The following is a 115343-nucleotide window of genomic DNA, read 5'->3' as shown; positions in this document are numbered from 1 at the left end:
GCGGGACACGTCCCGTCCTATATCGTCTTCCTTCGTGACCGAATCAGAGGATTTCGCGCCCACCGTCGAGCTCACCCGCTTCCGCGTGGAGCCCAGCCGGGTGGGGGACCTGCTGCGGGCCCGGCCCGCCATGCTCGCCGACTTCCGCGCCGACCGCACGGGCTTCCTCGACGCACGCCTGGTCCGGCTCGATGACGACCAGTGGCTCGACATCGTGACCTGGCGGACCTCCGAGGACTTCGCCGCCTCCCGGGCCAAGGGCGCCAACCGGCCGGGGATCAGCGCCTTCTTCGCCGCGATCGCCGAACTGCTCAGCGCCGAGGAGGGAGTCGAGCCCGGGATCGGGGAGGCCTGAGGGACCCGTGCGGCACGGCCGCCAGGGACCGGCCGCCTAGCGCGACGACGTCCGCAAGCCGATGGTCCGCAGGTCCGTCCACTCCCCCGTGAGGAGCCCCCCGTGTCGCACCCGCGCCTCCCCGCACCGCGGTTCACCCGGTCGGACACCTCCCGCGCGGAAGCCTTCAGCGACGGGGTCTTCGCGATCGCCGTCACCATCCTGGTGCTCGGTCTGGCCACCCCGCCGCACCGGCCCGACACGCTCGGGCACGCGCTCGCGCGCCAGTGGCCCGCGTACGTCGGCTACGTGGCGTCCTTCGGCTACGTCGGGGTGATCTGGCTCAACCACCACCAGACCTTCGCGCGGGTCCGCAGCATGGACCGCGGACTCCAGGCGGCGAACCTGCTCCTGCTGTTCACCACCGCGGCGATCCCCTTCCCCACCGGCGTGGTCGCCGACGCGCTCAGGACCGACGTCTCGGGCACGGACGCCCGCGTCGCCGTCGCGCTCTACGCGGGCATCGCCATGGCGATGTGCCTGAGCTGGGCGGCGCTCTTCCAGTATCTGGGCCGCCACCCCGAACTGGTGGACGACGCGATCGAGCCGGACTACACACGGCTGGGAGTCATCCGCTCCTACTACGGCGTCCTGATCTACGCCGTCGCCGGCGTCCTGGGCTACCTCGTCACACCGCTGGTCGCGCTGGCCGGATTCATCGTGCTGCCGCCCTTCTACTTCCTGTCCATCGAGGGGGTGCCGCGCCGCCGGCAGGCCCCCGGCGGCCGATGATGCGCCGCGGTCGCACCTGTTGTTTCATGGACTGGGGGGACGCACCGCCTGTACCGGGCCGCGGCCCGGGGTCCAGAGGTGATCCAGTTGGCTTTTCCCGCTTCCGGTGAGGATCCGGATCCGCACGTCCCCGCCGACGCCGTCGCCGAGCTCGCGGCGGGTGTCGCGGGAGAGGTCTTCCGGCCCGGGGACGCCGGTTACGCAGCCGAGAGCGCCACCTTCAACCTCGCGGTCACGCACCACCCGGCCGTCGTGGTGGGCGCGGCCGAGGCGGGCGACGTCCAGGCGGCGGTCCGTTTCGCGACCGCTCACGGCCTCGCTGTGGGCGTGCTCTCCACGGGGCACCAGGCCATCGTGCCGGCCGACGGGGCGGTGCTGATCACCACCCGGCGGATGTCGGCCGTCACCGTGGATCCGCGGAGCCGTACGGCGGTCGTCCAGGCCGGGGCCCGCGCCGGGCAGGTCATGGACGGAGCGGTGCCGCTCGGCCTCGCCCCCATCGTCGGGTCCTCGCCCTCGGTCGGCGTGGTCGGATTCACCCTGGGCGGCGGTCTCAGTCCCACCTTCGGCAGGCCCTTCGGATGGGCCGCCGACTACGTGCGCGCCATCGAGGTGGTCACCGCGGACGGGCGGCTGCGGCGCACCACCGCGGAACAGGAGCCCGACCTTTTCTGGGCCCTGCGCGGCAGCCGGAGCAACATGGGCGTGGTGACCGCGCTGGAGGTGGAACTCCACGACGTGGTGCGGCTGTACGGGGGCGGGCTGTTCTTCTCCGGCGAGGACACGGCCGCCGTGATGCACGCGTACCACCGTTTCACGGCGGATGTGCCGGACGCGCTCACCTCCTCGGTCGCGCTCATGCGGCTGCCGGATGTCCCTTCCGTCCCGGAGGTGCTGCGCGGCAGGTTCATGGTCCATCTGCGGATCGCCCACCTGGGATCCGCCGCGGAGGGCGACCGCCTGGTCGCGCCGCTGCGGCAGGCCGCTCCCGTGGTGCTCGACACGCTCGGCGACATGTCGATCGCCGACTTCGCGTCCATCCACCTGGACCCCACGGACCCGATCTACTTCAGGGAGTGGACGGAGATGCTGGCCGGGCTCACGTCGGAGGGCATCGACTCGATCGTCGACGTCGCCGGGCCGGGGGCGGAAGACGCGGTGGAATTCATCGAGCTGCGCCACCTCGGTGGCGCTCTCGGCCGGCAGATGGGCATGCCGAACGCCGTGGGCAGCCGGGACGCGGACTTCGCCGTCTGGATCATGTCGATGGGGCCGGCCTCCGAGGGCGACCCGCAACACGCCTACGCGGAGCGTGTACTGGCACGCCTCCAGCCGTGGGCCACCGGGCGCGCCTACCTCAACTTCTCCTCCGACACCACAGCGGAGGAGGTGGAGGAGGGCTACACCCCCGAGGCGTACGCCCGGCTGCGCACGGTGAAGTCGACGTACGACCCGGCGAACGTCTTCCGCCTCAACCACAACATCCCGCCGAACGGCGGCACGTGACGGTCCGTCCGGGGGCGTCGTCCGCGGGACCACGGAGGGGGCACGGCGCACCGGCCGCCGGCCGGCATGCCGCCCGTGGACGCCACCGGACTGCGGGGTCCTCCCCCGCGAGCAGGCCCCCGCCGCGGACCGGACGGCGGGCAGCGCTGAGGGCGAGCACCTGGATGCTCGCCCTCAGCCTTGCCGCGCCGGCGTCAGAAAAGCCCGCGAGCCGGGACGCGGCGCCTGCACGCCTGTGTCGATCACAGCCCACCGGGTGCGGACGGCAGGCTGGCGGTAGGGGTGGCGGCGGAGCTGATGCCCCCGTCGGCGGCACGTGGTGCCCGCGGACGGCGGTCCTGGCCGTCGCCGCCGCCCGGCCGTGGCGCGAGTGGCGAAGCGCTGGTGCGGTACGCGACCGAAGGGGATCGGCCGCCGGGCCGGCCGCGGGCCGTCGTCAGCCGACGACGGCGACAGGGCCGTCCCAGGCGTCGCGGTCCACGGTGATCGACGCGCCGCCGTAGGTCTCCTTGGAGTTCACCTGGTACTGGTGGCCGCGGCGGTGCCCGGTCCACAGGCCCGAGGAGAAGGGGAAACCGGTGACGGTGCTGTTGTTGCCGTCGTAGCGGGCGTACCACAGGGCGTCCGGCATGTCGGGGACCGTCGGGTCGGCCTTGGCCACCACCGCGGCGCTCGACGAGCTGAAGCCGTAGAAGCCGGCCCAGTAGCCGCGGGCGTGCAGCGCCTTGTCCCACGCCTGGACGTAGGTGAGCACGGAGTCGACACACGCGGTGTCGCTCGCGTCGAACGCCTCCATGTCGAGGTAGACCGCGCTGCCGCCGCCCATGCCGAGGGCCTTCGCGCGTCCGACGGCGTCGGCGCCGTCGGACGCGCCGAGCGACGCCGCGTCGGAGGCGCCGATGCGCTCGCTGCTGCTGCCGGACTGGCACGGCGGCTGGGCGCCGACGTATATCGGTATGAGCTTCCAGCCGGCGGCGGTGGTGGTGCCCACCCAGGAGGAGGTGAGGCTCGGCTGCGAGCAGCCCCGGTTCCGGCCCCCGATGTAGACGGCGGCGCCGCTGTACGGGCTGCTCGCCTTCCAGGCGCTCATCTTGCTCGCGCTCGGCGCGGTACAGGTGTCGAAGGCGAGACCGGTGAAGACCTTCACCGACGCCGAGTGCGGCGGCCCCGCCACGGTCGCGGGCTTCGCCGAACCGTCGGAGGAGGTCGTGGCCTTGGCGCTTCCTCCCCCCTTGCCGGACTCGGAGGGCGACGCGCCCGCGGAGGCCGTGGCGGTACCGGAAGCCGACGCGGACACGCGGGCGGAGGAACTCGCGGAGGCACCGGGCTTCGCGCTGCCCGACGCCTGCGCGGAGGGCGATGCCCCGCTCTGGAGCGCCCCGGCGACGCCCGCGGCGTCCGTCCGTGCCGTCGTGCCGTCGTTCTTCCCCCCACCGCCGGCGGCCGCCGCCGCGAAGGCGGCGCCGCCCCCGATCACCACGACGGCTGCGGCGATCCCCGCGTAACGCTGCCATCTGGGCTTGGGCAGGCGTCGCTTCGACATGTGAGTCCCTCGGATGCTGGAAGGTGCGGCGGACGCCGGAAGAGGGCACGGACACGCCGTGCTCGCCCCCTCCGGGAACGGCCCCCTCCGACCGTCCGGGTCCCCGATGATCACATGATGGCAGCACACTTCCGCGCGGCTGACCGCGCCCCCGCGATCGGCCTCGGCGCGGCGCGGACAGCGCGCACGACCGTCCCACGGCACGGACCGTGCCACGGCGCGGACAGTGGAACAGCCCGGGCGGCTCGCCGCTCGGGCTGTGATGTGTCCGGCTCCGCCCAGCCGTCCGCCCGGGCCGTGTGGCCGGTCTTCACCGGGGCAGCGGCGGGTGCGAGCGGCAGGTGCGGAGGTGGGCCCGCGGGGCCGTGAACGGCCTGGGGTCAGGAAGCGCCGTCGCCGGGCCGACGGGAGCGGGCGTCGCCGCCGCGGCTCGGGCGGGGGGCGGGGCGGTCGGTGGGGGCGGGTTTGAGCGGGAGGTCGGGAACCTCGACCGCGGGCGGAAGGTCCGGAGTGACGTGGGCGTAGGGGACGCTGCGTTTCTTGCGAGCAGTCATACCATTTCGCGTGCCCGTTCGATCCGTTCCCAGTCGCCTGGTTGCGGAGTATCGGGCCTGGATCGGATGTCGCAGGTCAACGGCGTGCACGGCGCAGCAGAATGGCGGCATCGACCACCGCGATGACGAAGAGCAGCGCGCAGACTCCGGCGAGTATGGAAAGCGCCGCCCTGCCGTCCGGGCCGGAGTCCGCTGCCCACCAGGCCAGCAGGCCGGCCGCGATCAGGCAGACGGGCGCGGCGATCGTGACCAGGAGAAGGCGCAGGTCACGGGGCGATTTGGCCTGTACGGGCTCGGTGCCAGAGCGGTGTTTGCTGAGCATGGTCACGGCAGTCTCCTTCGCTCCGGGGCGCCGCAGGATTCCGGCTGACGCCACATTCCTCGGATAACCGGTACGAATACATGCAAACCGGACTCGACGACCGAGCCGTACCACTGCGGCGCCCATGGAAGGAGCAGGCCGGTCGCGTGCGCTGCCGCAGCGTACTTCGGGCGCTCATGCCGGTGCGGGGAAGGGATGGCCGCAGGTCCCGCCGGAGTCCGGATGCGCTGGTCAGGACGGTGGCACAGGCGGTTCCACAGCCTGGTCGCACGGCGGGTCCTGCGGGGGGCGAGGGGGTCGTGTGCTGTCGGTTTCGGACCTGGCCGGGTGCCTGAAACCGTGCTGTGGCCGCGGTGAAAGCAGCCGCGCGCAGTCTTCGGTCATCAGGCAGCGCGCCGCGAGCCCCCACCCCGGGGGAGCGCGGCAGACCCGAAGGAGCACCCGCCATGTCCACCCTCCCCCTCGCCCTGACCGACCAGGAAAAGCTCACCCTGCGCACCGCCGCCTACGGCGCCGTCTCCCTCATGGCCGCGGCCGACGCGACCGGCTCACCCCACAAGTCCGCCACCCAGGGCTCCATCGCCCTGGCCTCCGCGACCGGCCCCATCGGACACGTCCTCGCCGAGAAGTCCAAGATCGGCGACCTCGGCGGCAAGTCCACCGCCGAACTCGCCGACCGCGTACTGCCCGCCCTCACCGCCACCATGACCCTGCTCACCAAGCACGACCCCACCGAAGCCGGCAACTTCCGCACCACCGTCCTCATCGCCATCGACACCGCCGCCCGCACCCACAAAGGCGAACCCACCCCCACCATGACCGAGATGGCCCGCAAGATCACCCAAGCCCTCGACGCCGCATGACATCGACAGGCACGGCCCACCCCGACCCACCAGCCGCAGGCGATGGGCAGCGACCGTGCCGGCCGGCGGGACACCGCCGCCGGTACGGTCGCCCCCGGCGCCCCCGGCCGGGGGGCGCACCGGCCCGACGGTCCGTCAGGCCACCAGCTCCGGCTGCTCCGCGCCCTGGACGTCGTCACGTTCGGCCGCACGGCGCCGGTCCGCCCGGCGTGCGGCCGGGCCGATCGCGTACGCCGCCAGCGGCATCAGCGCGCCCAGCAGCAGCCAGCCCGGCGTGCCCCAGCCCAGCAGCAGGGTGGTCAGCACCAGCGGGCCCAGTGTGCGGGCCGCGGTCACGCCGGTCCCGAAGAAGCCCTGGTACTCCCCCATCCGGTCGGCGGGTGCCAGGTCGAAGGACAACTGCCAGGAACCCGCCGACTGCTGCATCTCCGCGACCACCTGCAGCACCGCGCCCGCCACCAGGATCGCCGCCGCCGAAGCGGGGGAACGCCCCGCGGACACGGCGAACACCGCACAGGAGGCGAACATCACCAGCCCCGACCCGCGCAGCACCCGCAGGGCGGTGTCGAGTCCTGTGACGGCCCGCGCCACCCGCACCTGGAACAGCATCACCGCGAGGGTGTTGAGCACGAACAGCCCTGAGGCCAGCCAGGCCGGCGCACCGGTGCGCTCGGTGATCCACAGCGGCAGCGCGAGGCTGAGCAGCGGCAGCCGCAGCAGCAGGACGGCGTTGAGCACGGCGACCAGGGCGTAAGGCCGGTCCCGCAGGACGCCCAGGTGCGGGCCCTTCGCCGCGCCCGCCGCCGGTTCGACCGCGGTGGCCGCCACCTGGGGCAGCCGCACCAGGAGCAGCGCGCAGGCCAGGAAGCACACCGCGTCAAGGGCGAGCACGCCCCGGTACGCGGCCGCCGTCCCGGCGCTCAGCGCGAGCCCGCCGAGTGCGGCGCCCACCGCGAGGCCGCCGTTCAGCGTCGACTGCAACCGTGCCAGCAGCCCCGTCCGCTCCCCCGCCGGCACCAGCCCGGCCAGCAGGGCCTGCCGGGCGGCCGCGAGACCCGACTGGGCGGAGGCGTAAAGGCAGGCCGTGAGGACGAACACCACGAAGCCCTGCACCAGGAGGAACGAGCCCACGGCCGCCGAAGTCGCCAGCGCGAGCAGCACCGAGGTACCGCGCGGCCCGCGCCGGTCGGCGAGCCGCCCGAGCGGCACCCCGACCAGCGACCCGACCGCCCAGGCCAGGGTCAGCCCGAGCCCCACCCGCACGGGCGCGAGTCCGGCCACCCGCGTGAAGTACAGTGCCGACGTCGTGTAATAGGCTCCGTCGCCGACCGAGTTGGCAAGCTGGGCGAGGGCGAGGAGTCGCCGCGGGCGGGTCGTCATGGCCTGACGGTACAGGCGCCGTGAGTTCGTGATCAGGCCCAATCGAGGGCCGTTTCCATGGCCCACTACCGGCCCCTGCGACCTCCTGCCCCACCTTGCGCCCGTGGCGCCGCGGCGGCTCCCATGACGGCCCGAGCCCACCCCCGTGGGGGAGGTGGGCTGCCGCGTGGGGGCGGCGCGGGTGGGAAGCGGGTTCAGCTCAGGCGGTCGTAGGCGTTTCCGGTCTGGGCGTCCGAGACCACGCGGGTGTCGAAGGGGCGGGTGCGGTCGCCGGTCCCGGAGTAGAGGTAGACGGTGTTCGTGCCGGGGTGGTAGGCGAAGAGGTCGGCGATGCCGTCGTGGTCGACGTCGCCGCCGGCGACGAGGTGGGAGTAGCCCTGCCAGCCGCCGCCGATCTTCGTGCGCTGCGTGAAGGTGCCGTCGCCCTTGCTGAGGTAGAGCCACAGCACGCCGTCCTTGTCGCGTGCGACGAGGTCGCCCGCGGGGGCACCGGCGAGGTTCCCGACTTCGGTGACCTCGTTGTAGATGTCCCAGCCGGTGCCGATGCTCCTGCGGTTCTCGAAGGGGCGGGACGGGTCGCCGGTGGCGGCGTAGAGCCAGAGGTTGCCGGCCGCGTCCACGGCGGTGAGGTCGGGGCGGCCGTCGCCGGTGAAGTCGCTGCCGCCGGTGAGGTGCGTGTAGCCCTGCCAGCCGCCGCCGATCCGTACGCGAGGGGTCAGGGTGCCGTCCTCCTGGCCCGAGTACAGCCACAGGACCCCGTCCTTGTCGCGGGCGACCAGTTCGGGGAGGAAGTCGGGGCTGTGGTCGCCCACGACATCGCCGACGGGCTCGATCTTGTCGTAGATCTGCCAGCCGCCGCCGATCCGCGCCCGCGGGAGCCCGTCCCCCGCGCTGTCCCGCCACAGCACGCCCGCCGCGTCACGGCCCAGCAGGTCGGCGAGGCCGTCGTTGTCGAAGTCGTGCAGGGCGGAGGTGGGGGTTCCGGCGTGCGCGAGGAGCTGTACGGCGGGCCGGCCGTCGGTGCCGATGGTGACGCGGAAGATGCCGTCGCCCTGGGTGGAGCTGCTGCCCTGGATGATCCGCGCCGAGCCGTCGGGGGTGGTCGAGGCCGTGTCCGCACCGGCGAGGAGCGTGACCCGCTCGCCGGTCGTGATGTGCACGGCCGTCGTCCCGTAGGTGACCCAGTCGCCGAGCAGGCCGATCGCCAGGTCCGCGCCGGCCGTGGAACCCGGCACCTGGACGGTCGTGTCGGCGCCGGTGGTGCGGTCGCGTACGACCACGCGGAGCGTGTGCGCGGCGGTGTCGTCCTCCACCCAGGCCACATGATTGCCGGAGACCACGGTGTCGCGCGCCTGCGCGGGGTAGGGGTAGCTGACGGTGGCGTCGGACAGGTCGACGAGGCCGATGAGGTGGCCGCCGTCCGCGGTGCCGACGCTGAGCAGGCCGTGGCCGGCGTCGCCCGGCACCACCTGCCCGTAGGGCGCCTTCTCCGGTATGCCCTGCAGCGCACGGGGTGCGGCGTCCGCGGTCTCCAGCCACAGCTTCGTCGCGCCGCGGAGGAAGAGGGCGTGACCGGCGACGCCTCCGTAGAGGCCGTCCCTGCCGTCGTCGACCTCCTGCGTGAAGAACCCGTCACCGGTGGACACGTCCGTCGCGTGGGCCCCGAAACCGTCGGGCGAGGTGACGATCAGGTCCCCGGCCAGCTGCGGGGCCCCTTCGTACCTGTAGTAGAGCATGTCGTGCGGCGCCCCTCCCCCGTAGGGGACATAGCGGAGCTTGCGCATGTCGGGGTCGTGGTGCTCGACGTCCGTCATGAAGCCCTGCGAGCCGACGGACGCCAGCGTGGCGCCGGGCACCATCGGGAGAAGACCGCTCGGCGCCACCGTCGCGGCGGCCCCCGCGGCCCCCGCCGGGGTGGCGATCAGCGCGGCTGATCCGAGCGTGACAGCGAGGACGGTCGCGATGGCAGCGCCGAGGCGGCGCCGGCCGGTGTGTAGGGAGAGCAAGGAAGGTCCTCCTGGGCTGACGGGACGGGACGCCGCCATGCGCCCCGCCCAGTCCGACCGCCGGACGGGTGAATTGGTTGCACGAGAAACCGTCCGGGCGGCTCAAGCGGCCCTGGACGCAACCCGGTTGAGCGACGGCGGGCGCGCGGAAGCGCCCCCTCCGATGCCCGCGGCCTGGCCGCTGCTCCCGCCGTCCCGCGGCCGGCTCAGCCGTGCAGGGCGGGCCGGTAGACGAGCTCCTGGATACGGCCGTCGAGCGTCCGGCTCTCGATCAGCTCCAGGTCGAAGTCGGCCGCGCCCCCGAAGATCGGCTCGAGCCCGCTCTGCCCCGTGATCACGGGGAAGAGCGTCACCTGGACGCGGTCGACCAGGCCGGCGGCCATCAGCGCCCGATTCATCGACAGGCTGCCGTGCGAGCGCAACGGCACCGCGGACTCCGCCTTGAGCCGGCCGACGACGTCGACGGCGTCCCCGGCCGCGATCTGCGCGTCCGGCCAGTCGAGCGGACCCTCGAGCGTGGTCGACACCACCGTTGCCGGCAGGCTCCTCATCCGGGTGACCCAGGGGTCACGTACATCGGACTCCGCGGTGCTCGCCGCCAGCATCTGCGCGAAGGCCCGATAGGTGTTGGCCCCGAGGACCATCCGCTGCTCCTCGTCGTACTGCGCGAGGCGGTGGTCGAGGAGTTCGGGTCCCTGCTTGCCCCAGTAACCGCTCCACCCGCCACTGGCGGCGCCGAAGCCGTCGAGGCTGGAGAAGACGTCGAAGGTGTAGGTGGCGGTCATGATGTGCTCCTCACGTCCGGATGATCGCTTCCTGTGGTGAGGACCGGCGCGCGCGCCGAAACTCATCGCTCGGCGCGGGCGTGGCGGCAGCGGCCGCACGGCATCGGGCGGGGACCGTCAGCGCGGCCGGTCCTCCGGCGGGGTCGCGGCGTACGGCCGGTGCGGCAGGTCGCGCTGGTACCAGGTGCCCGGCTCACCGCCGATGTGAGCGGGGTCGGCCGGGCCGACGGGGACGAATCCGGCCTTGGCCAGCACCTTCCGCGATGCTTCGTTCCTCTCGGCCGCGGCCGCCCGCAGGGTCCGCAGCCCGTATCTGACCGGAGCCAGCCGGCAGAGCTCCCTGACGGCGGCGGTCGCCACGCCGCGGCCGGCGGCGTGCTCGGCGACCCGGTAGCCGAGTACCGCGGTGCGGTCCAGCATGTCGACCAGGTTGAACCTGCCGATGACCGACCCGTCGTCGGCGAGGAGCACGTGGAAGGCGCACAGGCCGGTCTCCTGCTCGGCCAGCCGGTCGTGGAAGCGGTCGGCGAAACGGGCGAAGAAGTCGTCGCCGCGGTCTCCGACCGCGGCGGCGAAGTAGGCGCGGTTCGCCCGTTCGAAGGCCAGGACCGCAGGGGCGTGGTCGGCGTGCAACCGCTTCAGCTCGGGCATCGCCCGACTCTAGCCAGCCGGTTCGCCCGGGTCACCCCGATTGACGGTCTCCGGCCGGGGTCACCGCGGCCCGGTGCAGGCGCTTCGCCTCATCGCGCGTCCGCGGAACGGCGCGATTATCCTGGTTCGGGGGCCTTGTCGCCGATCAGCCACGCCTGCGTGTCGATGCCGCAGGGCGATTGGAGCCGCTGTCATGTCCCATCATCTCGATTCTCCCGCCGCTCGGGCCGACGCCCGGCTGAACATCTCCGATGTCTACGTCTTCCGCGGCGACCGCGGCACGGTTCTCGTGATGAACGTGTGCTCCGATTCCGCGGGCCCGGACGCGCCCAAGGGATTCCATCCGGAAGCCCGTTATGAATTCAAGATCGACAGTACGGGCGACGCCGTCGAGAACCTGGCCTACCGCTTCACCTTCGGAGCGGCTGACCAGGACGGGACGCAGGCGCTGGAGTTGCGCAGGCTGGTGGGCGAGCAGGCGGTCGACGAGACGGTGGACGGCACCGTGCTGCTCGCCGGCGAGACGGGGCGGACGCTGAGCACCGACGGGGGCCTGCGGGTGTGGGCCGGGCGGGCGGGCGATCCGTTCTGGATGAATCCGGCCGTGGTGGAGGCCGTCGGCCAGGCGTTCCAGCACGGCACCGACGTCGAGGTGCCCGAGCCGGACTCGTCCCCGGTGACGAGCCTGTTCGCGGGCCAGAAGGTGCGCTCGATCGTCCTGGAGGTGCCGGACTCCGGTCTGCTGCCCTTCACCGGCGGCAAGGAGATCAATGTCTGGGGGGTGACCTCGCTGGCCACCGACGCCGGCGGATGGCACCGCATCAACAGGTGCGGGCTGCCGATGGTCTCGCCGATCTTCGCGCAGTTCGACGACGCACTCGCGGAGAAGCTGAACCAGACCGAGCCCGCCGACGACGTCGACACTTTCGGCCAGGAGATCGCCGACCGGGTCGCGGCCGTCGTCGGTGCCCGCGGCACCACGTCCGACCCGCACGACTACGGCCGGCAGATCGCCGACCGCATCCTCCCGGACGTCCTGCCCTACTCCGTGGGGACTCCCGCGGTCTTCGGCTTTGCGAAGTTCAACGGCAGGGCACTGACCGACAACGCAGGCGAGGTGATGTTCTCCCTCGCCACGGACAGCGCGCTGAGCGTGGGTCTGGGCAAGGAGTCCGTGGACGCCCCCTCGACCCCGTTCTTCCCTTACCTGGCCCCGGCCGGCTGACGGCGGGCGCCGCCGGGAGGCGGGGTGCCTCTATGTCCTTCGTCAAGTCGGGGGTGGTCATGTGGTGGCTGCCTCGGGGTGGCGCGATTGGTAGAAGGTGCCGTCGCGGAGCATGGCGAAGATGACGCTGATGCGGTGGCGTGCGAGGCGGAGGAGGGCCTGGGTGTGGGTTTTGCCGCGGGCCCGGCATTTGTCGTAGTAGGTGCGCGAGGCGGGGTCGTGCAGGGCCGCGAACGCGGACAGGAACATGGCGCGTTTGAGTTGCCGGTTCCCGCTTCTGGGGGCGTGCTCGCCGTGGATCGAGGTCCCCGACGACCTGGTTGCCGGCGCCAGGCCGGCGTAGGAGGCCAGGTGGGCGGCACTCGGGAAGGAGGTGCCGTCGCCGATGGTCACCAGGAGGACTGCGGCGGTCCTGACGCCGACACCGGGCAGCGACGTCAGGACCTGGGAAAGAGGGTGGGCCTCCAGCAGTTCGCTGATCTGGGCTTCCAGGGCCCGGCGTTGCTCATGGATGGCCGCGAGGGAGCGGGCCAGGGACGGGACGACGATGTCGAGGGTGCCGGTGCCCGGGACGACGACGCTCTGTTCGTCGAGCGCGTCGAAGACTTCGTCGATGAGCCGCGTGGCCATGCGGGGGGCCTTGGGGCGGATGAGCTCGATGAGTTTGCGGCGGCCGGCTTTGCGCAGGGCGGCCGGGGATCCGTGGCGTTCCAGCAGCCAGGTGACGGCCTGGTGGTCCAGACGGGGGCCCAGGACGCGTTCCAGGCTGGGGTGGAACTGGGTGAGCAGGCCGCGTATCCGGTTGGAGGTGCGGGTGGACTCCGCCGCGAGGTCCTGGTCGAAGCCGACGAGGACGGTGAGCTCGGCGGTGATCTCGTCGGTCAGCTCGAGCGAGCGCAGGGTGTGGGGCATGGTGCGGGCGGCGTCCGCGATCACCGCGGCGTCCTTGGCATCGGTTTTCGCCTCGCCCGGGTAGAGGTCAGCGATCCGCCGCATGGCAAGGCCCGGCAGGTAGGCGACCTGGCATCCCGCGTCACGGGCCACCGCGAGGGGGAGGGCGCCGATCGAGGCGGGCTGGTCCACGACCACCAGGACGGTGCCGAACTTCGCGGCCAGTTTCTCGAAGACGGCCCGCAGTTTGGGCTCGCTGTTCGGCAGCTGCTTGTCGAGGACCTTCTTCCCGGCCGGGGTGAGCCCGTGGCCGTGGTGGGTGCTCTTGCCGACGTCCAGTCCGAGGAAGACACCCACGCCGCCTGTGTCGATCATCGTGCCCCCACATGCTCGTCGCGTGCTGGCCTGGGCATCGGGGCCGTTCTGGCGCATCCACGTTATGCAGACCTGCCGCCCGCAGATGGCCGGGCATTGCGCCCGGTCGGGCGGTGGCCGGACCTCTCATCAGCGTCTCCGACGGCACCCCTCGGGCCCGGTGACACCACCCCCCAGGTCATCCGTTCGACAGGGGGCAAAAGTCATGCCGGGCCCGGAGGCCAGCGGCCCTCTTGCAGGACCGCGAGAAACATAACGGGGCGGATCGGGCAGACTGGTCCGGTGATCGACACCGTTCCCGCGATTCGTTTCCGCTTCGGGCTGACCCCGCTGGATCAGGTCGAGCCGTGGGGCCGTGAGCAGCGCAGTCTGCACTGGTTCGGGCTGACCGACGGGTGGTACTGCGTCGACCTCGGCGGCCACGAGGTGCTGCGCTACTCCGAGCGGACCGTCAGGGAGCTCGGCAGTGACCGTGACGGCGGCCGGCCGCACCCGTATGTGGCCTACTACGTCGCCCGCCTGTGGGAGGACGTGGTCGCGCTCACCTCCGAGGCGCTGGAGCCGGTGCCGCAGGACCTGGTGGACATAGCGGCCGAGACGTCTCCCGACTGGACCTGGCTGGAGGTGCCGGAGGCCGAGCCCGCGCTGTCCTGGCACAGCGCGGGCTTCCTCTACACCGACTACCTGCGGGTCGCCCCGCACATCCGGTGCTGGCGCACCGTGGCCGGCGGGGACGACACGGTGACCCTCAGCTGGCAGCACCAGCCCGACCCGGAAGGGGTGATCTCCTTCGCAGGCCCGCAGGCCGGGCGGGTGGCGATGCCCACCGGTGAGTTCGTCGCGGCGGTGACCGAGCTCGACCGGGCGCTGCTGGCGGCGATGGACCGGCGTATCGGCGAGCTGGAGGCGGCCGGCCCGATGCCCGGCGTGGAAGTGGACATGGAGCGGCTGCGCCGCGAGCACCGGGACAGGGCGACCTGGCTGCAGCGCGCACGGGACCACGAGCGCAACACCGACTGGGGCGTCGTACGAGCCGGTGCGCGCATGATGCTGGCCCCCGCGCAGGATGCGGCGGCGGACGGCGGTCCCACACCCGGGTAGTGGCCGCGACCGGCCACAAAGTGGCAGGTCTCATCCGCGGAAGCCGGGGCAGACGGGCACATGCCGTCGGCCGGAAGGCATCCGGCCGTCGCCGATTTCCGGGAGGTCCGAATGACGGCTGTGGAGTTGCGTGTTCCGCGCGACAGCGGAGGGCGGGATGCCGGTGCGGAGGGCGGGGGCGCGGACCCGGGCACGCAGACCCAGCGGCTGAGGCGGCGTCTGGAGCGCCTCATCGGTGTCGCGGCGACCGAGGGCAACGCGCTGAGGCCGCTGCGCAACGGCGACGAGATCTTCCCTGCACTGCTGGCGGCGGTGCGCGGCGCCCGCCACACCGTCGACATGATGACCTTCGTGTACTGGCGGGGCCAGATCGCCAGGGACTTCGCCGGTGCGCTGGCCGAGCGGGCGGCGGACGGTGTCCGGGTGCGGCTTCTGCTCGACGGGTTCGGGGCCAAGCAGATCGAACCCGACCTGCTGGAGATGATGGACTCCGCCGGGGTGCACGTGGCGTGGTTCCGCAAACCGCTGTGGCTGTCACCCCTCAAGCAGAACCACCGCTGCCACCGCAAGGCGCTGGTCGTCGACGAGACCCTGGCCTTCACCGGCGGGGTCGGCATAGCCGAGGAGTGGTGCGGGGACGCGCGTGATCCCTCGGAGTGGCGCGACACCCACGTCGAGGTGCGCGGGCCCGCGGTGGACGGTATCGCCGCGGCTTTCGCGCAGAACTGGGCGGAGTGCCACAGCGACATGTACGACGACCACGACCGCTTCGTCGAGCACGAGCAGCCGGGCGGCGCGGTCGTGCAGGTGGTGCGCGGTTCTGCGAGCATCGGCTGGCAGGACCTGCAGACCCTGCTCCGGGTCGTCATCACCTCGGCGGAGCGCCGGTTCCGCCTCTCCACCGCCTACTTCGCGCCCGACCGCTACTTCGCGGACCTGTTGTGCGCCACCGCCCGGCGCGGTGTGCAGGTCCAGATCGTGCTGCCCGGCAAGCACACCGACCAGCGGGTCTGCCGGCTCGCGGGACAGCGCCTGTACTCCGAACTGCTCGACGCGGGTGTGGAGATCATGGAGTACCAGCCGACGATGCTGCACACCAAGATCGCCACGGTGGACGGGGTGGCCGCCCTGATCGGCTCGTCCAACTTCAACCGCCGCTCGATGGACCACGACGAAGAGGTCATGCTCGCGGTGCTCGACGAGGAGTTCACCGGGCTGCTCGACGCCGACTTCGAACGGGACATGCTGCGCTCCGAGGCCATCGACCCGGTCCGGTGGGATCGCCGCATGCTGCTCCAGCGGGCCCGCGAGGCCGCGGTGGTGCCGATCCGCCGCTTCCTGTGAGCCGTCGCGGGCCGCGGCCGGCAGCCGGAGGTGCCCGGGCGGCTCTGCGATGTCCCGTCGGCCTGTAAGGGCCTGCAGGGGGTAGCGGATCGGAGAGGCACCGAACGGCCGCGCCCATGCCGCCGTATGAAGCCGTCCGACAGGGGGAATCGATGCCAACCGCACTCTCGGGCCGAACCGTCCCGGGCTCCGGGGGGAGCCCGCGCAGACAGACCGGCAGCCCCTTGCGGGCCGGCCGCCTCCCGTCACCGACCACCGGCATGGGGACGGCCGCGGCCCGCATCACGGCGCTGACGATCTGCCAGGCGGCACTGCTGATCGGCTTCGGGCTGCTCATCACCGGCCCCGCCCGGCACCTGTGGCCCATCTCGGTGGAGGACCGCGTCAACAGGGGATTCGTGCGGGTGCGCACGGGAGCCCTCGACACCGCGACGTCGTGGGGGTCGGAGGCCGGCAACACCCTGACGATCATCGCGATCACTCTGGTCGCCTGCGCCCTCCTGGTCTTCGTGCCCGTGCTGCCGAGGTGGCGCGAGGCGGTCTTCCTCGCGGTGGGCGTGTCGTTGCAGGCGCTGGTGTTCCTGGCGATCACCTCCGCGGTGGACCGGCACCGGCCCGAGGTGCACCGCCTGGACGCGTCACCCCCGACGTCGAGCTACACCTCGGGCCACACCGGGGCGGCAACTGCCCTCTACGGCGGGCTCGCCGTGCTGGTGCTCACCAGGGCCCGGCGGATGAGCCGACCCTGGCGGATCGCGCTCGCGGTTTTCCTGCTGCTGATTCCGGTCGCGGTGGGCACCTGCCGGATGTACCGGGGCATGCACCACCCCACGGACGTGGCAGGCGGCATGCTCAACGGCGCGCTGTCGCTGCTCGTCGTGGGCGGTTCCGTCCTGTTCACCGACCCCGCACCGGCCCCGCTGCCGCACGACACGGCGGCCGCCGCGGCGGCCGGCGGCGGCCCGGGCGTCGAGCCGGTGTCCGGCCCCACCGTCGTGATCGTCAACCCTCTTTCCACCGGCAGCGGCGACCGCGAACGGCTCCGTCTCGTGCTGGAACGGCACGGCCGCACCGCACCCCGGTTCGTCGAGACGACAGCGGCCGACCCCGGCGGCGGCCAAGCCGCGCAGGCCGCGGCGGACGGCGCGGCGCTGGTCGTCGTCTGCGGCGGCGACGGCACGGTCCGCGCGGCCGCCGCGGCCCTGGCCGGCACCGGCGTGCCCCTGGCCATCGCCCCGCACGGCACGGGCAATCTGCTGGCCCGCAATCTCGGCCTGCCGCTCGATCCGGTCCGGGCGTTGGAGGCGGTGCTCGGCGGGACGGCCCGTCCGGTGGACCTCGGCAGGATCGAGGGCGACGACCTGCCGCCGACCCTCTTCTGCGCCATGTCGGGCGCCGGCCTTGACGCCGTGCTGATGGAGCGGACCTCGGATCGCGCGAAGTCGACCCTGGGCTGGCCGGCCTACGCCCTGGCCTCGGTACGCGCCCTGCGCACCCCCCGCACCGCGATGACGCTGCGGCTGGACGGCGCGGAGCCGTTGCGGCGCACCGCCCGCATGGTGGTGATCGCCAACGTGGGGCGGCTGCAGGGGGGTGCGTCACTCGCCCCTGCCGCCCGGCCCGACGACGGCCTGCTCCACGTGGTGCTGCTGGACCCGCGGGGGCTCGGGGGCTGGCTGGGCGCCGTGGGTTACGTCCTGCGCGGCTCCTCGGGGAACTCCGGCGCCCGCGGCGTGGAGACCCGCCCGTGCCGTCGCGTGGACATCGTCCTGCGCTCACGGCAGCAGCGGGAGATCGACGGTGATCCGGTGGCCGCGGGACGGCGGCTGTCCGCCCGGGTGGTGCCGGGCGCGGTGAGCGTCCTCCTGCCCGAACCCCACGAGAAGGAGGCATGAGTTGGGCACCGCGACGCGGGTCCCGCAGACCCGCGACATGTCCGAGGACGAGCTGTCGGCCGACGAGGCGCTTGCGGCGCTGCGCCGCTACGGCGGCTGGCCCCTGCTGCGGGACGCCTTCATACGGTTCCGGTACGCCGACGGCTTCAGCCACGCGCGGGCGCTTGCCCTGCAGATCGTGCTGGCGGTGATCCCGCTGGCCATCGCCTTCGTGGGGCTGTCGACCGCGGTGCACAGCGAGAGCGTGGGGCAGGTCGCCGAGCTGACGATCCGCCGGATGGCCGCCGGGCCCAGCGAGCACGTCGTCGACGACGCCCTCCAGCGCAGCCGGCGGCACGCGGGCGAGGGCGCGCAGTTCGCGCTCTGGTTCGGCCTGGTGTTCTCCTGGGTGAACCTCACCACGGGGATGTGCCAGATCGAGCGGGGAGCCAACCGGATCTACGGGATCGAACGCGACCGGCCCTTCCGGCAGAAGTACACCGGCGGCCTGGTGATGTCGCTGACGGCGGGCACCCCGCTGGGTCTGGCCACGGTGATGATGGTGGCCGGGGACAAGCTGGCGTCCTCCGTGGTGACCGTCTACCACCTGGGCGGCGGCACCGCCCTCGATGTGTGGAACGCAGCGCGCTGGCCGGTGGGGCTGCTGCTGGCGCTGGCGTCCGGCAGCGTCATCTTCCGGCGCGCCCCGCGCCGTCCGCAGCCCGGCTACACCTGGCTGGGCTTCGGGGCGGCGGTCTCCCTCGTCCTGTGGGGCGCGCTGACCGCGCTGCTGGCCCTCTACCTGCGGCTGAGCGGTTCCTTCGACACCGTCTACGGGCCGCTGAGCGCTTTCATGTCGCTGCTGCTCTGGTCCTATCTGACGTCGATGGCGCTGTTCTTCGGGATGTCGTTCGCGGCCCAGCTGGAAGCGGCCCGCGCACGGCGGCCAGGCCCAATCCGTTCCGACCCGGGAGCATGACATGGTGACGCACACCGCCTCCGGTCCCGGCGGCGACCGCACCCGCCGGGCCGACCGCTCGTTCAGCGCCCACCTGCTGGGTTCCGCAGTGGGCGCGGCGGCCGCGGCTCTGGTCTTCGGGCTCCTGCTCGTCCTGGTCGAGGCGCACTGGACGCCGCTCAGGGAGATCGACACCGGTGCGGCAGGACGGCTGCACCATGTCGCCGTCCACCACCACGGGTGGACGCGGGCGCTGGAATTCGTGTCGAACTGGGTCCTCAGCCCCACCACCCTGCGCACCGCGGTGGCGCTGCTCACCGCCTGGCTGCTCCACCGCCGGGCGTGGCGGCTGGCCGCCTGGGCCGCGGTGACCGCCGGGGCAGGGGCACTGACCGGCATGCTGGTCAAGGCGGTCGTCGAGCGGGCCCGCCCCACCCTGCCCGACCCGGTGGCTCACGCGCCGGGCTACTCCTTCCCCTCCGGGCACGCCATGACCGCGACCACATCCTTCGCGATCTTCCTGCTGGTCCTGCTTCCGCTGGTACCGCGTGCGGCACACCGGTGGTGCTGGCTCGTGGCCGCGCTCGCCGTGCTGGGCGTCGGCTTCACCCGGGTCGCGCTGGGCGTCCACTGGTGCAGCGACGTGATCGGCGGCTGGCTGCTGGGAGTGACCGTGGTGGGGGCGACGACCTGGGCGTTCCAGGTGTGGCGGATCGACGCCGGGCGCCGCCCCGCGCAGGTCGCGGACGGCCTGGAGCCGGAACTCGACCACCCCCACCCGGAACCGACGCACCCGCACGGGTCCTGAGGTCACGCCCGCCGCCCACCGGAATGGGAACTTTCCTTCAAGAGCCTTGTCCGTAGTGGGATTTTCCTTCACGCTGAGGCGTGCACGCCCCGCATTCCCCACCGGCATCAGGCGTCTCCGCACCGGCGGGCCGCGCTCCGGCCCCGCGACCGGCCGCGATCCACCTCATCCGGCGGCGGTCGCGGCCGGCTGCCCGCACGCGCACCCGTATCGGCCGACGGCCGCTCCCCCGGCCGCGGGCCGAACCGCCGCACAGCGCCGACACCTGCCCGCAGGCCCCCGAGCAACCCCCAGGAGACACACCATGGCCGGTCCAGGACCGTACCCCTCCCGCCGCAGCGTGCTCGCGGCCGGCACCGGAGTCGCCGCCGCGGGGCTGCCCGCCCGGCTCGGCGAGAACCACGGGTCACGCGCCGCCCGGAACACCCCGGCGGCGGCACCGGCGGCGCTGACGCCACAGCAGCAGGCCGGGCAGCGGGTCGTCTTCTCCTACTCGGGTACCACGGTGCCGCAGAGCCTGCTCACCCAGATCAGCTCCGGGCAGGCGGCGGGCGTCATCTTCTTCGGCGACAACATCAGCAGCCTCGCCCAGATCACCTCGGCCGTCCAGCAGATTCGTCAGGCGAACCGCAGCAGCCCCTCCCCCGCGCCGCTGCTCCTGATGACCGACCAGGAGGGCGGACAGATCAGGCGGTTGCCCGGCGCACCGGCACTGTCGGCGAAGCAGATCGGCGCCTCGGCCGACCCGGCCGGCGCCGCCGCGGACGCGGGCACCGGCGCGGGCAACCTGCTGCGCAGTGTGGGCATGAACATCAACCTGGCCCCGGTCCTCGACGTCTACCGCAGCGCCGGCGACTTCGAGGACCAGTACCAGCGCTCCTACAGCACCGACGCCGAGGTGGTCTCGGTCTGCGGCCGGGCTTTCATCGCCGCACAGCGGGCCACCGGGGTCGCCTCCGCCGCCAAGCACTTCCCCGGCCTGGGTTCCGCGTCGGCCGCGCAGAACACCGACCTGCGGTCCGTCACCCTGACGGCGACACTGGCCGAGCTGCGGAACATCGACGAGATCCCCTACGTCTCCGCACTCACCGCGGGAGCCGAACTGGTCATGGTCTCCTGGGCGGTCTACTCCCACCTGGACGCCGCGCATCCCGCGGGGTTGTCCCCGACCGTGGTGCAGAGCGAGCTGCGCGACCGCTTCACCTTCACCGGTGTGACGATCACCGACGCGATCGGGGCCGGCGCGCTGAGCTCGCTCGGCACCAGCAGCCAGAACGCGGTCGCCGCCGCCGCGGCCGGCATGGACCTCGTCCTCGACTCCTCGGGCGACGTCTCCCACGGCCAGTCGATCGTCACCGCCCTCGCCGGGGCGCTGCAGAACGGCACCCTCGACCAGACGGCCTCCCTCGCCGCCGTCGGCAGGATCAGCGCCCTGCGCGGCCGCCTCTTCTGACGGCCCGTCCCACCCCCTCCGGCCGGCCCGGACGGCGGAGCTCACGCTCTGCGGGCGAAGGTGATGATCTCCGGGCTTGTCGCCGTCAGCGGTGATCCGTCCCAGTCGCCGAACTGCTGGTCGACCAGCAGGCCGGCCCCGGTCAGGAACCCCGCCAGCGCGTCGGCGTCGAGGAAGCGCAGGGTGCTCTGGCTGAGCCGGGGCTCCTCCCACCGGGGACCGCTGTAGACGGAGGTGAACGACACCGTCCTGCCGTCGAAGGGACTGTCGACGCGGTGCGCCAGCTGCACCGTGGCGCCGTCGGTGTCCACGATGCTGAGTACGTTGTCCGGCCGCCATGTCTCCCAGGCGCGGTGGGCGGGGTTGCGGGTCTCGAAGGCGAAGAGGCCCCGGCCGGTGAGAAGACCGCGGATCGCGGACAGTGCCTCGATGATCTCGTCGTCGTCCACGAAGACCTGGAAGGCATGGCCCGTCATCACCACGAGGTCGAACTCCCCGTGCAGGTCCGCCGATCGGAGCTTCCCGAGGACCCAGGTGATGTCGTCGCGGGTGCGGGCCCGTGCAAGCATGCCCTCTGCGGGGTCGAGCCCGCACAGGCGCCCGGTGTGCCCCGACTCCCGTGCCATGCGCAGCAGTTTGCCCGTGCCGCATCCGACGTCCAGGACCGCGTCGGACTCCATGACCAGCGGGAGGTAGAAGCGGAAGTCGTCCCTGTCCTCCTCCAGCGTGAAGGCGTCGTAGAGCCGGGCGAGATCCGCGTCCGAGAACTGGCGGTCGACCATGGATACCCCTCTCACTGCTCCCGAACGGGCGTGGCGGCGCCGTCCGGCTGCGCTTTGCGGGCGAGCAGGTGGATCGACCGGAACTGCCGCCGGTCGGTGGGCTTGGGTTCGCTCACCAGCCGGGCCACCTCGGCCAGCCCCGCTTCTCGCAGCATCGCGGCGAGGTGGTCGGGCGACCAGCGATAGGCAGGCGCGACGGCGTGGTCGAAGACCGGCGTCGGCATAGTGGGGTCGTCACCGGCCCAGAGGGCGAGCAGCAGATGCCCGCCGGGCGCCAGGACCCGGTGGAATTCCGAGAGGATGGCGGGGACTTCCTGCGGTGGGGTGTGGATGATGGACCACCGCGACAGCGCACCGCCCAGCACCCCGTCGCCGAAGGCAAGCGCGGCCATCGATCCCACCTCGAACCGCAGGTCCGGATACGCCTGGCGAGCCAGCCCGATCATCGCGGGCGAGGCGTCGACGCCCGCGACATCGAGCCCCAGCCGAGCCAGGTACGCGGTGACGTGGCCGGGCCCGCAGCCCAGGTCCGCGACCCGGCCGCCCCCGCTCGTACGTGAGACCTCGGCGAAGGCGCCCAGGAAGGCGCGTTCGAGGGGCTCGTCGCGCAACGAGTCGGCGAAGCGGTCCGCGTACACGGTGGCGACGGCGTCGTACGCCTCGCGGGTGGACTTGAGGGAGTCGTCTTCGATCACGCCCACGACCGTAACTCCTGGCACCGACAGCGGTAGCGGCCTGTCCGCGCATCGCGCAGGGGTGAGAGGATACGCCGTCCCCACAGGGGGACACGATCCTGTGGGGGGATGTGCGAGATGGTGCAGGCGGAGCGGCAGAAGGCGCGAACCGGCGCGTATGAGGTGCGGGTGCGGCGGAGTTGGGTGTGGAACCTGTCGAGGATGGCGGTGTCGCTGGGCATCGCACTGTGGATCCTCGATCCCTTCGACGGGAATGTGACCACGTCCTCAGGGGTGATCGGCGGCAGTGTCCTGCTGCTGAACCTGACGTTCTGGACCTCGCAGTTCCGGCTGCGCGCCCTCGGCTGCCTGATGCGGATCGACGCGGCGGGCGTCACCGTCGCGGGGCAGCCGACAGTGCCGTGGAAGGACCTGGCGAAGGCCGAGGTACTCAAGCAGCGGTCGCTGGTGCTGGTCCCCAGGTCGCCCGAGGTCGAACTGCCGCTCGCACCCACCGGGTTCAGGCCGCTCGACGCGCAGCGCAAGCGCCGCAGGCTCACCGCGCGCTTCGGCTCCCCGCTGATCGTGTACGCGAGCGTGTACGGCGAGGACATGGACGACCTCGTCGCCGCCGTACGTCGCTACAGCGGGGGCCTGCCGGTCTTCGACTGACGGGAGGGCCCGTCAGGGGAGGAGCCGCCAGCCGCCGGTCGGTGTCAGGCCGGCGGCGCCCGTCACGGGGTGCCGGGCCGAGGTCACCGACAGGTGGGCGAGGTCGACCCCGCGACCCTCGTAGACCGGGTCGGTGGTGTAGCGCCAGCGCAGCAGGAACGCGGCCGCCGGCTGCGGGAGTTCGGCGTGCACGTGCCACCAGGAGCGCGCGGACTGCCCGGAGAGCGAGACGGGGGTGCCGGACGGTGCCCCCTGGCCGGTGGCGGTCAGCGGCAGCGCGTGCCAGGTGGCGCCGCCGTCCGTGGAGTCCTCCAGGCAGAGCAGGTCGGTGGACTCGGTGTTGACGAAGGTGGAGAAGTCGACGTCCACCGGTCCTGCCGCGGTGAGCGGGCCGGTGGCGAGGGTGCTGGTGGTTCCGCCGCCCTGGCCTGAATACCAGAGCTTGCCGCCGCCGGGCGCCGCCACCCGCAATGCCTGCGACATCGCCACGCCGATGGCCCGGCGCGGCGGGTTGGTCGAGGGGGTGGCACGGGTGGGGTGCACCCGGTTGCTCAGCAGGATGACGAAGGACCGCGACTGCGGGTCGATGACCAGCGAGGTGCCGGTGTAGCCGGTGTGCCCGAGCGTCTGCGGTCCTGACAGGCCGCCCATGTACCAGATCTGGTCGAGCTCGAAGCCCAGGCCGTGCGAGTCCCCGGGGAAGGCCTGGTTGAAGTTCTGCTCCATCGACCGGACGCTGTCCCCGTCCAGGATGCGATGGCCCCGGTAGACACCGCCGTTCAGGATCGTCTGGGCCAGTACGGCGAGGTCGTCGACGGTGGAGAAGACGCCCGCGTGGCCGGCCACGCCCCCCAGCGCCCAGGAGTTCTCGTCGTGCACCTGGCCGCGCACCATACCGCGCGCGGGGCTGGTCTGGTATTCGGTCGCCGCGATCCGGGGAAGTTTGTCGGGCGGCGGGTTGTAGCCGGTGTCGGTCAGGTGCAGCGGCGTCGTGATGCCGTCGCGCACCAGGGTGTCCAGCGGCTTGCCCGTCACCTTCTCCAGGACCAGCTGCATGCTGAGCATGTTGAGGTCGGAGTACAGGTACGTGCTTCCCGGCGGGTTGATCGGCTTGGCGTCGAGGATCGCCTGCCGGCGCGAGGGGATGTCGGAGTAGCCCTGCCACAGCGACGGGACCGGGTCGGCGTCGAACCCCGAGGTGTGGGTGAGGAGTTGCTCGACGGTGATGTCGCCCTTGCCGTTGGCGGCGAACTCGGGGATGTAGTGGGCCACGGGGGTTTCGAGGTCGATCCGCCCGGCTTCGAGCTGCTGCATGGCCACGATCGAGGTGAACAGCTTCGACAGCGACGCCAGGTCGTAGATCGTGTCGGTGCGGGCCGGGACCCACTGGTCTCGGGGCAGCTCCGTGGTGGTGTCCGCGTACTTCACCGCATAGCCGCCGGCGCCGCGTTCGACCACCACCCCGTCGTGCGCCATCAGCGTGGTGGCGCCGGGGAAGAGGTAGCCCGCGCCGGCGGACGGGTCCTCCCAGCCGGCCATCTGCTGCTCGAAGGCGTCGATGGGCGCCGCGTCGAGCCCCGCGTCCCGCGGGCTTCCCCGGTGCAGCACGGTGCCGGTGGGCGCGAACCCGCTGTGGGGCCGGTCGAACCGGCCGCCGTCCGCGTGGTGCGCCGCCGGGGCCGCGACAGCGCTGCCGGCCAGCGGCACGGTGAGCGCCGAGAGCAGCACAACAGCTGTCGCCAGGGCACGAATTCGCATGGGAACCTCGTCCGTCGGGGCCGCCGCGAGGGGTGGAGGGCGGCCGTGGGGGGTGGATTCCGAAAGCTGTTGACCGTGGGTTGATCGGAATCGGTAAGTTACTGACCCCCGCGTGTCCGGTCAACCACTCCCGCCCCCTGCGTATCGGCAGACCACAGTGGGAGGGAGCGGCTCACCGTGAGCCGCCCCTTCCCCCTTGCGGTGCCTGCGCCGGTGCCGCAGCCGCAGGCAGGCGCACCCCGCCCAGCAGGGTGCGCTGATCGCTGGCGCAACCTCAGGAGCACTCCCCCGGGCAGGGCTTCAGGAGACGTGCGCTCCGCGGCTGCGGGGATGACGTGCAGCAGGGCCGAGCCGTGGGCCGGCAGGGAGCCGGAGAAGGACCCGTCGGAGGTTCGGGCCGCCGGCCCGGGTTCGGCGGGGCTGCCGAGCACGGCACCTCGGGCATTCCGGGGACGGTGTCACGGGCCGCGGCTGCCGCTCGGCCGCTTGGTCGCGGGGTCGTTGCGGGCGTATGCGGGGCCGGCCGGGATCACTCGGCGGATGCTCGCGGGCCCTCACCGCTGCCGAGGCACTGCACGAGCACCAATGCGGTGTCGTCCGCCGTGTCCCGGGCCTGTTCGACGACCCCGTCGGCGAGGACGTCCAGCGGCTTCTCCCCGGCCTCGGCGAGCCGGTCGGCGAGGAGGTCGATGGAGAGCCCGAGGTCGACGCCCGGCCGCTCGACGAGGCCGTCGGTGTAGAGCGCGAGCAGGGCGCCGCGCGGCAGGGGCATCTCGACGCTCTCGAAGCGGGCCTCCTCCGACACGCCCAGGAGCAGCCCGGGGGGCAGGTCGAGCACCTCGGCGTGGCCGTCGCGGTGCCGCAGGATCGGCGGCAGGTGGCCGGCGGACGCCAGCAGCACGCTGTGCCTCGACACGTCGACATGGGCGTAGAGGCAGCTGCAGAACAGGTCGGTGTCCAGCTCCAGGAGCAGCTGGTTGGTGCGGGCCAGGACCTCCTCCGGCGGTGCGCCCGTCCTCGCGTGGCTGTGCATGGCGGTGCGGATCTGGCCCATCAGGGCGGCGGCCTGGACGCTGTGGCCCTGGACGTCCCCGATCACCGCGGCCGCGCCCCGATCGCCGAAGTCGATGAGGTCGTAGAAGTCGCCGCCCACCTCCAGGGCATGGGTCGCGGGACGGTAGCGCGCCACGACCGCGAGGCCCGGCACCCGGGGCAGGTGGTGCGGCAGCAGGCCGTCCTGGAGGCCGCGCGCCACCCGCACATTGGCGTCGTAGAGCCGGGCGCGCTCCAGCGCCTGCGCGATCATCCCGGCCAGCGAGGTGAGTTCCGCGCGCTCGTCCGGCGGGAAGGGCCGCTCTTCGTCGTATCCGAGCACCAGGCAGCCGAAGGTGCCGCCGGAGACGGTCAGCGGCAGGAAGGCGAAGGCGGCCATCCCGCGGTAGACCCGGTGCTGGGGGAAGACGCGCACGAGTTCGGCGTTGGTGGGGTGGAAGCCCGGGACACCGGTCTCCATCGTGCGGGTGCCCTCGCTCGCGGTCGCCATGGGCACACCGTCGAAGTACTCCGGGATCTCCGGCGGGAATCCGCGTGAGCCCACCACCTTCAGCCGGCCTTCCTCCGCGACCAGGACGGCAAGGCCCTGGGCGTCCAGCACGGGCCGCATCTGGTCCATGATCGACTCGGCCACGTCGCCGACCCCCGCCGCCTCGGTGAGCGCGGCTGCCAGGTGCAGGAGGTGGAAGAAGGTGCCGGCGCGCACGGGCGCGGTGTGCGGGACCTCTTCGGCCGTTTCCTGCCCGCCGGCGGGAGCCTCCGCGGGTCGGACCCGCACCGTGACTCCGGTGGCCTCCGGGTAGAGCACGAACGACAGCCGTACGCCGTCGGGCCTGCTGGCGGCGAAACCGGTCGGCCGGCGGCTGAAGAGGGCGGCGACGAAGGCGTTCTCGTAGGCGGGGTCGTTCAGCCAGGGCAGCGCCTCCCAGGGCTCGGCGTTCAGCAGTTCGTCACGGTCGCGGCCGAGCAGCACCGCGGCGCGCTCGGTGAGGAAGACCGTCCGGCCGTCCAGGTCGAGGGCCGCGAAGCCCTCGGTGAACCGCTCCGCGCGCACGGCGGCAGGATCGGCGTGCCGGGATGGCGCCGGTGACAGCACGCGGGGCTCGTCCTTCGGGCGCACCGGTCCGCCCTGGGCCGCGGCGTCCCGCAGCACCTCGGCCATCTGCCCGACGATCCCGTCGAGCAGCGCCCGATCGGTGGCGGACAGCCCCGGGTGGCTGCCCGGCCACAGCAGGTTCAGCGCGCCCCAGCAGGCCCGGTCCGCCATCAGCGGGGCGGCGTAGTGGGCGAGGGAGTAGGGAAAGGCGAGGGACGCGCGCGGGAAGCGGCGGGCCAGCTCCTGCTGGTCGGCCAACCACACCGGCCGCTGTGTGCGGACCGACTCCTGCACCGGCGCCGGCGCTGCCATCGCCAGCCGGGTCCACGGCCGCGCCAGCCGCATGGGCGCACCGACCACCGCGGCCATCTGCAGCACCTGCCGCTCGGGGACCGGCAGGTAGATCAGCCCGATGTGTGCGCCGACGTCACGCGCGGCGCGCTCCAGCAGCAGGTCGAGGCGTGCCGCGGCCTCGCGTGCCACGGCGCCGTCCTCGCTCCTCCGCACTCCCCTGCCCGCCTCGCATCAGACATATAGGAGCAATTCTCCGGGACGGCGGCCCCGGAGGCATCTCGGATACCCGCGCCCGGCGGCGGGCGGTCGCCTCCGCGGAGTGACGCCGGCCCCTGAGACGCGCGGGCCGTCGGCGGCGGAGCGCCCGAGGAGGTCCCGGGCCGCTCCTGCCCGCCGGTTCACCGGCGGAGCCGGGGCGCGAGCACCGTGCGTACCGCCTTGGCCACCGGGCTTTCGGCGGTGTCCTCTTCCTCCGGCTCGGGCCCGAGCATGCCCTGGATCCGCAGCAGCAGCTGGTGGGTCGAGCGCCAGAGCGGGACGAACATGCCGGCGACCGGCCCGACGCCCTGGATCGGGCCGCCGGACAGCTCGGTGACCTTCCTGGCGACCGTGACCGTCGCCGGGTCCCGCAGGATCAGGTGCACCTCGTCGCCGACCAGCCGGATCTCCATCTTGCGTGCGGCGGACTCCTCCGGGTTGGCGTCCGTGGTCGTCTCCGGATCCAGCTCGTCGATCTTGGCGGCGACCGCGTCCGGATCCACCCCGAGCTCGCGCAGCACCCTGGCCGCCATGCTGTTCTCCGCCCGCAGCATCGCCTCCAGCAGGTGGTGGCTGCCGACCGGTGCGCCACCGGCCAGCGCGCCGGCGGTGGACACGGTGTCCTCGGTGGCGGGCGTGCCGGCCGGCCACGGGGCGGCCGGCGCGTCCCGCGGCCCCTCGATCGATGCCAGCACCGCGGCACGCACCCTGCTGATCGGGGCGACGCGCCCGGCGAGCACCTGCGCGCCGACGCCCTCACCTTCCGTGACCAGGGCGAGCAGGATGTGTTCCGTGCCGATGTTGTCGTGGTGCAGCCGCTGCGCCTCGCGCAGGGCGATCTCCAGCGTCTTCTTCGCGCGCGGCGCGAACGGGATGTGGCCGCTCGACTCCTTCGTGCCGGGCGTGGCCAACGCGGTGATGTCGGCCAGCGCCGTCTCCTTGTCGCACCCGAGCTGGTGCAGGACCCTCGCCGCCGTGCCGTCCGGCACCGCAAGCAGCCCCAGCAGGATGTGCTCCGTGCCGATGTGGTCGTGCTTGAGCAGCCTTGCCTGCTCCTGGGCCGCGACGACCGCCTGACGGGCTTTCACCGTGAATCTCTCGAAAGTCATGGCTCCAGGGTCTCAGCCCTGTCAATACACTGTCATTGACAGGGTCACCGTACTGAAGGGAGGGTGTGATGGAGTCACCGTCGGACTGGGAGGACCGGCTCGCGCGCTGGCAGAACGAGCTGGAGCTTTTCGAGCAGCTGGACCGGACGCCCTGGGTCACACTGGCCAGGGCGGAGGCCGAGACCGGTGTCTCCCGCTCGGCCCTGCGGTCCTGGTACCGCAACGGCGAGATCCGCTCCCGGCTCGTGGACGGCCCGAACGGGCCGCAGCGCCTGGTCCAGCTGGACGCGGTGGTCGAGCGCGCCGCCGCGTCACCGCGCATCCAGCGCAGGGCGGAGCGGGAAGTCAGCCTGGAGGCACAGGTCACCCTGCTGCGGCACCGGGTCGACCAGCTGGAGATGCGGCTGGCGGCGCTGGAGCGGAGGTGACCGCCCCGTGGCGGCGGTCGCGGTCGGCGGCCGGGCGGGCTCAGTCGAGGAACTTGTCCAGGGTGAGCGGCAGGTCGCGGACGCGGACCCCGGTGGCGTTGTACGCGGCGTTGGCGACCGCCGCGGCGGTGCCGACGATCCCGATCTCGCCGATCCCCTTGGAGCCCATCGGGTTGACGTGGGGATCGTCCTCGTCGAGCCAGGAGGCGTCGATGTGCTCCACGTCGGCGTTGGTCGCGATGTGGTATTCGGCGAAGTCGTGGTTGGCGACCTGGCCCAGGACGCCGTCGAAGTGGCTCTGCTCGTGCAGCGCCATCGACAGACCCATGGTCATGCCGCCGATCAACTGCGACCTGGCCGTCTTCGGGTTGATGATGCGGCCGGCCGCGAACACCCCGACCAGCCGGGGCACCCGCACCTCGCCGGTCTCCGCGTGCACCCGGATCTCGGCGAACTGGGCGCCGAAGGCGTACATGGCGTACCGCTCGGTGGCCGGGTTGTCGCCGGTGCCGCCGGTGGCCTCGGCGCCCTCGGGCGGCGCGTCGCCGTGGCGTTCGCGCAGCCGCCGGGCGGCGTGGACGACGGCCGAGCCCCAGGCGGTGATGCCCGCCGACCCTCCCGCGACCGTCGCCGGCGGGTAGGCGGTGTCCCCGATCCGCAACTCCACCCGGTCGACGGGCACATCGAGCGCGTCCGCGGCGATCTGCGTCAGCGCGGTCCAGGTACCGGTGCCGAGGTCGGCGGCACCGATGGAGACCGTGTACCGGCCGTTCGCACCCGCCCTGACCGTGGCGGACGATCCGGGCAGCCAGAAGACCGGGTAGACCGAGGCCGACACGCCGAGACCCACCAGGTGGTCCGCTTCGCGGCGGGCCCTCGGGGTCGGATCGCGCCGCTCCCAGCCGATCCGCCGCGCGCCCTCGCGCAGGCAGGCCACCAGGTTGCGGCTGGAGAAGGGCCTGCCGGTCTCGGGGTCCGTCTCCGGCTCGTTGCGGATGCGCAGCTCGACGGGGTCGACCCCGCAGGCGGCGGCCAGTTCGTCCATCGCGACCTCGGCGGCGAACATCCCAGGGCACTCCCCCGGCGCCCGCATCCAGGACGGGACCGGCACATCGAGCCGCACCACGCGGTGGGTGGTCAGGCGGTGGGGGGCGGCGTACATCATCCGGGCGGCGACGGCCGTCTGCTCGGCGAACTCCTTGATCCGCGAGGTCTGCGACACCGCTTCCACGCTGATCGCCGAGAGCCGCCCCTCGTGGTCGGCGCCGAGCCGGACGCGCTGGATGGTGGGCGTGCGGTAGCCGGCGAGGAAGAACATCTGGGCGCGGGTGAGCGCGAGTTTGACCGGCCGCCCCGGAACGCGCCGGGCGGCCATCGCGGCGAGCACCAGGTGGGCGTGCGGGGTGCCTTTCGATCCGAAGCCGCCGCCGACGAACGGGGACACCACGTGCACCTGCTCCGGTTCGAGGCCGAACAGCGGGGCCACCTGGGCGCGAACCATGTGCACGCCCTGGTTGGAGTCGTGGAGGGTGAGCTCGCCGCCGCTCCAGGTCGCGACCGTGGTGTGCGGTTCCATCGGGTTGTTGTGGTACATCGCGGTCGTGTATGTGCGGTCCACCGTCACGGCCGCCGACGCCAGGGCCACCTCGACGTCCCCCTGGGCGGTGTCGGTCTCGTACCCGCCGTTGACGCTCTCCGGGGCGTACAGGTCGTCGCGGTCGGCCCGCAGGTCGGTGTCGTGCGGCTCTTCGTCGTACACGGTCCGCACCAGGCTCGCGGCATACCGGGCGGTCTCCGAGCTGGTGGCGACGACGCCTGCGATGATCTGGCCGCGGAAGGCGACCTCTCCCGACTGCAGGATCGCGAGCTCGGCGTCGGAGGTGTCGACCAGCCGCGGGGTGTTGCGGTGGGTGAGCACGGCGAGCACACCGGGCACCGCCTCGGCGGCGCCGATGTCGATCGAGGTGATCCGGCCGCGGGCCACGGTGGCCTGCACCGGGTGGAGGTACGCGGGCTCGCCGACCGGCTGCTCGTAGGCGTAGCGCGCGGTCCCGGTGACCTTCGCGGGACCGTCGAGGCGGTCGAGCGGTGTGCCGATGGCGCGCGGCCTGACGCGCTCTTCGCCCGTGGTCATCGCGATTCCTCCGCTGCCAAGCCGCGCAGCGTCGCCACCAGCGTGTTGCGCGCGAGGGGAACTTTGAACGCGTTGCCCGCGACCGGCCGCGCCGCCGACATCTCCGCTTCCGCGGCGCGGCGGAAGCTGTCGCCGGTCGCCGGGGCGCCGCGCAGCTCGCTCTCGGCGCGGGTGGCCCGCCAGGGCTTGTGCGCCACCCCGCCGAAGGCGATCCGGACGTCGGCGACCACCCCGTCCCGCACGTCGAGGGCCGCGGCGACCGACACCAGCGCGAACGCGTAGGAAGCGCGGTCGCGCACCTTGCGGTAGCGCGAGCGCATCCCGTCCGGGAGGGCCGGCAGGTCCACGGCGGTGACCAGTTCGCCGTGGCCGAGCACGGTGTCGTGCTGCGGCTCGTCGCCTGGCAGCCGGTGGAAGTCGCCGAAGGGCACGGTGCGTTCACCGTCCGGGCCGTGCACCCGGACGACAGCGTCGAGTGCGGCCATGGCGACGGCCATGTCCGAGGGATGGGTCGCGATGCACTCGGGCGAGGCGCCGAGGATCGCGTGATGGCGCTGGTATCCCCCCAGCGCGGAGCAACCGCTGCCCGGGGCGCGCTTGTTGCAGGCGACGGTGATGTCCTGGAAGTACACGCAGCGGGTGCGCTGCATCAGGTTGCCGCCGGTCGTGGCGAGGTTGCGCAGCTGGCCGGACGCACCGGACAGCAGCGCTTGGGAAAGGACCGGGTAGCGTTCCCTTACCAGCCGGTCGGCGGCCAGGTCGCTGTTGCGGACGGTGCCGCCGATGCGTACCCCGCCGTCCGGCAGCCGCTCGATCCGGTCGAGGGGGAGCCGGCTCACGTCCACCAGCCGGTCGGGCGTCGCGACGCCGAGCCGCAGGTGGTCGACGAGGTTGGTGCCCCCGCCGAGGAACACCGCTCCGGGATTCTCGGACAGCAGGGCGACCGCTGCCGCCACGTCGTCCGGGCGCCGGTAGTCGAACGGCTTCAACGCGCCGCCTCCTCGATGGCGGGGACGATCGCGGCGTAGGCCCCGCAGCGGCACAGGTTGCCGCTCATCCGCTCCCTGATCTCCGCCGCCGACAGCTCGGCCGGGCCGGACAGGCCTGCGGTCAGGTCGGCGGTCACGGCGCTGGGCCAGCCCGCCCGCACCTCGGCCAGCATGCCGACCGCCGAGCAGATCTGCCCCGGGGTGCAGTAACCGCACTGGAAGGCGTCATGGCTGACCAAAGACTGCTGCAAGGGGTGCAGCGTCCCGCCCTCGGCCAGGCCCTCGACGGTCGTGATCTCGCGGTCGTCATGCGCGACGGCGAGCGCGAGGCAGCTGTTCACCCGCCGCCCGTCGAGCAGGACCGTGCAGGCCCCGCACTGCCCGTGGTCGCAGCCCTTCTTCGGTCCAGTCACCCCGAGCCGCTCCCGCAGCGCGTCCAGCAAACTGGTCCTGGTGTCCACAGTCAGGCGCCGAAGCTCTCCGTTGACCCGGAGGCCGATCTCGACATCCACAGCACGTCGCTCCCTCGTCGCCCGGCGGAGGACGCGTGCCGGGGGAAGGACCTGTGCGTACCCGCCCTGGCGGCCCCCGTACCGCCGCGGCCAGAACCGCCCCGGGGTGGCCTACACCGCGGAACTGCTCACGCGGACCGGCAGGAGGTCGCGGCAGCGGGGCGGCGCACCGGCGACGGGCTGCCGCGCCGGGCGGTTCGGCCTTTCGGGCGCCGGCCGAAGCGCGGCACTGCACGGCGGGATGAAATCCCTCTATACGGTGGCAAAGCATCCAGGGCCGGCGAAGGAAGAGGACGATGGTGAACCAGTTCGAGATCGACGTGAAGAAGATCCGAGAGGATGCCAGGGCGCATATGACGTCCGGGCCCGTCACAGCGACGTACGAGGCGGACAAGTCGCGCGTGATCGATGTGCTGAACACGGTGATCGCCACCGAGGTGGTGTGCTTCCTGCGCTATTCGCAGCACGCCATCGCGGCGACCGGCATCGACCGCGCCCAGGTGGCCGCGGAGTTCACCGAACACGCCCAGGAGGAGATGCAGCACGGCCTGCGGGCCGCCGAACGGGTGAGCCAGCTCGGCGGCGAGCCGGACTTCGCTCCGGCCACGCTGGCGGCCAGGTCCCACACCGAGTACGTCACGACCGACGAGAACGACCTCCAGCGGATGCTCAGCGAGAACCTCGTGGCCGAACGCATCGTCATCACCACCTACCAGGAGATCATCCGGTGGATCGGCTCCGCGGACCCGACGACCCGCAGGCTGATGGAGTCCATCCTCGAGGAAGAGGAGGAGCACGCCGACGACCTCCTCGACCTGCTGGGGGGCTGACGGCGGGCCGGCTGCGGCCGTACCGTCGTCCGCGGCCGGCGCCGTGACGCATCGGGGCGGGGCTGCGGCGCGACGCCCGGGTGGTGGAGGATGCCGGGGTGGACGGCCGTCCACACCACGCCGCAGCCGCCTGGCAGCGGTCCCCGCCAGGCGACCTGGCCGACCGCGCCGCCCCGGTGGGCTCTCGACCACCCGCCACCGAGGAGTTCCGACCATGGCCGCCCGTTCCTACGACGCCGTGCTCTGCGACATCGACGGCGTGCTCCGGCACTGGCCCTCCACCGACGATCTCGAACGCGCCCACGGGATCCCGGCGGGCTCGCTCGCGGCTACGGCATTCGCGCCGTCGCGCCTGTGTCCGGCGATCACCGGGAAGGTCACCGACGAGCAGTGGCGCTCCGGGGTGGCCGGTGACCTCGCCGAGCTGTGCGGGTCGGTGGACCGCGCCCAGGCCGCGGTGGCCGCCTGGTCCCGGCTGCTGCCCCGCGTCGATCACGAGGTCGTGTCCCTGCTCGCCCGGGCCCGCGAGGTCGCCACCGTCGCCCTGGTCTCCAACGCGACCACGCGGCTGGAGTGGGACCTCGCCCGGCAGGGACTGGACGAGGTCGCCGACACCGTGGTGAACACCGCGCGCATCGGTGTCGCGAAACCCGATCCGCGCGTCTACCTCATAGCCGCCGAGCGCGCCGGTGTCCCGGTCCACCGCTGCCTGTTCGTCGACGACACGGCCGGCAATGTGACGGCGGCCCGCGAGGCGGGGATGGCGGCCGTCCACTACCGGCAAGCGGAGGACCTCCGCGGCGCCCTCGCACCGCTGCACGGTACGGCCGGCGACTCAAGGCGTGGCGTGAGCGGTTGATCGGGCCCTGATGCCGAGCGGCGCGCTCCGCGCAATCCCCTCGTGGGCTTCCGCCGGCCCCCCGCGCCTACCGGGCTCGGTGCAACCGCCGGAGTGCCGAAGTCCAGGAGCGGCCGGGATGGCACCGGATGGAGGTTGCAGGAGCGCTGCGATTCCGGGGCCACCCCGGCAGAGGGGAATCTACCCGGCTCCGCCGGCATCAGACTTTCCGTATGCGGGATTCCTGTGAATTTCCGGTGCGGAGATCTGTCGGAAAGTGAGGGTGCCCCGCCGGAGTCCTCCGGCGGGGCACCATGTCGGGTCTGACGTGCGGCTACCAGCGGTACCAGCGGTGGCGGCGCCCACTGGAATGGGTTCCCCGCATGACGAAGCCGAGCAGCCAGAGCACGAGGACAATGACGGCAACCCACCACAGAATCTTGAGCGCGAATCCGGCGCCGAAGAGAATCAGTGCGAGCAGGAGAACAAGAAGCAACGGTCCCATGATTATCAACCTCCGAGACGCCGCCTGCCCCTCTTTCCTTCAGCCATGCTCAGGACATCTGTCCACACCGGCACGGAGGCCGGGAGAGCGGAATTCCGGGCGCCGACGGCCCACTCCGCGGCCGGGGCGCGGGCGAGGCCGGATCGAACGGCAGGGGCGGATCGCCCGGCGCCGTTGCCGAACCGGCAACAGGACTCGCCATGCCGGCCGCACGGCTCGGATGATCGGTCGGCGCTCCTGGTGCCCGGCAGATCGAGATTCGTGGAGGGTCCATGCCTCAGCAGGTCACGGAAGTCACGCACCGGCTGGTGCCCTCGCCCGCGGGCAGGACCCACGTGGTGGAGCAGGGCACCGGCCCCCTGGTGCTGCTCGTGCACGGTTTCCCTGAGTCCTGGTACTCCTGGCGCCACCAGCTGCCGGTCCTGGCCGCGGCCGGCTACCGTGCGGCGGCGATCGACGTCCGCGGCTACGGCCGTTCCTCCAAGCCCGGCACGGCCGAGGCCTACCGGATGCTGGAGCTGGTGGAGGACAACGCCGCCGTGGTGCGCGCCCTCGGAGAAGAGTCCGCGGTGATCGTCGGCCACGACTGGGGATCGGCCATCGCCGCGAACTCCGCGCTGGTCAGGCCGGACGTCTTCCGCGCGGTGGGGATGCTCAGCACTCCCTACGCACCGCGTGGCGGGCCTCGGCCCAGCGAGGTCTTCGCGGGGATGGGCGGGGAGGAGGAGTTCTACGTGTCCTACTTCCAGGAGCCGGGCAGGGCCGAGGCCGAGATCGAGCCCGACGTGCGCGGCTGGCTCGCGGGTTTCTACGCCGCCCTGTCCGCCGACACCATGCCCGCGCCCGATGCGCCCGACCCGCACTTCGTCAGCCGGGGTGCACGGCTGCGCGACCGCTTCGACGGCGGACGGCTGCCCGCCTGGCTCGGCGAGCGCGACCTGGACGTGTACGCCGGGGAGTTCGAGCGGACCGGCATGAGCGGCGCCCTCAACCGCTACCGGAACATGGATCGGGACTGGGAGGACCTCGCCGGCTTCGACGGTTCCCCCCTCGCCCAGCCGTCCCTTTTCGCCGGTGGCGCCCTCGACGCCTCCACCACATGGATGGCCGAGGCGATCGAGGCGTACCCCCACACCCTGCCGGGGCTGGTCTCCTCCCACATCCTCGACGGCTGCGGCCACTGGATCCAGCAGGAGCGCCCCGCCGAGGTCAACCGGCTCCTCACCGGCTGGCTCTCCTCGCTGCCCGCCTGAAGTCCCCCCGGCGGCCCTCCGAGTGGGTCCACCACCCGGTCATGCCGCGGCCTGTGTCAACTGGCCGTCCGCTATGACCAGTTGGGCGTTGGGAGTGCAGACGATCGGGTTGGGTGTCTGCGGGGGCCGCTGGTAGCTCCACTTGATCTCCAGCCGGATCACCCCGGTCACATCGACATCGAGGGGCGACGAGGCGCCGAACTTCGGTAAGACGGTGAGGAGTTGCCGGCCGTCGCCGACGATCGTCAGCGTCGGGGCGACCTTGGCGTCCTGCGAGTTGTCGTCCAGGCCGACCTGTGCGGTGAGCCGTGTGTAGTCGCGGCCGAGGTTGTACTGGGCATCGCCGGCCGGCACGCAGCCGAGGTCCTGGACGATCGCCTGGGCCTGGGGCTGCCCGTCCAGGCTCGGGGTGGTGTCCGCCGACGCGAACGGCCCCGACACCGGGGCCAGGGTGTTCAGGGCGACGGTCGACGTGGTCTTCCGGCCGTCCGAGGTGGCGCTGGGGGACGGCGGTGGAGTGCTGTCCTGGACCGTGGTCGTGGGGGTGGCCGTCGAGGTCACCGTCACGGTGGTGGCGGGTCCCGGAAAGGGGCCGCCCGCCGTCGCCTGGACTCCGGCGCCGCCGAAGAAGCCCACGACGAGGGCCGCGACGCCGATCCCCGCGTTGACGAGGCTGGCGATGCCGCTGAGGTCCCGCTTGGGCCGCGCGGGCGGACCGGCGGACGGATTCGCGGGCGGCCCCGCGGGCGGCGACGGGCGAGGCGGTGCGGCCGACGGGCTCGGCTGCGGAGCGGTCGGAGCGCCGGTGGGGGGTGGCGGCGGCGTGCTCGGCCGCGGCGGTGACGAGTCCCGCGAAGGGGGTGTCTCGCCTGATTCTGGCTGTATGGTCATTTTTCCTCCTGACGCCGTATTGGGTGAGCATCGCAGTCCATTTCCTGATCACATACGGACTTTGCCTGATCGAGACGAGCTGTCCGCCCGGCGTCTGCCCGTGGCGCGCCGACACGCCGGCGGAGGTCCGCCGGTCGCGGCAAGAGACTCGCGGAACCACGGTCGTTCGCCGCTCAGCGGCGTGTCGGCGGGTGTGCGCGGCCGCCGCTCTTAGCCTCGTCATCATGTGCGTACTTGTCACAGTCGGTGCGGCTTTCACCGGATTCCCCGTCGCCGGGACAGCGGCCTTGTCCGGTGCCCCGGCGCGGACTCCCGAGCCCGCCCCTCGGCACCGACCCGCCGGATGAACCGCAGCGTCCCCGCGGATCCGGAGCCGCCCCAGGTGGGGGACCTCTCCCCCGCGCCCGCCCTCCCGGCGCCGGACACCGGCCGGTCCCCCCACCGGAGCGGACGCGTCCCGGGCAAGGGCACGGACACGGACGTCAGCACCGGCCCCGGCACCGGTGTCGCGGCGGAGGGCGGGCGCAGGTCCGACGTGGCCGCCGCCGCGACCGGCGTCGTGCTCATCGGCGCCGCCTGCCTGATCGGCGCCGCGATCGAGCGTTCCGACGCGACGCTGCATGTGCCCTGGCCGCCCCTGCAGGCATTCTGGCTGCCGCATTGGGGACCCGGCACGCCCGCCGCCGCGGTCGTCGGTGCGGCCTGCGTCGGCTACGGGCCCCGGCTCGCCGCACGGCTGCCGTGGCGCCCGCTGCTCCTGGCCACCTGGGCCGCGGCGATGGCATGGACCTGGTCGCTGGCGCTCGTCGACGGGTGGCAGCGGGGAGTCGCCGGAAGGCTGACGACCACATTCGAGTACCTGTCGCAGTTGGACAGGTTCGCGCATGTCCACGCCACCCTGCGGGACTTCACCCACCACATCCTGGAAACGCAGCCCCACCCCTGGACCACTCACGTCGCGGGCCATCCGCCCGGCGCCACCCTGACCTTCGTCGCCCTGGACCGGCTCGGCCTGGGAGGCGGCGCCTGGGCCTCGGCCTGGTGCATCACCGCCGGCGCCTCGGCGGCGGTCGCCGTCCTTGTGGCGGTCCGCGCGCTGGGGGACGAGGCGACGGCGCGGCGGGCGGCCCCGTTCATGGTGCCGGCCCCCGCGGCCGTGTGGATCGGCGCATCCGCCGACGGGTACTTCGCCGCGGTCGCCGCCTGGGCACTGGCACTCCTCGCCCTGGCCGCCACCAGGGCAGTTCGCGCGCCCGGCGCCGCGGCACTGGGCGCGGGCCTGCTGCTGGGCCTTGCCGCGTACCTCTCCTACGGCCTGGTGATCACCGCGGTGGGAGCCGCCGCCGTCCTGGCGCTGGCCCGCACGGCACGGCCGCTGCCCGCGGCCCTGATCGGCGCCGGCGCCGTGGCGGCCGCCTTCACCGTGTCGGGGTTCTCCTGGTGGCAGGCCTACCCCCTGCTGGTCGAGCGCTACTACGAGGGTGTCGGCGGGGTCCGGCCGTACGGCTACTGGGTCTGGGCGGATCTCGCCTGCGCCGCCTTCAGCGCGGGACTGGCCGCGGTGGCCGGGGCGCGTCGTGCGCTGGCCGCGGCGCCGTCAGCGGCGGCCCGCCTGCGGACCGGCACGCCCAGCGGCCCGCAGGCGGTCGCCGTCCTGGCCGCGGTCGCACTGCTCATGATGCTCATCGCCGATCTCTCCGGGTTGAGCAAGGCCGAGACCGAGCGGATCTGGCTGCCCTTCATCGTGTGGCTGCTTCCGGCGTCCGCCCTCCTCCCCGCGGTCGACCACCGCCGATGGCTGCTCCTCCAGGCGGTGCTGGCACTCCTGGTCAACCACCTGCTGCTCACCAACTGGTGACGAGCCGCGGGTACGGCGGGCGCGCCGTGCCGTGCGTGCGACCCGTGAACGAAAGGACTCACCGATGGCCGGCGAAGAACCGGGCGGACCTCCAGACCACCGCACCGGGAGCAGGCGCGCCGAGCCGCGAGGAACCACGCGGGGACAGCTCGCGCAGCTCGCCCGCACCGCCCCGCCCGGCCCCTTCAGAACCGGTTTCTGGCGCAGCCCGATCCGCGGGCCCTGGCTGACCTCGGTTCTCGGGCTGGTGCTGCTGGCCGGGATCAGCGTCGTCTTCCTCACCGGCCTGTTCTCGTACGCCGCCTACAACCCCCGGCTCGGCGCGCTCAACGACCAGACGCCGGACAAGGGGATCCTCGGCTTCTACCTCTTCACCTGGCCGACCCACCCCTACTGGCTCTACCGGCTGAACCAGGGGGTGCATGTGACGCTCGGCGTCGTACTCGTCCCGGTCCTGCTGGCCAAGCTGTGGTCGGTGGTCCCGAAACTCTTCACGTGGCCGCCGGCCCGCACCCCGGCCCAGGCGGTCGAGCGGCTGTCGCTGCTGCTGCTCGTCGGCGGCGTGCTCTTCGAGTTCGCGACCGGCATCCTCAACATCCAGCTGCACTACATCTTCCCCGGCTCCTTCTACCCCCTGCACTTCTACGGGGCCTGGGTGTTCATCGCCGCCTTCGTGGTCCATGTGTCCCTGCGGCTCGGCATCATGTGGCGGTCGCTGCGGGCCACTCGCCTGAGAACCGTGCTGCGCACCGACACCGCGGGCACCGAGCCGGAACCGCCGGACGTCAGCGGCCTGGTCGCCTCCGCACCGTCCCCGCCGACCATGAGCCGGCGCGGCGCCCTCGCGCTGACCGGGGCCGGGTCGCTCGCCCTGCTGGCCGTCACCGCGGGGCAGAGCATCGGCGGCGCCTGGCGGAAAACAGCGCTGCTGGCCCCGCACGGGCGCAACCCCGGCAGCGGTCCCAACGGCTTCCCCGTCAACAAGACCGCCGCGTACGTCGGGATCAGAGCGGCCGACATCGGGCCGGCCTGGCGGCTGCGCGTGCACGGCCCGGCCGGCACCCGTACCTTCACCCGGACCCAGCTGCTGGCGATGCCCCAGCACCGGGCGGTACTCCCGATCGCGTGCGTGGAGGGCTGGTCCACCGACGACCAGCACTGGTCGGGACTGCGCCTCGCGGACCTCGCCGCCCTCGCCGGCCTGCCACACGCCGGCAGCGTCGAGGTGCGGTCGGTCCAACGCGGCGGTGCGTTCAGCAGGGTCCTGCTGGCCGCCAACCAGATCGGCAACCCGCGCTCGCTGCTGGCCCTGCGTGTGAACGGCGCCGACCTCTCAGCCGACCACGGCTTCCCCGCCCGGGTCATCGTCCCTGCCAACCCCGGTGTCAACAACACCAAATGGGTCGGCGACCTCACCTTCAGGGCCTAGCCCGATGACTCGCCTCGCCCGGTTGAACCGGCGCTTCCGCGACTCCTACGGAGCCAGCCCCGTCCATCTGCCGGCCATGGCGGGCTGCTTCGCGCTCGCCGCCTACGCCGCCATCCGGCTCCTGGCCGGCCGTCCGGTGGCCGTCGCCGCCTGGTTCGTCGGCGCAGCCCTCGTGCACGACCTGCTGTTCGTCCCCCTGTACTCCGGCGCCGACCTCACCGCCCGGCGGGCACTGCGCCGCACCGGCGGGCGCGCGCGGTCGTACACCAACCACCTGCGCGTACCGGTGTACCTGTCCTGCCTGCTGCTGCTCGTCTGGTATCCGCTGATCCTCGACCGCTCCCAGCCGTACCGGGGAGACACCGCGCTCAGTGCGGACGTCTTCCTCGGCCGCTGGCTGCTCATCACCGCGGCCCTCTTCGCCGCGTCCGCCACCCACCTGGGCCTGCGCACCCTGCTGAAGCGGCGCCGCCCCTCCGGTCGCCGCGACCGCACGGGCCGCTGAAGGGTACGGCGCTCGGGCCGCGGCGAGGCGGTGCTCTCGGAAACGGACCCGGCCGATGTCATGGCCTGCTGCTAGATTGCAACGCTGCTCCTCGCCGACGCTCGTCGGCGTGCCGCGGCGCCCGCAACTCACGATGTCCGGGGGGACCTTGTCATGAGCTCCGACCAACCGCCGCCGCAGGCCGGCCGGAATCCGTTCGGCCCGCAGCCGGCCGGCGCATCCGGCTCACCGCACCTCGCCCCGAGCCGCGTGGGTTTCGGCGGCCCCGCCGCACCGGCCCCCTTCGCGCCGCAGCCTGCCGCCCCGGAGCGTGACCACCTGGGCCGCGGCCTCGCGGTGGGGGTTCTCATGGCGATCGCGGGTGCGATCGCCTACGGCGTGCTGCTGCGGGCACTGGCCCATGACAACGGCAGCACCACCGAGTTGGGCTACGGCCCGCTCGCGGTGGGCGCGCTGGTGGGCATCTGCGTCGGCAAGGTCGGCGGGCGCAACCTCGTACTCCCCGTCGCGGCCTGCGTGCTCACGGTCCTCGCGGTGGTCCTCGGCGGCCTGTTCGGCACCGCGCTGATCGAGACCCACCTGGTCTCCCGGCTCGGCGGAGACCTCTCGCTCACCGACATCGTCTTCCACCACTTCGGCGCCCTGTGGAAGGCATGGAAGCACGACTTCGACGTACCGCGATTCCTCGCCCTGTGCTTCGCCGCGCTCGCCGCGTACGGGCTGGCCACGCGGTTCGGCGACAGATGATCCCGGCCGTCCGGCCCGATACGGTCATGACTGGCGATCCCCTGCTGGACCAGGCCCGGAACCTGTGGCGGGAACTGGCGGCGGAGCCGGTGGATTTCCCCGCCTCGGGCGGGGCGAACACCGTCGTCTCCCCGGGCTCGCGGTTGTGCCCGCCGTCGTGGACAGGGATCGTGGCCCTCGGCGGCTCCGCCATCGTCACCGCCCCGAGCCGGCGGGACGCCCGGCTGATGGCCGCGGCTTCAAGCGGCTTGTCCGACGAGGAACTGGCCGACGGGCAGCGCCTGCGCGAGGTGCTGCCCGTACTCGACGTGCTCGGTCCGGCCTCCCTCTGCTACCTCGACCGCGACTGCTTCCAGCCCGCCTGTGGAGGCTCGGCTGTCGAGGAGGTGCGCGGCGGCGGCACTGCGGCACTTCTGGTCCGCGCCGGTGAACAGGACGCCGCCGAGAGCGGCTTGGAAGACATCACCTCTCCCGCGTTCGTCCTCCGTGAGAGCGGCGTCGTGGTCGCCGCGGCAGGTTACTCGACCTGGACGCAGTCGGTCGCCCATCTGAGCGTGCTCGTCGCACCGGGGTGTCGAGGCCGGGGGCTGGCGCGCCTCGTGGCCTCGGCGGCGGTGGCTCACGCACTCGGCGCCGGGCTGCTTCCGCAGTGGCGGGCGCGGCCGCTTCCGTCACTGCGGGTGGCGCGCGGCCTGGGCTTCCGGGAGCTGGGCTGCCAGCTCAGCGTCCGCTTGGACGACACCGCACCACCCGCACCCGGAAGCTAGCTGCGAGGCCAGGAACAGCCCTTCGGCGCCCGGCTGTTCGCGCCGGGCAGGCCGGGCGGATCCCGGCGGCACCGGACGCCGGACGTTGACGGAGGATACGTAGATGCATCTCATACCCGGCCCGTCGTGGCCGCAGGTCGTGCTCGCCGTTCTGCTGGCCTCGGACGTTTTGATGTCCGTCCGCCCGCCCGGGTTCATCCGGGTCTGTCTCGAAGGCGTCGGGCTTCCGCGGGAGTGGTGGTGGGTGCTCCTCGTCCCGAAGACCCTTGCCGTCGTGGGTCTGCTGGTGGGGATCAGCCACGCCGGCATCGGATTCAGCGCGAACGCCGGCGTGGTGGTCTACTTCCTGTGCGCTTCCTACGCGCACGTCAGGGCCCGCTTCCTGAAGCAGGAGTTCTGGGTCAACTGCCTCGGCTTCCTGGCCGTCGCCGTCGCCGCGTTCGTCGTCTCCTTCGTGGCCTGAGCGGCAGGGTCAGTCACCCAGGACCAGCTTCTCCAGGGCCGCGCGGGCGCGCGCGTCGGATTCGGCGCGTCGGGCCAGGGCCGCGGCCAGTGCGGCCGCCCATGCGTCCAGCGGCACCGCTGTCCGCGACAGCACCACGCCGCGGACGACGGTGGCCACTTCGCCCTGGGGCCGTCCGTGCGACATGGTCAGCACCAACCGCTTGTCGTCCAGGGCGACTTCGAGCCTCTCGACATGGCCCTCGCGTCCCGCGAGCCGGTCGCTCATCGTGCGCTTGCGCTCCAGCCGCACCGCGTCGGGGGGCAGGGCGTCCGCGAGCGACCCGGTCAGCACCCTGGCGTAGACCTCCAGGTCCGCGGCGTCCCGGCGCAGCGCCGCGGCCACCTGGTCGAGGGACGCGCCGGCAGGCGGGTCTCCGGCGTCCTCGGCCGCCCGCTCCGCCAGTGGATCAAGCTCACTCATCGTCTTCCCTCATGCTCGAGACGTCGCCCTGCCCTGCGAGGCCGAGCCTGTCAGCCGTCGAGGCTGAGCACCATGGTGGGCCGCTCGATCTGGTGGTCGGCCCGCAGCGGGCGGACCGCAGTACCGATCGAGAAGAACTCCGTGGTGTGGCCGCCCCACCGGTGGTTGTGCGCGTTGAGCTGCACCCCGACCACGCCTTCCGCCTGGAGTGCCTCCGCCTCCGCCTGCATCCGGGCCATGGCCAGCTCGCGGGCGTCGTAGAGCGCCTGCGTGTACTGCTCGATCTCGACGTTGCGGCCCACGTTCGACATCACCGCACTCATCTTCTGATGGGCGATGTGGTAGACGCAGGTGCCCATCACCATGCCGAGGGGTGCGTAGCCCGCCCGGATCAGCGTCCAAAAGTCCTGCCCCGACAAGTCCGAGGTGAAGGGCTCCCCCTTGTTGTTGCGCCAGGTGCCGCCGCCGGGGGGCGGGTTGTCGCCCTTGACGGCGGTGCCTATCGCGATGAACTCCGCGACGTCCTTGCCGAAGTCCCGCGCCTCGACCGTCAACCGGACCCCCACGATGCCGTCGGCGCCCAGCGCGGCCGCCTCCGCCTCCATCCGGGTCATGGCCAGCTCCCTGGCGTGGTACATCGCCTGGCTCAGCGTGGTCAGCTCCTGGTTCTTGCCCCAGCGGCCGAGCTGGATCCCCACGTGGTAGATCGAGCTGCCCAGCACCAGGCCGATCGGCTTGAAACCCGCCTCCCGTACGAGGAGGAACTCGTTCACCGACAGGTCGCTGGTGAAGATCGAACCGGGCCGGCCTGGCGTCAATTCCGACAACCGACGCATCGCGTCCGCGGGAACGCCCTCGGCGCTCGGCTGCTCTTTCGTCATGTCAGTACCCCTCGTCAACCGTGTGCTGCGGAACAGCCGTCAGGAGATCGGAACTTCAGGACTTCGTGGCTTCAGGACTTCGTGGCTTGGCGGCTTGGCGGCTTCGTGGGAGACGCGCCCCGGGCGGCTACCCGTCCACCTCGCCTGCCTCCTTGACCGGCCGCCGGTATCCGGCATGGCTGCCCTGGACGCTGTACTCCGCCGCCAGGCGCCTGCGCTGCCTGACTCCGGGCGCGCCCAGCGGCATCACCGACAACGTACGCGGCGGCGGCTGCCGGACCTGGAACCGCGCGATGGTCGTGCCGATCATCGTCGCCTCGGCGAGGCGGTCTTCCTGCTCGTTCTCACCCGACCGCGGGCAGCGCTCCGACCACACCCGCAGCCGGCTCGCGGCCATGACGATCCCGTCCCCGCCGCGCTGGGCGCCCTGCGAACGCAGCTGCTGCCGGGCGTCGGAACGCACCGCGTGGACCAGTTCGCTCCACCCGGTCACCTCGGCGTTCCGCCACGAGCCCGTCTGGGACGCGGTCCTGTAGTCGTCGTGCCGTACCCCGACGGACATCCCCACGAGCAAGGCGACCGGCACCCAACCGGCACCGAGCAGTTTGGCGAAGCCCTCCCCGTCCAGGTGGCAGGTGAACGGCTCGTCGACGTGCCGGCCGCCCCGCGCCCGCACCGCGGTGCCGATGACCTTGAACTCCAGGCAGTTGGCCTGGCCGACGAACGGGGCCATGGTCAGCACCGCGGACACCACCCCGTCGCCGCCGAGCGCCCGGCACTCCGCGGTCATGCGCGCGAGCGCGGTGCGCCGTGCCTCGTCGAACACGCCGACCAGGGCCTGCGACGGGGCGCCGTTCCCCGACAGGGCGATCTCCGCCACGCCGCCCATCGGGCCGTACGCGTAGCTGAGCCGGGCGCCGGGGAAGCGGCAGTCCTCGTACCCCCAGTTCCTGCCGCTGCGCCCGATGTGGAAGACGGCGGAGCCCATCACCTGTCCCACCGGCTCGAAGCCGACCGAGCGGATGGCGGCGAACTCCCCGGTGGAGAGCGCGGACGTCCACGTCCCGCCCTCGCCGGCGGAGGCCGGCCGCCCCGCGAGGCCGGAGGACGGTCCCTGCCCGCTCCTTGGCACCGACACGCTTCCCCCTCTTGCCCGCCCGACTGCATCGGTGAGGCTACGCCCTGAACCTCGCGGCCGGAGGGGTGGGGCACCCCGTGCACGCGCACCGCCGGCTCTGCGGCCAGGCGTTTCAGCTCTCGTCGGCGGTGACCGGCAGCGGTCGTACCGCCGGGGCGGCTTCCGGCGGGGGTGTGACGGACGTGGTGATGAGCGCCGCGACGCCGAGGAGGACGGCGACGGAGGTGAGGGCCCGCAGGACGGTGACGTGGTCGGCGAGGAGGCCGACCGACGGCGGACCGGCGAGGAAGGCGCAGTAGCCGACGGAGGCGATCACGCTGACCCGGCCGGCGGCGTATCGCGGCTCGTCGGCTCCGGCACTCATGCCGACGGGGAAGCCCAGGGAGACGCCGAGTCCCCACATGACGGCGCCGACGAAGGCGAGGGGCGTCGCGGGGGCGAAGACGAACAGCAGCGTGCCGGCGATTCCGAGCGCGGCCAGCACCCGCAGGACGGGCACGCGGCCGTGCCGGTCGAGCAGCGGGGGGCCGAACCAGCGCCCGAGCGTCATCGCGGAGAGGAAGACGGCGAAGCCGAGGGTGCCGATCACGGCGGGGGTGCCGTAGCCGTCGATGGTCGCGACGCCGACCCAGTCGTTGCCGGTGCCCTCGGCGAAGGCGAAGGCGAGGACGAAGACGCCGATCAGCAGGGTTCTGGGTTCACGCCACGCGGCGAGCGCACTGCGCGGGGCGGACTCCGCGGCGGCCTCCTCGGCGCCGGCGCCGTCCTGCACGAAGCTGCGGGCGCCGCGGGGAACGGCGAGCGCGATGACCGCCGCGACCAGGAGCAGGTGAACGGTGACGGGCACGTGCAGGGCGACCATCGCCGCGCCGACGAGGGCGCCGGCGACGGTGCCCAAGCTGTATCCGGCGTGGAAGCGGGACATGATCGAACGCCCGAGGTGGCCCTCCACCAGCGCCCCGTGGACGTTCATCGCCACGTCCCACGCGCCGGTGGCGAAGCCGAGCACGAACAGGCCGATCACGACGGGGACGAGGCCGCCGGGATAGCCGAGGGCGATGGTCGCCATGCCTGCCGACAGGAGCACCGCCATGCCCGCGACGGTCCGCCGGGTGCCGACCCGGTGGACGACGGGCCCGGCAAGCGGCAGCGCGACGAGCGAACCGGCGGCGATGGCGAGCAGCACGAGGCCGAGCCGCGAAGGCGACAGGTCGAGGTGGTCGCGGACCTGCGGGATCCGTGAGGCCCAACTGGCGAAGGCGAGACCGCAGCCGGCGAAGGCGACATAGGTGCCCCTGACCGCGGCACGTATCTCTTCCGGCGAAGGGGCGGCGACTGCGGAAGTGGGCGGCAAGGGGAAGCTCCAGGGAAGACGGTCGTCGGACTGCCGCTGTCCCCTCCCCCGCCGGCGGCTTCACCGTAGCAGCCGCCCCTCGGCCTGCGGCTGTCCCGCGGGCCCCGGCGGGCGGGGCCGTCCGCAGGTCGCGGGCCGGAACAGCCTTCTGGCCGGCGCCTCGGTCAGATGCCGGCCGGCCCCTCGTCAGGCGACCAGAACATCATCAGGAACTCGACGGGTACATCGTCCCCACCCCCAGCCGCGCCCGTCTCGCCATCGCCCGGGCGGCCGTACTCCGCCATCAGCGCGGCCAGCCGGGACCGGAACTCGACGGCCCGCGCCCGCGGCAGCCGCTCGTCGAGCGCCACGATCATCGGGCCGAGCGGGTCCTCCCCTGCCGCCGGGTCGCGCTCGGACCGGAGGCGGCCGCCGGTGATGTCCCGTACGAGCCGGTCGCGGACGTCGTTCAGGGTCGCGGTGAACGCGTCCGCGATGTCACCCGCGTTGGCGGGGGCGGCCAGCAGGTCGCGGCTCAGCCGCACGGTGGACTGCGCCACCTGATACCGGCTTTCCTGGATGCCGGAGACCAGCCGGGTCTGCGCCACCCTGATCAGTCCTGCCGCCTCCAGCACCTTGATGTGCCGGTAGAGCCGCGTGATGGGCTGATCGAGCAGCCCGGCAAGCTCCTTGACCCGGTACGTGGCCCGCGGGTCGCCCGACATCGCACGGAGGATGGCCAGCCGCAGCGGGTCGGACAGCGCCTTGAGCGTCTCCACGTCGTCGACCTCGCGGACGACCAGCGGATCGTCGGCCATCGGCACAACTCCCGTTCAGTAGTGGCGAAACATTCACGACTCGCGCTACCATTCACGCATGAGTGAATGTCTTGTTCAAGGTGAACAGAATGTTCGTACCACGTCGGCGCCCTTGCGGCGCAACCGGCAATTCCGGGCCCTGTGGACCGGGGCGGCCGCCGCCAACCTCGGGCTCGAGACGGTCGAGGTCGCCTACCCGCTGCTCACCCTGGCCCTGACCGGGTCACCGGCGCTCGCCGGGCTGTTCGGCTTCACCCAGGTCGGCACCGCACTGCTCGTCGGGCTCCCGGCAGGAGCGTTCGTCGACCGCTGGGACCGGCGGCGGGTCCTGCTGGTGTCAGAGGCGGTCCGCGCACTCACGCTCGGGCTGCTCGTGGCGGCCCTCGCGACCGGCACGGCGGGCTTCGCGCTGCTGGCAACCGCGGCGGTGGTCCTCGGCACCGCCACGGCTTTCGGCGCGCCGGCCAGGATGCTGCTCATCCGCGCGGTGGTTCCCGACCACCAGTTGACCGCCGCACTCAGCCGCGACGAGGCACGCGCCGGGGCCGCCGCGCTGGCCGGACCGCCGCTGGGCGGTGCGCTCTACGTGGTCTCCCGTGTCTTCCCCTTCGTCGCCGCGATCGCAGGCTTCACCGTCTCCTTCGTCTGCGCGCTCACGGTCCGCGTGCCCGTGCGGGACGAGCGGGCCGAGCCCTCGGAACCCGAATCGGCGCTCATGGCGGTCAGGACCGTCTTCTCGGGGCTGCGCGAACTCGTCGGCGACCGGCTGCTGCGGGCCGCGCTGACACTTGTCGGCGCCTTCTACTTCACCATGACCGCGGCGACCCTGGCCGTCGTGGTCGCCCTGCGCCACCGGCACGAGTCGGCGGGCGCGATCGGACTCGCGCTCACCGGCACGGCGGTAGGCATGCTGGCCGGCTCGGCCCTGGCGCCGCGGCTCCACAGAGCGCTCGCCCCCGGCGCCGTGCTGCTCGCCGCGTCCACGCTGACCACGGCGGCGGTGGCGCTGCTGGCGCTGCCGCTCGGCCCGGTCTGGGCCTTCGCCATGCTGGCCCTGGCGGGCCTCGGCCTGCCTGCGCTGCGGATCCTGGTCGACGTCATGATCTTCCGGCGCACCCCCGACCACCGGCGCGGCCGAGCCATCGCCGCGACGATCGCCCTCATCGGCGCCGGCTCCCCCATGGGCTCCATGGCGGCCGGCCTGTCGCTCCAATTCCTCGGCGCCACCACGACGGTCGTCCTCATCGCGGTCGTCCAGGCGCTGGTCACCGCGCGCGGCGCCGCCGACTCCTCCGTCACCAAGGCGACATGGCCTTCCTGACCCGGCTCGGAATGAGTCACACCCATATGGCGAGGCACCCTCCGAGGTGTCATCGGACAACCGGGCCTGCCAGGTGATGGCTTTGACAATTAGTTCGCATACCTCGTTGACTGGCTCATGGCCGGATTGACTTCTGCTGTGTGTCCGCGCCGGGACAATGACTTCATGTCACCTTCCCCGGTGGGCCCGGCAAGGCGCCCGCAGCGGCCTGAACTGCGGCGCGACGGCTGTCGAGGGGTGCCGCCCGTTGCCGATCCAAGCCGCCGGGTCCTGCGGACAACTGTCTTCGAGGACCGCTGTCATGAGGGCCGGAACGCGGTGAGCACAGCGGATTCGGAGAAGCATGGCCGAATTGCGAGGTACGATCCGCCCTCAACAGTTCACCACATCCACAGGGAGGATTCGGCCGTGTCCGAAGCCACGCAGGAAGCCACAGGCGTCAAGGCACAGTACGGCGCCCAGGTAGCGGCAGACCTGGAGCACAACACGAAGGAGCGGGAGCGTGTCCGCGCGGAACTGACCTCTCTCGAAGAGCAGTTGAATGCCCTGGAACACGACCGCACGCTGCTGCTGGGAGTGCAGCAGGCTCTCGGTAGCGAGAACTCGCAGGGCCCCGCCGCACAGGTTCCCGACAGCGTCGCGGCGTCCGAGGAGGTTCATGTGCCCCAGCCGAGGGCGTCCCGCACCCCGGCGTCCCGCACCCCGGCGAAGGAGACTCGCGCCAAGAAGGCCGGCAAGACCAAGTCCACGGGTGACAAGGCCCCGAAAGCAGCGCCCGCGACCACCGGGCCCACCCTGGTCGCCCTCGTCCGCGACCTCCTCGGCGGCCAGTCCGAGCCCCGCTCCGCCGCAGAGATCACCTCGGCACTGGCACAGGCGCACCCCGACCGCGACGTCAAGACCACCGTGGTGCGCACCACCCTGGAAGGGCTCGTCGCCAAGGCACAGGCCCACCGCGCCAAGCAGGGCGCATCGGTTCGCTACAGCGCGTCAGGCGAGCAGCCCGTACAGGCCGCCGAGGCGGCCGCCCTGTCCGCCAAGTGACCATCCGGGCCGGCACATCCGTGGCGACGGCGGGTACCGGACGTGAGGGATCCGCCGCCGGGTACGGCGGGGAAGGACCCGGTCGCCGAGGTACCCACCACCGCCTCGACCGCCGGTCAGGGCTTCCCGCGTGAGGCAGAGCGGCGTCGAGCCCTCCCACCGGCTCCCTCCCATCGGCTGCCGGTGACCCATCTCCCGTCCGACCCTTCGCGGTTCATGCCGACGTCCGGCCGTACGGCCGGAAGGTGTCGTCGTACAGGGCCGCTTCCTCGTGGATCCGGTACATCCCGCTCCTGCGCCTGATGCGGCCGTCATGGTCCCCAGACCGCGTGGCGGTCTCAGCGCACTCCCGGCGGTAAGCCCGCCAAGTCGAGCCACACGCCGGCTGATTCCCGCCGGCGTGTGGCAGCGGTTCAGGGGCACGCCTAGCGGTGCCGCAGCGAGGTCGCCGGAGCGGACGCCGGTGACCTGAGCGGGGACGTCACCGGTCGCGATACTTCGTCCCTGATGTCGGCCAGAGGCGGGGCGGCTGTCGGCGGTGTGCCGGACGGGTTCAGGTCCGGCGACTCATCCAGGCTCCGAACGCGTCGAGCAGCCCGGCGTAGAACCTCTCCTCCGACACCGCCCCGGGGTTCCTGCTCGCCTCGAAGAAGGCCACGTTGGGGTATCCGGCGGCCGACGAGGCATCCAGGTTGTGGAAGAACGCGAGCCTGCCGTGGCCGAAGCCGACGAAAAGCCAGAACACGTCGAGATGGGCGGTGTTCTGCAACAGGGCCCGGAATTCCGGCTTGTCCCAGGGCTCGTCTGCGACCTGGACGATGGCGAAGGCCGGCTCCGCTGCGCCGGATGCCCCGTAGTGGTCGACGGCGAAGCGCATCCCCGCGCTGACATTGCCCCAGCCCCAGGCGACCCGGGTGTGCAACTCCTGGATGCGGCCCGGGTAGTTGTCGAGCCGGATCTCCTCCACGAAGGGCTCGTTCCCGCTGGCGAAGACCACCGGCACGACGCCGTCGTCGTCGAGGGTCACCGCGAGCGCCAGCACCCGCTCGGCGAACGACTGCACCGCTGAGGACGCGTACAGCTCCTGCATGGACCAGTCGTGGTCGAGCAGGAGGTAGACCGCCGCCCGCCTGCCCGCGGCGCCGGTACGGGCGAGCGCCTGACCGGCCTGCCGGGCGGTACCGGCCAGAGCCGGGGCCTGCGCCTCGACTTTCGCCGGGACAGCCGGCCGCCGCTGGGCCGGCAGCCGTGCCGGCCGGGCGTCGTCGTCGACGTCCACCCCGAAGTCGGCGGCGAGCCCCGCCAATCCCGTCGCGTACCCCTGCCCCACGGCCCGCAGCTTCCATGCCTCCGCGCGTCGGTACACCTCGGCGAGCACGACGACGGTCTCCCCCGCCGCGAAGGGCGGCGGAGCGAAGGTCACCCTCAGCGAACCGCCCTGCGCGCCGGTCAGTACGGGTGCGGTGGTGAAGACCGCCCCGCGCCGGGAGGCCTCGACGCTGGCCACCACGACGACGGTGTCGACACCCTCGGGGATCCTCGGCAGGTCCAGCGTGACGGTGTCGCCCGACAGGCTGACACCGCTCTGCTCGGGATGCCCGTGGAAGACCAGGTCGTCGTCACCGCGCACCTTGCCGTTCGCCCCCAGCAGGACCGCCGACACATCGGCGGGCGTGCCGTGGGCGACGACCCGGAAGGTGACGATCCCCGCTTCCAGCGCGGTGTTCTGACCCTTGCCAAGCGACAGCGCCTGCATATGCGTCGAACATCCCCTCGTACGCCCGTAGCCGGCGCGCCGACACGGATCCCTCCCGGCACGAACACATCAACGAGCGTGGTCACACCCAGGGTAGGGGACCCTTCTGCTCACTCCCAGGGGGCAACCGTGAGCCGGACCGCCGCCCCGTCGCCGAGCAGGGGCGCAGAGGCCGGGCCGGCTGAGGCGACAGGGGGCAGCGGGACGCGCGCGGACCAGGCGCCGGGGCCGGGATTCTCGTCGGGCAGGGGCGGCCCTGCCGGTACGTGGTCGCTGACGGCCCCCGGGATACGGGAGTTCCATACGGCCCATGCGGAGGGGGCGCCGTCGGACAGGTCCACGTCGATGATGAGGGTGTCGTCGAAATCGCGGACCTGTTCGAGGTGGTCGCGGAAGGCGAAGATCCGGTGCTGCTCCTCGCGCAGCGAGAACACCCGCAACTGGAGCGAGAAGCGCACGGTGCTGGTGTCGGGCGGCGGAAGCCGGCTGGACAGGAAGGTGGTCGCCAGCCGCACTGCGCCGTCGGCGCCGGTGTCCCCTCCCGCCGACAGCTGCAGCGGGCACCAGTGGGCCGCGAGGCGTTCGTGCAGGACGACGGGCAGCCCCCTCACCGACAGGCGGACCTCGGCCTGCCAGGTCAGGTCGCGGTCCGCGTCCGGCAGGCGGTGGCCGACCAGGTCCGCGTCCACCCGCAGGTCGCCGAACAGGAACCGCCGCAGGCTCTGGTAGGCCTCCTCGGAGTTGACCAGGCCGTAGCGCCCGCTGTGGCTGCGGTGCACGTACGCGCGGTGGGCCCCCGGCACGTAGGCGTTCTCGATCCGGACCAGGCCGTCGCTCCTGATGCCCACGGCGTCGGCCGAGAGCCCGAGCGCCACGTCGTAGTCCGAGGGGTCGGTGCCGATCACGCACATGACCTTCTCCAGGGGGAAGGCCTGCGGCCCGGTCGGCATCTCGCGGGCCGGCCAGTGCTCAGGCGGCCCGTCGGGGTCCTGGACCGCCGCGGGCGTCAGGTACTCGTACATGCGGCGCGGCCCGAAGATGTCGGCGCCCTCGATCCCCAGCGCGTCCCGCACCTTCTCCAGCATGCCGAAGCCGACGTCGAAGGTGATGCCGCCGTGCGGGGTGCCGTAGGTGAAGAGCTTGTCGACGTAGTCCCGGGGGTCGCCGCCCTCGTCCGGGATGATCTTCTGGAGCAGGCAGCGGCAGATGAGGCCGCCCATGGAGTGCGCGACGAGCTGGACCCGGGGCGCGCCGGTCTTGCGCTGCAGTGTCCGGATCAGGGAGAGCAGGTCGCGTGCGGCGTTCTCGACACTGAAGTCCTGCGCCCTGCCGCCCCAGGTGTCGGACGAGACGTCGTAGAAGCGGTGCACCCAGATGCTGTTGGGCGGAACGCTCTCGTGGCGGTCCAGATACGCCATCTGGCCGCCCTCGACGAGGATGTGGTAGCCCTCGTCCGTGTGGAGCCTGAGCAGCGGCCCCTCGAACTGGTAGAAGAGCGGGTCGTCCCCGCTTCCCACCCGCACATGCGTCGAGCCCTCGTTGAAGCCGTAGAACGGGTCGGTGACCGCTTTGTCGATCCCGGGCGCACTGCCCGCGAACCCCCGGACGTAGACGATGGGAAAGCCGGACCCGGCGGACATCGGACCTCCAAGGCGCCCTGTCGCACGATGCGGCTGCCCATTCCACTACCGACGTGGTCCTGGCGCCTCGCGCCGTGTGCCCGTGGACGCGAAACCACCCGGTTGATCCCGCCGGACTGTGCCGAACAGGTGAAAGTCGCACGGGCGCCATCGAAAGCGCCGCGCGGATGGACACAGTGAAGAGGTGAAGGTTGGCAGCAGCGTTTCGTGGAGGAGGGAAGCCTACAGCCAGACCCGGAAGTGGCGGGTCCGCAAGAGCGGCTGGTATTTCCCGCTGCTGGTGCTGACCTTCGCGGGAGCGCTGGTCATGCTCACCCTCGCGGCAGAGGCCATTTTCACCCTGGCCGGCAAGAACGGCTCCAAGGACGCCACCTTCTGGTCGCCCATGGTCTGGATCGACGGGCAGTGCGGCGAGAGCGGCTTCTCCTGCAGCGTCCTGCAGAACGTCTTCATGCCCTTCCTCACGCTCGCACTGGTCACCGTCGCCTACCTCTTCTTCCGCTTCAGCCGGGTGCGCAGGGCGTATCTGCGCAAGGCCAGGGAGACCCCGCACGAACTGGTGGAGACCGCAGGCGACATCTTCGGCGAGGTCGTCGGCCGCGACCAGCTCTGCGAAGTCCTCATGGGCGACCTCCAGGACAGCAGGTTCCGCCGGACGCACATCGTCGTCGGGGGCATCGGAACGGGCAAGACGGCGCTGGTCGTCCTGCTGACGCGGCAGCTCGCGCGGTTCGACGCGGTGCCCGTCCCGCTGCGCCTGCGCGGGGTCACGGGGAGCCTGGACTTCCGGCGGATGGCGTTCGAGCGGTTCTGCCAGGAGGTGCAGGGCGACATCCGCTCCGGCGCGGAGGCAGAGAAGGTGTGGCGGCGGCTGTGCCAGCAGGGCCGCATCGTCGTCCTCGCGGACGGGCTCGAAGAGGCGCTGACCGGAGAGGCGCTGGCCGAGGAGCGCGACAACATCATCCGGCTGGCCATCCGCCGGGCGAACGAGGAGCGGCTCCCCCTGATCATCACCTCGCGCCCGCACGACTCGCTCCGCGGGATGGAGGCCTCGCTCACCGACCTGGAGCCGCTGAGCGAGGAGGCGGCACTGAGCTACATCTCCTCGGGCGACAGCTGGGAGGACCAGCAGCGGCTGGACTGGATCGTCGAGAAGGCCGCCATCGCCGAGGCGCCCACCTACCTGCAGATCGCCCGGGAACTCCACGAGGAGGGGCTCCTGGAGCACGCCCTGTCGGGGGACGCCGAGGAGGACGCCGTCGAGACGCGCGGCGGGGACCGGGCGGCGCTGCGCCTGCATCTTCTCGACACCTGGCTCAACGCGCTGATCGGCGGCCGCCTCCATCCGGAACTGCCGCTCGCCCCCGACGAGCGGCGCGCGACGGTCCACTACCTGTCTGCGCTTGCGTGCGCGGGGCTGGCGTCGGACTCCTCCGAGGTGCGGTTCGCCGAGGTGATCGACGAGCAGCACCCCGAGCGGCCCCTGCATCCCGAGATCGTCAGGGAGCTGGCGAAGAGGGTCGAGGACAGCCGGCTCGACATCCGCCTGGCCGCCCACTGGGGTTCGCGGATGGGCCTCGCGGAACTCGCGGGCGACCGGGTCCGCTTCCAGCACAGCGTCCTGCAGGCCCACCTCGGGGCCCGGTTCATGAACGCGGTGATCCACCCGGGCATGCCCTCCGAGCCCACCGAAGGGTCCTTCTTCCCCGCCGCGCTGGACCGGCCGGGGCGTGAGCTGCTGATCGCGATGGTCCTGCACTCCCGTACGGTCGAGGGCTCGTGCACACACGAGGAAGCGGTCGCGGGCCAGGAGCACTGGTGCCCGGTGGCGGCCGCGCGGGATCTGCTCATGAACGCGGCGTGCCGGGCGCAGACGCCTACCGGCTGGCGGCCTGACTCCCCCGAGGCCGCACCGGTGCCCGGCGCGGACGACGCCGCCGTCGACACGCGGCTGGTCTTCGGGCGCACCCTCCACACGAACGCGCTGGAGCTGTACGCGGCGGCCCTGGACATCGACAGCATCGACGCGGAGCCGCAGCAGCGCCTCATCGCCATGCGGCTCTGCACGGCCTGGCCCGACCTGCTGGCCCGTGACCCGCACACCCTGCGCGACGCCAAGGCCCTGCTGGTGTCCCGCTTCGGCGAGGCGATGCGCAGTGTCTCCCGCAGGCAGACACTGCAGCCCGCCTGCCTCGAACTGTTCGACATCGCCTGCCAGGAGCCGTCCTATCCCATCCGCGTCGCCATCGCGCAGGAGATGGGCGCGGGCGGTGACGCGGCCTTCGCCGCGCTCCGGCCGCGGCTGCGCGGACCGCAGGCCGTCACGGGCCATCGGGCGGAGCGGGTGAGCGAGCGCGATCTGGTGCTCGAACTCTACGAGGGCCAGCAGCCGGAGCGCGTCTCGGAGCAGGAGGCCAGGCAGCACCGCAGGACGGAGGGCCGCGCCGGCCGGGTCAGGCGGGAGCTGCAGGAGCGGGAGAGGCGGCGGCACGACGAGCGGCGGCGGGAGGCGGCCGAGCGGGAGACGGCGGAGCGGGAATGGCGGGACGACACCATGTGCGCGTGGCTGGTCCCGCTGCTCGTGGGCTCGGTGACCACCCACCGCCACCAGGACACTCCTTACGCCTACCTGGAACGCTGGGTGCGGCGGGTGGGAACCCCCGACGAGGACGGCTCGCCCGCCCTCGACCCCACCCTCGAGGTGGCGCTGGCCCAGGGCTTCAAGTTCGCCGCCAACCGCAGGCACCGCCACCCGCACGCCCGGCCCGAGGCCACGGAGTACCTGGCGGAGCAGGCCTGCGACATGCTCAAGCGCACCCGGTTCTGGTTCACCCGGCTGACGCTGCTGCACGCGCTTGCCCTCTGGTACCTCCCCGACGGCGCCGACGTGGCGCGGCCCAGGCACGGCCACGGCTCGCACCCCAGGGAGCAGGTACACCAGTGGCTCGCCCTCTCCGGCGGGGAGCGGCAGCACCCGTTCGTGGCGGCCGCCGCCGAGCTGTGCGTCCAGGCGCTGGAGTCCCGGCAGCCCGAGCGCTTCCTGTGGATCGACGAGTGCGGCGCCGCCGCCCACGTCGGCTCGCAGACCGCCCCGCACGGCGAGGCCCGCAAGCACCAGCTGTGGATCCCGCCCTCGACCGGCTGGAGCGCCCTCGACCCGCGTGCCCAGCAACTGCTCGCCGACGTGATCCTGCTGCTCAACCTGGCAGAACGCGGCGACTGGCCGGAGGAGCGGCGGCGCCGTCTCGGGCACACCGGCCGCGCCGATCTGCCGCCGTGCCTGACCCAGGACCGCAGTCCGCTGGACCCGGGCCGCGCCGCCGCCCGTACCGCGGCGTCGCAGGCGGGCTCCGACTGCCGCGACGACTGCGCCTTCGACCTGTGCCCGTATCCGCCCAAGGGCCTGGACGGCCACCGGGTGGAATTGAGCCAGGCCTTCTGCCGGGCCCAGTCCACGCTGCTGTCGCGGTCGAACTTCCTGCTGCACCCTCAGGCGGCCTGGCAGCGGGGTACGAAGCTCGCCGAACTCAGGGAGTTCTGGGATCAGATGGGACATCGGGCGCAGGACAACAGCCGCTCGTTGTGACACCTGTTCCCCCCGTCATCCGCGGCTGCCGCAGGGCCACCGCAGGACCCCGACCCCGGATCCGGCTCCCGGCACCGCTTCCGGGCCACCTGGGGGTGCCCCCGGATGCCCCGGCGCCTCCGCGGGCGGGCCCCCGCCCCTCCCGGCACGCGGTGTTTCCTGGCTGGAGATGTTCCGGTTGCGGCGAAATGTCGCAAATGCCAATCTGAAAGTCCCCGAGAGAAGGAGATGGTTCCATGGCTACGGAGCTCACAGCCCCCGTCCAGACGGCAGCCCTTGCCGCTGAGGTCGAAGGACTGCTGGATTCCGCAGAACCGGAAGGCATCTACCGTGACACTCGCGAGTGCCACGGCGGCCTGTTCCTCGCAGGCCTGCTGCTGATCTCACCCCCCACGCCGCGCGCCCCCAAGACGGACGCCCGCTGACGATCAGGGGGACCCATTGGCCGAGCAGGCGCAGGAGAACTCCTCACTGAGCACTGCGGTGGCCGATGTCGCAAACGGAGTCGCCCTCGCCCTTGACGGCGGGGGCGACGCCTATGCGCTGTCGGCCCTCCTTGCCCAGGACGACACGGTCGCACTCGCCGCCATCCGGGTGCTGGGCGCCGACGTCCTGGCACCGTATGCCCTCGGCGGCGACGCCGCGCGCGGCGGCCCCGACGGGCAGGTCGTACGCAGGGCGCTGGCCGCCTATCCACCCGGTTCCGACGCCTCCGAGGTGTCGCTGTGGAGCTACCGGGGCCTGGTCGAGGCGTCCCGGGCATTCCTGCCCGAGAACGGCGAGGACTTGCCGCTGGAGCCCATGCCGGGCGACGAGTGGGTGCGGACCGATCCCTGGCCGCAGCTCGCCCGCCGTGCGTCGCAGCTGGCCGCGCTCTCGCTGCCGGGCCTGGCACCGGCGCTGGCCGCGGGACTCGCCGCCCGCACCGACGATCTGGCCAGGGGCTTCGTCCGGGCGATCCGGCGCCGCGACTGGATGCAGGCGGCCGGGGTGGGCCGCTGGCTGGCCCGCGTGCCGGACGTCCCCGACTCCCTCGGGCTCGACGTGGGCCTGACCTACGTACGCCGGATGAGCGGGGGCGACCCGCGGGTGGTGCTGCACGCCACCGCCGCGCAGCGCTTTCCCGGCGGCGGCCCCCGGTGAGCACCGAGCCGTCCCCGGCCGCCGCACGTTTGCGTCCCGCGCCGGGAGGCGGCGGGCCCCGGCCCGGCCGGCTCGCGGACGAGGACGCGGCGCTGCTGGACGACGTCGTCACCGGCGCGCTGCGCTGGCTCGGGTCGATGCGCCGCTGCTTCGCGCTGCCGGCGGACGTCACCACCGACGCCGACCCGAACACGACGCTCAAACCCCTGGGCGAACTGGCGGAACTGGCCCAGGTGATCCACGCGCTGCACCCGGTCGAGCCGGTACGCCAGGCCGCCGCCGACCTGTTCGGATTCGCCTGGAAGGAGACCGGCGGCGGCGAGCTGTTCGTGGAACTCGTCCGCGGCGAACCGGTGGCCACCTATCCGGTGGAGCTGTACGGGGTGTTCGCGCGGGCGGGCCTGCGCCACCCGGGCGCCGAGGAGCTGATCGGGGCCACCACCGCGCTGCGCCGCTGGCGGGTGCCCCGCGAGGACCACACCCGTACCCTCAACGTGCTCAACGCCGAACGCCGGATCGGGCTGCCCCCGCACGCGGACTTCGACGCGGTGTTCGCGCGGACCGGGCTCGGCCGGTGCCCGGAGCCGTGGGCGCTGGACCGCAGGGCCGCGTACGGCATCACCCACGACGTCTTCCACGTCACCGACTGGGGCCGTACCCCGGGCCGGCTGCCCGCCCCGCAGGCGGACTACCTGCGGCTGTGGCTGCCGGCCTGGACCGAGACATGGGCGGAGGAGCGGCTGTGGGACCTGGTCGGGGAGTTCCTCGCCGTCTCCGCGTGCCTGCCGGGCAGCCCCCACGACCCCGTGGCATGGCGCCGGTTCGCCGGCAGCAGGACCGCTGAGGGCGCGGTGCCCGAGAGCGGCGACCCTCCGCCGCATGACGCACCCCCGGGTGAGGCCTTCAGCGCCTGCCACCACTCGACGCTGGTGGCCGCCTTCGCCGCCACCCTGGCGCGCGCCGTCCCGCCCGTTCCTCCGGCTCTCTCCGCGTCGCGTCAGGCGACCGTCGCGCTGCCCGAACACCCGCTACCGGAAGGCGAGGCGACACCGTGACCGCCGCATCCCCCGCGCTCCTGCACCGTGTCGGCGACCAGGCGCTGGCCTGGCTCGACGCCCACCGCGAGCTGTTCCGGCTCACGGACGCCGACATGGCCACCGGCCGCGGCATCGTCGAGCGGCTCAAGCCCGTGGGCGAGTTGGCGATCAACATGCGGGTGCTGGCCCGGGAGGGGGTGGCCGGGTCACGGCAGCACGACATCTCGGTACGGCTGCTGGACCACGTCTGGCGTGACCTGCTCGACGGCGGCAACCTGCTGGCTGAACTCCAGCGGCAGGAGCCGCTGTCACCCGTGCCGCTGGAGATCTACGCCAGCCTCCACGAACTCGGCCACCGGCACCCCGAGCTGGAGGGTGCGATCGACCTGGCCAGGAGCACCGCGAGCTGGCGGGCGCTGGAACTGGTGCCCAACCGGCGGCTCGGCCTGCTCAACGCCGAGCGCAAGCTCGGGCTCGTGCCCAGCGGGGACATGGAACAGGCCGTCGCGGCCACCTGGCTCGGCCGCAGGCCGGAACCGTGGACCGTGCAGCTGCACATCGCCTACGACATCACCCACACCGTCTTCCACCTCACCGACTGGGGAGCCGCCCCCGACCGCATTCCGCCGCGGATCGCCGACTACCTCGCCCGCTACCTGCCCGCGTGGACGGCGGACTGGGCCGAACTCGGGCACTGGGACCTGCTCGGTGAACTCCTCGTGGTCGACGCCTGCCTGCCCCGGCCCTCACTCGACGCCGGGATGTGGGAGCTGTACGCCGCGGCGCAGGGGCCGGACGGGGCGATGCCGGTGCAGGGCGCCATGCCGGTGGGCGACCGCGACGAGGTCTTCGACCAGGTCCACCACCCCACCCTGGTGGCGGCGTTCGCCTCGGCGATGGCCACCTCGCGGGCGCTGTCCGCCGACGTCGCCGCGTGAGCGCGGAGCCGGCCGCCCCGGCGCGGGAGGTGGCGGAGGGGGCCGAGGGTACGGAACTCGCCCCTCTCCTTGACGGGGCCATGGCCCGGGTGCGGGCCCCCGACGTCGTGGTGGCCGTGAGCCGCGCCGGGCGCCGTACGTACGCCGCCGGCGGGACGGCCCCGCCCCCCACCGTGCCGCGCGAGGAGCTGAGCTTCGCCCTCGGCTCGCTGTCGAAGACGTTCACGGTGCTGCTGCTGGCCGACCTCGTACACACCGGCGCCCTCGGCCTCGACGACCCGCTTGCCGCACACCTGCCGGGGCTGCCGCCGCGGTCGGGCAACGCACGCCGGATCACCCTGCGCCACCTGGCCACCCACACCTCAGGCCTGCCGAGGGTCCCGCGGGACCTGGTCCCTGGCGCGCTGCTGCACCCCTACGCCAACGGGTACGCCGGCTACAGCCGCCACCGGCTGCTGGCCGCCCTTGCCACCACCCGCGTCCGGCACGCCCCCGGCACCCGCTGGCACTACTCCAACTTCGGCCTCGCGCTGCTCGGTCCCGTGCTGGAGAACGCGACCGGCACCCCCTTCCCCGAATTGCTCGACAGGCGGGTGCTGCGGCCGCTTGCCCTGACCTCGACCACCCTCGGCACGGACCCCGGTGCGCGTCGCGAACGGGCGGTCGGCCGCCGCGGCGACGGGCGCACCCCGCTGCCGCCCACGGACATGGCCGCCTTCGCCGCCGCCGGCGGGCTGCTGTCCACACCCGGCGACCTGCTCGGCTACGCCGAGGCCCACCTGGATCCGGCCGGCGGCGAGCCGGCGCAGGCCCTGCGGGACGTCCAGGTCCCCCAGCTGCGGCGGGGAGTCCCGCACCGCCGCGAGACGCACACCCTCACCTGGTTCCAGCACGCGGCCGCGGGCGGACCCGTGCTCTTCCACGCCGGCGCCACCTTCGGCCAGCAGTGCTTCCTCGGCTTCCACCCGGCCACCCGCACCGCCGTCGCCGCCTTCGCCACCCGCCACGACCGCACCTGCGCGGTGGTCTCCGCCGGCTACACCCTCCTCCAGGACCTGGCGCGCCGCCCCGCACAGTGACATCGTCACCGTCGACCCTTCCGCCGGCACCGGTACCTGACGCCGGGTCGGCCGCACCCGCACGGAGGAGAGACGAGCGTGACGACCGAGAGCACGGCCGCCCACGGTGAGAGCCCCGCCGACTACTCCTTCGGCGGTCTCCACCATGTCCTTCTCGCCATCCCCCCCGGCGCCGAGGAACTGTGCCGCCGGTTCTGGGGCGATGTGCTGGGCATGACCGAGCTGGAGAAGCCCCCGGCGCTCGCCGCCCGCGGCGGCTGCTGGTTCCGCGGCGGCGGCCTGGAGGTCCACCTCGGCGTGGAGCAGGACTTCAGCCCGGCCCGCAAGGCCCACCCCGGCATCCTGGTGCACGCCCTGCGCGAACTCGCCGAGCGTCTGGCGGAGTGCGGCCACGAGGTGACATGGGACGGCGACTTCCCCGGCCACGACCGGTTCTACGCCTTCGACAAGGTCGGCAACCGTCTCGAGTTCCTGGAGCCCAGTACCTCCTGAGCCGCGGCACCGCCCCCGCACGCGGGGAGGCCGGGTGACGGGCCGGGGGCGGGGTCGTGCGCCGACGTGTGGTGCGCGGACACCGGCCACACAATGGGGGGAGACGGTTCGCGGTGGCGGCCCCCTTCCGGTTCCGGAGCGTGGGCCTACCGTGCCAGCGGGCGAGCGAGACGGGTGTGACGAGGAACGATGCGGTTCCCTTGGTCCAGGCCCCGTGAGGGCACCGGCTGGTCCTGGCAGTCGAACCAGGGCCTGGTGGCGATCCCGATCGTCCTGGTCCTGGTGATCACCGTCGCGGACGTGCTGTCGCCGCCGGACGTGCACCTCGGTCCGCTGCTGGTCGTGGCGCCCGCGCTCACCGCGTCCTTCGGCAGCTCCCGGCTGACGGCGCTCATCGGGATCCTCGCGACCGGTGCGCTGTTCACCATCGCAGCGGTGCGCAACAGCATCTTCACGTCGAACCACGAGAGCCAGCTCGTCGCGCTGATCGTGATCTCCGTGTTCACGGTGTTCTTCTGCCGGCTGCGCGAGCGGCACAACACCGAGCTCAAACAGGTGCGCTCGGTGGCCGAGGCCGCACAGGAGGTGGTGCTGCACCCGCTGCCGGAACGCATCGGGCCGCTGTCGGTCGCGTTCCTCTACGAGGCGGCAGCAGACCAGGCCAGGATCGGGGGCGACCTCTACGCGGCGGTGCGCACCCGCGGCGGGACCCGGCTGCTCATCGGGGACGTGCGCGGAAAGGGGCTGATGGCACTCGACGACGCGGATCTGCTGCTGGGGGCTTTCCGCAGCGCCGCCCACCGCGAGCTGCCGCTCGAGGCGCTGCAGGCCGAGCTGGACGCCGTCGTGACCTGGGGGCTCGCCCAGCCCAACCGGCACGGCCACGACGCCGAGGAGTCCTTCATCACCGGCGCCCTCATCGACGTGCCCGACCACGAGCCGCGGATCAGCATCCTCAACAGCGGCCACCCCGCGCCGCTGCGCCTGCGCGACGGCCGGGTCACGATGCTCTCGCCGCGCCGGTACGCGCCCCCGTTCGGCATCCCGCTGCCGCAGGACCCGGGGGCGGCGCCGGATGTCTACGACTTCGCGCCGGGCGACCTGCTGCTGCTCTACACCGACGGCGTCACCGAGGCCCGCGACACCGCGGGCGACTTCTACCCGCTGGCCGAACGCCTCCCCGACATCGTCCCCGGCGGGATGCACCCCTTCGACCTGCTGACCGTCCTGCGCGAGGACCTGCTGCGGCACGCCTCGGGCTCCCTCGGCGACGACGCCGCCGTGGTCGCGGTCCGCCGGGACATCCCCGGGCGTCCGCGCACGGTCTGATGACTCGGCAGTGACCCTGCGCCGGCGCCGCTTCTCCTGAAAAATCCCGGTCCGCGCCCGCCGTCGCGGTGCCATGCTTGAGGGGTTCGTGGCGGAGCGGAGCCGGGGGTGACGGCATGGACGACCACACGGTGATAGGCCGGGTGACGGCGATCCTTGAAGTGGTCGCAGGTCCGCATCCGTGCTCGCTGGCACGGCTGGCCGCCGAGACCGGCATCCCCAAACCGACGGTGCGGCGGATCGCCAACCAGCTCGTGGCCGAGCGGATACTGTCCCGGGACGCGCACGGATACCGGCTGGGGCTGCGCCTGATCGAACTCGGGACCGCGGCGACCACCCAGCTGGGCACCGCGGAGGCGGCAGCACCCTTCGTGCAGGAACTCCACGAACGCACCCGCCAGATCGCCTGGATCGCGGCCTTCGACGAGGACGCGCTGATCACCCTGGACACCGCCTACCCGCACGAGCACGCACCGCTGGTCGCCGCGACATGGCAACCGCGCTGGGCCATCGGCCCGGCGGCGGTCACGGCAGCAGGGCACCTGATGCTCTCCCTGCGCCCGGCCGAGGCCGACCGGGTGCTGCGCGCCGGCCTGACCCGGCTGACACCGCACACCGTGACCAGCCCCCGGCTGCTCCACGGACGGCTGCAGCGCGTCGCCGACACCGGCATCGCCTACGAATGCGAGGAGACCAGGCTGGGCTGGTGGTGCGGAGCGGCACTGGTGCACGCTCCCACCGGGACCTACGTACTCGGCCTCATCTCCCCGGTGCGGGCGGTTCCCATGACCCGCGGCATCACCCACCTCCAACGCGCCGCGGAACGCCTCCAACACGAACTCACGAGCCGCCCCGGCCGCCAGACCGGACCGCCGACGCGCGCGTCCTCCCCCGCACGCCGGTGGACCCCGCACAGGTCACCATCCTGAGGGCGGCCTGGGTGCCCGCCCGGACAGGCGTCGCTTACGCTGTGCCCGGCATCGCATGATCGGCCCGGGGGGAATCAGCATGGACGAGGTCAGGACGCCACCGTTCGACTGGGGGCCCCGGCGGCGCATGCGCTCGCTGAAACCGGTGTGGAAAGCCGCGCACGACGGCCGCGCCGCAGCGGACACGCTCGGGACCTGGTTCCATGACGGGGTGGTCGTCACAGCCGCCTTCGATCGGCTGCGGGCCTTCGACGCCGCCACCGGCAGCCAGACCTGGTCCTGGGACGTACCGGGCCGGAACGTGCTGTCGGCCATGTCCGACGGTGTGAAGGACGGCGTCGGACTCGTGGCCCACTGGCCGGACATCTCCGGCGGGCCGAAGACGGCCACCATCACGGCCCTTGACGTGGTGTCGGGCAAGGAGATGTGGTCGGCCGGGCGGGATCTCACCGCGATGGACCGTGGCGACTTCGTACCCGACGTCCTCGCCCTTACCGGGCAGCGGGCGGTGGTCGCCACGCGATCAGGGACCGTAGCCCTTGACGCGAGAACGGGGCGGCAGGAGTGGGCCGTGGACCACGGGTCCGCCGACGAGGTGCGGATCAGGTCCGCGGCCGACCGGCTCGTCCTGCTCACGACGCAGGACGACACCGCGAAGGTCGGAGCGGTCGATGCCACCGACGGCCGCCTGCGGTGGAGCCGCCCGCTGCCGATCGACGGCCCCCTCAAGCGGGTACGGATCGTGGCCGTGGACCCGCTGCTGGTCGCGGTCGAGGCAGCGGGCCGGCGCGGCCCGGCCTGCCTGCTGCGGCTCGACGACGAGGGGAACATCACCGCCGAGATCGCGCTGACGGGCGATCACGGCAGAGTCGTCCTGGGCGACTGGACGGTCGACGACCGCCGCGCGCAGCTCACCGTGTGCGGGGACACGCTGCTGGCGTTCGTCGAGGACCCCTCGTCCGGCACTCCCAAACTCGCGGGCTTCTCGCTGTCGCGGGCCCGACACCTGTGGACGAGCGACAACATCGGCGTCGACGCCATGGATTTCCACAGCGGCCACGTGATGACCGTGCACCACTGGAATCTGGAGATCGACGGGCAGACCTCCCTGGAGGGCGAGGCGTACGTGCTCGACCCCGCGGACGGCCGCCAGGTGGCTCGCCGCAACCTGCGGGTGACGGCGGACGAGCCGTACACCGTGCACCTGCACGGCAAGCGGATGCTGTGGGTCAACAAGAAGAGCAGCCCCTCCACACCGCCGCTGACGGCCTACGACTGGCGCTGATCCGGACCGCTCCCGGGCTCGTCCGCGGCGGCGGTCCGCCGGTCGGCGCGGGGCATGTGTCAACGCCGTGTTGCGGGAACATGGCAGCTCTACGGGCGTATGAAATGCACGTGTCACGTGCGGCTTTGTCGTAGCCGCGCGCTCCCGGCCCACCGTAGCGTCACCGACGCAAGTGCGACTCCGCCGAGCGCGCGGGCCCGTCCGCCGCGCCTCGCTCTCCCCTTGTCAGGAGGCGTACCACCGTGAGCCGTCAAGACCGACAGGACCTCGGCCGACGAGGTTTCCTCGCCGGCGCAGCAGCCGTGGCCTCTGCCGCGATCGCCGTCCCCGCCGTCACCGGAGCCGCCGCGGCGCAGGCCGCGGCCGGGACCCGGCCCAACATCCTGGTCGTCCTCACCGACGACCAGCCCAACGCCACCGAGTGGGCCACCCCCAAGACGAAGGCCTGGCTGGTCGACAACGGGGTGAAGTTCGGCCGCGGTCATGTGAGCACCCCCCTGTGCGCGCCCTCCCGTTCGTCGATCTTCAGCGGCCGCTACGCGCACAACCACGGCGTGCGCGACAACAGCAGCCCGTACAACCTGGACCAGCACACGACCGTGCAGCGCTACCTGCACGACGGCGGCTACCGGACCGGGCTGTTCGGCAAGTACCTCAACGCCTGGCACAACACCGACAACCCGCCGCACTTCGACGACTGGCTGCTGCTCGACCCGGTGGCCTACAACAACGGCACCTACAACGACAACGGCACCCTGCGGACCATCGCGGGTTACAGCACCACGGTGATCAAGGACCGCGTGCTGGACTTCCTCGACGAGGCCAGGACCGACCAGCGGCCGTGGTTCGCCTTCGTCGCCCCCAAGGCCCCGCACGCGCCCAACACCCCCGAGCCCAAGTACGCCGACACCGCGGTACCCGAGTGGAACGGCCGCCCCTCGGTGCCCGAGGCCGACCGCAGCGACAAGCCCGACTACATCAAGAACGCCACCCACACCCTGGCCGACGGCCGCACCATCCGCAGGAACCAGCTGCGGACACTGCTGTCGGTGGACGACGCGGTGCAGGCCATCCACGACAAGCTGGCGGCTCTCGGGCAGCTGCACAACACCCTGGTCATCTACCTGGGCGACAACGGCTACTGCTGGGGTGACCACGGCTGGACAGCCAAGTCGGTGCCCTACCGGCCGTCCATCGAGGTGCCGTTCTACCTGTCCTGGCCGGCGGCGGGGTTGGCCGGCGGTACCGCCGACGACCGGGTAGCCGCCAACATCGACGTCGCGCCCACCATCCTGGACGCGGCGGGTATCACCCCCGACACTCCGCAGAACGGGCACTCGCTGCTCGGCTCCTACCGGCGCGACCACCTGCTGGTCGAGTGGTGGCATCGCGGCGAGGGCGGCAACCCGCACACCTGGGCGTCGACGGTCAGCCCGACCAGGCAGTACACGGAGTACTACAAGCTGCACACCGACACCTCGGGGCAGGAGGTGGGCACCGGAGAACTGGTCTTCCGCGAGTACTACGACCTCGTCAACGACCCGTACCAGCTGACCAATCTCCTCTACCAGGCGACACCCGCGCAGGAGGCGGCCCTCGGAATCCCGGCGCTCGCCGCACAGTTGGCGGCCGACCGGGCCGCCTGACCGGACTCCTCGACCGCGCCGCGAACGGTCGAGGCCCTGGCCGAAAAACTGAGCGCAGGGCCTGAACGAAGGCCTCCTCGGCGGTCCCTTCTGCCGACCGTCGGCATCACCGTGCGGGCGCCGGCCCGGGATTCCCCGTGCCGGCGCCCGCCTCCCCCTCCCAGGAGGCGCAGCCCGATGGACACCACCCCCACCCGTTCCTGCTGCACGCCAGGGCACGGCCACGCGGGACCCGCAGCGGTCGCGCGTCCCGGCGCCGCTGCGGCCGCCCGGCGGACGGACGCCGCCGGGCGGGCGGCGCGCGGTCTGGTCGAACTGCCCGGCGGAACCTTCCTGATGGGCTCGGACGACCCCGACGCGGTGACGGCCGACGGAGAGGGCCCGGTCCGCGAGGTCGAGGTCGGGGCCTTCGCGGTGTCCGCGACCACTGTCACCAACGCCGCCTTCGCCTCCTTCGTGAAGGCGACCGGCCATGTCACCGAGGCCGAGCGGTTCGGCTTCTCCTACGTCTTCGAGGCCTTCCTGCCACCGGGGTCGAGGGCGGCCTCCCCCGCCGTCGCGGGCACACCCTGGTGGCGCGCCGTCCAGGGCGCCAACTGGCGTGCGCCCTCGGGTCCCGGCTCCGACCTGAGCCGCCGCCAGGACCACCCGGTGGTGCACGTGTCATGGAACGACGCGAACGCCTACTGCACATGGTCGGGCACCAGGCTGCCCACCGAAGCCGAATGGGAGTACGCCGCGCGCGGCGGACTCGCCCGCAAGCGCTACCCGTGGGGTGACGACCTCGCACCCGGCGGACGGCGGATGCTCGCCATCTGGCAGGGCGACTTCCCGCAGCCGGAACCGGGCAGCCGCCCCGGCACGGTGCCGGTGCGCGCACACCGCCCCAACGGCTTCGGCCTGTACAACACCGTGGGCAACGTCTGGGAGTGGTGCGCCGACTGGTTCAGCGCCGACTTCCACCGCACCGGCCCGCGCCGCTTCCCCTCGGGGCCGCCCGACGGAAGCGCCCGCGTGATGCGCGGCGGTTCGCACCTGTGCCACCGCTCGTACTGCAACCGCTACCGCGTCGGCGCCCGCAGTTCCAACACCCCGGACAGCTCGACGGGCAACATCGGCTTCCGCGTGGCGCGCTGAGGGGCGCCACGCACTCCACCGGCAGGCGCGACGGCCGACCCGTGAGGATCTTGACCTGCCCGCCCGGCCGACGTGGTGCGGGAGGCGACCGGGCGCGGCACGGGCCGGGTCACGCCGGAGGGAGCACCATCCTCTCGGTCTGGGGCTTGATGACGTCGTGGGTGAGGTCCTGGCCCGCCCGCCCCCTCGTACGACGCCAGTGACATCGTGAGGCCGACCTCGCCGTTGTTCGTGGACGGGTGGATGACCTTCTGCTCGGCGAAGGCGTGCGGGGCGTAGGCGCTGTTGAAGCCCGGAGCCGTCGTGCCCGCGGCCTTCGCCGACGCGGACGGTGCCGGCTTCGCATCCGCCTCGCCGTCGCAGGCCGTTGCCCCCCGGCGAATGGCAGGGCCTGGGCAGCACCGGTACTGCCCAGGGGTCAGGCGGCGGGCCAGTCGCCCCGCCCGGACAGGTCGAGCACCAGGGCGGCGATGTTCCAGGCGTCGTCGTCACCGCGGTGGTGGCGCCCCTCCAACGGCAGTCCTGCCATGGTCAGAGCCGCGGCCATCCCGGGGCGCCGGCGCAGGCCGAACGACGAGGTGAATGCCGCCTTGGCGTTGATGTGCCGGTGGCCGAAGGGATACTGCGTTTCCGTGTCCAGGCACTGCCGGACGAACTGCTTGCGGTCGTAGTCGCCCCAACTGGCCCAGGGCAGCTCCCCCGCGCGGTGCTCGGCCGCCAGCGTCCTGCACGCTTCGGCGAAGGACAGGCCCTGATCCACCTCGGCCTGCGTGAGCCCGGTCAGCCCGGTGCAGAACGGGCTCACCTTCGACCGGGCGGGACGGACCGGCAGCCGGTGTTTCGCCAGGCGCCTGCCAGCGCGCAGGTCGACCACGGTGAGCCCGATCTCGATGATCTCGCTGACCTCACCGGACGGCGGCTGCCCTTCCCAGCATGTCGCCTCCACATCAACCACGTTCAGCAGTTCGTCGGTGTCCACGAGCAGTGAGGATAGGAAGACCCCCGTTCCCGGGTCACCCGGTTTTACCCGTGCGCTCCCACTCCAGCGGGGTGGACCCGGGGATCGGCCTCGCCGTGCGGGTCGGAGGCCGCTGACAGCGTGCCCGGGCCTGGATCAGGGCCGTGTGCTGGAGGCCTTCCGGCTCGAAGCCGGGGAGCTCTCTGGGGCGGTCACCGGGCTGTCGGCGTCCGGCTGGGACCGTCCGACACGGTGTGCGCCCTGGTCCGTGAGGGAGTTGCCGGGTCACGTCCGGGTGGTGATCGCCTGGCTGCCGCAGATGCCGGACGCTCCCGCCCCGGACAAGGCCGAGGTCAGCGCGGCGGAATACCACCGGCCCGACGGCCGGTTCAGCCCGGGGACCAATGCCGCCCGCATCGACCTGGCACGGGACCAGGCCGCCGGGCACGCCGGCGGAGCCGCGCTCGCCGCGGACTTCACCGCGAGCGTGTGGATCGGATGTGCCGCCAAGAACCGGATGACCGGGTCGTGCGCAGCCGTCATGGCGACCCGATGCTGCTGTCGGAGTTCCTGCTCACCAGGGTGGTGGAGGTCGCGGTCCACGGACTGGACGTGGCGGACGCGCTGAGACGCGAGTCGTGGCTCACCGACCAGGCCGGGGCGGCGGTGCTGGAACTGCTGCTCGTTCCTGACCACTTGGATGCGGCGCCCGGACTGGGCTGGGACCGCCCCGCCCTCCTCGGAAGGTCACCGGCCGCGCGGCCCTCGACGCGGCGGAGACCGCTCGGGTCGAACGGCTCGGCGTTCGCTGGATCACGCTGGGCTGACGCCGGCCCGAGCAGGGGCGCCGCGGGCCTCGGGGCCGAGCACCCCTGTCCTCCCCCCTCGGCACCTGGCCGCCGCTCCGCGGCGGGCTCCGGCGGAGGGGCGAATTCGGCCATCGACCGGCCATCCGCCATACGCGGTTCACGGAGCATTTCCTGTCGGGCTGCTTACTGGGCGAAGTTGTATAGCCAACTGGCCCACGCCGGCCACGCGGCGGCACCGCCGGCCGCGCGGCCGGCGCACCACCGCCGGGCCGGCACACGGCCCGGCTGCCCGGCCCGGAGGGCGTGCCCACGCGGGTCCCGGCCGGACAGGACCGAGAGGACTTCACCACCGATGCCACCCCAGCCCGCCGACGCGGCCTCCAGCAGCCTCGTCCTGGCCTCGCCCGGCGCACCGCACGTGGGCGACAAGCTGACCTTCGCCTGGACCACCGACCAGCCCGCCGCCAAGAACTGGATCGGCCTCTTCGGCCCGGCCAGCGCCCCGGGCAACGGCACCTCGTGGGTGTGGACGTACGTCGCGAACGCGACGTCCGGCACCACCACCGTCGACACCCACGCCCTGGCCGGCGGCCCCTACCAGGCGTATCTGCTGCACGACGACGGCAACCAGATCCTCGCCCAGGCCGCACCCGTCACCTTCACGGGATCGGGCGACAGCCTGACGGCGAGCGCCCTCGCGCCGCACGAGGGCGAGAAGCTCACCTTCACCTGGACCACCGCCACCCCCAACGCCAAGAACTGGGTCGGCATCTACGACGGGGACCGGCAGCCCGGCAACGGCGCCTCCACCGTCTGGGCCTACGCGGGCGCCGCCTCCGGCACCCTCACCCTCGACACCTCAGGCCTCACCGGCGGCCCCTACACGGCCTACCTGCTCTACGACGACCAGTACCCAATCCTGGCGAAGACCGCACCGTTCGGGTTCAGCCCCGTCCAGCCCCCGCACGAGGCCGTGGACGCGGTGACCGTCCCCGCGACCGAGGGCGACACCGTCCGGATGCCGCTGGGGAACCTCTGGATCCGCCCCGAGGGCAACAAGCCGGGCACCCCGGCCTACCGCCGGATCTCCGGCGACTCCTGGCTGGTGGTGGCAGGGGACGGCACCGTCACCGCCAAGGTGCCGGCGCGGGCCCCCCGCGCCCCTGGCCGGATCGTCGTCGGCGTGCAGGACAGCGCCAACGGCAAGGACACCGTGGCGGTACAGGTGCCCGTCCGCGCCGCCAAGGACGACCTCACGCTCAAGGTCGCCTCGCTGAACCTGTGGGACGGCGGCGCGCATGTCGAAGGACCGCTGGAGAAGCAGGCCCGGGTGGTGCTCGCCCAGGGCTTCGACGTGGTGGCGCTCCAGGAGACCGGCGGGGCCGCTGCCCGTGCCCTCGGCGAGGCGCTGGGCTGGTACGTGCACCAGACCTCCGGCAGCCTCGGCGTGGTCAGCCGCCACCCGCTGACCGACGTGACCGAGCCGACCGCGGCCCTGCCGGCCCTGTCGGCCACCCTCCGGCTGCCCGGCGGCACCACCGTCCGGCTGTGGGCCGCGCAGCTCGACGAGGCGGACTACGGTCCCTACGCTGCCGGGCCGCACACCGGTGCGGCCCAGCTCGTGGCCGCGGAACAGCGCACCCTGCGCTACCGGCAGGCACAGGCGCTGGCCGCCGCGATGCGGCACGACCTCGCGGGGCGCACCCCGGTGATCCTCGCGGCCGGCCTCGCCTCCCCCTCGCACCTGGACTGGACGTCGCACACGGCGTCCGCGCACGGAGGAGTGGGCGCGGTGGCCTGGCCGGTCACCGAGACGCTGGAGAGGGCGGGGCTCACCGACGCCTTCCGCAAGGCCAACCCGAACCCGTCCAGGGTTCCGGGCAACACCTGGTCGCCGGTGAGGCCGGTGCGCGACGGCGGCGCGGAGCCGCAGGACCGTATCGACCAGGTCCAGTACGCCGGTGCGCTGAAGGTCGTCGAGGCGCACTCCCTCACGACGGGCTGGCCGCAGCCGGTTCCCGGGACCGCGGCCAACGGCTGGCCCTCGGACCACGCCGCCGCAGTCGTCACCTTCTCGCTGCGCCCGTCCCACTGACTCCCGACCGCACCGCTCGACCAAAGGACTCGCACCCATGACCCCGATCAGCCGCCGTACCTTCGTCGGCGCCGCGGCAGGCGCGACCGCCGCGGCCGGCCTGCCCGGCATGACCGGAACCGCCGCAGCGTCCGCACCCCGCCACGGCAGCATCCGCGACGTGAAGCATGTCGTCGTGCTGATGCAGGAGAACCGCAGCTTCGACCACTACCTGGGCGCGCTGCGCGGCGTCCGCGGCTTCGACGACAAGCAGGGTGTGGTCTTCCCCGACGGCAATTCCGTCTTCCAGCAGCCCGACAGCGGGCGGGCCGAGGGATACTCCCTGCCGTTCCGCTTCGACACCACCGCGTTCAAGGCGCAGGACTTCGGCGGCCTGGACCACGGCTGGTCGTCGGGCCACCAGGCGGTCCGCAACGGCGCCCAGAACGGCTGGGTGGGCGCCAAGGGCCGCTACACCATGGGCTACTTCACCCGGCAGGACATCCCTTTCCAGTACGCCATGGCGGACGCCTTCACCGTCTGCGACCAGTACTTCACCTCGCTGAACGGGCCGACCGACCCCAACCGGCTCTACCTGTGGACGGGCACGCCCGGCCCCGGCACGGACGGCACCACCGGGCCGTTCACCGACAACTCGATCGTCACCGAGAACCCGGTCGGCGACTGGACGACCTACGCCGAGCGACTCCAGGAGGCAGGTGTCAGCTGGCGCGTCTACCACAACCCGGACGGCTCGGACGACGAGCACGGCGACTACGACGACAACGCGCTGTCGTACTTCGAGCAGTTCGCGAAGGCTCCGAAGGATTCACCGCTGTTCGTGAACGCCATGACGAAGTACGACCTGACGGCCTTCGACGCGGACTGCCGCAACGGCACGCTGCCCGAGGTCTCCTGGCTCGTGGCACCCTTCAACTACTGCGAGCACCCGAGCGCGGGCCCCGACTGGGGCGCTTGGTGGGTCAACGAGGCGCTGCAGTCGCTGATGGCGAACCCCGAGGTGTGGAAGAGCACCGTCTTCCTGGTCATGTACGACGAGAACGACGGCTTCTTCGACCACGTGGTGCCGCCCTACGCCGAGGCGGGCACGAAGGACGAGTTCGTGGACGGCGTGCCGATCGGTCTGGGCAGCCGGGTCCCGATGTGGGTGTGCTCGCCGTGGTCGCGCGGCGGCTGGGTGAACTCCCAGGTCTTCGACCACACGTCCGTGCTGCGCTTCCTGGAGCAGGTGACCGGGGTGCACGAACCCAACATCTCGCAGTGGCGTCGGGCCGTCTGCGGCGACCTCACCAGCTGCTTCGACTTCACCGACCCCGACTACAGCATCCCGAAGCTGCCGGACACCGACGAGCTGAAGGCTCGGGCCACCGCGCAGCACAGCCTGCCGTCGGTGCAGGCCCCCGCCGACGGCAAGCAGGCCATGCCGTCGCAGGAGCCGGGTGAGCGGCCGCACCGGAATCTGCCCTACCGTCCGTTCGCGGACGTCGCGGTGGACCGGCGCACCGGCAAGGTCACCTGCACGATGACCAACGAGGGTTCGGCGGCGTACGTGTTCACCGTGCTGCCGAACATCGTGCACCCGTTCAGCGGCACCCCCTTTATGGTCCAGCCGCGCTCGCACCGAAGCTACGTGTGGGACACGGCGGCGACCGACGGCCGTTACGACTTCTCGGTGTACGGCGCGGACGGCTTCGTCAGCCGCTTCTCCGGCACGGTCGTCCCGGAGGGACAGACGGACGTGGCCCTGCCGTCGGTAGACGCGGACCTGCGGGCCTCGGGGCGGCCCGAGCACGCCTCGGTCGAACTGCGGCTGGTCAACGACGGCGACACCGGGGTGACGTTCTCCCTCACCGCGAACGACTACGGCGACGAGAGCAGGACCGTGCAGGTCGGGCCGCGCTCGCGGACGAAGGTGACCTGGCAGAGCACCGGCGGGCGGTACGACGTCACGCTCACCGCGGCCACCGGCACGCGCTTCGTGCGCCGGTACGCGGGCACCGTGCACCAGTTCTGAGCGGCGGGCCGGGCCCGGGTGCTTCGGCTCCCGGGCCCCGGCGGCTGCCGCCCCCGGCTGGGCACGGCGCCGCATGACGAGGTAGAAACCTGCCATGCCAAGCTTCGAGATCACCTCGATAGGGACCGTCAGAAACGACCGGACGGACGTCCAGAACTCGGACAACTGGGGCGCCGTCCGCAGCACGATCACCGTCGACGAGCGCTTCGGCGAGGCGTGCCTCCAGGGCCTGGAAGGCTTCTCCCACGTGGAAGTCCTCTACGTCTTCGACCAGTTCCCCGAGCGCGACGACCACCGCGAACCCCAGCCCTACCGCGGCCGCGCCGACCTTCCGCCCGTCGGCATCTTCGCCGGCCGCGGCCCCCGGCGGCCGAACCGCATCGGGGTGACGTGCTGCGCCATCGAATCCGTCAGCGGCCGCGAACTGACGGTGGTGGGCCTCGACGCGGTCTGCGGCACCCCGGTCGTCGACCTGAAGCCGGCCCTGGTGGAATTCCAGGTGGAGGGCGTCAAGCAGCCGGCGTGGGTCAGCGACCTCATGTCGGAGTACTTCCTGCCGTAGGCGGCCCCCGGCCGGGCGGAGCCGCCCGCTGAAGGGACCACCACGTCGAAGTCGCGGCGCTCGCGGGGCGTATGGGAGCGGACGTCGAGCACGTCCGCACCGGCACGGCCCGCCTCGCCGGTATCGCCAACCGGGTTGCGCCGGCCTGCCCGTTTACCATTCGGTGATGGCCGGACCGTAAGCGGGGCGCCAGGGGCCGTTCACTTGGCCTTTGGCATGATGCCGACATGTTCCGACTCCCTGTCGCCTCCCGCACCGCCCGGCTCGTCCGCGCCGCCGGTGCCGTTGCCGTCCCGCTCGTCCTGGCCGCGGCCTGCACGCATTCCACGGCCGGGAAGGCCGCCCCGCAGGACGGCGTGTCCGCTGCCCCGGGACTGGTGGTGGTCAAGGTGCCGGGCGTCGATCTGAGCATCACCGACGCGGTCGCCCACCTCGACGCCTCGGGCAGCGGCATTCTGACGATGACGGTCCGCAACGGGAACGGTGTGCCGGAGCACCTGGACATGGTCGGGACCCCCGGCGGCGGCCGAGGAGTGCTCGCGGGCAAGAGCGGGGAACCGGGCAGCGGTTCGATGACGGGTGGGGGAATCCTCTTCCAGCCCGGCAGCACGGTGACCTTCGCGGGCAGCGGTCCCTCGGTCCGGCTGGCAGGCGTCCACGGCGTCACCGACGAGCGCACCCTGCCCCTGGTGCTGCAGTTCGGCGTGGCGGGGCTGGTCCACCTCTCCGCAGTCGTCAGCAGCTGACACGGGCCGCGTCTTCCCCACACTGAAAACCTTCGTCCGGGAGGAGCGGGCCGACCCGCGTCGGCCCGGTGATTCGAGCCCCTTCGAATGGATGGGAGCCGCGGGCGGCGGCCGGTTCAATGAGTCACGCCGAGGACGGGCGGCCGACCGTCGAACGTTCCCCGGCAACCGGGCCGGCCACGGCAGGCCCGGCGTCCGCGGACGGCGGGTGCCTCGGGGAATCCGGGACGGGGCCGCGTTCGACTGCGGCAGCCGGCACTCCGACGCCGCGTGACCTGCGGGCGAAGGGCCGCGGTCCCGTGCCGGTGACGGGGGTGGGCACGGGGCTGCGACCGCCGTCGACCCGTATCGAGGGTCCTGGCGGGTGCGGGGGTGGGCGGCTTCCACCCCCGCCCAGCGGGTGAACGGCGGCGTTCGACCCCGCACGTACGGCACTCCTCGGACGAGCCGCGGTGCGAAGTGGGAGGCTGGTGGGGCAGACGTCCCCGAGCACGCGAGGTCTCCCGTGATCGAGCTGGAACTGAATGCCGCCGGGATGGGAAGCATCCGCTTCGCGCTCTCCCAGAGCCACACCCTCGTCGACTCGCTCATGATGCTGCGCAGCTGCGCCCCACCCGGCAACCGCGAGTGGACCCTGCCCTTGCGCGACGCCCTCACATCGCGCCGCCTCACGGTGGTCCGGGCACTGTTCTGCGGACCCGCCGACTACATCCCCGACTTCATCGCCCCCCATCCCCCCACGTATGAGCGGTCGTTCGACGAGTGCCTGCACGCGATCGCGTCGGCCTCGTCCGACCGGGTGCGCGAGGAGGTAGGGGTGGTGCTCGACCAGATCCGGCGGTCGGGACGAGGCGTGCCCCCGCCGCTGCTGCGGGCGCTGGACGCGGGTGAACGCAGCTTCGCCGAAGCCGCGGCCGCGGAGTTGGCACAGGTGTGGCAGACCACCCTGGCGGAACGCTGGCCCGGATTGCGCGCCCTCAGCGAGGCGGACATCGCCTACCGCTCACAGCGCATCACCCGTATCGGCATGGCGGCGGCCCTGAGCGGCCTGACCCCTGACGCGGAATACGCGGCCGGGCGGCTGCGGGTCGCCGCGCCGATGGACGTGCGAGTGCGCGACATCCACGATCTGGTGCTGCTTCCACGGGTGTTCGGCCATCACGGAAGCGTCGACACGACCCGCGGCCCGGGCGGGATGAGCGCGGCCCTGTGGTATCGGCTGCGCCCCGTGGGCGCGACCCGGGACTCGCGCCCGTCCCCGGCTCGCGACCTCGTGGGACCGACCCGCGCCGCGCTGCTGGCAGACCTCCTCGTGCCCCGGAGCACCAGCGAACTGGCGCACCGCCAGGCCCTCAGCCCCAGCACCGTGTCCTACCACCTGGCGGTCCTCTACCGCTCGGGGCTGGTCACCAAGATGCGGGAGGCGCACTCCGTGATGTACCGGCAGACCCACCGGGCGGCCCAGCTCCTCGGCGAGTGAGGTTTCGGCTCAGCCGATTCCGCGAAGCCGGCACCCCGGCATGGGCAGTGGGGCGCGGCCGCGCCGAGGGCTGTTCCGCAATACCCGGCGGGGCAGCCCTCAGGGAGCGGGCAGGCCGAGGACCTCGCGGAAGTACCGGGCTTCGACCGGCAGCAGGGCGACGTCGATGAGACCTTCGTCCGAGCGCAGGCGGTGGATCAGCAGGCTCTCGCGGATGGACCAGCGTTCGCCGGCGGTGGGCGAACGGACCGTCAGCAGGGTGGTCTCGCCCTGGCGCAGGACGATCTGCCCCTTGCCGGTTCTGGGCCGCCAGACGACGGTGCCAGCGTCGGCTGTGGCCTGACCGTGCTGCCAGCGCGCCTTGTCGCCGTCCACCACGCGCAGAGCGCAGGGAGCGGAGAGTCTCCCGCCTCCTTCCAGTGCGCGCACGCGCGATCCGTCCCGCCAATTCATGAACCGGCGCGCGCCCCAGCTCGATATCAGCCCCGAGATGATCTCACTCACTCTGCCTGTCTCCTTCTGCGAGCCCGAGGTGGTGACGGGCGTCGTGGCCATGGGAAAGCGCACCGGCCCGGCATGTACGCCATGCCTGTGGCGGCAGGAATGGCTCGGGACCCGGGGACGGGGGAATCCTCCCACCCCGGCACGGGAGATCCGCACGGAACGGGTCATTCCTGATATTCGCCGCATCGGCCGGTCCTCCGGTGCCGCGGAAGCGGGCTAACGAAGCGTGAGCATGGCCTCGGTGACATCGCCGACCGCCTCATCGGGGATCGCCGTGGCTGCCTCCTCCAGGACGAGCAGCCGCGCCCGGGGGATCTCGCGCGCGATCGCCTCACCGTTGCCGACGGGGAAGAAGGGGTCGCGGCAGCCGTGGACGACGAGCGTGGGCACCCCGATCCCCGGCAGGCGCTCGCGCCAGCGGGGTTCGCAGTCGAGCCTGGAGAACACCATGCCCAGCTGGTTGGCCATCTGGACCGGGGGTGCGGTGGACGGTGTGCGGTCCCAGATGCGCGCGGCGGTCGCACGCGCCGCGACGGGGTCGTTGCCGAGGATCCCCGCGCCGGCGGCGGCGAACTCCGCGACCGCCTCGCGGTCGGCCCAGTCGGGCATCGGACGGGCGAACAGCCGGCTCATCGTCGCCTGGTCGTGGTCGGGGAGGTCGTCGTCGGGCGGGCCGGGGGCGACCGCGCGGGTGCCGACCAGGGTGAGCGCCGAGAACGCGCGCGGATGGTCGAGCACCGCCACCTGGGCGACCATCCCGCCGACGCCGATCCCGGCGAGGTGCGCGGGCGCCCCGCCGAGCGCGTCGGCAAGTGCCGCCGCGTCCGCGGCGAGGTCGCGCAGGGTGTAGCCGGGCGCCTCCGGGTCCTTCGCCGCCGACTCCCCGCTGTCGCGCAGGTCGTAGCGCACCACACGGCGCCCGCCCGCGGCGAGGCGCTCGCAGAGCGCGTCGGGCCAGGAGAGCATCGTGGTCCCGCCTGCGAGCAGGACGAGTGGCGCGTCGTCGTCGCCGAAGGACTCGACGCCCAGGGCGATCCCGCCGGCGTGGACAGTGGTCATCGGATCACCGGAAGAGGTCGTGGGCCGGCTGCGCCGCGGTCGATGCGCTGATCACGCTCCGCCGCACCGGCGGGCGCACCGCTCCGGGGGTGGGTGTCCCGGCGCCCGGCACGACGGACGCGAGGTGCCGGGATGCCGGTGCCCTGAGGGTCGTCCCGGCCGGGGTCCGGATCGGCGAAGGAGCCGCCGGGAGGGATCGGGATGTCAGCGATGGGTCGAGTCATGTCAGGGCAGACTCGATCCGCCCCCCGAACTCATCGGTCGGCACCCCCCGGCGTCCCGCGCGGGCCCCGGAGGTCGGGGGTCGGGTGCGCGCACCGCCGTCGGAGCCGCCGCCGTCAGCACGAGGGGGCACCTTCATTCCGATCGGGCCGGCGGGCCGGGTCCGCATCCGGCACGGGGATGGCGCAGCCGCGGGTCAGGGCGGCGGCGCCGGACGGGGTGGCGGCGACGCGCAGGGCCCGGCTGAGTCCGGTGATGCGGAAGACCCGGCGCGCGCTGGGGTGGTGGGCGCTGACGGCCAGGGTGGTGCCTCGGGCCTGGGCGGTCCGCCCCAGGCGGAGCAGCAGGTTCACGGCGCTCACGGTGACCAGGGGGGTGCGGATGTCGATGACGACGGACATGCCGCCGCCGGGCATCAGGAGCCGCAGGTCGTGTTCGACCGCCGACTCGTTGCAGAGGTCGATGACGTCGTGCAGTTCCAGCACGGTCAGGTGCGGGCCACCGCGCTCGGGGGAGGTCATGTCGTACTCCGATGAATCCGATGGAAGCAGCACTGGATGAGGCCGCTTCCTGACCTCGTCCGCCATCCTGCTCCTGTGGTGCCGGACACGCCACCCACCGTCCTGTGACACATTGCACGGCCGGTCCGCCGGTGCGTTCCCTCAGGGCCGGGCAGGCGGCCGGTGGAAGCGGCGGCCGGTGTTCCTGCTCCCCCGGAGCGTGCCGGGCGCCGTACTCGCTGGAGGCATCCCTTCGGGCTGGACTGCGTCGGCCCCGGCGGCATGTGCCATGCCGGCCGACGGGCCCTGCCGCCCAGTTGAGGAGATCCCCTTTGACCAGCGAACACACCACCGCGCCTGACGTCACCGCGCTCCTGCTCGACACCGACTCCCTGGACGGATTCCTCCAGGCCCTGGCGGAGGAGGCGCTGGCCCAGGCCCCTGCCGCGGGCGGGGTGGGCGTCACCCTGGAACGCGCCGACCGCCCCTTGACGGTGGCCAGCACCGGCGGCGCCGCCGACCTGGACGAGGCCCAGTACGGCCGAGACGACGGTCCGTGCCTGCAGGCCATGCGCACCGGCACCGAGATCGTCGTGCCCGACTTCCTCGGCGAGCAGAGGTGGGGACCCTACCCCGCCTACGCCGTCGCCTGCGGCGCCCGTTCCTCCCTGTCGCTGCCGATCGCCCCGCACACCGACACCGCGGGCGCCCTGAACCTGTACTCGCCCAAGCCCTCCGGCTTCGCCGATGCGGACACCGATCGCCTGCGCGCACTGGCGGCACAGGCCACCGGCGCCGTCGCGCTGGCCCAGCGCATCGCCGACGCCCGGGAATTCACCGCCGACCTCCAGGCCGCCCTGCAATCGCGCGCCGTCATCGACCAGGCCATCGGCGTCATCATGGGCCAGCAGCGCTGCGGCCCCGACCGGGCACTCGACGTCCTGCGCACCGCCTCCCAGCACCGGAACACCAAACTCCGCGACCTGTGCACCGACCTCATCGCCGACATCACCGGCGGCGAGCCGCCTGCCGACCGTCCGCTGCGCTCCCGCCCCTGACGGCCGGCACGCCAGGGCCCGCCCCCGGGTCCAGGCCCTCGGGGTGGACCGGACGCAGCCGGAGCGGCACTTCTGCGGTGGCGTCCCGGCCGGTGACCCCGGTTGGGACAGCGGGAGTCGGAAGCGGGAGACCACCGGGAGCACTGATCGCGGCTGCCCGCGCAGTCGAAATTTTCGCCTTGCGGAGCACCGCACCGCGAAATTCCGGTCGCGCCGACGCCTTCACCACGCGCAAGGCGCCGTCGTATCGTGGGAGCGCTCCCATACAGAAAGCGCTCCCAGGCCTTCCCGACCGCAAGGAGAATTTCTTGTCCCCCCACAGGACACCCCACCGCCCGCGTCGCCGCGCCCCGTTGGGACTGCTGCTCGCGTGCCTGCTCACCGTGCCCGCGGCCGCGGTCCTGGCGCCGGGCAGCGCCCACGCCGCCGATCCGGCGGCCGCGCAGGTCTACCAGGCCGAGGACGGCACGCTGAACGGCGTCACCGCCGGCGACTCGGTCGCCGGATACCAGGGCGCCGGCTACGTCGAGGGCTTCGACGAGGCCACCGACAGCCTGACGATCACCGTGCCGGACAGCCCCGGCGGCCTGTACGCGCTGTCGGTCCACTACGACGGCCCCTACGGCGACAAGAAGGCGAACCTGCTGGTCAACGGCGCCGGCGCGGGCGAGATATCGCTCCCGGCCACCACCACCTGGGCGGACGCCGCAGCCGGCAGCGTCCTGCTGAAGGCCGGCACCAACACCCTCACGATCAGCAATGACTGGGGCTGGTACCTGATCGACTCGGTCTCGCTCACCCCCGCACCGCCGCGCCCGCCCCACGCGGTCACCGGCGGCCTGACCGACCCCCAGGCCACCCCCGGGGCCCGGTCACTGATGACGTACCTGGCGGCCGGCTACGGGAAGAACATCCTCAGCGGCCAGCAGGACGCCGCCGAGGAGCAGTGGGTGGAGACCACCACGGGCAAGGCCCCGGCGGTCGAGGGCCTGGACATGATGGACTACTCGCCCAGCAGGGTCGAGCGCGGCACGGTCGGCAAGGACACGGACAACGCCATCGCCTGGGACAAGCGCGGCGGCATCGTCAGCTTCTGCTGGCACTGGAACGCCCCCACCGACCTCATCGACGAACCGGGCAAGGAGTGGTGGCGCGGCTTCTACACCGACTCCACCACCTTCGACGTGGCCGCGGCGCTCGCCGACCCCTCCGGCGCCGACTACCAGCTGCTGCTGCGCGACATCGACGCCATCTCCGTACAGCTCAAGCGTCTGCAGGACGCGGGGGTGCCGGTGCTGTGGCGGCCGCTGCACGAGGCCGAGGGCGGCTGGTTCTGGTGGGGCGCCAAGGGGCCGGGCCCGGCCAAGGCGCTCTACCGGCTGATGCACGACCGGCTGACCCAGGTGGACGGGATACACAACCTGGTCTGGGTCTGGAACTCCGTGGACCCCGCCTGGTATCCCGGTGACGACGTCGTCGACATCGTCAGCGCCGACTCCTACCCGACGGCCGGCGACCACGGCCCTGTCGCCCTCACCTACGATCGCGAGCTGTCGCTGACCGGCGACACCAAGGTCGCGGCCCTGTCGGAGGTCGGGACCATCCCCGACCCCGACCTGCTCCGCGCCTACCAGGCCGACTGGTCGTACTTCGTGGCCTGGGCCGGCTCCGAGCAGGATCCTGCCAGCAATTCCGTCGACTTCCTCAAGCGGGTCTACGACGATCCCTACGTGGTCACGCTCGACGAGCTCGGTGACTTCAAGCACTCAGGGGCGGGGGGCGCCGACACCACCGCGCCGACCGCGCCGACCGGCCTGACCGGCGCTCCGACCGCCTCCGGCGTGGCGCTGTCCTGGACCGCCTCCACCGACGACACCGCAGTCACCGGCTACGACGTCTACCGCGACGGCGCCAAGGTCGGCAGCGCGACCGGCACGTCCTACACCGACACCGGCCTGGTCGCCGGAACCGCCTACAGCTACTCCGTCAAGGCACGGGACGCCGCAGGCAACATCTCCGCCGCCTCGGCCGCCCTCACCGTCACCACCACCGCGCCGTCCGGCGGCAAGACCTGCACGGCGACCTACTCCACCACCACTTCCTGGGGCAGCGGCTTCATCGCCGACGTCACCGTCAAGGCCGGCTCCGGCCGAGTCTCCTCCTGGAAGGTCACCTGGACCTTCAGCGGAAACCAGAAGATCACCAACGCCTGGAACGCCTCGACCGCCCAGACCGGAGCGTCGGTCACCGCCCGCAATCTGAGCTACAACGGCTCACTCGCCCCCGGTGCGAGCACGTCCTTCGGCTTCCAGGGCACCTTCAGCGGTGCCGCCACCACTCCGGCGCTTCTCTGCACCGCGAGCTGACACGCGTTCACACCCGCCCGGGCCCTGAGCCGTTCGACGGCTCGGGGCCCGGCTGCGCGCGGTCGCTGCGGGCGGTCAGAGCCGGGCCGGGCCCAGGGCGGCCTGCGGGACGGAGATCCCCGCCGGGTGGAGCAGGGTGCCGAGCACCCCTTCCGCCGCTGCCGGTGAGAGCATCCCCGGCAGCGCGTCGGTGGCGGACTGGAGGCCGCCCGACGGAGGAGCGGCCTGGGCCGTGACGGCCGGGGCAAGAGCGGCGCCGGTGAGGAGGATGAGGCTCAGAGCGCGTGCTGTCTTAGTCATGCAACGTCAAACGATCACCTGCCGGCGAAGTCACGCAGCGTGCGTGTCGCCCGCCCGTGTGCGGCAGGCGCCCGGCGGCGCCCGGCGGGACGGCCGCTGTGATCCGTAGCCCCCTCCGGGTGCTTCGGCACGCCCATGCGCGATCATGACCGCATGCATCCTCGTTTCGTCGGCATCGCCGAAGTGGCCGAACCCCCGTCCGTGGCGGTCGTGGTCGACGTCATGCGTGCTTTCACGGTGGCCGCCTGGGTCTTCGCCCAGGGGGCGGAGAAGATCGTTCTCGCGGAGTCGCTGGACGACGCCCTGGCGCTCAAGGCCCGCCACCCGCAATGGGCGGCGCTCAAGGACGGTCCGGCAGCGCCCGGCTTCGACATGGTCAACTCGCCCGGCCTGCTGCGGTCCATCGACCTCGGCGGGCGGACCGTCGTACAGAAGACCACAGCGGGCACGGTCGGCGCCCTCGCCGTGAAGGAGGCGTCGCTGGTGCTGTGCGCCGGCTTCGTGGTGGCGGAGGCGACGGCCCGGCTCCTGCGGACACGCGGGAGCGACGCTGTGACGTTCGTGGTCACCGGCGAGGACGGGCAGGCCGACGAGGATCTGGCGTGCGCCGAGTACATCGCGCGCAGGACCACGGACCCCGGCGCGGACGCAGCCGGATTCCTCCGCCGTGCGGGCGAGTCGCGCGCCGCCGCCGAGCTGGCGAACGGAGTGCGCCAGGGAGTCCATCCTGACGATGTCGCGCTCTGCCTCGATCTTGACCGGTTCCCCTTCGCCATGGTCGCGGCCCTGGAGGACTCGCTCATGGTCCTCCGACCCCATGCCGTGCCTGCAACGAGCGGCGAGACGTCGGGCTGATCGCCGGGGGGGTCCGGCTCCCGCCGCACGGGAGCCTCTGCTCACCGTGATCCGCCGCGGGCGGCTCGACGAGCGGCAACCCCTGAGGAGCCGGCCTCGCCCCCGTCCGCAGGAGGGTCGCCCGGTCCTGGACCGATCGCGGAGGCCGGTGGCGCACCGCCCGTTCCGGCAGGCGCCTCCTGGTGGAGCTCCAGCGTCGCGGCCAGGTGCACGGTGGCGTCGACCCAGGCGGGTACGGCGGCGGTCGCGCCCTGGCGGTCCAGTGCCGTGTCGAGGGCGCGCAGGTGCCGGGCCGCGGTGAGCAGGCCGGTGCGGTGCAGCCGGGTCGCGGCCGCGGTCAGCCGGGTGCGGGCGGTCAGGTGGCGCAGGCCCTGGTGGGCCGCGTCGGCCAGGACGGCGAGGGCCGACACGAGAGCGTCGGTGAGGGGGTCGGCAGGGGCCGGCGCGAGAGCCGCCGGCAGGACGGTGTCGCCGGCTCCGGGGGCGAGGTCGGGGACGATGACCCCGGTGGGGGTGAGCACCGCCAGCGGGTCGAGCAGGACACGGCCGCGGTCCCGGTGCAGGACGCCGCTGACGCAGTGGACCCGGCCGGCGAGCGCGGCGGCCAGCGCGTCGAGCGAGGCCGGGCAGAAGGGGTTGTGCTCGGCCCGGACGACGACCTCGTTGCCCGCGGCGTCGCGCAGCACCGCTTCCAGCAGCTGGGCCGCCGGGTCGTAGCCGAAGGACTCCACCTCGGACACCGCGACGACCCTTGCGTTCTCCGCCTCGACCCGCGGGCGGATCAGCCGCGGCGGGCGCTCGCCGAGGGCGCGCAGGTGTGCGGCGGCGTCCCGGACCAGCAGTTCGGCGGGCAGTTCGGTCCAGGCCGTGCCGACCGGGGTGATGCCGGTGGCGGCGATCCGGCCGCGCGAGATGGTGATCGTACGGTCGGCGGACCGCGCGGTGTGCTCGCTCACGACGTTCGCCGCGGCAAGTGCGCGCAACGGGGAGCCGAGCAGCCGCCGGCCGCCCAGGTCGCCGCCCGTGGGCTCCTGCCCCGGCATCAGGTCCCAGCGCTTGCGCAGGACAAGGGCGATGCCGGCGTCAGGATGCGCGAAGTACGTCTCCGCGGTGCGGTCGCGGTCGCTGCCGCTGATCCGGCAGCCCAGCGCCACCAGGCGCACCCGTCGCAGCGGGGTGCTCGGCGGCTCGTCGGTGCCGAGCACACCGACCGGGTCACGGCCGGCCGCACGCTGCCGGGAGTGCAACTCGGCCAGGAGCAGGGCGAAACGCTCCGGGTCGTAGCGGGTGCCGCGGGCCGCGTAGGCCGCCACCTGCTCCTGCAACTCGGCCACCGCGCCCGCGGGCCAGTGCCGGGCGGCGGCGGCGAGCGCTTCACGGCACCGCAGCAGCGATGCGGCGAAAACCGGGCCCGCCTGCTTGACGCCGTCCAGCAGCAGCTCGCCGGCCAGCGCGACGGCGGTGTCGAGCGCCGCTTCACCGCCGATCCCGCCCTCCGGCCCGTCCTCCCCCGCGTCCGCGGCGCCTCCGCCGACCGTCACGTGCTCCGCCTGCTCCGCGTCCGCGGCGCGGAAGGCCCACACCGCCAGCGAGACGACCTCGCCGCGCAGGGCGTCGGCCGCGTCGGTGAGGGCGTAGCCCAGCTCGTGCGGGACGGGGAAGCTGACGGTGCAGGCGGGCAGTTCCACCCGCGGCACCGGGTCCTCGGGGACCGGGCGGTGCACCCGGGCGGAGAAGCCGCGCTCGCGGGTCCGCCGCGCGGCGGTCAGCGCCGGCCTGCCCAGCGCCGCGGCCAGCGCGGCGTCGTCGAACTCGGCAGGCGACCAGTCCATGGACGGCTGCTCGGCGCCCTGCCCGGTGTCCTCGCCCGTCTCCTGGTAGGCGAGCACCAGGGCGATGCGGTGCCGGCACACCCCGGCCGCCCCGCAGGTGCAGGTCGCCGCGTCCAGGCCCGCAGCGGGCGGCAGCACGGTCCTGGTGCCGTCGGGGAAGATCCCTTGCACGGCGCCGTCGCCGGCCGTGCTCACCGCGGGGCCCGCGCCCGCGGCGAGGTCCTTCTCTGCCCGCTTGACCAGGCCGCGGTTGCTGAGCGCGGCGAGCGTCGCGGGCGTGAGCGCGCGCAGGTCGGCGCGGCTCACCGGGCCTGACCCCCGCCGCCCAGCTTCTCGGCGACGAACTCGGCGAGCCGCGCGGGCGTCATCGCACCGACGTGCGCGCCGGCCTGCGCGAGCCGTCCGGCCAGCGCGCGGTCGTAGACGGGGTCGGCCTGCTCGTCCAGCGCGGCCAGGCACAGCACGGTGCAGCCCTGCTCGGCGAGTCCCCGCACGGTGCGGACCAGGCGGTAGGGGTCGCCGCCCTCGTAGAAGTCGGAGACGACGGCGAGGATGGTACGGCGCGGGTTCTCCACCAGGCCGGCGCCGTAGCCGACGGCCCTGGCGATGTCCGTGCCGCCGCCCAGCTGGACCTTCATCAGCAGCTCCACCGGGTCGGTCACCTCGGAGGTCAGGTCCACCACCTCGGTGTCGAAGGCGACCAGATGGGTCTTCAGGCCCGGCAGGTTCCACAGGCACGCCGCGGTGACGGCGGAGTGGATCACGGACCCGGCCATGGAGCCTGACTGGTCCACCAGCAGCACCAGCTGCCACTGCTCCAGATGCCGCCGGGTACGGGAGTGGAAGTGCGGGCGCTGGATCAGGATCCGGCGCTCCCGCGGCTGGTAGTGGACCAGGTTCGCCCGCACCGTGCTCCTGAAGTCGAAGTCCCTGGCCAGGGGCAGCCGGCTGGGGCGACGCGACCTGGAGCCGGTGAAGGCCCGCCGGACCTCGGGGCGCAGCCGCTCCATCAGCTGCCGTACGACCGTCTCGACGATCCGCCGGGCCAGCGCCAGTACCTGCGGGTTCATCAGGTGCTTGGTGCGCAGCACCGCTCGCAGCAGGGTCTGGCTGGGCTCGACACGGGCCAGGACTTCCGGGTCGGTGACGATCTCGTGGATCTCGTAGCTCTCCACCGCGTCGCGCTCGAGCCGCTCCACCGTCTCCTTGGGGAAGAGCCGGTGGATGTCCTCCAGCCAGTCCACGGCGGTCAGCCGGGAGGGCTCGTTGCCGCCCTCGCGGGACGACGAGCCGCCCGCCCCCCGGCGCACGCCGCGGCGCAGCAGATCCTCGTCGCGGCCGTACAGCCAGTCCAGCGCGGCGTCCTGGGCCGCGGCGTCGCCGTGCAGCGCACCGGTGCAGCGCTCGGCGGCGGAGCCGAGGATCAGCCGCCAGCGCTCGAGACCGGGATCGCGGGCCGGTTCTTCGGGCCCTGCGGCGGGCCCGGCAGCTGTGCCGTGCGGAGGTCGGCTCATCGCACCGGCCCCAGTCCGTGCCGGTCCAGCAGTCGTGCCACGTTCTCCTCCAGGGCTTGCGCGCGGGCCAGCAGCAGCGGATCCGCGGTGGTCCGCAGCAGGGAGCGCGCCGAGCCGCGCTTGCCGCGGCGCTCCAGGAGCCGTTCGGCGATGCGCTCCCTTTCACGCGGCGGGAAGAAGGCGAAGGCCTGCCGGAGCGCGGGCAGTCCGGTGAGGAAGTCGCCGTCGGACATGGCCGTGACCACCGCGTCGACCACGTCGACCAGGGACTCGCCGTCGCCCGCGGCCCCGCCGACCACCTCGTCGCGGGCCAGCGCGAACAGGCCTGCCAGCCAGTCGCCGAGGGTGTCGGCGCCGGACGCGGACAGGGCGCGTACCGCCGCGGCGGCTGCGCCGGCGGGCGCGGTGCCCAGCGCCCAGCGCAGGCCGAAGGCGGCGCCGCGCAGCGCGGCGGGAGCCAGCGGGTCCGCTGCCATACGGCCGGCGGCCTCGGCGGCATCCTGCCGGGTGACCGTCGGCACCTCGGGCGCGTGCAGCAGCGCGTCCCGCGCGGCCGCCAGCGCCCGCAGCGCCGCGACGTCCACCCCAGGACCGCCGTGCGTCCCCTCCGCCAGCCAGAACACCCGCTCCACCGCGCCCGCCACCACCGCCCCGAGCAGCGGGTCGCGGCTCACACCGAAGATCCTGTCGTGCCGCCACAAGCCGAGCGCCGCCGCCAGCACCTCGCCGAGCGGCGCCAGTTCACGGAGGTCCCGCACCTGCGCCTTCAGGGCACCGAGCAGTTCCCCGCACAGCTCGCCCACCCCGCACAGCACCGTGTCGAAGAGCAGCCCGGCCAGTGGGCCGGCGTCCGCGCCCGCCGCCCGCAGCCGCTCGCCGAGCACCACCGATGCCGCCTCGTCCAGCCGCGCCCCGTAGGCCCCCGCCTCGATGAGCGCGGCCTCCCGCCCGTGCGCCGCGCGCGGCTCCCAGTGCTCGCGGAACACCGGGTCCGCGCCGTCCGACGGGCCCGTCGTGCGGGCGAAGCCGGGTATGCCGAGCACCCGCAGCCGGTGCAGCAGCCGGCTGCGTGACAGGCCGTCCGGGTCGGTGAGGTCGAGGTCGATCGCGTGGCCGGCCGGGCCGAGCGAGGCCAGCCGCTCGGTCACGTCGTGCACCAGCGGGGGCACCGGCGTGTCCGGGTGCAGCAGCCCCTCGGCGTCCCCGCAGCAGGCGGCGACCATCTCGACGACCACCGGGTGGGTGCCCGCGCCGAGCGTGCCGCGGGTCGTCCACGGCAGCGGACGGTCCAGGTCGTCGCTGATCAGGGCGGTGGCGAGGCCGTCGAGGACGTCCACCCTCGTCTCCTGCGGGTGGCCGCGCATCAGGGCGAGGCCCTGGGTCATGCCGCGGGCTGCGATCAGGTCGGCCGTGGACACCGGGACCTTGCGGGTGCGCAGCCTTTCGGTGACCGCGCGCAGCAGCCCGTGTGCGGCCTCCTGCGGCCCCTGCTCCCAGAGCAGTTGGTAGTAGCCGGGCGACGGCATGCCGGACTGATAGCCGCCGAAGGCGTCCAGTTTCCTGAAGGAGTAGGGGACCAGGAAGCTTCCGCCGAGGGCGCCCTCCGGCGGGTCCGGCACCTCCGGCCAGTCACAGGGGCCCTCTCCTGAGGACGACAGGGCGCGCAGCGCCGGCTGGTGGAAGCCGCCGGTCACCACCAGCACCGGCCGTCCCGCCGCACGGGCCCGCGCGGCGCGCACCCACGACGCCATGTACTCCTCCCTGGCCCGGTCGCCCGGATCCACCTCGGCGTCGCCGCGCACCAGCGCGAAGTAGGCGTCCAGGCGGGCCGCGAGGTCGCCGGGCCCGGTGACCTCGAACAGCCCGTCCCACAGGGCGTCGGCGGAGTCGACGGCGAAGTGCTCGCACAGCCGCCGGGTCGCCTCGGCGTAGCGGGCCTCCGCGTCGGCGTAGCGGTTGGCGAGGTGGTCGGGCCGCTCGGCGAACGCCGGGTGCCAGGCCGGGAGGTCGATGAAGCGCACCTGCGCACCCGCCGCGTGGCCGTCCCGCAGCGCGATCCACTCGGGCGAGTAGTCGCACAGCGGCGTCCAGGATGTGGCGGCGCGCGCGTCGTCGCGGTAGTGGCTGAAGACGGCGATCGGCATCCGGTGCCCGAGCAGCAGCTCCGCCAGCCGGCTGTTCATGTCGGCCGGCCCCTCGACCAGCACGTACGCCGGGCGCAGGATGGCGATGGTGTCGGCGACCAGTCGCCCGCAGGCCGGCGAGTGATGGCGTACGCCGAGGAAGACGACGTCGTCCGAGGTCGGCGGCATCACTCGGCCAGCAGGTGGCGTGCCGCGTACAGCTCCCGCCACTGGCCGCCGCCGCGCCGCGGCACCTCCTGCTCCAGGAAGCGGCGCAGCCGGGCGAGGTCCTCGGGGCTGTCCTTGGCGGCGGTGCCCGCCAGGCTCGCCACCACGTCTGCGGCGCTGCCCTGCTCCCCGCGCAGGAACCAGCCGCGCACCCCCACCGCGTGCGCGACGGACACCGCCTCGGCGGTGCTCATCACCGTCGACATCCGTGCGTCGCCCGTCTGGCCTGGGCTCGCGCGCAGTTCGCGGAAGGTGCCGACCAGCACTTCGAGCACGTCCCTGCGCGGTGGCGGCTCCACGCCGGACTTCCGCAGCAGCGCGGTGGCCTCGGCTTCGACCAGCGCCAGCTCGGTGTCGAAGTCGGGGATGGGGAAGACGGTCTCGAAGTTGAAGCGGCGCTTGAGGGCGGCGCTCATCTCGTTGACGCCCCGGTCGCGGGTGTTGGCGGTGGCGATGACGTTGAAGCCCTGCCGGGCGAAGACCAGGCCCCGCGGGCCGTCCAGTTCCGGGATCGCCATGACCCGGTCGGACAGCAGCGACAGCAAGCAGTCCTGCACCTCCAGCGGGCAGCGGGTGATCTCCTCGAAGCGCACGACGCGTCCCTCGGCCATCCCCCGGAGCATCGGGGCGGGCACCAGCGAACGGGGGGAAGGCCCCGCCGACACCAGCAGCGCGTAGTTCCAGGAGTACTTGATCTGGTCTTCCGTGGTGGCCGCGCCGCCTTGCACGGTCAGCGCGGAACTGCCGCTGACCGCGGCGGCGATCAGCTCGGACAGCAGCGACTTGGCGGTGCCGGGCTCGCCCACGAGCATCAGGCCGCGGTCGGTGGCCAGGCTCACCAGCGCGCGCTCCACCAGCGAAGGGTTGCCGACGAATTTCCGGCTGACGCCTGCCTGCTCGTCGCCGACGACGAAGCGGCGCACCGCGCGCAGGCTGAGCTGCCAGCCCGGCGGCCGGGGATCGTCGTCGGCCGCGCGCAGGGCGGCGAGTTCGGCCGCGTGGCGCACCTCGGCGGGCGGGCGCTGCGCCTGCTCGTCGGGGCCCGCGGCCCCGGCGGGCGGGGTGAGGACCGCGCCGGGCACGCCTGGGCCGGCCTGGGCGGAGGGGGTGGCGGGCGCGGTCACTTGGCGGTCACCTCGGTGAGATCGGCGAGCACTTCTGAGGCGATGACCGGGTCGAGGTCGCCGAAGCGCAGCGAGTGCCGGCGCGACGGGAAGTAGTCGCCCGGTCGGGCGTCCAGCCAGACCGTCTCGAAGGTCTGGTCGCCCATGGTGTCGACCATGCCGACGGCGATCCCCTGGTCCAGCGCGATCACCACATGGCGGTTGTCGCCGACCTGCCGGTGGAACCACCGCTCCACGCCCGCGTCCTGCGGCACGCCCCGCTGCCAGCCGCGGCTGGTCAGGCCGAGCAGCCTGCCGACCGGCACCGTCTCACCCTCGAAGCGGGCCAGCCGGTGGCCCGCGGCCTCCTCGTCCGTGAAGGCGTGCAGCGGCCGTCCCAGCTGCGGGAAGGGCTGCAGGATCTCGTAGTCGGCGAACAGCTCCGACCACGCGGCCACGTCGGCCCCCAGGTGCAGCGGGTGCGCCAGTGTCACCGTCGCGTCGTCCGGCAGCATGAAGGCGTCGTCCTCGACGTCGGCGAAGGTACGGTCCTCCGCGACCCTGAACGCGGTCACCACGACGGGGTCCGCTGCCTCGGCGAGCCAGACCAGCCTGCGCACCAGGTGCCACAGCAGCGGGTGGGCGACGAACAGCTCCCGGAACTCGCCGGCCGGCCACGTCCGCCCCGCGACCATCGCCGCCTCGAGACGCCGCACCTGGTCGGCCGCGACGGTGCGCACGTCCTTCTTCAGCGCCGCGAAGCGCTTGCGCTCGGCCGGCGCCAGCTCCGCGTCGTCCTTCGCGCCGGGCGCGGGAAGTGCCTTGCGGCGCTTGCCGTCGGCATCCAGGACATACGGGCGCAGCTGCTCGTCGAAGCCGACGGTGAAGCGGCGCGGGCCGTAGTCGATGACCGTGCTGCCGTCCGCCTCCAGGCCGAAGTCCGGTACGAGCCGGTCGCCCAGCTGGTCGGCCGTGAGCCCCAGGCTCTCGGCGACCTCCGCGATCTTCTGCTGCGCGCGTACCTTGAGGGCCTTGAACGGCACCCGCTGCGCTATGCCGTGCAGGTGCATCAGCGCGACGTCGGATCCGATCGCCGCCAGCACCTCCAGGCCCTCCACGGCCCGGTGGTGCGCGCCCTCGCCCGGCCAGGCGCGCAGCACGGGGGTGAGGCGGCGGACCGTCTCGTCGTCGCCGAGCCAGCCGAGGGCGTGCAGGGCCCAGCTGTCCTTGGGCGGCATGCCGGCCAGCCGCCACTGCTCGAACAGGGCCCAGGCGAAGGCGCTGAGCGAGTCGGCGGTGCAGGCCGATGTCAGCACGTCGAGGCCGGGGTAGACCTCGCCCGGCTTGGAGAGCAGCAGCAGGGTGATGGCGTGGTCCACCGCGCTGTGGGGCAGCGCCCCGCCCTCCACGAGGACGAGTTGGGGCAGCAGCCCGGGATCGGCCCAGACGCCGATGGCAGGCATGCGGGCAGGAAGCGCGCTCTCCAGCGGATCGGCGGCCAGCACCTCCCTGATGATCGCGGCTGTCTCGGACCCGGCCTCGGCGGCGGCCTGGCCGACCGCTTCCGCGCCGTGCGCGGCCGCGAGCAGCCGCAGCGCCCGCTCGGCTCCGCGCCGGGCGACGCCGGCAGGACCCACCGCGAACGGGGCGAGGTAGGGGACCGTCGCGAGGCCATGCCGGGTGAGCCAGGCGCGGGCCGTGGCGTCGGCGGACTTCAGCCTGGCGAGCCAGTCGCAGACCTGCCGGGCCGCCTCGGCGCTCAGATACGGCAGGAGCAGCACGTTGAGCGTGGCCGGTTGGCGCGCGGAGGCCTGCAGCAGCAGCGGGAGGGCGTCGACGCCGAAGCGCGCCGCCACCGGCTTGAGCGACGCCTCGCCGTCCCAGAAGTCCTCCGGTGTCCAGGTGGCCAGCAGCGGCCGGACCACGTCCTCGTCGCAGACGACGAACAGCCGGGCCTCGCGGACGTCCTTGAGCGCCCCGCCGGCCTGCAGGGTCTTGATCTCCCGCGACCAGTCGTACGTCCTGCGCCACTCGGCGTACCACGAGTCGGTGCCGGCCCAGGCCTCCTGTTCCCCGGCCTTCCAGACGACCCGGGGCCCGGGCGCCGCGGGGACCTCGGCCGCCACCCGCGGCTTGCGCACCGTGCGCTTCCCCGCCCAGGGCGGGTCGACGAGCAGCGCGGGCAGCGCCTCCACGGGCGCCTCCGGCAGCAGGTCGCCCCGGTCGAGCAACTGCTCCACCAGGGCGGCGACGTCAGGGGCCAGGTCCGGCAGCACGGCCGTGGCCGTCTCGGCGAACGACCGGACGTGCGAGGTCAGCAGCAGCCGGGCCGTCGCGGCGTCCTTTCCGCCGCCCTGCGCCGCGGCGCCCAGCAGCCGCAGGGCGCGGACGGGGTGGCGGCGCATCGCCGACAGCAGTTGCGGACGCACGTGCTTGTCGTCGACCCGGGCCAGCAGCAGCCGGAAGGCGTCGTCCGTCGGAATCTCCAGCAGGACACCGGCGAGCATCTTCGACCGGTCCGCCCCGTACGCCGTCTCCAGGGCCTCTTCCAGCAGGGGTGTGAAGCTCGTGCCCGTGCTCTCCGCCAGGGTCGCGATCAGCGGCATCGTCAAGGTGTTCCACAGGCGCCCGGCCCCGGCGACGAACCGCGCGAGCTGCTCGGAGGAGCCCAGCGAGGCCAGCAGCATCATGCGCAGCAACCGGTCGTCGGGGGTGGGATCCGCACAGCATTCGGCGACCCACTCGGTCTCGCCGGGCACGAGGAACGACACCACGACGCGGCGCCGCGCGTCGAACCGGCAGGACTCCAGCGCGGCCACGACCTCCCGATACGCGTCCTCCTCCGCCACGGACAGCAGCACCCGCAGCCGCTCCGCGCACTGCTGCCCGTGCAGGTCGGTGATGTCGCGGCCGGCCGGATGCCGTACGAGGCGGGCGTCCGATCGCCGCGACCCGCTCTGCCGGTAGTCGGCCGCGGTGTCGAAGTACTCCACCACGGCCCGTGCGGCGAACACCAGGCCGTGGGTCCTGACCCATTCGTCGACGAAGACGCCCGCCGCCATCTGGTAATGCCTCGTCAGGTGGGCCAGAACCGCGGCCCCCAGCGGGCTGTGCGCGCCGTCGATGTGCGCGCGCAGCGCGCCGGCCAGCTCCGGGTCGCTGTCCGGTGAGGCGAGCATCTCCCCGATCAGGGCGCTCTCCTCCGTGAACCGCCGCGCCAGCAGCTCCTCCCCCTCGGGATGCGGCGCCGCCACGCTCACCCTGATGCCGCCCCTGCGGGGGTACACCAGCCGCCGCCACGCGGCCGGCATCTCGAAGGTCTCCTCGTCCGGGAGCTCGACGCCCCGTGCCTGCGCCACCGCGATGTCCCCGCGCTCCGCCGCTTCCGCGGCGACCAGCCCCCTGCGCCCCACAGCCCCTCCTCTGCCGGCACCGCGGCCGGACGATGATCACGTGCTCAAGTGGCCGCCACAGTAGCGGGGCCCACTGACAGCCCGGTCCCGCGTCCGGAGCACGCGCGGGCGGGGGGTGGGCCGGCAGGTCGGGGCATGCGGGAGGGGGTGCGCGGCACCGCTCGGCCGCCGCGCCGTACGGGCCCCGCTCAGCGGTCCGGTTCGCCCATCGGCGGCAGTGCCGGGCGGTGCACCCAGGCGTCGAAGACCGCGTCCAGCGGGCGGGAGGTGTACTGCGCGGCGTGTGCGGCGAGTCCTGCCGTGGTCACCACGCCGTGCCGGTGCACCGCAATCCAGCCCTTGAGCATGCGGAAGAACGCGCCCTCGCCCATGGCGCGGCGCAGTGCGTGCACGGCCAGGCCGCCGCGCTGGTAGAGCCGGTCGTCGAACATGAGCCGGCGTCCGGGGTCACCGAGCGTCAGGTCCTGCGGCAGCCGGGCCAGCCGGTCGTACGCGGTGGCGGCGTGCGTGGCGGCCGTCGCGCCGCCGCTGTGCTCGGACCACAGCCACTCGGCGTACTTGGCGAAGCCCTCGTTGAGCCAGATGTGCCGCCAGTCGGCGATCGTCACGCTGTTGCCGAACCACTGGTGTGCCAGCTCGTGGGCGACCAGCCGCTCGGATCTGCGGTGCCCGCCGAGGTGGTTGGTGCCGAAGGTGGCCATGCCCTGCGCCTCGACCGGCACGTCCAGCTCCTCGTCGGCCACGACCACCGCGTACTCGTCGAACGGATACGGGCCGAAGACGTCCTCGAAGAAGTCCATCATGCGGGTCTGCCGCCCGAAGTCGACGGCGAATTGCCGGCGCAGTCCGGCCGGTACGTATCCGGTCTGCGGCACCGGGCGGCGCGGTGCGAACACCGAGGCCGCGCCCGCCAGCCGCACGGCCTCGTAGCGGCCGATCGAGACGGTCACGAGATAGCTGGAGGTGGGCGCCGCCTGCTCGTAGACCCAGGTGGTGCTGCCGGCCCTGATGGTCCTGGACAGCAGCCTGCCGCCGACGACCACGGTGTAGGCCGAAGGGGTGGTCACCGAGATCTGGTAGGACGCCTTGTCCGCGGGCCGGTCGTTGCACGGGTACCAGGACGGGGCGCCGACCGGCTGGCTGGCCACCAGCGCGCCGTCGGTCAGCTCCTCCCAGCCCAGGCCGCCCCACTGGCTGCCGAGCGGCTGCGGATTGCCGGTGTAGTTCACCTCCGCCGTGAAGGTCGCGCCGGCCTCCACGGCCTTGGCGGGACGGACCCGCAGCCGTCCCGCCCGGTGGGCGTAGCGCGCGGGCCGGCCGTCGACGACGACCCGCTGGAGCCGGAAGTCGGCCAGGTCGAGAGCGAATTCACGCAGCTCGGCGCCGCCCGCCACGGCGCTGAGCCGCGCCGTGCCGCGCAGCCGGTTGGACGCGGGGCGGTAGTCAAGGGCCAGCTCGTAGCGGTGGACCCGGTAGCGGGGGTCGCCGTGGGAGGGGAAGTACGGGTCCGCCTGCGGCGCCGCCACCCGCTTGTGGGCCACTGGTCCTCGCTCCCTTGCGTTTCGCGGGGCGGACCGCGCCGCGCGGAGCCGCGTCCCGTCCCTCGTCAAGCCCTGCCGTCGACCCGCGGGGGCCGCGGCACGCCGGACCCCGGGCCCGTCATGCGCCGCCCTGCCCCGGCTCGGCGTCGTGCCAGGCCTCTGCCGGATTGCCCAGCCAGCGGCTGTCCGCCGGAATGGACTCCGCCCGCATCACCAGCGAGGCGGGACCCAGCGTGCTGCGGGCCCCGATCTCGCTGCCAGGCAGCACGATGCCGCCGGGACCGAGCGTGGCGCCCGCGCGGAGCACCACCGTATCCATCCGCATGATCCGGTCGTGGAAGAGGTGGGTCTGCAGCACACAGCCGCGGTTCACACTCACCCCGTCCTCCAGGGTGACCAGGTCGGCCTCGGGCAGCCAGTAGCTCTCGCACCACACGCCCCGGCCGATCCGCGCGCCCAGTCCGCGCAGCCACAGATTCATCACCGGTGTGCCGGGCACCGCGCCGATCAGCCACGGCACGGCGAGCACTTCGACGAAGGTGTCGGCCAGTTCGTTGCGCCATACGAAGGCGCTCCACAGCGGGCGTTCCACGGCACGGAAGCGGCCCACCAGCAGCCACTTCGCGGCGATCGACACCAGGGCGGCGACGGCTCCCGCGGCCAGCAGCGCGGGCCCCGACAGCAGCGCCACCGTCAACGTCCCGCTTCGGGCCAGTCGCGCCAGCGCCGCGAGGAGCTCCGTCGCGAGCGCGGCGGAGGCCAGCACCGGCACCAGCCGGCAGACCTCGACCAGCCCGCGCGCCCACACCAGGCGGGCGGACGGCAGATACGTCAGGCTCTGATCGCCGTCATCCACGGTCCGTGGCAGCCGCACCGGCGGCATGCCGAGGTAGGAGCGGCCCTCCTTGGCCTTCTTCGGTGTGGCCGACAGCACGCCCACCAGCCCGCGGTCCGGTACCGCGCGCCCCGGCGCGGTCATACCGGAATTGCCGAGGAAGGCGCGCTCGCCGATCTCGGCCGCGCCGATCCGCAGCCAGCCGCCGCCGAGCTGGTAGGGGGCGACCAGTACGTCGTCGGCGAGGAAGGCACCGTCGCCGACGGTGGTGAGGCTGGGGATCGCCAGCACCGTGGAGACCTCCGCTCCGCTGCCGACCTTCATGCCCAGCGCACGCAGCCACACCGGGGTGATGAGGCCTGCGTACAGCGGGAAGAGCTTGTCGCGGGCGGCGTCCATGAGCTGGGTCACCGTCCAGGACTGCCAGCCCACCCGGCTGTGCAGCGGGTGCCAGCCGGGGCGCAGGCCCACGCTCAGCAACCGGACCGCGGCCAGCAGCAGGGCGGCATAGGCCAGGCCGAAGGCCAGCGTGGCGGGCACGAGGGCGATGAGCGCCCCCCGCATGGCGGCCGCGAGGCCGCTGCCGGTGGGGACCAGGGCGCCCGCGACGGCCAGGGCGGCCAGCGCGGCGACGGCCGGGAGCAGGGTGAGGCCCGCGCCGCTGACGCCGTAGGCGACCGCCCAGCGGGCCCGGCGGCCGGGGCGCTGCTTCGGCCAGCGCCGCTCGGCCCTGCCCGCCTTGACCGCGGGCGCGCCCGCCCAGCGCTGGCCGGTGGGCACCTGGCCCGTCACGGTGGACCCGGCGGCGATCTGCGCCCGCTTGCCGATCCGGGCACCGGGCAGCAGCGTGCTGCGGGTGCCGACCACGGCGCCGGAGCCGACCCTCACCTGCCCGACCTCGAGACGGTCGCCGTCGAGCCAGTAGCCGCACAGGTCCACTTCGGCCTCGACCGCGCAGCCCCGGCCGAGCCTGAGCATGCCGGTGACGGGCGGCAGCGAGTGCAGGTCCACGTCGGACGCGATGCGGGCGCCGAGCGCCCGGCCGTAGCGGATCAGCCACACGCCGGACAGTGCGGTCGCGCCGGTGGCCTCCGCCAGCCGCTCGGCCGCCCACAGCCGCAGGTGGACCCCGCCGCCGCGCGGGTGGCTGCCGGGCTCGAGCCCGGCCAGCAGCAGCCGGGCGCCGGCCGCGGCGAGCGCCAGCCGTCCCGGCGGGGTGAAGAGGAGCACCGCGCCTGCCCCCACCAGCCACCAGGAGGCGGTCGGCGCCCACGGGTAGCGGCCGGTGTGTGCCAGCAGGTTGCCCACGGCCAGCAGTCCGGTCGTCCAGCGCAGCCCGATGATCGCGTGGAGCGGGAGCAGGGCGAGCAACTGTACGGCCTTGGCCCGGGTCGGGACGGGCGTGATCTTTCTGACCGGCCGGTCGTCGCGTGCCGAGCGGTCCAGCATCCGCGCCAGCTTGCGGACGGTGGGTGCCTGGTAGATGTCGACGACGGCCACCGATGGGAAGCGCGTCCGCAGCAGGGTGGTGAGCTGGGCGGCGGCGAGGCTGCCGCCGCCGATCGCGAAGAAGTCGTCGCGGGCCCCGGCGACCGGCACCCCGAGGACCTCGGTCCACTGCTCGGCCACCCATGCCTCGGTGCCGTGCAGCGGCTCCGCGGCCTCCTCACCCGGCGCCGGCCCCGCGGACTGCGGCAGGGGCCAGGGCAGCGCGGCCCGGTCCACCTTGCCCGAGGTCCTGGTCGGCAGCGTCTCCACGGTCGCCAGCAGCGGCACCAGGGCGGCGGGCAGCCGGGCGGAGAGCTCGGCGACGGCAGTGGCCCGGTCCCAGCCCTCGCCTGCCACCACGTATCCGACCAGCAGCTGGTTGCCGCGCCGGGTCGTCCGCACGGCCGCGGCGGCGCCCGTGACGCCGGGCAGCGCCTGGAGGGCGGCGTCCACCTCGCCCAGCTCGATCCGCCTGCCGCCGAGCTTGATCTGCTCGTCGGCCCGGCCGAGGAAGACCAGCCCTTCTGGTTCGGCCCTGACGAGGTCCCCGCTGCGGTACGCGCGCTGCCAGCCGAGCGCGTCCAGCGGTGCGTACTTCTCCGCGTCCTTCGCGGTGTCCAGGTACCGCGCGAGGCCGACGCCGCCGATGATGAGCTGGCCGCTGCGGCCCATGGGGACCGGCTCACCCGCCTCGTCCACCACGGCCAGTTCCCAGCCGTCCAGCGGCAGGCCGATGCGTACCGGCCCCTCGCCGGTCAGCAGGGCCGCGCAGGCGACGACGGTGGCCTCGGTCGGGCCGTAGGTGTTCCAGACCTCGCGGCCCTCGGTGACCAGGCGCTCGACCAGCTCGGGCGGGCAGGCCTCGCCGCCGAAGATCAGCAGCCGCACCTCGTTGAGCGCCTCGGCGGGCCACAGCGTGGCGAGCGTGGGCACCGTGGACACCACGGTGATCTCCTGCTCGATCAGCCAGGGGCCCAGGTCGCTCCCCCCGCGCACCTGCGAGCGCGGCACCGGGACGAGGCAGGCTCCGTTGCGCCAGGCCAGCCACATCTCCTCGCACGACGCGTCGAAGGCGACCGAGAGGGATGCCATCACGCGGTCGCCAGGGCCGATCGGCTCCTCCCGCAGGAAGAGCGCGGCCTCGGCGTCCACGAAGGCCGCCGCATTGCGGTGGGTGACCGCGACGCCCTTGGGGCGGCCGGTGGAACCCGAGGTGAAGATGATCCAGGCGTCGTCGTCGGGGGTGGGGCGCCGGGTGGCGGTACGGGGGGTGCTCTTGCCGGATGCGGCGCGGGGGGCGCCGCTGCCCGTGGTGGTGGGAGCGGTACCGGTCACGGTCACGGTGCGGCCCGCACCCAGCACGGCGGCCACGCCCGCCTCGCCGAACACCAGTTCCGCCCGCTCGTCGGGATCCTCGGCGTCCACCGGCACGTATGCGGCGCCCGCCGCGAGCACGGCCAGGATGCACACGTACAGGTCGTTGCCGCCCGAGGGGACCCTGACTCCGACCCGGTCGCCCGCGCTGATCCCGGCGGCGGCCAGCGTGCGGCGCAGCGCTTCGACCTCCGCCGCCAGCGCGCGGTAGGTCAGCTCCGTACGGCCGTCGTCCAGCGCCGGCTCGTGCGGGTGGGCGAGAACGCCGGCCTCGAACACGTCGAGCAGCGTCCGCGGCCCGGCAGCCCGGCGCCCGGCGAAATGGGCGTATCCGGTGCCGCTCTGCTCGGCCGCGCCGATCTCGCCCATCAGGAGGTCCACGTCCTCCAGCGGGTCGCTCTGCACGTTCAGGTTCATGCGCTCCTCGTCCCTCGTCCCCCACCCCGGGCCTGCGCCCGGCCCCTGGTGTGCGAGGCCACGCCCTTCCGGGCCCACCGCACTCGGTACCAAAGCCGACAAGGCGGCTCATACTAAGCGGCCCCCGAGGACGGCGCCTCCCGGCGGCCGCGGGCCCGCCACGGCCTCGGCACGCCAGGAGGCGCCGGCACACCCCCGGTGACCTGGGCAGGAGCCGGAGCACGGGCAGTCCTGCTGACGGGGCGCCAGATGCCGGAAGGTGCCGCAACACACACCGCCCGAGGCCGCGGGCGCCCCGCGGCCGGCCCTGACGGAGCCCGTACGGGGCGCCCCGCGGCCCGGCGCGGTCGATTCCGCCGCCGGACACGGCACCGCGACGGGATCTGCACCGGAGCCAGCCGGCCAGTCGGCCAACGCAGGCGCGTGCGGGAGCGAATGACGCCGGGTCGGACGTGCGGGGCGCCCTTCGCGGGCCGGCCGGCTGTCAGGCCGCGGCGACCACGAGCTCGACCGGCATGTTTCCGCGCGTGGCGCTCGAATAGGGGCAGACCTGGTGCGCGGCTTCGACCAGGGCCGCACCCTCCGCGCCCGCCAGGTGCGCGGGGAGTGCGATCCGCAGGACGGAGGCCAGGGTGAATCCGGGACCCTCGCTCTTCGGTACGAGGCTCACCTCTGCGGTGACCGAGAGGCCCTCGACATCCGATTTCCTGCCGCGGGCCACCAGTTCGAGCGAGGCGGCGAAACAGGCCGCGTAACCGGCGGCGAACAGCTGCTCGGGGTTGGCGCCCTCACCCGTGCCGCCCAGCTCCTTCGGCATGGCGAGCTGCAGGTCGAGGAGACCGTCGGACGTGACGGCACGTCCGTTCCTGCCAGAGGACGTGGCCACGGCCGTGTACGTCGGCTTCATCAGGTGCCTCCCATGTGAGTTGTGAGCAATTGAGTTGTACGCAACTCAGTTGCGCGCTGTCAAGCGGGTACGATGGGGGCATGGGACTCGTACCCGACGACCTGGCCTGCTTCGCCGTCCATGTCGCCGCACGTGAGCTGGACAGCGCCTACCGGCGGGAACTGCGCCCGCTCGGCCTCACCTACCCGCAGTACCTGACGATGCTGCTGCTGTGGGACCGGGACGGCCGCAGCGTCAAAGAGCTCGGCGCCGCCCTGAGGTTCGACTCCGGCACCCTGTCCCCCCTCCTGAAGCGCCTCGAGGGGTCCGGCCTGCTGACCCGCGAGCGCAGTCAGGCCGACGAGAGGTCGGTCCTGATCCACCTCACCGCTGAGGGCCGCCGGCTCCAGGAGCGCGGCGAGCACGTGGTGGACCGGGTCTTCGGCGGACTCGACTTCAGCGTCGCCGACGCCGAGCGGCTGCACGACGGGCTGCGGCACCTCATCACCGCACTGGGGGCGGCCGCCGACCCGCCCGATCAGGCGGCGGGTCGGGCAGACACCCGCGCTACGGAGTGAACCCTCCGCAGGCGGGCGGGACGTGGACAGACGTGCCCGCGGCGGGTCAGGCGCCCCCGCCCTGGATCGGGTGCCGCATGCTCCCGCGTGGGGCGGCTGCCTCGGCGAGCGCATCACGCATCCGCCGCAGCCGGTGCACCGCGACACCGCCGGCCACGTAGAGGTAGCCGAGGAAGACCGCGCAGAAGGCGCCGTATCCGGCGGTGTGCCAGGGGGACGAGGTGGCGGCCACCAGCACGAGACTGGCGACGAGCAGCAGGGCCACACCGAGCAGCGCGGGCATGCGGTGCCGGGTGCGCTTCAGCCGCCGCTCGACGATCGCGCGCATCACCCGGCGCCGGCCCTGGTCCTCCGGCGGCTCGCCCTCCCGCAGCAGGTGGTCAAGCACGACCAGTTCGTCGGCCGACCCGCCTGCCGCCGACCGCTCCTGGTGCCGGCGCATGAGCGCCGGCCACAGTACCGCCACGAAGCAGACCATCACCCGCAGGAGCAGGGCGAGGGGCGAATCGCCCGGCCTGAGCAGCAGTACGAAGGCCGAGGCCAGCAGCCAGGCAGCCAGGAACTCGAGCCACAGGTGCCGGGCGAGAAGTTCGGTGATCCTGCGCATGGGCGATCTCCCTTTGAACACAGGGCTTTTGCTGTCCGCCTACCCCGGCCCGCCCGGCTCATCGCCGCTGCCGACCGGGAACCTCTCCCGGAAGTACGGCGGGCCGCCGCGCGGTCCGCCGCCGCCCTGGCACCCCCGGTCGCGGACCCGGCTCCGGCGCCCAGGCCGCCCAGCCGACCTGCTCTTTTGGGCCTCCGGCTATGTGCGCGTCAGGTCCCGGTCGCTGTGTCGCAAGGTTGCGGCACCAGTGTCTGGATTTGCCCCCTCGACCTGAAGGAATCGAAATGTCCGCACTGTCCCGCAGAAAATTCCTGGGCGCCGCCGCCACCGTCACCGGTGCGGCCGCCGTGGGTGCCGCCACACCGGGTACCGCCGCCGCGACCCCCGGGCACGGCCACGACCACGACCACGGTCACGGCCACAAGCACGGCGACATCCGCGACATCAAGCACGTCGTCGTGATCATGCAGGAGAACCGCAGCTTCGACCACTACTTCGGTTCCCTCAAGGGAGTTCGCGGATTCGGCGACCGTGCGACCATCCAGCTGCCCGGCGGGAAGTCGGTCTGGGAGCAGCCGAAGACGCTGACGGAGGGCGCGGAGACGCAGTTCCCCTGGCGGCTGAGCGGCGCGAAGTCCTGGAGCGGCGACACCCCGCCGAGCGCCGAACTGGGCGCGGCCAACTACGGCGGCACCAGCCACGGATGGACCGACCAGCACGGCGCCTGGTACGGCGGCCTCATGAACGGCTGGTACTACGCGAAGGGCGGCCCCACCACCCTGGGCTACCTCGACCGCAAGGACCTCCCCTTCCACTACGCCCTCGCCGACGCCTACACGGTGGGCGACGCGTACCACTGCTCGGTGCTCAGCGCGACCGGCCCCAACCGCACGTATCTGTGGGGCGGCACGATCAACGCCGACAAGAAGCACGGGACGTTCACGGCCAACGACGGCGGCGACGAGCGCGGCAAGTTCCTGCCCTGGGAGTCCTACGCCGAGACCCTCCAGAAGGCGGGCACCAGCTGGCGCGTCTACCAGTGCGAGGACGACTACGGCGACAACGGCCTCGAGTACTTCAACACCTTCGCGAAGCTCGACCCCACCCAGGGCGGCCAGGCCGCCCCGGGCAACGTCTACTACGACAACGGTGTGAAGAACGTCCCCGAGCCGGCCACCGGGCTCGCGGGCAACGCCGACAACATCAACGCCGCGATCCGCGCCGACGTGCTCAACGGCACGCTGCCCGAGGTCAGCTGGGTCGTCAACAACCAGTTCTTCTCCGAGCACCCGGTCACCGCCCCGAGCAACGGCGCCTACTTCCTGCGCGGCGTACTCGAAGCACTCAACGCCGACCCTGACGTCTTCGACTCGACCCTGGTGATCGTCAACTACGACGAGAACGACGGCCAGTTCGACCATGTCTCGCCGCCGGTCCCGGCGCCGGGCGAGGCAGACGAGTTCGTCTCCGGCACCATGAGCCAGTACGGGGTCACAGAGCCGCTTCCCGTCGGCCTCGGCTTCCGCGTGCCGCTGCTCCTCATCTCGCCCTGGACCCGCGGCGGTTGGGTGACCTCCGAGGTCTCCGACCACACCTCGGTCATCCAGTTCATCGAGAAGTGGACCACCGCGCTCGGCAAGCCCGCCGTCTCCCCCAACATCAGCAAGTGGCGCCGCAAGGTCTCCGGTGACCTCACCGGCGCCTTCGACTTCACCTCGCCGGTCTACGGGATGCCCCACCTGCCCGACACCGGGGACCTGATCCCCGAGACCCGCTACACCCCGCTGCCCGGCGACAACACGATGCCCGTCCAGGAGAAGGGCACGAAGCGGGCGCGCGCGCTGCCGTACCAGCCCAACGCCCAGCTGACCGGCTTCGCTCACGGCACGGCGGTGCTGGAGTTCAGCAACGAGGCGCCGTTCGCCACCAAGGCGAGCCACTTCTCCGTCCACAACAACCTGGGCGGCATCCCGACGCTCGCCGAATACCCCGCCAAGTTTCCCGGCCAGTACACCGTCGGCGCCAGGGACACGGCCACCGGCGTGGGCCCGGTGGGGTCCGCGGAGGGCGACACCGCCTACGACCTGACCGTCACGGGACCGAACCGGTTCCTGCGCCGCTTCATCGGCGACACCGCCACCGCGGGCAAGGACCTCGTCGTCGAGGCGAGCTATTACGACGGCAAGTCGACCGCGCACCCGAAGCTGAAGCTGTCACTGCGCAACGGCGGCCACAAGCCGGTGACCTTCACCGTCAGGCACAACCACTACATCTCGCACGCTCCGCAGCGGCTGCGGGTCGACGTGCACGGCAAGGAGACGTGGGTCGTCGACGCGGTCGGCATCAGCGACGGCTGGTACGACGTGACCGTCACGGCCGACGGCGACCACGCCTGGTCGCAGCGGTTCACCGGCCACCTGGAGACCGGCAAGGCCAGCATCACCGGCTGACCGGGCTCCGCACGGCGAACGGCCCTCCACGCCGCCCCGAGCGCGCGTACGCCCCGGCTCCGGGGCGGCGGGGAGGGCCGACCCCGCAAACGGCGGGCGGCCGCAGCCACGGTCCCCGACCGTCGCGCTACGCCAGGGCGGCCCGGCCGGAGCCTCGCGACAGCACGGGCATGTCCCGCCATCCGGCCGGGTCCGAGACACGCGCGGGCGCACCCGCGCACACCACGTACTCGTGCGGCGCGGCAGCGGTGCGCACCCCGGGCAGCGCGGCCACGCACCGCGCGTGCAGACCGCCGGGATCGGCCGCCGACCGCCCCCCGTCGAGGTACGCGACGAGGCGGGGGCCGTCCGCGGACGGTTCGGCGAACACAGCGGCCTGCCGTGACCCCGAGGCGCGGCGCACCAGGTCCGCGACGCTCGGCACATGCACCCAGCCCGCGTCCGACAGGACCCACTCGCCGCCCCGCGCGTCCTGGCGCAGGCCGGTGGACTCCGCGATCTCCGCCACCCCCACGTCCCGTGTGACCGACGCGCACAGCGCCCGCTCGACCGTACGCAGCCAGTCGACCGCTTCGCCGGCGGGCAGCAGGGCGGTGTCGACGATCGTCGTCAGGGTGAGCCTTCTCGGCCTGCTGTCGGCGAAGACGAAGTAGGTACTGGTGCTGTTGTCGGTCCCTTCGAGCCACCGCCACCGGGTCCGCGCCGCCGCCTGGGCCAGTTCGGCTTCGGTCGGCGGCGGCTGCGCGGCCGGGACAGCGGATTCGGTGGACGTCCGGTAGTTCAGCCAGCACGACAGGTCGAAGGCGACACCCCGCAGGGACTCGATCCTGCGGCGCCCCGCGGCCAGTTCGGCCGGCGGATAGATCCCGAACCGGCCGGCCTGGAATACCGCGGGAGCCGAGCGGCCGATGATGTCCGCGACCGAAGCGTCCGTCAAGTCCACCCAGGCCGGGACGTCCTGCGTGAACATCCCCACGGCGCCGTGCAGTCTCGCCTTGTTCCGGTTGCCGACGGTCAACTGCAGGAAGGCACCCGGCAGTCCGGCGACGAACCCGGAGACCGCGGCGACACCGGCGAACACGACCGTGGCCGCACTGGTGTTGTGCCGGGCCGCGAGTACGGGCAGCGCCATCGCAAGAGCGGGCGAGTGGAATTCCAGATACCGGTACCGGGGCGACTCGGGCTCGGCCACCGGTCGCGGCAGCATCGTCTGCGGCATCACGGAGAAGGTCCGTTCATGGTGCGCCACGGCACGCTCGCCGCTGCGCACTCCGGCCGGCGAACGCTCCCACTCCGCCTCGCTCGCCATCCGGTACGCGGTGGCCGGCGCGGGTCCCTGCCCCGGCTGCGGCGGCAGTACCTCCCGCAGATGGTCCCGCATCCACGCGGCACCCGCGAAGTCGACCACCAGATGGCACAGCGCGAACACCAGGTACCGGGGCGCGCCAGCCACGCTGACGACGGCGCAACGGACCGGCCACTCCCGGCAGATGTCGAAAGGCCGTGATGCCAGCGCCGCCAGCGTCTGCGAGGCGACCGTCTCGGCCGCCTCCGCGGGGCAGTCGAATACCGGCACGTCCAGGTGCCCGGTGGCGGACACCCGCTGCGCGGGCCCCTCGGGGGGAGCCACGTAGCGCGTGCGCAGGGCCTCGTGCGTACGCACCAGATCAGCCAGCGCGTCGAGCACCTCGTCCTCCGCCAGGCCGGGCCGCACCTTCGTGTAGAACCGCAGGTTCAGCGGATCGGTCTGCGGGTGCAGCTCGTCGAAGAGCATCAGCATGTGCTGCTGGGCCCAGGTCACCGGGCCGGTCGTGGCGGCGGGTGAGGCCGTGCCACCGAAGTCGATCCTGCGGAGACGGGGACCGGTCGCTCCTGGGGTGTCATCGGCCGTCATACGCCCGTGCCTTCCTGGTCGCCTGGTCGCCCGGTCGCCCGGTCGAGCAGAGCGCCGGACGGGAGCGCTCCCAGTACGACGGGGCGCCACAGCTCCGGTTCGGGAGCCGGTGCCGACTCGGAAGAGGACCCGGGGGCAGCGCGCATGACATCGCTTTGAGGCATGTGGTCTAGACCAATATCGGTGAGGGGGCGCCAGTCTGGCACTCGGTCCCGCGGCGCGTCAATGCTCCGCGACACCGGCGGTCGAGGCCGTCCGCCGACCCGGAGCACGGCGAGCCCTCACCGCCAGCGCCACCGCCGTCGGCGGTCCGCGGGCCGGCCAACCGCAGCGGCCGGGCATTCGACCCTTGACCCACGAACCCGAGGCTGCTGGTATTAGCGCCCGAATGCGGGAGCGCTCCCATCCCGCACGAGGGAAAGTCGGCCGCGTCATCCATCCGGGCGCCCGGAGTCCTCCCCGCCCGTACCGCCCGCTCCCGACCCCTCCCACCCCACGTGATCCCCGGAGAAGACGAGTGAAGACCGGACCGCTTACCTTCGGCCAGCAGCGGCTGTGGTTTCTGCACGCCTTCGATCCGGACGACCCGTCCAACAACCTCGCCTATGCCTACCGGTTGCGCGGCGAGCCGGATCTCCCCGCCCTGGAGGCGGCTTTCACGGCGGTCGTGGAGCGGCATGACGCTCTCCGCACCCGGTTCGCCGAATCGGACGGCGAGCCGCGAGCGGTGGTCGAGGACCCGTCCCCTGTCGTGATCGAGGTGGTCGAGGCCGCCTCCGTCGAGGAAGCCGAGCGGATCGTCGCCGACCGGACGAACACGCGGTTCGATCTCGCTGCCAGGCCGCCGTTCGGCGTCACGATGGTGCGGCTGGCCCCGGACGACCACGTGCTGTGCGTGGTCCTCCACCACATCATCGGCGACGGCTGGTCGTTCAACGTCATGCAGGAGGAGGTCGGCGCCCACTACGCGGGCCGGGAGTTGCCGCCCCGCGCACTCCAGTACAGCGAGCTGGCAGCGGCTGAGGAGGTGCCCGCCGGTCTCGACTGGTGGGTCGAACGACTCGCCGGGGCAAGCGACTTGGAGCTGCCGACCGACCGGCCGCGGCCCGCCGAGCGCACGTCGGCGGGCGGCCAGACCGAGATCGCGCTCCCCGTCGAGCTGGTCTCGGCCCTGCACGACCTGGCCAAGCGGTCGCGCTGCACCCTGTACATGGTGCTGCTGTCCGCCTACCAGGTGCTGCTGTCCCGGCACAGCGGCCAGCGGGACTTCTGCGTCGGCACCCCGGCGGCGGGCCGCTCGCGTGCCGAACTGGAGCGGGTGGTCGGATTCCTTTCGACCACCATGGTGCTGCGCTGCGACCTGTCGGGGGACCCGTCCTTCTCCGACCTGCTGCGCGCCACCCGCCGCAACGTCATCTCCGCCCTGGCCCGCTCCGACGTGCCTTTCGAGCACCTGGTCGGCGCCCTCGGCGTCGAACGCGACCTGAGCAGGACACCCCTCTACCAGGCGATGTTCGCCCTCCACACCCATGGAGACGTCGCAGAGCCGCTGCCCGGCCTCCAAGCCGAGCCCTTCCCGCTGGGCTGGCACTCCGCCCGCTGCGACCTGTCACTCGACGTGCGCGAGCAGCCCGACGGCTCGCTGCTGGCCTACCTGATCCACAGCACCGACCTGTTCGACCACGACACGGCCGCCCGGATGGGCGAACGCTACCTGCGGTTGCTCACCTCGATCCTGGCCGGCCCCGAACAGCCGGTCGGTGCCCTGGAGTTGCTGCCGCCGGCGGAGCGCGCCCTGCTGGATTCCTGGAACGGCCCGGCTGCGGAGGTGCCCGACCTCACGCTGGTCGACCTGGTCATCGCCAGTGCCGAGGCCGATCCGGACGCGATCGCGGTCGTCGCCGGCACCGCCGTCCTCACCTACCGGCAACTCCTCGGCGCGGCGGCGGCGTTGGCGGAGGAGTTGCGGGGCCGGGGGATCGGGCGTGGTTCGCTGGTGGCGGTGCGGGTCTCGCGGCGGGCGCAGATGGTGGTGGCGTTGCTGGGTGTGGCGATGTCGGGGGCGGCGTATGTGCCGGTCGACCCGGACTACCCGCAGGCGCGGATCGCGTATGTGGTCCGGGACTGCGGGGCGGCGCTGGTCCTCACCGACGCCGATCTGGACCGTGTCCTGGGTGCGGGGCCTGGGCCGCTTCCGGCTTCCCGGCCGGAGCCCGGTGACACCGCTTATGTCCTCTACACCTCCGGATCGACCGGGAACCCCAAAGGCGTGGTGGTCCCCCACCGGGCGCTGACGAATTTCCTGCTCGCGATGCGCGCCCTGGTCGGCAGCACCGCGCAGGACCGGTGGCTGGCCCTGACCTCGCTGTCCTTCGACATCAGCGCCCTGGAGCTCTACCTGCCGCTGGTCACCGGCGGGCGGGTGGTCATCGCGGAGCCCGCCACCGCCCGCGACGGCGCGACCCTGGCCGGGCTGATCAGGTCCGAGGGCGTCACCCACGTCCAGGCCACCCCCTCGGGCTGGCGGGTCCTGCTCACCGGGGACTTCCCGCCGGTGGCGGGGCTGACCGGCGGCGAGCCGCTGCCGCTGCGGCTCGCACACGAACTGCGGCCCAGAACGAGCCGGCTGATCAACGTCTACGGACCCACCGAGACCACCATCTGGTCCACCGCATGGGACGTCCCCGAGCACCCGCGGCACATCACCATCGGCACCCCGATCGCCAACACCACGATCCACGTGGTCGATCCGCACGGCGCCCCGGTCCCCATCGGCGTGCCCGGCGAACTCCTCATCGGCGGCGCCGGAGTCGCCGACGGCTACCTCCACCGCCCCGAGCTCACCGCGCAACGCTTCACCCGCCACGACGGGCACCGCGTCTACCGCACCGGCGACGTCGTGCGCCGGCTGCCCGACGGCACCCTCGAATTCTTCGGCCGCACCGACGACCAGGTCAAACTCCTCGGCCACCGCATCGAGTTGGGCGAGATCGCCGCCGCACTGGAAACCAGCCCCGCAGTACGGCAAGCCGTCGCCGCCGTCAGAGACGAAAACCTCCTGGCCTTCTACGTCCCCGAACCCACCACCGACACCGGCACCGCGCAACCCGACACCCTCCGCGACCACGTCGCCCGCCTCCTGCCCGGCTACATGGTCCCCGCCCACTACATCCGCCTCGACGCCCTCCCCCTCACACCCAACGGCAAAATCGACCGCAAAGCCCTCCCCCACCCCGGCCACGAACACCGCACCACAGGCAGCCGGCCCCCGCAGACCGAAGCGGAAAAACTCGTCGCGGACGTCTTCGCCGAAGTACTCGACGCCAAGGACATCCACGCCGACGACGACTTCTTCGCCCTCGGCGGCCACTCCCTGCGCGCAGCCATGCTCACCGCACGCCTCACCGCACGCACCGGCGCGCGGATCGCGGTCAGCGACGTCTTCCGGCACCCGTCCGTGGAGCAGCTGGCGCTGCTGGTGGACTCCGCGGCAAACGGCGACACGGTATCCGCTCCCGTGCCGCGCCCCGCGGGAACACCGGCCCCGCTCTCGTCGGCGCAGGAGCGCCTGTGGTTCATGCACCGCCTCGACCCGCAGGACGCCTCGTACAACATGTGGATGGCCAAGCGGTTCAGGGGCGCCCTTGACGAGGCCGCGCTGCGACGCGCGCTCGACGCGGTGACCGCACGGCACGAGATCCTGCGCACCCGCTTCCCCGAGATCGACGGAGCCGCCGTCGCGGTCGTCGAACCGCCGGGGCCTGTCCCGGTGGAGTCGCTGACCGCGGCAGACGAGGCGGCTGCCCTCGCCCTGGTGTCCGCCCGCACCAACAGCCCTCTCGACCTCGGAACCGCGCCGCCGCTGCGAGCCTCCCTCATCCGCATGGCGGAGGACGACCACGTCCTGTGCCTGGTGATGCACCACATCCTGGGCGACGGCTGGTCGCTCAACCTGCTCCATGACGAGCTGGCGGCGCTCTACTCCGGCCACGAACTCCCGCCGCTGCCGGTGCAGTTCGGCGACATCGCGATCTGGCAGCGCGCACAGGACACCAGCGGGACGCTCGCCTACTGGCAGCAGCGGCTCGCGGACCCCACCCCGCTGGCCCTGCCGCAGGACCGCCCGCGCGGCCCGGTGCCCAAGCGCAGCGGCGCCAGGACGGAGATCCGCCTGGGCGAGGCGGAGACCGCCGCGCTCACCAGGCTCGGCCGTGAGCGCCGCAGCACCGTGTTCATGGTGCTGCTCGCCGCCTACCAGGCGATGCTGGCCCGTCACACAGGACACGGTGACATCCTGGTCGGCACGGTGACAGCCGGCCGCGACCGGCTGGAGCTGGAACCCGCCATCGGCTACCTCACCGATGTCCTGGTGCTCCGCGCCGACTTGTCCGCGGACCCGACGGTCTCGGAGCTTCTCGAACGCACCCGGGACGACGTTCTCGACGCCTTCAGCCACCAGGGCATCCCCTTCGAGGAGTTGGTCAGCAGGCTGGGGGTGGTGCGCGACCCGGCGCGCACCCCGCTCTTCCAGACCATGGCGATCCTGCACACCCAGGGCGCCGACCACGACGAGAGCGACTTCCGCGGACTGCGTACGACCGAGTTCGACGGCGGCTTCGAGCAGGCCAAGTTCGACCTGATGCTGGAGGCCTGGCACGACGGTCCCGAACTGCTGCTCTCGCTCGTCTACGACGCCGAGGTGTTCGACGCGCGGACCATGGACCGCCTCACCGAGCGCTTCACCCGGCTGCTGCGGGCCTTCCCCGGCAGCGCGGGCACCCCGGTGTCGGCCGTGCCTCTGCTCACCGCCGACGACGCCGCCGTACTCGAAGGCCCGGCACTGCCCGAGGCGCCTGGTGTCCTCGAACTCTTCGCCCGCGCGGTACGCGAGCACCCCGACCGCGTCGCGGTCGCCTGCGGGGACCAGCACCTCACGTATGCCCGACTCGACGCTCGCGCAGCCGAGATGGCGGCCGGGCTGCCGCAGGGCGCAGTCGTCGGCATCCGGCTGGGGCGCTCCCCCGACGCGGTCGCCGCCATGCTCGCCGCCTGGCGGGCAGGCTGCGCCTACCTGCCGCTCGACCCCGACTACCCCGAGCAACGGCTGGCGCACATGGCCGAGGCCGGCGGCGCCCGCGTCGTCATCACTGCGGACGGGCCGCAACCGCTGCCGGGCACCGTCGCCACGGACGCCGCCTACTGCATCTTCACGTCCGGCTCCACCGGGCTTCCCAAGGGAGTCCTGGTCGGCCACCCTGCCCTGGCCGCGCGCGTGGCCTGGATGCGCGAGGCGTACGAGCTGCGGCCCGAGGACCGGGTGGTCCAGTTCGCTGCGCTGAGCTTCGACACGCACATCGAGGAGATCTTCCCCGCACTCTGCTCGGGGGCGCGGATCGACCTGCTGCCCGAGGGGGCGGTCACGCTGCCCGAGCACCTCGACGGCGTCACCGTGCTCGACCTGCCGACCGCCTACTGGCACCACCTCGTCGAGGTGATCGACGACATCCCGTGGCCCGACACCCTGCGCCTGGTCATCCTCGGCGGCGAGCAGGTGCACGAGGTCGCCGTGGCCCGCTGGCGTGAGCGCTTCGGCGACCGGATCCGGCTGGTGAACACCTACGGCCCCACCGAGGCCACCGTCATCTGCACCGCGGACGACCTCACCGCCGAGCCCGGCACCGGGCGGCCGCCGATCGGCAGGCCCATCGGCGGCACCCGGATCGTCCTGCGCGGCCCGCACGGCGAACCCGTGCCACCCGGCACTCCCGGCGAACTGTGCATCGGCGGCGAAGGACTCGCCGACGGCTACCTCGGGCGACCCGACCTGACCGCCGAGCGCTTCGTCCTGATCGACGGGCAGCGGTACTACCGCAGCGGCGACCGCGCCCGGCTGCGGCCCGACGGGCGGCTGGAATTCCTCGGCCGCCTCGACGACCAGGTCAAGCTGCGCGGCTTCCGCATCGAACCGGGCGAGATCGAGGCCCATCTCGGCGGCCGCGGTGCGGTGGCCGTGCACGGCGAGACCCTGGTCTGCTACACCGTCGGGGACAGCGGGACGCTCCCGGCGGAGCTCCGCGCCGTCCTCCCGCCGCATCTGCTGCCCTCCGCCTGGGTGGAGGTGGACGCGCTGCCGCTGACCCCGAGCGGCAAGCTGGACCGCGCGGCGCTGCCCGCACCCGCGGTGACCCGGGATTCCGTCGCACCGCGGACCGACGCGGAGACGCTGGTCGCGGACATCTATGCCGAGGTCCTCGGGACACCCGGCGTCGGCGCGCTGGACGACTTCTTCGCCCTCGGCGGCCACTCGCTGCTCGCCGTCAAGGTCATCGCGCGGCTGCGCGCCGCCACCGAGGTGGACCTGCCGATCAGGACCCTCTTCGACCAGGGCAGCGTGGAGGGTGTGGCACAGGCGCTCGAGGACCGTCTGTTCGCCGAGATCGACCAGCTCTCCGAGGAGGAGGCAGCCCGGCTGCTCGCGGACGGGCCCGGCCCCGGCGGGTCGGGCGGACCGGCGCACACACCTGCGCGCGCATCGTCGTAGGCCCGTGCTGGACGGCTCCGGAACGGCCCACCGGCCCACCTGTCCCACCGGCCGCACGGCCACCGCCCCACCGGCCGCACGGCCGCAGCACCGCAGCACCGCAGCACCGCAGCACCGCAGCACCGCAGCACCGCAGCAGGGAAGGACGTACATGACCAGGGACGCCACCAGCGAGCGGCCCGCTCCGCTCGCCACCGAGACCCGGACGGGGAGATGACCCTCGCGTTCACCGCGCCGGACGCCGGCACCGGGCCGCTCACCTGGGGCCAGGCGGCGATCTGGGACGCCATCGAGCGGACCCGCCCCGACGACCGCTACTTCAACTTCGGGCGGGTCCTGAAGATCCCGGGGGAACGGACGCCAGAGGAGGTCGCCGCCGCGCTGGCGGGTCTGCTCGCCACCCATGGCGCGCTGCGCACCCGGCTCGACCTCTCCGGTCCGCGGCCGACCCAGCGGCTGGCGGCCGGCGGGGAGCTGCCCCTGCTGCTCTCCACCGCGGCGCCGGAGGAGCTGGTCGCGGAACTCACCGCCGAGCCCTTCGACTACGAGGCCGAATGGCCGCTGCGGGTGGCACTTGTGACCGACGGGCGGCGGGTCAGCCATGTGGTGCTCGCCTTCTGCCATCTGGCGGCCGACGGGTTCGGCGCCGAGGTGGCCGTCCGCGACCTGCGGATGCTGCTGCTGCGTGGGGCGGAGCGCCTGGCCGAGCGGCCGCCCGCGCCACGGCCGCTTGACCTCGCCCACTGGCAGGCGGGCCCCGAGGGCCGCCGGATCGCCGAGCGTGCGGCGCGGCTGTGGGAGCGGGTACCGCGGGAGGTGATGTTCGACGGGGCGGCCGGGGCGGCGGACCGGCCCCGCGTCTGGCGTGCGCAGCTGGACTCCCCTGCGATGGACCTCGCGGTACGGGCCGTCGCCGCCCGGTACCGCACCTCCACCTCCACGGTGCTGCTGTCCGCGACGGCTGCCCTGGTCGGCCGGGCGACCGGACGGGAGCGGTGTGCGGTGCTGCCCATCGTCAGCAACCGCTTCCGCCGCGACATGGCGGAAATCGTCGGGATGGTCTCCCAGGAGGGTGTCTTCGCCGTCGACGGGGTGGACCGTCCCTTCGGCACGCTGCTGCGGGCCGCCGACTCCGCGACGTTGCGGGCCTATCGCAGCGCCTTCCACGACCCGTCCGACCGGGTGAACGGCGACTGGGTGCAGCCGCTCTGCTGCTTCAACGACCAGCGGCTGGCCAGGCCGGGCCCTGCTCCCTGCCCGCCCGAGGAGATCCGGGCGGCGCTGCCGGCCACCACGCTGCGCTGGCCGCTCAGCCAGGACCGGCTCAACTGCCGCTTCTGCGTGCACGTCAGCGGCAATCTGCAGATCTCCGTCACCGCCGACACGGCCTATCTGCCGCGAGCCGCGATGGAGCGCTTCCTGTACGACCTGGAGTCCGTGCTGGTCGCCGAGGCCGGTGCGTGACGAGGACGGGTGCGCCGCTGCCGGTGCGGGCGGGCCCTCCACGCCCGCCCCGGCCGTCGCAGGCGACCCGGACGCGGTGCGCAGGGCGCCGGAGACAGATCGTCCGGGCCGCCGCCCCCCGGCTTCCCGTACCGGGGCACCGCCGGCGACTGCCCTGATCCGTCAGGTGCGTGTGGCGGTTCCGCACCCCGCCTCGCCGGACTCCCGCATGCGCTGGTCCATTGTCGTGGTCCGGTCGTACGGGTCGACCTCGGGTCCGCTCCCCGAGCCCCGGGTCGCGCGGTCGCTGGTGAACCCGGGGGTGAAGTAGCCCGTGTAGCCGCCGCAACCGCCGTTGGCGGAGTCCACCTTGTAGGAGACAAAGGAGAACGTCCCCGGCTCGGTGATCACCTTCGCCGGGTCGTCCCAGCTCATCACCGTCTCGCGGCGCGCGATGGTGCGCGCCACCTCGTGGCTGCCGGAGGCCGCGCGGACGAGCGGGTAGACGTAGGTGACGTCGCTGGTCACCTCGAGGGCGCCGCGCTTGCCCTCGCGGAAGGTGATCTGTCCCCGCGTCTTGACCACGCCCCCCGCCAGCCGCACCTCGGACTGCGCGAAGCGGCTGAACATCAGCAGCGGGTCGTCGTCCTTGCTCGGTTTGCTGAAGGCTGCCGCCAGGTAGTCCTGGACATCGCGCTGGTGCGGATTGATCAAAGCGATCGCCTTCGTCGGCCGTCCCCCGCGCAGCACATCGGGATCCAGACTGGACGCCGCGAGGAAGCTCAGGGTCCTGTCGAGCGCCTGCGCGACCTGCTTCTCGGTCATCCAACCTGTCGCCTGTGGCGCGGGCATGCTGATCCCGGCCGTCCCGTCGCGCCACTGCTCCGCAGGCGACCCTCTGAACGGCTGCTCCAGGGTCGGCAATCGGAGGGTGGGCACCGCGAGGGGCGACGCGCTAGAACCGTCCGCGTCCTCGTCCCCGAACCATCCGACGACCCGCCCCGGATTCAGCGCCACGACCAGCAGTCCGACCGCCAGCAGCAGTCCGACCGCGTACCACGCCTTGCTCCGTGCGCGCCTGGGCGGCCGACCGGTCCGCCATCCCTCGGGGGGTCCGGTCTCCTCCCGCAGCCGCCGGCCGACCATCCGGGCCCGCGCCGACGGCTCCTCGGGCGCTCCCTGCGACCCGGCCGCGGCGTCCCGCAGGAAGCGCTCCCACTCCTCGTCCGGTATGGACGTCCCGTCCTTGCCTGCCACGTTCTCCCACCCCATCCGTCCCGCGACCGGCACTCCCCTCGGCCGTTCGCGATCACCATCCCATCACGTGGTCGGACCGCACCGGCGAGGATCCCGGCCGCCGGGCGTGAACTGTGGCTGTGCGGGCCCCTACTGGGGCACCGTCGAGTCCCGGATGACCAGGCTGCAGGGCATGCGGTGCACTCCCGAGGCCGCTCTGCCGCCGATGGCGGCGAACAGGTATTGCGCGGCCGTTCTGCCCAGGACTTCCAGGTTCATGTCGATCGTGGTCAGCGGGGGTCTGGTCTCTGCGGACAAGACCTCCCAGTTGTCGTATCCGACGACCGCGATGTCGTCGGGAACGCGTCGGCCCCGCTCGCGGACGGCTTCGACGAATCCGGCGGCGATCTGATCGCTCCCGCAGACCACCGCGTCGATCCCGGGGTCGGCGGTGAGCGCGATCTCCGCCGCCTGCCGGCCCCAGCGCTGCGACCAGGCGCCGAAGAGGACCTGGCCGCCGGACAGGGTGCGTCCCGCCTCCTCCAGCGCCTGCAGGGTGCCGGCCGCCCTGTCCTGGGCGGCCCGGTAGTGGGGTGGTCCCGCGACGTGCGCGATCCGCTGCCGGCCGGCGGTCACCAGGTGCTGTACGGCGATGCGGGCGCCCTCGACGTCGTCGGGCACGAAGGAGACGTCCTGGGGGTCCTCGGA

General features: G+C 73.0%; 90 protein-coding genes (1 of these 90 cut by a window edge). 49 read left to right on the top strand and 41 right to left on the bottom strand.

Annotated features, from left to right (window positions below; all coding sequences use genetic code 11):
• Window positions 1-34: 34 nt before the first annotated feature.
• From ACGFMP_RS24605 to ACGFMP_RS24595, 3 genes are all read left to right on the top strand, one after another.
• On the top strand, window positions 35-355 hold the full coding sequence (locus tag ACGFMP_RS24605; protein WP_393675137.1) for an antibiotic biosynthesis monooxygenase: 321 nt from the start codon (window positions 35-37) through the stop codon (window positions 353-355).
• 102 nt (window positions 356-457) lie between these two features.
• Window positions 458-1126: a TMEM175 family protein gene (locus ACGFMP_RS24600; RefSeq protein ID WP_393675136.1), complete on the top strand. Its 669-nt coding sequence runs from the start codon at window positions 458-460 to the stop codon at window positions 1124-1126.
• An 87-nt stretch (window positions 1127-1213) separates the two neighbouring features.
• Complete coding sequence (locus ACGFMP_RS24595; RefSeq protein ID WP_393675135.1) at window positions 1214-2632, top strand: FAD-binding oxidoreductase; 1419 nt, start codon at window positions 1214-1216, stop codon at window positions 2630-2632.
• 436 nt (window positions 2633-3068) lie between these two features.
• Here ACGFMP_RS24595 and ACGFMP_RS24590 read toward each other — a convergent pair whose 3' ends face one another.
• On the bottom strand, window positions 3069-4175 hold the full coding sequence (locus ACGFMP_RS24590) for a glycoside hydrolase domain-containing protein (protein ID WP_393675134.1): 1107 nt from the start codon (window positions 4173-4175) through the stop codon (window positions 3069-3071).
• Between the two features lie 630 nt (window positions 4176-4805).
• Window positions 4806-5051: a hypothetical protein gene (locus tag ACGFMP_RS24585; RefSeq protein WP_393675232.1), complete on the bottom strand. Its 246-nt coding sequence runs from the start codon at window positions 5049-5051 to the stop codon at window positions 4806-4808.
• 446 nt (window positions 5052-5497) lie between these two features.
• Here ACGFMP_RS24585 and ACGFMP_RS24580 point away from each other — a divergent pair, with 446 nt between their 5' ends.
• Window positions 5498-5914 (top strand): hypothetical protein, encoded by a 417-nt coding sequence (locus ACGFMP_RS24580; RefSeq protein ID WP_393675133.1) that lies wholly within the window; start codon window positions 5498-5500, stop codon window positions 5912-5914.
• Between the two features lie 135 nt (window positions 5915-6049).
• Here the strand turns inward: ACGFMP_RS24580 and ACGFMP_RS24575 are convergent, their stop codons facing one another.
• From ACGFMP_RS24575 to ACGFMP_RS24560, 4 genes are all read right to left on the bottom strand, one after another.
• A complete protein-coding gene (locus tag ACGFMP_RS24575; RefSeq protein ID WP_393675132.1) occupies window positions 6050-7294 on the bottom strand; it encodes an MFS transporter in 1245 nt (414 codons plus the stop codon).
• Between the two features lie 194 nt (window positions 7295-7488).
• The gene (locus ACGFMP_RS24570; protein WP_393675131.1) at window positions 7489-9300 is read right to left on the bottom strand and encodes an FG-GAP repeat domain-containing protein; all 1812 of its coding nucleotides are present in this window, start codon (window positions 9298-9300) and stop codon (window positions 7489-7491) included.
• Window positions 9301-9506: 206 nt separating this feature from the next.
• Entirely contained in the window at window positions 9507-10085 is a 579-nt protein-coding gene (locus ACGFMP_RS24565; RefSeq protein WP_393675130.1) for a dihydrofolate reductase family protein, read from the bottom strand.
• A 117-nt stretch (window positions 10086-10202) separates the two neighbouring features.
• The gene (locus tag ACGFMP_RS24560; protein ID WP_393675129.1) at window positions 10203-10736 is read right to left on the bottom strand and encodes a GNAT family N-acetyltransferase; all 534 of its coding nucleotides are present in this window, start codon (window positions 10734-10736) and stop codon (window positions 10203-10205) included.
• Window positions 10737-10929: 193 nt separating this feature from the next.
• Here ACGFMP_RS24560 and ACGFMP_RS24555 point away from each other — a divergent pair, with 193 nt between their 5' ends.
• Window positions 10930-11961, top strand: coding sequence for a DUF4331 family protein (locus tag ACGFMP_RS24555; RefSeq protein WP_393675128.1), 1032 nt, complete (start codon window positions 10930-10932; stop codon window positions 11959-11961).
• Between the two features lie 57 nt (window positions 11962-12018).
• Here ACGFMP_RS24555 and ACGFMP_RS24550 read toward each other — a convergent pair whose 3' ends face one another.
• The gene (locus ACGFMP_RS24550) at window positions 12019-13227 is read right to left on the bottom strand and encodes an IS110 family transposase (protein WP_393675127.1); all 1209 of its coding nucleotides are present in this window, start codon (window positions 13225-13227) and stop codon (window positions 12019-12021) included.
• A 282-nt stretch (window positions 13228-13509) separates the two neighbouring features.
• Here ACGFMP_RS24550 and ACGFMP_RS24545 point away from each other — a divergent pair, with 282 nt between their 5' ends.
• From ACGFMP_RS24545 to ACGFMP_RS24520, 6 genes are all read left to right on the top strand, one after another.
• On the top strand, window positions 13510-14328 hold the full coding sequence (locus tag ACGFMP_RS24545) for a DUF5984 family protein (protein WP_393675126.1): 819 nt from the start codon (window positions 13510-13512) through the stop codon (window positions 14326-14328).
• 111 nt (window positions 14329-14439) lie between these two features.
• Window positions 14440-15672 (top strand): phosphatidylserine/phosphatidylglycerophosphate/cardiolipin synthase family protein, encoded by a 1233-nt coding sequence (locus tag ACGFMP_RS24540; RefSeq protein WP_393675125.1) that lies wholly within the window; start codon window positions 14440-14442, stop codon window positions 15670-15672.
• Between the two features lie 152 nt (window positions 15673-15824).
• Window positions 15825-17567: a diacylglycerol kinase family protein gene (locus ACGFMP_RS24535; RefSeq protein WP_393675124.1), complete on the top strand. Its 1743-nt coding sequence runs from the start codon at window positions 15825-15827 to the stop codon at window positions 17565-17567.
• A 1-nt stretch (window position 17568) separates the two neighbouring features.
• Window positions 17569-18525 (top strand): YihY/virulence factor BrkB family protein, encoded by a 957-nt coding sequence (locus ACGFMP_RS24530; RefSeq protein WP_393675123.1) that lies wholly within the window; start codon window positions 17569-17571, stop codon window positions 18523-18525.
• A 1-nt stretch (window position 18526) separates the two neighbouring features.
• The gene (locus ACGFMP_RS24525; RefSeq protein ID WP_393675122.1) at window positions 18527-19312 is read left to right on the top strand and encodes a phosphatase PAP2 family protein; all 786 of its coding nucleotides are present in this window, start codon (window positions 18527-18529) and stop codon (window positions 19310-19312) included.
• 304 nt (window positions 19313-19616) lie between these two features.
• Entirely contained in the window at window positions 19617-20765 is a 1149-nt protein-coding gene (locus ACGFMP_RS24520) for a glycoside hydrolase family 3 N-terminal domain-containing protein (protein ID WP_393675121.1), read from the top strand.
• 41 nt (window positions 20766-20806) lie between these two features.
• Here the strand turns inward: ACGFMP_RS24520 and ACGFMP_RS24515 are convergent, their stop codons facing one another.
• Both ACGFMP_RS24515 and ACGFMP_RS24510 read right to left on the bottom strand, forming a co-directional pair.
• Complete coding sequence (locus ACGFMP_RS24515) at window positions 20807-21547, bottom strand: class I SAM-dependent methyltransferase (RefSeq protein WP_393675120.1); 741 nt, start codon at window positions 21545-21547, stop codon at window positions 20807-20809.
• An 11-nt stretch (window positions 21548-21558) separates the two neighbouring features.
• Window positions 21559-22242: a class I SAM-dependent methyltransferase gene (locus ACGFMP_RS24510; protein ID WP_393675119.1), complete on the bottom strand. Its 684-nt coding sequence runs from the start codon at window positions 22240-22242 to the stop codon at window positions 21559-21561.
• Window positions 22243-22350: 108 nt separating this feature from the next.
• Between ACGFMP_RS24510 and ACGFMP_RS24505 the strand changes: the two genes are divergently transcribed.
• The gene (locus tag ACGFMP_RS24505) at window positions 22351-22893 is read left to right on the top strand and encodes a hypothetical protein (RefSeq protein ID WP_393675118.1); all 543 of its coding nucleotides are present in this window, start codon (window positions 22351-22353) and stop codon (window positions 22891-22893) included.
• A 12-nt stretch (window positions 22894-22905) separates the two neighbouring features.
• On the opposite strand, the gene ACGFMP_RS24500 is transcribed toward ACGFMP_RS24505, so the two are convergent.
• The 3 genes from ACGFMP_RS24500 to ACGFMP_RS24490 all read right to left on the bottom strand — a co-directional run bounded on the left by ACGFMP_RS24500 (window position 22906) and on the right by ACGFMP_RS24490 (window position 28461).
• Complete coding sequence (locus ACGFMP_RS24500; RefSeq protein WP_393675117.1) at window positions 22906-24651, bottom strand: serine hydrolase; 1746 nt, start codon at window positions 24649-24651, stop codon at window positions 22906-22908.
• Between the two features lie 529 nt (window positions 24652-25180).
• Window positions 25181-27283 carry a SpoIIE family protein phosphatase gene (locus tag ACGFMP_RS24495; protein ID WP_393675116.1) on the bottom strand — a complete coding sequence of 701 codons (2103 nt, stop codon included), beginning with the start codon at window positions 27281-27283 and terminating at the stop codon, window positions 25181-25183.
• 209 nt (window positions 27284-27492) lie between these two features.
• Window positions 27493-28461 (bottom strand): Clp protease N-terminal domain-containing protein, encoded by a 969-nt coding sequence (locus ACGFMP_RS24490; protein ID WP_393675115.1) that lies wholly within the window; start codon window positions 28459-28461, stop codon window positions 27493-27495.
• 68 nt (window positions 28462-28529) lie between these two features.
• On the opposite strand from ACGFMP_RS24490, the gene ACGFMP_RS24485 reads away from it, so the two are divergent.
• On the top strand, window positions 28530-28889 hold the full coding sequence (locus tag ACGFMP_RS24485) for an excisionase (protein WP_393675114.1): 360 nt from the start codon (window positions 28530-28532) through the stop codon (window positions 28887-28889).
• 40 nt (window positions 28890-28929) lie between these two features.
• Here the strand turns inward: ACGFMP_RS24485 and ACGFMP_RS24480 are convergent, their stop codons facing one another.
• The 3 genes from ACGFMP_RS24480 to ACGFMP_RS24470 are packed head-to-tail and all read right to left on the bottom strand — an operon-like array spanning window position 28930 to window position 32524.
• On the bottom strand, window positions 28930-31023 hold the full coding sequence (locus tag ACGFMP_RS24480) for a xanthine dehydrogenase family protein molybdopterin-binding subunit (RefSeq protein ID WP_393675113.1): 2094 nt from the start codon (window positions 31021-31023) through the stop codon (window positions 28930-28932).
• Window positions 31020-32012, bottom strand: coding sequence for an FAD binding domain-containing protein (locus ACGFMP_RS24475; RefSeq protein WP_393675112.1), 993 nt, complete (start codon window positions 32010-32012; stop codon window positions 31020-31022). The genes ACGFMP_RS24480 and ACGFMP_RS24475 overlap by 4 nt, the downstream gene beginning before the upstream one ends.
• The gene (locus ACGFMP_RS24470; protein ID WP_393675111.1) at window positions 32009-32524 is read right to left on the bottom strand and encodes a 2Fe-2S iron-sulfur cluster-binding protein; all 516 of its coding nucleotides are present in this window, start codon (window positions 32522-32524) and stop codon (window positions 32009-32011) included. The genes ACGFMP_RS24475 and ACGFMP_RS24470 overlap by 4 nt, the downstream gene beginning before the upstream one ends.
• A gap of 296 nt (window positions 32525-32820) precedes the next feature.
• Between ACGFMP_RS24470 and ACGFMP_RS24465 the strand changes: the two genes are divergently transcribed.
• Both ACGFMP_RS24465 and ACGFMP_RS24460 read left to right on the top strand, forming a co-directional pair.
• The gene (locus ACGFMP_RS24465) at window positions 32821-33354 is read left to right on the top strand and encodes a bacterioferritin (RefSeq protein ID WP_393675110.1); all 534 of its coding nucleotides are present in this window, start codon (window positions 32821-32823) and stop codon (window positions 33352-33354) included.
• A gap of 214 nt (window positions 33355-33568) precedes the next feature.
• Window positions 33569-34213, top strand: a complete 645-nt coding sequence (locus tag ACGFMP_RS24460; protein ID WP_393675109.1) for an HAD-IA family hydrolase — start codon at window positions 33569-33571, stop codon at window positions 34211-34213.
• Between the two features lie 313 nt (window positions 34214-34526).
• Here the strand turns inward: ACGFMP_RS24460 and ACGFMP_RS24455 are convergent, their stop codons facing one another.
• Window positions 34527-34697 (bottom strand): hydrophobic protein, encoded by a 171-nt coding sequence (locus tag ACGFMP_RS24455; RefSeq protein WP_393675108.1) that lies wholly within the window; start codon window positions 34695-34697, stop codon window positions 34527-34529.
• Between the two features lie 272 nt (window positions 34698-34969).
• On the opposite strand from ACGFMP_RS24455, the gene ACGFMP_RS24450 reads away from it, so the two are divergent.
• The gene (locus tag ACGFMP_RS24450; protein ID WP_393675107.1) at window positions 34970-35950 is read left to right on the top strand and encodes an alpha/beta hydrolase; all 981 of its coding nucleotides are present in this window, start codon (window positions 34970-34972) and stop codon (window positions 35948-35950) included.
• A 39-nt stretch (window positions 35951-35989) separates the two neighbouring features.
• Here the strand turns inward: ACGFMP_RS24450 and ACGFMP_RS24445 are convergent, their stop codons facing one another.
• Window positions 35990-36841: an NPCBM/NEW2 domain-containing protein gene (locus ACGFMP_RS24445; RefSeq protein WP_393675106.1), complete on the bottom strand. Its 852-nt coding sequence runs from the start codon at window positions 36839-36841 to the stop codon at window positions 35990-35992.
• A gap of 343 nt (window positions 36842-37184) precedes the next feature.
• Here ACGFMP_RS24445 and ACGFMP_RS24440 point away from each other — a divergent pair, with 343 nt between their 5' ends.
• The 6 genes from ACGFMP_RS24440 to ACGFMP_RS24415 all read left to right on the top strand — a co-directional run bounded on the left by ACGFMP_RS24440 (window position 37185) and on the right by ACGFMP_RS24415 (window position 42610).
• Window positions 37185-38699: a hypothetical protein gene (locus ACGFMP_RS24440; protein WP_393675105.1), complete on the top strand. Its 1515-nt coding sequence runs from the start codon at window positions 37185-37187 to the stop codon at window positions 38697-38699.
• A 64-nt stretch (window positions 38700-38763) separates the two neighbouring features.
• On the top strand, window positions 38764-40128 hold the full coding sequence (locus ACGFMP_RS24435; RefSeq protein WP_393675104.1) for a molybdopterin-dependent oxidoreductase: 1365 nt from the start codon (window positions 38764-38766) through the stop codon (window positions 40126-40128).
• A gap of 4 nt (window positions 40129-40132) precedes the next feature.
• Window positions 40133-40633, top strand: coding sequence for a hypothetical protein (locus ACGFMP_RS24430; protein WP_393675103.1), 501 nt, complete (start codon window positions 40133-40135; stop codon window positions 40631-40633).
• Window positions 40634-40786: 153 nt separating this feature from the next.
• Entirely contained in the window at window positions 40787-41380 is a 594-nt protein-coding gene (locus ACGFMP_RS24425; RefSeq protein WP_393675102.1) for a hypothetical protein, read from the top strand.
• 26 nt (window positions 41381-41406) lie between these two features.
• On the top strand, window positions 41407-42147 hold the full coding sequence (locus ACGFMP_RS24420) for a GNAT family N-acetyltransferase (protein WP_393675101.1): 741 nt from the start codon (window positions 41407-41409) through the stop codon (window positions 42145-42147).
• A 103-nt stretch (window positions 42148-42250) separates the two neighbouring features.
• Entirely contained in the window at window positions 42251-42610 is a 360-nt protein-coding gene (locus tag ACGFMP_RS24415) for a DoxX family protein (RefSeq protein ID WP_393675100.1), read from the top strand.
• A gap of 9 nt (window positions 42611-42619) precedes the next feature.
• On the opposite strand, the gene ACGFMP_RS24410 is transcribed toward ACGFMP_RS24415, so the two are convergent.
• From ACGFMP_RS24410 to ACGFMP_RS24390, 5 genes are all read right to left on the bottom strand, one after another.
• Window positions 42620-43072 carry a hypothetical protein gene (locus tag ACGFMP_RS24410; protein ID WP_393675099.1) on the bottom strand — a complete coding sequence of 151 codons (453 nt, stop codon included), beginning with the start codon at window positions 43070-43072 and terminating at the stop codon, window positions 42620-42622.
• A 50-nt stretch (window positions 43073-43122) separates the two neighbouring features.
• Complete coding sequence (locus tag ACGFMP_RS24405) at window positions 43123-43953, bottom strand: heavy metal-binding domain-containing protein (RefSeq protein ID WP_393675098.1); 831 nt, start codon at window positions 43951-43953, stop codon at window positions 43123-43125.
• A 127-nt stretch (window positions 43954-44080) separates the two neighbouring features.
• A complete protein-coding gene (locus tag ACGFMP_RS24400) occupies window positions 44081-45091 on the bottom strand; it encodes a heavy metal-binding domain-containing protein (protein ID WP_393675097.1) in 1011 nt (336 codons plus the stop codon).
• Between the two features lie 112 nt (window positions 45092-45203).
• A complete protein-coding gene (locus ACGFMP_RS24395) occupies window positions 45204-46445 on the bottom strand; it encodes an MFS transporter (protein ID WP_393675096.1) in 1242 nt (413 codons plus the stop codon).
• Window positions 46446-46609: 164 nt separating this feature from the next.
• The gene (locus tag ACGFMP_RS24390; RefSeq protein WP_393675095.1) at window positions 46610-47242 is read right to left on the bottom strand and encodes an ArsR/SmtB family transcription factor; all 633 of its coding nucleotides are present in this window, start codon (window positions 47240-47242) and stop codon (window positions 46610-46612) included.
• A gap of 58 nt (window positions 47243-47300) precedes the next feature.
• Between ACGFMP_RS24390 and ACGFMP_RS24385 the strand changes: the two genes are divergently transcribed.
• Window positions 47301-48563, top strand: coding sequence for an MFS transporter (locus ACGFMP_RS24385; RefSeq protein WP_393675094.1), 1263 nt, complete (start codon window positions 47301-47303; stop codon window positions 48561-48563).
• A 408-nt stretch (window positions 48564-48971) separates the two neighbouring features.
• A complete protein-coding gene (locus ACGFMP_RS24380) occupies window positions 48972-49607 on the top strand; it encodes a hypothetical protein (RefSeq protein ID WP_393675093.1) in 636 nt (211 codons plus the stop codon).
• A gap of 553 nt (window positions 49608-50160) precedes the next feature.
• On the opposite strand, the gene ACGFMP_RS24375 is transcribed toward ACGFMP_RS24380, so the two are convergent.
• Complete coding sequence (locus tag ACGFMP_RS24375; protein ID WP_393675092.1) at window positions 50161-51363, bottom strand: VWA domain-containing protein; 1203 nt, start codon at window positions 51361-51363, stop codon at window positions 50161-50163.
• Window positions 51364-51473: 110 nt separating this feature from the next.
• A complete protein-coding gene (locus ACGFMP_RS24370) occupies window positions 51474-53003 on the bottom strand; it encodes an esterase/lipase family protein (protein ID WP_393675091.1) in 1530 nt (509 codons plus the stop codon).
• A gap of 184 nt (window positions 53004-53187) precedes the next feature.
• On the opposite strand from ACGFMP_RS24370, the gene ACGFMP_RS24365 reads away from it, so the two are divergent.
• From ACGFMP_RS24365 to ACGFMP_RS24310, 12 genes are all read left to right on the top strand, one after another.
• Complete coding sequence (locus ACGFMP_RS24365) at window positions 53188-56589, top strand: hypothetical protein (protein ID WP_393675090.1); 3402 nt, start codon at window positions 53188-53190, stop codon at window positions 56587-56589.
• A 236-nt stretch (window positions 56590-56825) separates the two neighbouring features.
• Window positions 56826-57014: a hypothetical protein gene (locus ACGFMP_RS24360; protein WP_393675089.1), complete on the top strand. Its 189-nt coding sequence runs from the start codon at window positions 56826-56828 to the stop codon at window positions 57012-57014.
• Between the two features lie 58 nt (window positions 57015-57072).
• Complete coding sequence (locus ACGFMP_RS24355) at window positions 57073-57732, top strand: hypothetical protein (RefSeq protein WP_393675088.1); 660 nt, start codon at window positions 57073-57075, stop codon at window positions 57730-57732.
• Window positions 57729-58787, top strand: a complete 1059-nt coding sequence (locus ACGFMP_RS24350) for a DUF6895 family protein (protein ID WP_393675087.1) — start codon at window positions 57729-57731, stop codon at window positions 58785-58787. Before ACGFMP_RS24355 ends, ACGFMP_RS24350 begins: the two co-directional genes overlap by 4 nt.
• Window positions 58784-59707 carry a DUF6895 family protein gene (locus ACGFMP_RS24345; protein ID WP_393675086.1) on the top strand — a complete coding sequence of 308 codons (924 nt, stop codon included), beginning with the start codon at window positions 58784-58786 and terminating at the stop codon, window positions 59705-59707. Before ACGFMP_RS24350 ends, ACGFMP_RS24345 begins: the two co-directional genes overlap by 4 nt.
• Window positions 59704-60786, top strand: coding sequence for a serine hydrolase domain-containing protein (locus ACGFMP_RS24340; RefSeq protein WP_393675085.1), 1083 nt, complete (start codon window positions 59704-59706; stop codon window positions 60784-60786). Before ACGFMP_RS24345 ends, ACGFMP_RS24340 begins: the two co-directional genes overlap by 4 nt.
• A 78-nt stretch (window positions 60787-60864) precedes the next feature.
• Window positions 60865-61278: a glyoxalase gene (locus tag ACGFMP_RS24335; protein WP_393675084.1), complete on the top strand. Its 414-nt coding sequence runs from the start codon at window positions 60865-60867 to the stop codon at window positions 61276-61278.
• A gap of 189 nt (window positions 61279-61467) precedes the next feature.
• On the top strand, window positions 61468-62607 hold the full coding sequence (locus ACGFMP_RS24330; protein WP_393675083.1) for a PP2C family protein-serine/threonine phosphatase: 1140 nt from the start codon (window positions 61468-61470) through the stop codon (window positions 62605-62607).
• Window positions 62608-62723: 116 nt separating this feature from the next.
• A complete protein-coding gene (locus tag ACGFMP_RS24325; protein ID WP_393675082.1) occupies window positions 62724-63536 on the top strand; it encodes an IclR family transcriptional regulator in 813 nt (270 codons plus the stop codon).
• Window positions 63537-63615: 79 nt separating this feature from the next.
• Window positions 63616-64821, top strand: a complete 1206-nt coding sequence (locus ACGFMP_RS24320) for a PQQ-binding-like beta-propeller repeat protein (protein WP_393675081.1) — start codon at window positions 63616-63618, stop codon at window positions 64819-64821.
• A gap of 242 nt (window positions 64822-65063) precedes the next feature.
• Window positions 65064-66467: a sulfatase gene (locus ACGFMP_RS24315; RefSeq protein ID WP_393675080.1), complete on the top strand. Its 1404-nt coding sequence runs from the start codon at window positions 65064-65066 to the stop codon at window positions 66465-66467.
• A gap of 177 nt (window positions 66468-66644) precedes the next feature.
• Complete coding sequence (locus tag ACGFMP_RS24310; protein WP_393675079.1) at window positions 66645-67604, top strand: formylglycine-generating enzyme family protein; 960 nt, start codon at window positions 66645-66647, stop codon at window positions 67602-67604.
• A 418-nt stretch (window positions 67605-68022) separates the two neighbouring features.
• Here ACGFMP_RS24310 and ACGFMP_RS24305 read toward each other — a convergent pair whose 3' ends face one another.
• Entirely contained in the window at window positions 68023-68583 is a 561-nt protein-coding gene (locus ACGFMP_RS24305) for an exonuclease domain-containing protein (protein ID WP_393675078.1), read from the bottom strand.
• On the opposite strand from ACGFMP_RS24305, the gene ACGFMP_RS24300 reads away from it, so the two are divergent.
• The 6 genes from ACGFMP_RS24300 (at window position 68495) to ACGFMP_RS24275 (ending at window position 76268) form a co-directional block, all read left to right on the top strand.
• Window positions 68495-69190: a maleylpyruvate isomerase N-terminal domain-containing protein gene (locus ACGFMP_RS24300; protein WP_393675077.1), complete on the top strand. Its 696-nt coding sequence runs from the start codon at window positions 68495-68497 to the stop codon at window positions 69188-69190. The two genes, ACGFMP_RS24305 and ACGFMP_RS24300, sit on opposite strands and share 89 nt — an antisense overlap.
• 533 nt (window positions 69191-69723) lie before the next feature.
• Window positions 69724-71466 (top strand): hypothetical protein, encoded by a 1743-nt coding sequence (locus tag ACGFMP_RS24295; RefSeq protein WP_393675076.1) that lies wholly within the window; start codon window positions 69724-69726, stop codon window positions 71464-71466.
• A 37-nt stretch (window positions 71467-71503) separates the two neighbouring features.
• The gene (locus tag ACGFMP_RS24290) at window positions 71504-73480 is read left to right on the top strand and encodes a phosphocholine-specific phospholipase C (RefSeq protein ID WP_393675075.1); all 1977 of its coding nucleotides are present in this window, start codon (window positions 71504-71506) and stop codon (window positions 73478-73480) included.
• 94 nt (window positions 73481-73574) lie between these two features.
• Complete coding sequence (locus ACGFMP_RS24285) at window positions 73575-74042, top strand: SAM-dependent methyltransferase (RefSeq protein ID WP_393675074.1); 468 nt, start codon at window positions 73575-73577, stop codon at window positions 74040-74042.
• 227 nt (window positions 74043-74269) lie between these two features.
• The gene (locus ACGFMP_RS24280; RefSeq protein ID WP_393675073.1) at window positions 74270-74788 is read left to right on the top strand and encodes a hypothetical protein; all 519 of its coding nucleotides are present in this window, start codon (window positions 74270-74272) and stop codon (window positions 74786-74788) included.
• A 505-nt stretch (window positions 74789-75293) separates the two neighbouring features.
• Window positions 75294-76268 carry an ArsR/SmtB family transcription factor gene (locus tag ACGFMP_RS24275; RefSeq protein ID WP_393675072.1) on the top strand — a complete coding sequence of 325 codons (975 nt, stop codon included), beginning with the start codon at window positions 75294-75296 and terminating at the stop codon, window positions 76266-76268.
• Window positions 76269-76367: 99 nt separating this feature from the next.
• On the opposite strand, the gene ACGFMP_RS24270 is transcribed toward ACGFMP_RS24275, so the two are convergent.
• The 3 genes from ACGFMP_RS24270 to ACGFMP_RS24260 all read right to left on the bottom strand — a co-directional run bounded on the left by ACGFMP_RS24270 (window position 76368) and on the right by ACGFMP_RS24260 (window position 78574).
• Window positions 76368-76772, bottom strand: a complete 405-nt coding sequence (locus tag ACGFMP_RS24270; protein ID WP_393675071.1) for a hypothetical protein — start codon at window positions 76770-76772, stop codon at window positions 76368-76370.
• 216 nt (window positions 76773-76988) lie between these two features.
• Complete coding sequence (locus tag ACGFMP_RS24265; protein WP_393675070.1) at window positions 76989-77831, bottom strand: alpha/beta fold hydrolase; 843 nt, start codon at window positions 77829-77831, stop codon at window positions 76989-76991.
• 338 nt (window positions 77832-78169) lie between these two features.
• Complete coding sequence (locus tag ACGFMP_RS24260) at window positions 78170-78574, bottom strand: STAS domain-containing protein (protein WP_393675069.1); 405 nt, start codon at window positions 78572-78574, stop codon at window positions 78170-78172.
• A 311-nt stretch (window positions 78575-78885) separates the two neighbouring features.
• Here ACGFMP_RS24260 and ACGFMP_RS24255 point away from each other — a divergent pair, with 311 nt between their 5' ends.
• Window positions 78886-79611: a GAF and ANTAR domain-containing protein gene (locus ACGFMP_RS24255; protein ID WP_393675068.1), complete on the top strand. Its 726-nt coding sequence runs from the start codon at window positions 78886-78888 to the stop codon at window positions 79609-79611.
• 308 nt (window positions 79612-79919) lie between these two features.
• Window positions 79920-81977: a glycosyl hydrolase gene (locus tag ACGFMP_RS24250; protein WP_393675067.1), complete on the top strand. Its 2058-nt coding sequence runs from the start codon at window positions 79920-79922 to the stop codon at window positions 81975-81977.
• A 75-nt stretch (window positions 81978-82052) separates the two neighbouring features.
• Here ACGFMP_RS24250 and ACGFMP_RS24245 read toward each other — a convergent pair whose 3' ends face one another.
• Complete coding sequence (locus ACGFMP_RS24245; protein WP_393675066.1) at window positions 82053-82277, bottom strand: hypothetical protein; 225 nt, start codon at window positions 82275-82277, stop codon at window positions 82053-82055.
• 153 nt (window positions 82278-82430) lie between these two features.
• Here ACGFMP_RS24245 and ACGFMP_RS24240 point away from each other — a divergent pair, with 153 nt between their 5' ends.
• The gene (locus tag ACGFMP_RS24240) at window positions 82431-83132 is read left to right on the top strand and encodes a 2-phosphosulfolactate phosphatase (protein WP_393675065.1); all 702 of its coding nucleotides are present in this window, start codon (window positions 82431-82433) and stop codon (window positions 83130-83132) included.
• Window positions 83133-83173: 41 nt separating this feature from the next.
• Here ACGFMP_RS24240 and ACGFMP_RS24235 read toward each other — a convergent pair whose 3' ends face one another.
• The 8 genes from ACGFMP_RS24235 to ACGFMP_RS24200 form a co-directional block, all read right to left on the bottom strand.
• A complete protein-coding gene (locus ACGFMP_RS24235) occupies window positions 83174-85270 on the bottom strand; it encodes a hypothetical protein (RefSeq protein ID WP_393675064.1) in 2097 nt (698 codons plus the stop codon).
• The gene (locus ACGFMP_RS24230; RefSeq protein ID WP_393675063.1) at window positions 85267-86478 is read right to left on the bottom strand and encodes a VWA domain-containing protein; all 1212 of its coding nucleotides are present in this window, start codon (window positions 86476-86478) and stop codon (window positions 85267-85269) included. The genes ACGFMP_RS24235 and ACGFMP_RS24230 overlap by 4 nt, the downstream gene beginning before the upstream one ends.
• Window positions 86475-88790, bottom strand: coding sequence for a DUF5682 family protein (locus ACGFMP_RS24225; RefSeq protein WP_393675062.1), 2316 nt, complete (start codon window positions 88788-88790; stop codon window positions 86475-86477). The genes ACGFMP_RS24230 and ACGFMP_RS24225 overlap by 4 nt, the downstream gene beginning before the upstream one ends.
• A complete protein-coding gene (locus ACGFMP_RS24220) occupies window positions 88790-89911 on the bottom strand; it encodes an AAA family ATPase (protein ID WP_393675231.1) in 1122 nt (373 codons plus the stop codon). Before ACGFMP_RS24220 ends, ACGFMP_RS24225 begins: the two co-directional genes overlap by 1 nt.
• Window positions 89912-89949: 38 nt before the next feature.
• The gene (locus ACGFMP_RS24215) at window positions 89950-93345 is read right to left on the bottom strand and encodes a DUF4132 domain-containing protein (RefSeq protein ID WP_393675061.1); all 3396 of its coding nucleotides are present in this window, start codon (window positions 93343-93345) and stop codon (window positions 89950-89952) included.
• A gap of 188 nt (window positions 93346-93533) precedes the next feature.
• Window positions 93534-94886 (bottom strand): M1 family metallopeptidase, encoded by a 1353-nt coding sequence (locus tag ACGFMP_RS24210; RefSeq protein WP_393675060.1) that lies wholly within the window; start codon window positions 94884-94886, stop codon window positions 93534-93536.
• A gap of 118 nt (window positions 94887-95004) precedes the next feature.
• Complete coding sequence (locus tag ACGFMP_RS24205) at window positions 95005-98952, bottom strand: Pls/PosA family non-ribosomal peptide synthetase (protein ID WP_393675230.1); 3948 nt, start codon at window positions 98950-98952, stop codon at window positions 95005-95007.
• Window positions 98953-99484: 532 nt separating this feature from the next.
• Window positions 99485-99907 (bottom strand): Ohr family peroxiredoxin, encoded by a 423-nt coding sequence (locus ACGFMP_RS24200; RefSeq protein WP_393675059.1) that lies wholly within the window; start codon window positions 99905-99907, stop codon window positions 99485-99487.
• Window positions 99908-99987: 80 nt separating this feature from the next.
• Here ACGFMP_RS24200 and ACGFMP_RS24195 point away from each other — a divergent pair, with 80 nt between their 5' ends.
• Window positions 99988-100464 carry a MarR family winged helix-turn-helix transcriptional regulator gene (locus tag ACGFMP_RS24195; RefSeq protein WP_393675058.1) on the top strand — a complete coding sequence of 159 codons (477 nt, stop codon included), beginning with the start codon at window positions 99988-99990 and terminating at the stop codon, window positions 100462-100464.
• 46 nt (window positions 100465-100510) lie between these two features.
• Here the strand turns inward: ACGFMP_RS24195 and ACGFMP_RS24190 are convergent, their stop codons facing one another.
• Window positions 100511-101071: a hypothetical protein gene (locus ACGFMP_RS24190; protein ID WP_393675057.1), complete on the bottom strand. Its 561-nt coding sequence runs from the start codon at window positions 101069-101071 to the stop codon at window positions 100511-100513.
• Between the two features lie 284 nt (window positions 101072-101355).
• On the opposite strand from ACGFMP_RS24190, the gene ACGFMP_RS24185 reads away from it, so the two are divergent.
• Window positions 101356-103521 (top strand): phosphocholine-specific phospholipase C, encoded by a 2166-nt coding sequence (locus ACGFMP_RS24185; RefSeq protein WP_393675056.1) that lies wholly within the window; start codon window positions 101356-101358, stop codon window positions 103519-103521.
• Between the two features lie 127 nt (window positions 103522-103648).
• On the opposite strand, the gene ACGFMP_RS24180 is transcribed toward ACGFMP_RS24185, so the two are convergent.
• The gene (locus ACGFMP_RS24180) at window positions 103649-105415 is read right to left on the bottom strand and encodes a condensation domain-containing protein (protein WP_393675055.1); all 1767 of its coding nucleotides are present in this window, start codon (window positions 105413-105415) and stop codon (window positions 103649-103651) included.
• A 517-nt stretch (window positions 105416-105932) separates the two neighbouring features.
• On the opposite strand from ACGFMP_RS24180, the gene ACGFMP_RS24175 reads away from it, so the two are divergent.
• The gene (locus tag ACGFMP_RS24175) at window positions 105933-111956 is read left to right on the top strand and encodes an amino acid adenylation domain-containing protein (protein WP_393675054.1); all 6024 of its coding nucleotides are present in this window, start codon (window positions 105933-105935) and stop codon (window positions 111954-111956) included.
• A gap of 213 nt (window positions 111957-112169) precedes the next feature.
• Window positions 112170-113420, top strand: coding sequence for a condensation domain-containing protein (locus ACGFMP_RS24170; protein ID WP_393675053.1), 1251 nt, complete (start codon window positions 112170-112172; stop codon window positions 113418-113420).
• A gap of 162 nt (window positions 113421-113582) precedes the next feature.
• On the opposite strand, the gene ACGFMP_RS24165 is transcribed toward ACGFMP_RS24170, so the two are convergent.
• Window positions 113583-114671, bottom strand: a complete 1089-nt coding sequence (locus tag ACGFMP_RS24165) for a hypothetical protein (protein ID WP_393675052.1) — start codon at window positions 114669-114671, stop codon at window positions 113583-113585.
• A gap of 114 nt (window positions 114672-114785) precedes the next feature.
• Window positions 114786-115343, bottom strand: the 3' portion of a protein-coding gene (locus ACGFMP_RS24160) for a LacI family DNA-binding transcriptional regulator (protein ID WP_393675051.1). Its footprint extends 459 nt past the window's final position; 558 of the gene's 1017 nt are visible here — the last part of the coding sequence; the start codon falls outside the window, past its right edge — the gene reads right to left on this strand; it ends in the stop codon at window positions 114786-114788.

Source organism: Streptomyces sp. NPDC049040 (assembly GCF_043197715.1).
Classification (GTDB): Bacteria; Actinomycetota; Actinomycetes; order Streptomycetales; family Streptomycetaceae; genus Actinacidiphila.
The sequence above is the reverse complement of the archived record's forward strand: the minus strand, read 5'-3'. Positions and strand labels throughout refer to the sequence as shown.

Bases quoted from the DNA above. Each gene is read 5' to 3' on its own strand.
- ACGFMP_RS24310 (WP_393675079.1), top strand. From the start codon at position 66,645: ATGGACACCACCCCCACCCGTTCCTGCTGCACGCCAGGGCACGGCCAC.
- ACGFMP_RS24320 (WP_393675081.1), top strand. From the start codon at position 63,616: ATGGACGAGGTCAGGACGCCACCGTTCGACTGGGGGCCCCGGCGGCGC.
- ACGFMP_RS24205 (WP_393675230.1), bottom strand. From the start codon at position 98,952: ATGGGCGAGATCGGCGCGGCCGAGCAGAGCGGCACCGGATACGCCCAT.
- ACGFMP_RS24300 (WP_393675077.1), top strand. From the start codon at position 68,495: ATGATCTCGCTGACCTCACCGGACGGCGGCTGCCCTTCCCAGCATGTC.
- ACGFMP_RS24455 (WP_393675108.1), bottom strand. From the start codon at position 34,697: ATGGGACCGTTGCTTCTTGTTCTCCTGCTCGCACTGATTCTCTTCGGC.
- ACGFMP_RS24540 (WP_393675125.1), top strand. From the start codon at position 14,440: ATGACGGCTGTGGAGTTGCGTGTTCCGCGCGACAGCGGAGGGCGGGAT.
- ACGFMP_RS24180 (WP_393675055.1), bottom strand. From the start codon at position 105,415: ATGACGGCCGATGACACCCCAGGAGCGACCGGTCCCCGTCTCCGCAGG.
- ACGFMP_RS24465 (WP_393675110.1), top strand. From the start codon at position 32,821: ATGGTGAACCAGTTCGAGATCGACGTGAAGAAGATCCGAGAGGATGCC.
- ACGFMP_RS24480 (WP_393675113.1), bottom strand. From the start codon at position 31,023: ATGACCACGGGCGAAGAGCGCGTCAGGCCGCGCGCCATCGGCACACCG.
- ACGFMP_RS24435 (WP_393675104.1), top strand. From the start codon at position 38,764: ATGGCCGGCGAAGAACCGGGCGGACCTCCAGACCACCGCACCGGGAGC.
- ACGFMP_RS24485 (WP_393675114.1), top strand. From the start codon at position 28,530: ATGGAGTCACCGTCGGACTGGGAGGACCGGCTCGCGCGCTGGCAGAAC.
- ACGFMP_RS24290 (WP_393675075.1), top strand. From the start codon at position 71,504: ATGACCCCGATCAGCCGCCGTACCTTCGTCGGCGCCGCGGCAGGCGCG.
- ACGFMP_RS24330 (WP_393675083.1), top strand. From the start codon at position 61,468: ATGCGGTTCCCTTGGTCCAGGCCCCGTGAGGGCACCGGCTGGTCCTGG.
- ACGFMP_RS24515 (WP_393675120.1), bottom strand. From the start codon at position 21,547: ATGGTCGACCGCCAGTTCTCGGACGCGGATCTCGCCCGGCTCTACGAC.
- ACGFMP_RS24560 (WP_393675129.1), bottom strand. From the start codon at position 10,736: ATGCCCGAGCTGAAGCGGTTGCACGCCGACCACGCCCCTGCGGTCCTG.
- ACGFMP_RS24520 (WP_393675121.1), top strand. From the start codon at position 19,617: ATGGCCGGTCCAGGACCGTACCCCTCCCGCCGCAGCGTGCTCGCGGCC.
- ACGFMP_RS24280 (WP_393675073.1), top strand. From the start codon at position 74,270: ATGTTCCGACTCCCTGTCGCCTCCCGCACCGCCCGGCTCGTCCGCGCC.
- ACGFMP_RS24585 (WP_393675232.1), bottom strand. From the start codon at position 5,051: ATGCTCAGCAAACACCGCTCTGGCACCGAGCCCGTACAGGCCAAATCG.
- ACGFMP_RS24460 (WP_393675109.1), top strand. From the start codon at position 33,569: ATGGCCGCCCGTTCCTACGACGCCGTGCTCTGCGACATCGACGGCGTG.
- ACGFMP_RS24225 (WP_393675062.1), bottom strand. From the start codon at position 88,790: ATGCCGCCGACCTCGGACGACGTCGTCTTCCTCGGCGTACGCCATCAC.
- ACGFMP_RS24500 (WP_393675117.1), bottom strand. From the start codon at position 24,651: ATGCGAATTCGTGCCCTGGCGACAGCTGTTGTGCTGCTCTCGGCGCTC.
- ACGFMP_RS24370 (WP_393675091.1), bottom strand. From the start codon at position 53,003: ATGTCCGCCGGGTCCGGCTTTCCCATCGTCTACGTCCGGGGGTTCGCG.
- ACGFMP_RS24525 (WP_393675122.1), top strand. From the start codon at position 18,527: ATGGTGACGCACACCGCCTCCGGTCCCGGCGGCGACCGCACCCGCCGG.
- ACGFMP_RS24580 (WP_393675133.1), top strand. From the start codon at position 5,498: ATGTCCACCCTCCCCCTCGCCCTGACCGACCAGGAAAAGCTCACCCTG.
- ACGFMP_RS24375 (WP_393675092.1), bottom strand. From the start codon at position 51,363: ATGCAGGCGCTGTCGCTTGGCAAGGGTCAGAACACCGCGCTGGAAGCG.
- ACGFMP_RS24415 (WP_393675100.1), top strand. From the start codon at position 42,251: ATGCATCTCATACCCGGCCCGTCGTGGCCGCAGGTCGTGCTCGCCGTT.
- ACGFMP_RS24440 (WP_393675105.1), top strand. From the start codon at position 37,185: ATGAACCGCAGCGTCCCCGCGGATCCGGAGCCGCCCCAGGTGGGGGAC.
- ACGFMP_RS24260 (WP_393675069.1), bottom strand. From the start codon at position 78,574: ATGACCTCCCCCGAGCGCGGTGGCCCGCACCTGACCGTGCTGGAACTG.
- ACGFMP_RS24245 (WP_393675066.1), bottom strand. From the start codon at position 82,277: ATGACTAAGACAGCACGCGCTCTGAGCCTCATCCTCCTCACCGGCGCC.
- ACGFMP_RS24360 (WP_393675089.1), top strand. From the start codon at position 56,826: ATGGCTACGGAGCTCACAGCCCCCGTCCAGACGGCAGCCCTTGCCGCT.
- ACGFMP_RS24325 (WP_393675082.1), top strand. From the start codon at position 62,724: ATGGACGACCACACGGTGATAGGCCGGGTGACGGCGATCCTTGAAGTG.
- ACGFMP_RS24565 (WP_393675130.1), bottom strand. From the start codon at position 10,085: ATGACCGCCACCTACACCTTCGACGTCTTCTCCAGCCTCGACGGCTTC.
- ACGFMP_RS24265 (WP_393675070.1), bottom strand. From the start codon at position 77,831: ATGACCACTGTCCACGCCGGCGGGATCGCCCTGGGCGTCGAGTCCTTC.
- ACGFMP_RS24425 (WP_393675102.1), top strand. From the start codon at position 40,787: ATGAGCTCCGACCAACCGCCGCCGCAGGCCGGCCGGAATCCGTTCGGC.
- ACGFMP_RS24295 (WP_393675076.1), top strand. From the start codon at position 69,724: ATGCCACCCCAGCCCGCCGACGCGGCCTCCAGCAGCCTCGTCCTGGCC.
- ACGFMP_RS24445 (WP_393675106.1), bottom strand. From the start codon at position 36,841: ATGACCATACAGCCAGAATCAGGCGAGACACCCCCTTCGCGGGACTCG.
- ACGFMP_RS24195 (WP_393675058.1), top strand. From the start codon at position 99,988: ATGGGACTCGTACCCGACGACCTGGCCTGCTTCGCCGTCCATGTCGCC.
- ACGFMP_RS24390 (WP_393675095.1), bottom strand. From the start codon at position 47,242: ATGGCCGACGATCCGCTGGTCGTCCGCGAGGTCGACGACGTGGAGACG.
- ACGFMP_RS24505 (WP_393675118.1), top strand. From the start codon at position 22,351: ATGTGCGAGATGGTGCAGGCGGAGCGGCAGAAGGCGCGAACCGGCGCG.
- ACGFMP_RS24555 (WP_393675128.1), top strand. From the start codon at position 10,930: ATGTCCCATCATCTCGATTCTCCCGCCGCTCGGGCCGACGCCCGGCTG.
- ACGFMP_RS24200 (WP_393675059.1), bottom strand. From the start codon at position 99,907: ATGAAGCCGACGTACACGGCCGTGGCCACGTCCTCTGGCAGGAACGGA.
- ACGFMP_RS24405 (WP_393675098.1), bottom strand. From the start codon at position 43,953: ATGACGAAAGAGCAGCCGAGCGCCGAGGGCGTTCCCGCGGACGCGATG.
- ACGFMP_RS24420 (WP_393675101.1), top strand. From the start codon at position 41,407: ATGACTGGCGATCCCCTGCTGGACCAGGCCCGGAACCTGTGGCGGGAA.
- ACGFMP_RS24550 (WP_393675127.1), bottom strand. From the start codon at position 13,227: ATGATCGACACAGGCGGCGTGGGTGTCTTCCTCGGACTGGACGTCGGC.
- ACGFMP_RS24450 (WP_393675107.1), top strand. From the start codon at position 34,970: ATGCCTCAGCAGGTCACGGAAGTCACGCACCGGCTGGTGCCCTCGCCC.
- ACGFMP_RS24170 (WP_393675053.1), top strand. From the start codon at position 112,170: ATGACCCTCGCGTTCACCGCGCCGGACGCCGGCACCGGGCCGCTCACC.
- ACGFMP_RS24385 (WP_393675094.1), top strand. From the start codon at position 47,301: ATGAGTGAATGTCTTGTTCAAGGTGAACAGAATGTTCGTACCACGTCG.
- ACGFMP_RS24535 (WP_393675124.1), top strand. From the start codon at position 15,825: ATGCCAACCGCACTCTCGGGCCGAACCGTCCCGGGCTCCGGGGGGAGC.
- ACGFMP_RS24230 (WP_393675063.1), bottom strand. From the start codon at position 86,478: ATGAGCCGACCTCCGCACGGCACAGCTGCCGGGCCCGCCGCAGGGCCC.
- ACGFMP_RS24590 (WP_393675134.1), bottom strand. From the start codon at position 4,175: ATGTCGAAGCGACGCCTGCCCAAGCCCAGATGGCAGCGTTACGCGGGG.
- ACGFMP_RS24430 (WP_393675103.1), top strand. From the start codon at position 40,133: ATGACTCGCCTCGCCCGGTTGAACCGGCGCTTCCGCGACTCCTACGGA.
- ACGFMP_RS24165 (WP_393675052.1), bottom strand. From the start codon at position 114,671: ATGGGGTGGGAGAACGTGGCAGGCAAGGACGGGACGTCCATACCGGAC.
- ACGFMP_RS24490 (WP_393675115.1), bottom strand. From the start codon at position 28,461: ATGACTTTCGAGAGATTCACGGTGAAAGCCCGTCAGGCGGTCGTCGCG.
- ACGFMP_RS24190 (WP_393675057.1), bottom strand. From the start codon at position 101,071: ATGCGCAGGATCACCGAACTTCTCGCCCGGCACCTGTGGCTCGAGTTC.
- ACGFMP_RS24285 (WP_393675074.1), top strand. From the start codon at position 73,575: ATGCCAAGCTTCGAGATCACCTCGATAGGGACCGTCAGAAACGACCGG.
- ACGFMP_RS24185 (WP_393675056.1), top strand. From the start codon at position 101,356: ATGTCCGCACTGTCCCGCAGAAAATTCCTGGGCGCCGCCGCCACCGTC.
- ACGFMP_RS24410 (WP_393675099.1), bottom strand. From the start codon at position 43,072: ATGAGTGAGCTTGATCCACTGGCGGAGCGGGCGGCCGAGGACGCCGGA.
- ACGFMP_RS24575 (WP_393675132.1), bottom strand. From the start codon at position 7,294: ATGACGACCCGCCCGCGGCGACTCCTCGCCCTCGCCCAGCTTGCCAAC.
- ACGFMP_RS24240 (WP_393675065.1), top strand. From the start codon at position 82,431: ATGCATCCTCGTTTCGTCGGCATCGCCGAAGTGGCCGAACCCCCGTCC.